At 72.0% G+C, this 99,752-nt stretch carries 93 protein-coding genes; 40 read left to right on the top strand and 53 right to left on the bottom strand.

The features are described 5' to 3' along the window. Positions 1 to 41: 41 nt before the first annotated feature. Complete coding sequence (locus tag AB0C84_RS27495) at positions 42 to 2,135, bottom strand: RecQ family ATP-dependent DNA helicase (protein ID WP_361071909.1); 2,094 nt, start codon at positions 2,133 to 2,135, stop codon at positions 42 to 44. Positions 2,136 to 2,346: 211 nt separating this feature from the next. Here AB0C84_RS27495 and AB0C84_RS27490 point away from each other — a divergent pair, with 211 nt between their 5' ends. From AB0C84_RS27490 to AB0C84_RS27480, 3 genes are read left to right on the top strand one after another with little or no spacing between them, the layout of a single operon-like run. Next, on the top strand, positions 2,347 to 3,675 hold the full coding sequence (locus AB0C84_RS27490; protein WP_361071906.1) for a threonine/serine exporter family protein: 1,329 nt from the start codon (positions 2,347 to 2,349) through the stop codon (positions 3,673 to 3,675). A 47-nt stretch (positions 3,676 to 3,722) separates the two neighbouring features. Beyond that, a complete protein-coding gene (locus AB0C84_RS27485) occupies positions 3,723 to 4,049 on the top strand; it encodes a hypothetical protein (RefSeq protein WP_179847193.1) in 327 nt (108 codons plus the stop codon). 13 nt (positions 4,050 to 4,062) lie between these two features. Continuing rightward, positions 4,063 to 5,214, top strand: coding sequence for a DUF6745 domain-containing protein (locus tag AB0C84_RS27480; protein WP_361071903.1), 1,152 nt, complete (start codon positions 4,063 to 4,065; stop codon positions 5,212 to 5,214). Positions 5,215 to 5,272: 58 nt separating this feature from the next. Here the strand turns inward: AB0C84_RS27480 and AB0C84_RS27475 are convergent, their stop codons facing one another. Further along, entirely contained in the window at positions 5,273 to 5,815 is a 543-nt protein-coding gene (locus AB0C84_RS27475; protein WP_361071900.1) for a YdeI/OmpD-associated family protein, read from the bottom strand. Positions 5,816 to 5,926: 111 nt separating this feature from the next. On the opposite strand from AB0C84_RS27475, the gene AB0C84_RS27470 reads away from it, so the two are divergent. Next, entirely contained in the window at positions 5,927 to 6,925 is a 999-nt protein-coding gene (locus AB0C84_RS27470) for a WYL domain-containing protein (RefSeq protein WP_361071897.1), read from the top strand. 19 nt (positions 6,926 to 6,944) lie between these two features. Here the strand turns inward: AB0C84_RS27470 and AB0C84_RS27465 are convergent, their stop codons facing one another. The 12 genes from AB0C84_RS27465 to AB0C84_RS27410 all read right to left on the bottom strand — a co-directional run bounded on the left by AB0C84_RS27465 (position 6,945) and on the right by AB0C84_RS27410 (position 18,610). Continuing rightward, entirely contained in the window at positions 6,945 to 7,799 is an 855-nt protein-coding gene (locus AB0C84_RS27465) for an STM4011 family radical SAM protein (protein ID WP_361071894.1), read from the bottom strand. Beyond that, complete coding sequence (locus AB0C84_RS27460) at positions 7,799 to 9,079, bottom strand: STM4012 family radical SAM protein (RefSeq protein WP_361071891.1); 1,281 nt, start codon at positions 9,077 to 9,079, stop codon at positions 7,799 to 7,801. Before AB0C84_RS27460 ends, AB0C84_RS27465 begins: the two co-directional genes overlap by 1 nt. Further along, positions 9,076 to 9,876, bottom strand: coding sequence for an STM4013/SEN3800 family hydrolase (locus AB0C84_RS27455; RefSeq protein ID WP_361071888.1), 801 nt, complete (start codon positions 9,874 to 9,876; stop codon positions 9,076 to 9,078). Before AB0C84_RS27455 ends, AB0C84_RS27460 begins: the two co-directional genes overlap by 4 nt. A gap of 13 nt (positions 9,877 to 9,889) precedes the next feature. Beyond that, positions 9,890 to 10,960 carry an STM4014 family protein gene (locus AB0C84_RS27450; RefSeq protein ID WP_361071885.1) on the bottom strand — a complete coding sequence of 357 codons (1,071 nt, stop codon included), beginning with the start codon at positions 10,958 to 10,960 and terminating at the stop codon, positions 9,890 to 9,892. Beyond that, positions 10,957 to 11,910: an STM4015 family protein gene (locus tag AB0C84_RS27445; protein ID WP_361071881.1), complete on the bottom strand. Its 954-nt coding sequence runs from the start codon at positions 11,908 to 11,910 to the stop codon at positions 10,957 to 10,959. Before AB0C84_RS27445 ends, AB0C84_RS27450 begins: the two co-directional genes overlap by 4 nt. Before the next feature lie 13 nt (positions 11,911 to 11,923). Then, positions 11,924 to 12,901 (bottom strand): STM4015 family protein, encoded by a 978-nt coding sequence (locus tag AB0C84_RS27440; protein ID WP_361071878.1) that lies wholly within the window; start codon positions 12,899 to 12,901, stop codon positions 11,924 to 11,926. A 90-nt stretch (positions 12,902 to 12,991) separates the two neighbouring features. Next, a complete protein-coding gene (locus AB0C84_RS27435; RefSeq protein ID WP_361071875.1) occupies positions 12,992 to 13,807 on the bottom strand; it encodes a MetQ/NlpA family ABC transporter substrate-binding protein in 816 nt (271 codons plus the stop codon). Positions 13,808 to 13,844: 37 nt separating this feature from the next. Next, positions 13,845 to 14,501 carry a methionine ABC transporter permease gene (locus tag AB0C84_RS27430; protein ID WP_258939284.1) on the bottom strand — a complete coding sequence of 219 codons (657 nt, stop codon included), beginning with the start codon at positions 14,499 to 14,501 and terminating at the stop codon, positions 13,845 to 13,847. Then, positions 14,498 to 15,520, bottom strand: coding sequence for an ATP-binding cassette domain-containing protein (locus AB0C84_RS27425; RefSeq protein ID WP_361071871.1), 1,023 nt, complete (start codon positions 15,518 to 15,520; stop codon positions 14,498 to 14,500). Before AB0C84_RS27425 ends, AB0C84_RS27430 begins: the two co-directional genes overlap by 4 nt. A 398-nt stretch (positions 15,521 to 15,918) precedes the next feature. Then, positions 15,919 to 16,719 (bottom strand): hypothetical protein, encoded by an 801-nt coding sequence (locus AB0C84_RS27420; protein WP_179847180.1) that lies wholly within the window; start codon positions 16,717 to 16,719, stop codon positions 15,919 to 15,921. Then, a complete protein-coding gene (locus AB0C84_RS27415; protein WP_361071867.1) occupies positions 16,716 to 17,363 on the bottom strand; it encodes a response regulator transcription factor in 648 nt (215 codons plus the stop codon). Before AB0C84_RS27415 ends, AB0C84_RS27420 begins: the two co-directional genes overlap by 4 nt. Further along, positions 17,351 to 18,610, bottom strand: a complete 1,260-nt coding sequence (locus AB0C84_RS27410) for a histidine kinase (RefSeq protein WP_361071864.1) — start codon at positions 18,608 to 18,610, stop codon at positions 17,351 to 17,353. Before AB0C84_RS27410 ends, AB0C84_RS27415 begins: the two co-directional genes overlap by 13 nt. 180 nt (positions 18,611 to 18,790) lie before the next feature. On the opposite strand from AB0C84_RS27410, the gene AB0C84_RS27405 reads away from it, so the two are divergent. From AB0C84_RS27405 to AB0C84_RS27385, 5 genes are all read left to right on the top strand, one after another. After that, a complete protein-coding gene (locus AB0C84_RS27405) occupies positions 18,791 to 19,342 on the top strand; it encodes a hypothetical protein (protein ID WP_361071861.1) in 552 nt (183 codons plus the stop codon). Positions 19,343 to 19,437: 95 nt separating this feature from the next. Beyond that, positions 19,438 to 20,007 carry a hypothetical protein gene (locus AB0C84_RS27400; protein WP_258939278.1) on the top strand — a complete coding sequence of 190 codons (570 nt, stop codon included), beginning with the start codon at positions 19,438 to 19,440 and terminating at the stop codon, positions 20,005 to 20,007. A gap of 40 nt (positions 20,008 to 20,047) precedes the next feature. Next, complete coding sequence (locus tag AB0C84_RS27395) at positions 20,048 to 20,629, top strand: TetR/AcrR family transcriptional regulator (protein ID WP_258939277.1); 582 nt, start codon at positions 20,048 to 20,050, stop codon at positions 20,627 to 20,629. 78 nt (positions 20,630 to 20,707) lie between these two features. After that, positions 20,708 to 21,457 carry a glucose 1-dehydrogenase gene (locus AB0C84_RS27390; RefSeq protein WP_361071857.1) on the top strand — a complete coding sequence of 250 codons (750 nt, stop codon included), beginning with the start codon at positions 20,708 to 20,710 and terminating at the stop codon, positions 21,455 to 21,457. Positions 21,458 to 21,495: 38 nt separating this feature from the next. Continuing rightward, positions 21,496 to 22,185, top strand: a complete 690-nt coding sequence (locus AB0C84_RS27385) for a class I SAM-dependent methyltransferase (RefSeq protein WP_179847173.1) — start codon at positions 21,496 to 21,498, stop codon at positions 22,183 to 22,185. 189 nt (positions 22,186 to 22,374) lie between these two features. Here the strand turns inward: AB0C84_RS27385 and AB0C84_RS27380 are convergent, their stop codons facing one another. The 5 genes from AB0C84_RS27380 to AB0C84_RS27360 all read right to left on the bottom strand — a co-directional run bounded on the left by AB0C84_RS27380 (position 22,375) and on the right by AB0C84_RS27360 (position 27,398). Next, on the bottom strand, positions 22,375 to 22,980 hold the full coding sequence (locus tag AB0C84_RS27380) for a response regulator transcription factor (protein ID WP_361071852.1): 606 nt from the start codon (positions 22,978 to 22,980) through the stop codon (positions 22,375 to 22,377). Further along, positions 22,977 to 24,104, bottom strand: a complete 1,128-nt coding sequence (locus AB0C84_RS27375; RefSeq protein WP_179847171.1) for a histidine kinase — start codon at positions 24,102 to 24,104, stop codon at positions 22,977 to 22,979. The genes AB0C84_RS27380 and AB0C84_RS27375 overlap by 4 nt, the downstream gene beginning before the upstream one ends. Positions 24,105 to 24,145: 41 nt before the next feature. Further along, positions 24,146 to 24,790: an ABC transporter ATP-binding protein gene (locus AB0C84_RS27370; RefSeq protein ID WP_361071849.1), complete on the bottom strand. Its 645-nt coding sequence runs from the start codon at positions 24,788 to 24,790 to the stop codon at positions 24,146 to 24,148. 91 nt (positions 24,791 to 24,881) lie between these two features. Continuing rightward, the gene (locus AB0C84_RS27365; RefSeq protein ID WP_361071846.1) at positions 24,882 to 26,153 is read right to left on the bottom strand and encodes an alpha-amylase family protein; all 1,272 of its coding nucleotides are present in this window, start codon (positions 26,151 to 26,153) and stop codon (positions 24,882 to 24,884) included. Positions 26,154 to 26,234: 81 nt separating this feature from the next. Beyond that, positions 26,235 to 27,398 (bottom strand): lactate 2-monooxygenase, encoded by a 1,164-nt coding sequence (locus AB0C84_RS27360; RefSeq protein ID WP_361071843.1) that lies wholly within the window; start codon positions 27,396 to 27,398, stop codon positions 26,235 to 26,237. A 167-nt stretch (positions 27,399 to 27,565) separates the two neighbouring features. Here AB0C84_RS27360 and AB0C84_RS27355 point away from each other — a divergent pair, with 167 nt between their 5' ends. Then, entirely contained in the window at positions 27,566 to 30,058 is a 2,493-nt protein-coding gene (locus AB0C84_RS27355; RefSeq protein ID WP_179847167.1) for a DNA topoisomerase IV subunit A, read from the top strand. 89 nt (positions 30,059 to 30,147) lie between these two features. Here the strand turns inward: AB0C84_RS27355 and AB0C84_RS27350 are convergent, their stop codons facing one another. The 7 genes from AB0C84_RS27350 to AB0C84_RS27320 all read right to left on the bottom strand — a co-directional run bounded on the left by AB0C84_RS27350 (position 30,148) and on the right by AB0C84_RS27320 (position 35,861). Next, entirely contained in the window at positions 30,148 to 30,510 is a 363-nt protein-coding gene (locus AB0C84_RS27350) for a hypothetical protein (protein WP_361071839.1), read from the bottom strand. 316 nt (positions 30,511 to 30,826) lie between these two features. Further along, complete coding sequence (locus AB0C84_RS27345; protein ID WP_361071836.1) at positions 30,827 to 31,189, bottom strand: nuclear transport factor 2 family protein; 363 nt, start codon at positions 31,187 to 31,189, stop codon at positions 30,827 to 30,829. A gap of 28 nt (positions 31,190 to 31,217) precedes the next feature. Beyond that, positions 31,218 to 31,598: a hypothetical protein gene (locus AB0C84_RS27340; protein ID WP_361071833.1), complete on the bottom strand. Its 381-nt coding sequence runs from the start codon at positions 31,596 to 31,598 to the stop codon at positions 31,218 to 31,220. A 73-nt stretch (positions 31,599 to 31,671) separates the two neighbouring features. Further along, on the bottom strand, positions 31,672 to 32,331 hold the full coding sequence (locus AB0C84_RS27335) for a response regulator transcription factor (protein ID WP_361071830.1): 660 nt from the start codon (positions 32,329 to 32,331) through the stop codon (positions 31,672 to 31,674). 15 nt (positions 32,332 to 32,346) lie between these two features. Further along, positions 32,347 to 33,441, bottom strand: coding sequence for a histidine kinase (locus AB0C84_RS27330; RefSeq protein ID WP_258939265.1), 1,095 nt, complete (start codon positions 33,439 to 33,441; stop codon positions 32,347 to 32,349). Between the two features lie 29 nt (positions 33,442 to 33,470). After that, on the bottom strand, positions 33,471 to 33,683 hold the full coding sequence (locus AB0C84_RS27325; protein ID WP_361071826.1) for a hypothetical protein: 213 nt from the start codon (positions 33,681 to 33,683) through the stop codon (positions 33,471 to 33,473). Between the two features lie 87 nt (positions 33,684 to 33,770). Then, complete coding sequence (locus AB0C84_RS27320) at positions 33,771 to 35,861, bottom strand: DNA topoisomerase IV subunit B (RefSeq protein ID WP_179847161.1); 2,091 nt, start codon at positions 35,859 to 35,861, stop codon at positions 33,771 to 33,773. A gap of 210 nt (positions 35,862 to 36,071) precedes the next feature. Here AB0C84_RS27320 and AB0C84_RS27315 point away from each other — a divergent pair, with 210 nt between their 5' ends. From AB0C84_RS27315 to AB0C84_RS27305, 3 genes are all read left to right on the top strand, one after another. After that, the gene (locus AB0C84_RS27315) at positions 36,072 to 36,974 is read left to right on the top strand and encodes an ABC transporter ATP-binding protein (RefSeq protein WP_361071822.1); all 903 of its coding nucleotides are present in this window, start codon (positions 36,072 to 36,074) and stop codon (positions 36,972 to 36,974) included. Continuing rightward, positions 36,971 to 38,044, top strand: a complete 1,074-nt coding sequence (locus AB0C84_RS27310) for an ABC transporter permease (protein WP_361071819.1) — start codon at positions 36,971 to 36,973, stop codon at positions 38,042 to 38,044. The genes AB0C84_RS27315 and AB0C84_RS27310 overlap by 4 nt, the downstream gene beginning before the upstream one ends. A gap of 119 nt (positions 38,045 to 38,163) precedes the next feature. Beyond that, a complete protein-coding gene (locus AB0C84_RS27305) occupies positions 38,164 to 38,394 on the top strand; it encodes a hypothetical protein (protein ID WP_179847159.1) in 231 nt (76 codons plus the stop codon). A gap of 176 nt (positions 38,395 to 38,570) precedes the next feature. Here the strand turns inward: AB0C84_RS27305 and AB0C84_RS27300 are convergent, their stop codons facing one another. Continuing rightward, on the bottom strand, positions 38,571 to 39,302 hold the full coding sequence (locus AB0C84_RS27300; protein ID WP_361071815.1) for a GNAT family N-acetyltransferase: 732 nt from the start codon (positions 39,300 to 39,302) through the stop codon (positions 38,571 to 38,573). A gap of 23 nt (positions 39,303 to 39,325) precedes the next feature. Between AB0C84_RS27300 and AB0C84_RS27295 the strand changes: the two genes are divergently transcribed. After that, on the top strand, positions 39,326 to 40,069 hold the full coding sequence (locus tag AB0C84_RS27295) for a peroxide stress protein YaaA (protein WP_361071812.1): 744 nt from the start codon (positions 39,326 to 39,328) through the stop codon (positions 40,067 to 40,069). A 98-nt stretch (positions 40,070 to 40,167) separates the two neighbouring features. Here AB0C84_RS27295 and AB0C84_RS27290 read toward each other — a convergent pair whose 3' ends face one another. The 3 genes from AB0C84_RS27290 to AB0C84_RS27280 form a co-directional block, all read right to left on the bottom strand. Continuing rightward, complete coding sequence (locus AB0C84_RS27290) at positions 40,168 to 41,808, bottom strand: RNA polymerase sigma factor (protein WP_361071809.1); 1,641 nt, start codon at positions 41,806 to 41,808, stop codon at positions 40,168 to 40,170. 253 nt (positions 41,809 to 42,061) lie between these two features. Continuing rightward, complete coding sequence (locus AB0C84_RS27285) at positions 42,062 to 44,140, bottom strand: SpoIIE family protein phosphatase (protein ID WP_361071807.1); 2,079 nt, start codon at positions 44,138 to 44,140, stop codon at positions 42,062 to 42,064. Between the two features lie 380 nt (positions 44,141 to 44,520). Further along, positions 44,521 to 45,102, bottom strand: coding sequence for an HhH-GPD-type base excision DNA repair protein (locus AB0C84_RS27280; protein WP_179847154.1), 582 nt, complete (start codon positions 45,100 to 45,102; stop codon positions 44,521 to 44,523). Positions 45,103 to 45,219: 117 nt separating this feature from the next. Here AB0C84_RS27280 and AB0C84_RS27275 point away from each other — a divergent pair, with 117 nt between their 5' ends. From AB0C84_RS27275 to AB0C84_RS27230, 10 genes are all read left to right on the top strand, one after another. After that, positions 45,220 to 45,924, top strand: coding sequence for a molybdopterin-dependent oxidoreductase (locus AB0C84_RS27275; protein ID WP_218905692.1), 705 nt, complete (start codon positions 45,220 to 45,222; stop codon positions 45,922 to 45,924). A gap of 19 nt (positions 45,925 to 45,943) precedes the next feature. After that, a complete protein-coding gene (locus AB0C84_RS27270) occupies positions 45,944 to 46,591 on the top strand; it encodes a cytochrome b/b6 domain-containing protein (RefSeq protein WP_361071802.1) in 648 nt (215 codons plus the stop codon). Positions 46,592 to 46,733: 142 nt separating this feature from the next. Beyond that, positions 46,734 to 46,982, top strand: a complete 249-nt coding sequence (locus tag AB0C84_RS27265; protein WP_179847151.1) for a hypothetical protein — start codon at positions 46,734 to 46,736, stop codon at positions 46,980 to 46,982. 188 nt (positions 46,983 to 47,170) lie between these two features. Then, positions 47,171 to 48,709, top strand: a complete 1,539-nt coding sequence (locus AB0C84_RS27260) for a hypothetical protein (protein ID WP_361071921.1) — start codon at positions 47,171 to 47,173, stop codon at positions 48,707 to 48,709. Between the two features lie 97 nt (positions 48,710 to 48,806). Further along, the gene (locus AB0C84_RS27255) at positions 48,807 to 50,438 is read left to right on the top strand and encodes an SseB family protein (RefSeq protein ID WP_361071799.1); all 1,632 of its coding nucleotides are present in this window, start codon (positions 48,807 to 48,809) and stop codon (positions 50,436 to 50,438) included. A 60-nt stretch (positions 50,439 to 50,498) separates the two neighbouring features. Beyond that, on the top strand, positions 50,499 to 52,529 hold the full coding sequence (locus AB0C84_RS27250) for an SseB family protein (protein WP_361071796.1): 2,031 nt from the start codon (positions 50,499 to 50,501) through the stop codon (positions 52,527 to 52,529). Further along, the gene (locus AB0C84_RS27245; protein ID WP_258939253.1) at positions 52,526 to 52,894 is read left to right on the top strand and encodes a hypothetical protein; all 369 of its coding nucleotides are present in this window, start codon (positions 52,526 to 52,528) and stop codon (positions 52,892 to 52,894) included. The genes AB0C84_RS27250 and AB0C84_RS27245 overlap by 4 nt, the downstream gene beginning before the upstream one ends. A 40-nt stretch (positions 52,895 to 52,934) precedes the next feature. Further along, positions 52,935 to 53,687 carry a 5-oxoprolinase subunit PxpA gene (locus tag AB0C84_RS27240; protein WP_361071918.1) on the top strand — a complete coding sequence of 251 codons (753 nt, stop codon included), beginning with the start codon at positions 52,935 to 52,937 and terminating at the stop codon, positions 53,685 to 53,687. After that, the gene (pxpB, locus tag AB0C84_RS27235) at positions 53,684 to 54,298 is read left to right on the top strand and encodes a 5-oxoprolinase subunit PxpB (protein ID WP_361071793.1); all 615 of its coding nucleotides are present in this window, start codon (positions 53,684 to 53,686) and stop codon (positions 54,296 to 54,298) included. The genes AB0C84_RS27240 and pxpB overlap by 4 nt, the downstream gene beginning before the upstream one ends. Next, entirely contained in the window at positions 54,295 to 55,143 is an 849-nt protein-coding gene (locus AB0C84_RS27230) for a biotin-dependent carboxyltransferase family protein (protein WP_361071790.1), read from the top strand. Before pxpB ends, AB0C84_RS27230 begins: the two co-directional genes overlap by 4 nt. 8 nt (positions 55,144 to 55,151) lie before the next feature. Here the strand turns inward: AB0C84_RS27230 and AB0C84_RS27225 are convergent, their stop codons facing one another. The 3 genes from AB0C84_RS27225 to AB0C84_RS27215 all read right to left on the bottom strand — a co-directional run bounded on the left by AB0C84_RS27225 (position 55,152) and on the right by AB0C84_RS27215 (position 59,619). Then, complete coding sequence (locus AB0C84_RS27225; RefSeq protein WP_361071787.1) at positions 55,152 to 55,847, bottom strand: histidine phosphatase family protein; 696 nt, start codon at positions 55,845 to 55,847, stop codon at positions 55,152 to 55,154. Positions 55,848 to 55,922: 75 nt separating this feature from the next. Continuing rightward, on the bottom strand, positions 55,923 to 57,008 hold the full coding sequence (locus tag AB0C84_RS27220) for a winged helix DNA-binding domain-containing protein (RefSeq protein ID WP_361071784.1): 1,086 nt from the start codon (positions 57,006 to 57,008) through the stop codon (positions 55,923 to 55,925). A 49-nt stretch (positions 57,009 to 57,057) separates the two neighbouring features. Beyond that, positions 57,058 to 59,619: an AAA family ATPase gene (locus AB0C84_RS27215; RefSeq protein ID WP_361071782.1), complete on the bottom strand. Its 2,562-nt coding sequence runs from the start codon at positions 59,617 to 59,619 to the stop codon at positions 57,058 to 57,060. 290 nt (positions 59,620 to 59,909) lie between these two features. Here AB0C84_RS27215 and AB0C84_RS27210 point away from each other — a divergent pair, with 290 nt between their 5' ends. Both AB0C84_RS27210 and AB0C84_RS27205 read left to right on the top strand, forming a co-directional pair. Beyond that, positions 59,910 to 60,629 (top strand): ribonuclease HII, encoded by a 720-nt coding sequence (locus AB0C84_RS27210; RefSeq protein ID WP_361071915.1) that lies wholly within the window; start codon positions 59,910 to 59,912, stop codon positions 60,627 to 60,629. 83 nt (positions 60,630 to 60,712) lie between these two features. Then, positions 60,713 to 61,345 carry an endonuclease gene (locus AB0C84_RS27205; RefSeq protein ID WP_361071777.1) on the top strand — a complete coding sequence of 211 codons (633 nt, stop codon included), beginning with the start codon at positions 60,713 to 60,715 and terminating at the stop codon, positions 61,343 to 61,345. Between the two features lie 16 nt (positions 61,346 to 61,361). Here AB0C84_RS27205 and AB0C84_RS27200 read toward each other — a convergent pair whose 3' ends face one another. From AB0C84_RS27200 to AB0C84_RS27190, 3 genes are all read right to left on the bottom strand, one after another. After that, a complete protein-coding gene (locus AB0C84_RS27200) occupies positions 61,362 to 62,024 on the bottom strand; it encodes a nitroreductase family protein (protein WP_361071774.1) in 663 nt (220 codons plus the stop codon). 95 nt (positions 62,025 to 62,119) lie between these two features. After that, positions 62,120 to 63,640, bottom strand: a complete 1,521-nt coding sequence (locus AB0C84_RS27195) for a TerD family protein (RefSeq protein WP_361071771.1) — start codon at positions 63,638 to 63,640, stop codon at positions 62,120 to 62,122. A 119-nt stretch (positions 63,641 to 63,759) separates the two neighbouring features. Beyond that, positions 63,760 to 64,395: a TetR/AcrR family transcriptional regulator gene (locus AB0C84_RS27190; RefSeq protein WP_179847142.1), complete on the bottom strand. Its 636-nt coding sequence runs from the start codon at positions 64,393 to 64,395 to the stop codon at positions 63,760 to 63,762. Positions 64,396 to 64,514: 119 nt separating this feature from the next. Between AB0C84_RS27190 and AB0C84_RS27185 the strand changes: the two genes are divergently transcribed. Beyond that, complete coding sequence (locus tag AB0C84_RS27185) at positions 64,515 to 65,936, top strand: MFS transporter (RefSeq protein WP_361071767.1); 1,422 nt, start codon at positions 64,515 to 64,517, stop codon at positions 65,934 to 65,936. Between the two features lie 51 nt (positions 65,937 to 65,987). On the opposite strand, the gene AB0C84_RS27180 is transcribed toward AB0C84_RS27185, so the two are convergent. Next, positions 65,988 to 67,037: a biotin/lipoate A/B protein ligase family protein gene (locus AB0C84_RS27180; RefSeq protein WP_361071764.1), complete on the bottom strand. Its 1,050-nt coding sequence runs from the start codon at positions 67,035 to 67,037 to the stop codon at positions 65,988 to 65,990. A 103-nt stretch (positions 67,038 to 67,140) separates the two neighbouring features. On the opposite strand from AB0C84_RS27180, the gene AB0C84_RS27175 reads away from it, so the two are divergent. The 3 genes from AB0C84_RS27175 (at position 67,141) to AB0C84_RS27165 (ending at position 69,530) form a co-directional block, all read left to right on the top strand. Continuing rightward, the gene (locus tag AB0C84_RS27175; RefSeq protein WP_361071761.1) at positions 67,141 to 67,452 is read left to right on the top strand and encodes a hypothetical protein; all 312 of its coding nucleotides are present in this window, start codon (positions 67,141 to 67,143) and stop codon (positions 67,450 to 67,452) included. Positions 67,453 to 67,620: 168 nt separating this feature from the next. Next, positions 67,621 to 68,181, top strand: a complete 561-nt coding sequence (locus AB0C84_RS27170) for a carboxymuconolactone decarboxylase family protein (RefSeq protein ID WP_361071758.1) — start codon at positions 67,621 to 67,623, stop codon at positions 68,179 to 68,181. Positions 68,182 to 68,564: 383 nt separating this feature from the next. Then, positions 68,565 to 69,530, top strand: a complete 966-nt coding sequence (locus AB0C84_RS27165; RefSeq protein ID WP_361071755.1) for a pirin family protein — start codon at positions 68,565 to 68,567, stop codon at positions 69,528 to 69,530. Between the two features lie 6 nt (positions 69,531 to 69,536). Here AB0C84_RS27165 and AB0C84_RS27160 read toward each other — a convergent pair whose 3' ends face one another. The 3 genes from AB0C84_RS27160 to AB0C84_RS27150 form a co-directional block, all read right to left on the bottom strand. After that, entirely contained in the window at positions 69,537 to 70,484 is a 948-nt protein-coding gene (locus AB0C84_RS27160; protein WP_361071752.1) for a hypothetical protein, read from the bottom strand. 57 nt (positions 70,485 to 70,541) lie between these two features. Further along, positions 70,542 to 71,732, bottom strand: coding sequence for an alpha/beta fold hydrolase (locus tag AB0C84_RS27155; RefSeq protein WP_361071749.1), 1,191 nt, complete (start codon positions 71,730 to 71,732; stop codon positions 70,542 to 70,544). A 229-nt stretch (positions 71,733 to 71,961) separates the two neighbouring features. Then, positions 71,962 to 72,864, bottom strand: a complete 903-nt coding sequence (locus AB0C84_RS27150) for a LysR family transcriptional regulator (protein ID WP_361071746.1) — start codon at positions 72,862 to 72,864, stop codon at positions 71,962 to 71,964. 126 nt (positions 72,865 to 72,990) lie between these two features. Here AB0C84_RS27150 and AB0C84_RS27145 point away from each other — a divergent pair, with 126 nt between their 5' ends. Together AB0C84_RS27145 and AB0C84_RS27140 are read left to right on the top strand one after the other, a co-directional pair. Next, positions 72,991 to 73,887, top strand: a complete 897-nt coding sequence (locus AB0C84_RS27145) for a serine hydrolase (RefSeq protein WP_361071743.1) — start codon at positions 72,991 to 72,993, stop codon at positions 73,885 to 73,887. A 98-nt stretch (positions 73,888 to 73,985) separates the two neighbouring features. Further along, positions 73,986 to 74,684: a DoxX family protein gene (locus AB0C84_RS27140; protein ID WP_361071740.1), complete on the top strand. Its 699-nt coding sequence runs from the start codon at positions 73,986 to 73,988 to the stop codon at positions 74,682 to 74,684. 69 nt (positions 74,685 to 74,753) lie between these two features. On the opposite strand, the gene AB0C84_RS27135 is transcribed toward AB0C84_RS27140, so the two are convergent. The 3 genes from AB0C84_RS27135 to AB0C84_RS27125 form a co-directional block, all read right to left on the bottom strand. Continuing rightward, complete coding sequence (locus tag AB0C84_RS27135; protein ID WP_361071737.1) at positions 74,754 to 75,689, bottom strand: NAD(P)-dependent oxidoreductase; 936 nt, start codon at positions 75,687 to 75,689, stop codon at positions 74,754 to 74,756. Positions 75,690 to 75,775: 86 nt separating this feature from the next. Beyond that, positions 75,776 to 76,717, bottom strand: a complete 942-nt coding sequence (gene sigJ, locus AB0C84_RS27130; RefSeq protein ID WP_361071734.1) for an RNA polymerase sigma factor SigJ — start codon at positions 76,715 to 76,717, stop codon at positions 75,776 to 75,778. A 9-nt stretch (positions 76,718 to 76,726) separates the two neighbouring features. Next, a complete protein-coding gene (locus AB0C84_RS27125; protein ID WP_361071731.1) occupies positions 76,727 to 77,338 on the bottom strand; it encodes a helix-turn-helix domain-containing protein in 612 nt (203 codons plus the stop codon). 99 nt (positions 77,339 to 77,437) lie between these two features. Between AB0C84_RS27125 and AB0C84_RS27120 the strand changes: the two genes are divergently transcribed. Continuing rightward, entirely contained in the window at positions 77,438 to 78,895 is a 1,458-nt protein-coding gene (locus tag AB0C84_RS27120) for an MFS transporter (RefSeq protein WP_361071727.1), read from the top strand. Positions 78,896 to 78,992: 97 nt separating this feature from the next. On the opposite strand, the gene AB0C84_RS27115 is transcribed toward AB0C84_RS27120, so the two are convergent. The 3 genes from AB0C84_RS27115 to AB0C84_RS27105 all read right to left on the bottom strand — a co-directional run bounded on the left by AB0C84_RS27115 (position 78,993) and on the right by AB0C84_RS27105 (position 83,108). Beyond that, a complete protein-coding gene (locus tag AB0C84_RS27115) occupies positions 78,993 to 81,809 on the bottom strand; it encodes a vitamin B12-dependent ribonucleotide reductase (RefSeq protein ID WP_179847127.1) in 2,817 nt (938 codons plus the stop codon). Positions 81,810 to 81,928: 119 nt separating this feature from the next. After that, complete coding sequence (gene nrdR, locus AB0C84_RS27110; protein ID WP_141583086.1) at positions 81,929 to 82,402, bottom strand: transcriptional regulator NrdR; 474 nt, start codon at positions 82,400 to 82,402, stop codon at positions 81,929 to 81,931. A gap of 370 nt (positions 82,403 to 82,772) precedes the next feature. Then, the gene (locus AB0C84_RS27105; protein WP_361071723.1) at positions 82,773 to 83,108 is read right to left on the bottom strand and encodes a LysM domain-containing protein; all 336 of its coding nucleotides are present in this window, start codon (positions 83,106 to 83,108) and stop codon (positions 82,773 to 82,775) included. A gap of 176 nt (positions 83,109 to 83,284) precedes the next feature. Here AB0C84_RS27105 and lexA point away from each other — a divergent pair, with 176 nt between their 5' ends. Next, positions 83,285 to 83,971 carry a transcriptional repressor LexA gene (gene lexA / locus AB0C84_RS27100; RefSeq protein ID WP_179847125.1) on the top strand — a complete coding sequence of 229 codons (687 nt, stop codon included), beginning with the start codon at positions 83,285 to 83,287 and terminating at the stop codon, positions 83,969 to 83,971. Positions 83,972 to 84,190: 219 nt separating this feature from the next. On the opposite strand, the gene leuS is transcribed toward lexA, so the two are convergent. Together leuS and AB0C84_RS27090 are read right to left on the bottom strand one after the other, a co-directional pair. After that, a complete protein-coding gene (gene leuS / locus AB0C84_RS27095; RefSeq protein WP_361071912.1) occupies positions 84,191 to 86,653 on the bottom strand; it encodes a leucine--tRNA ligase in 2,463 nt (820 codons plus the stop codon). A gap of 229 nt (positions 86,654 to 86,882) precedes the next feature. Beyond that, entirely contained in the window at positions 86,883 to 87,497 is a 615-nt protein-coding gene (locus tag AB0C84_RS27090) for a TerB family tellurite resistance protein (protein ID WP_179847123.1), read from the bottom strand. Between the two features lie 274 nt (positions 87,498 to 87,771). Here AB0C84_RS27090 and AB0C84_RS27085 point away from each other — a divergent pair, with 274 nt between their 5' ends. Beyond that, complete coding sequence (locus AB0C84_RS27085; protein WP_361071719.1) at positions 87,772 to 89,316, top strand: long-chain fatty acid--CoA ligase; 1,545 nt, start codon at positions 87,772 to 87,774, stop codon at positions 89,314 to 89,316. Between the two features lie 21 nt (positions 89,317 to 89,337). Here the strand turns inward: AB0C84_RS27085 and AB0C84_RS27080 are convergent, their stop codons facing one another. Beyond that, positions 89,338 to 90,180 (bottom strand): helix-turn-helix transcriptional regulator, encoded by an 843-nt coding sequence (locus AB0C84_RS27080; protein ID WP_361071716.1) that lies wholly within the window; start codon positions 90,178 to 90,180, stop codon positions 89,338 to 89,340. Between the two features lie 114 nt (positions 90,181 to 90,294). Between AB0C84_RS27080 and AB0C84_RS27075 the strand changes: the two genes are divergently transcribed. Beyond that, on the top strand, positions 90,295 to 91,026 hold the full coding sequence (locus tag AB0C84_RS27075) for an SDR family oxidoreductase (protein ID WP_361071713.1): 732 nt from the start codon (positions 90,295 to 90,297) through the stop codon (positions 91,024 to 91,026). Between the two features lie 7 nt (positions 91,027 to 91,033). Here the strand turns inward: AB0C84_RS27075 and AB0C84_RS27070 are convergent, their stop codons facing one another. Continuing rightward, the gene (locus tag AB0C84_RS27070; protein ID WP_258939226.1) at positions 91,034 to 92,281 is read right to left on the bottom strand and encodes a cytochrome P450; all 1,248 of its coding nucleotides are present in this window, start codon (positions 92,279 to 92,281) and stop codon (positions 91,034 to 91,036) included. A 144-nt stretch (positions 92,282 to 92,425) separates the two neighbouring features. Then, positions 92,426 to 93,817: an aspartate aminotransferase family protein gene (locus tag AB0C84_RS27065; protein WP_361071709.1), complete on the bottom strand. Its 1,392-nt coding sequence runs from the start codon at positions 93,815 to 93,817 to the stop codon at positions 92,426 to 92,428. Between the two features lie 162 nt (positions 93,818 to 93,979). Here AB0C84_RS27065 and AB0C84_RS27060 point away from each other — a divergent pair, with 162 nt between their 5' ends. Further along, complete coding sequence (locus tag AB0C84_RS27060) at positions 93,980 to 94,861, top strand: alpha/beta hydrolase (protein ID WP_361071706.1); 882 nt, start codon at positions 93,980 to 93,982, stop codon at positions 94,859 to 94,861. Here the strand turns inward: AB0C84_RS27060 and AB0C84_RS27055 are convergent. After that, a complete protein-coding gene (locus AB0C84_RS27055) occupies positions 94,842 to 96,398 on the bottom strand; it encodes a GMC family oxidoreductase N-terminal domain-containing protein (protein ID WP_361071703.1) in 1,557 nt (518 codons plus the stop codon). The genes AB0C84_RS27060 and AB0C84_RS27055 overlap by 20 nt on opposite strands. Positions 96,399 to 96,577: 179 nt before the next feature. On the opposite strand from AB0C84_RS27055, the gene AB0C84_RS27050 reads away from it, so the two are divergent. Next, positions 96,578 to 98,065 carry a tetratricopeptide repeat protein gene (locus AB0C84_RS27050; protein WP_361071700.1) on the top strand — a complete coding sequence of 496 codons (1,488 nt, stop codon included), beginning with the start codon at positions 96,578 to 96,580 and terminating at the stop codon, positions 98,063 to 98,065. A 25-nt stretch (positions 98,066 to 98,090) separates the two neighbouring features. On the opposite strand, the gene AB0C84_RS27045 is transcribed toward AB0C84_RS27050, so the two are convergent. Continuing rightward, the gene (locus AB0C84_RS27045) at positions 98,091 to 98,663 is read right to left on the bottom strand and encodes a TetR/AcrR family transcriptional regulator (protein WP_361071697.1); all 573 of its coding nucleotides are present in this window, start codon (positions 98,661 to 98,663) and stop codon (positions 98,091 to 98,093) included. 90 nt (positions 98,664 to 98,753) lie between these two features. On the opposite strand from AB0C84_RS27045, the gene AB0C84_RS27040 reads away from it, so the two are divergent. Both AB0C84_RS27040 and AB0C84_RS27035 read left to right on the top strand, forming a co-directional pair. Beyond that, positions 98,754 to 99,125 (top strand): DUF4267 domain-containing protein, encoded by a 372-nt coding sequence (locus tag AB0C84_RS27040; RefSeq protein ID WP_361071694.1) that lies wholly within the window; start codon positions 98,754 to 98,756, stop codon positions 99,123 to 99,125. 30 nt (positions 99,126 to 99,155) lie between these two features. Next, positions 99,156 to 99,650, top strand: coding sequence for a cupin domain-containing protein (locus AB0C84_RS27035; protein ID WP_361071691.1), 495 nt, complete (start codon positions 99,156 to 99,158; stop codon positions 99,648 to 99,650). Positions 99,651 to 99,752: the final 102 nt, after the last annotated feature.

Raw genomic sequence — 99,752 nt, 5'->3', positions numbered from 1 at the left:
CGTCGACTCGCGGACGAGCCGGGTGACCGACGCGGCTCCCATCAGTTGGGGGTCGCCAGGACCAGGGGGAGGGTCGACTGGGCGCCGGATTCCTTCAGGAGGCGGGTGGCCACGGTCATCGTCCAGCCGGTTTCCATGCGGTCGTCCACCAGAAGGATGTGGCCGGGGTTGTCGGCAAGGGCCTCCGCCAGGTCGGCTGGGACGGTCAGGGTGTGCCAGACGGAGGCAAGGCGCTGGGCGCTGTTGTGGCGGCGCGGGACGGGCTCCCCGACGGGGACGAGCTCGCCCAGGTAGGGCAGGCGGCCGATCTGCGCGATGCGCTGCCCGAACGTCGTGACCAGGCGGGGGCGGGAGTGGGAGCCGATGGTGACCACGCCGGTGGGGCGGGTCTTCCAGTCCCAGGCGGCGAGGACCTGCACGACGGCGTCGACCAGGTCGGCGGGCACGTCGGTGTCGCCGCCGGCGAACAGGTCGCGCAGGCGGTTGCCCCAGCCGATGTCGGTGAGGCGGCCGAGGGCACGGCCCGTCTCGGCCTGGAGCTCGGGCTTGATGCGGCCGGAGACGCCGAGGTCGTCCTTGACGCCGGTCGGCCACATGCGGCGGGGGGCGATGTCGACGCCGGGACGATGCAGGCGGTCGCGGGCCCGGGTCGCGCTCTCCTGCGTGACGTCGGTGGGCCAGTGGCGGCCCGTGCAGTTGTCGCAGCGTCCGCAGGGGGCCGCAGCGGGGTCGTCGAGTTGGCGGCGCAGGAACTCCTCGCGGCAGCCGGTGGCGGTGATGTAGTCGAGCATCGCCTGCTGCTCGCGGCGGCGTTCGGCGGTGACGCGCTCGTAGCGCTCGCGGTCGTAGGACCAGGGTTGGCCGGTGGACGTCCAGCCGCCCTTGACGCGGCGGGCGGCGCCGTCCACGTCGAGGACCTTGAGCATCATCTCCAGGCGGGCCCGGTTGAGGTCGACCAGCGGTTCCAGGGCCGTGGTGGAGAGGGGGCGGTCGGCCGAGTCCAGGACGTCGAGCGTGCTGCGGACGATGTGCTCAGGCGGGAAGGCGAGGCTCGCGAAGTAGGCCCAGATCTCGCGGTCCTCCCGGCCGGGGAGCAGGATCACCTCGGCGCGGTCGACGCCGCGGCCCGCGCGTCCGATCTGCTGGTAGTAGGCCACCGGGGACTGCGGGGCGCCCACGTGGACGATGAAGCCGAGGTCGGGCTTGTCGAAGCCCATGCCGAGGGCGCTGGTGGCGACGAGGGCCTTGAGCTTGTTGTCGTGGAGGTCACGCTCGGCCTGGAGGCGCTCGGCCTGCTCGGTCTGGCCGGAGTAGGCGGCCACCTCGTACCCGCGGTCGCGGAGCCAGCCGGTGATCTCGTGCGCCGCCGCGACGGTGAGGGTGTAGATGATGCCGGAGCCCGGGAGGTCGCCGAGATGCTCGCCCAGCCAGCCGATGCGCTGCTCGGCGGAGGGGAGGTTCACCACCGCGAGGTGCAGCGAGTCGCGCTCGAGGGGGCCGCGCAGGACCAGGGCGTCGTCGCCGGCGAGCTGCTCGGCGACGTCCTTGGTGACGCGGGCGTTGGCCGTCGCGGTGGTGGCGAGCACCGGGATGCCGGGCGGCAGCTCGGCCAGCAGGGTGCGCAGCCGCCGGTAGTCGGGGCGGAAGTCGTGCCCCCAGTCGGAGATGCAGTGCGCCTCGTCGACCACGACCAGCCCCGCGCCCGCGGCCAGCTTGGGCAGGACGAGATCGCGGAAGTCGGGGTTGTTGAGCCGCTCGGGGCTCACCAGCAGGACGTCGACCGCGCCCTCCTCGACCTCGGCGAAGATCTGGTCCCAGTCGCCGGTGTTGGAGGAGTTGATCGTGCGGGCGGCGATGCCCGCCCGGCGGGCGGCGTCGATCTGGTTGCGCATCAGCGCCAGCAGCGGCGAGACGATCACGGTCGGCCCGGCGCCGCGCTCGCGCAGCAGCCGGGTCGCCACGAAGTACACGGCGGACTTGCCCCAGCCCGTCCGCTGGACGACGAGGGCGCGCCGCCGCTCCTCGACGAGCGCGCTGATCGCCGTCCACTGGTCGTCGCGCAGCCGCGCGTGGTCACCGGCGAGGGCGCGCAGGCACCGCTCGGCCTCGTCGCGAAGACCGTCCGAAGAGCTCATGCGTCCTTGGTACCAGTGCCTCGGAAGGCACCGCACCAGAATCACGTTCTGTGGAAAAGGCGGGACGTGGGCCAGGGATTGACGAAGGCCACGGATTGGGGACACCCGGCCGGTGGGTAGCCTGCCAGTCAAGATCAGTTCATGGGCGGGAAGGGACACCGGCGGGGGTATGGGCGCGGCTGAACGCTTGCGGCGGACATGGCAGGTCCTCATGGAAGGGTCGCCCCCCGAACCGCCCGAGGACGAGCCCGGCGAGATCGTCGACCCGCGGGTCATCGACCTCGTCCTGCGGGTCGGCGAACTCCTCCTCGCCAGCGGCGAGACCACCGAGCGCGTGAACGAGGCCATGCTCGGCCTCGGCGTGGCCTACGAACTCCCCCGGTGCGAGGTGCAGGTCACACTGACGAGCATCCTCGTCTCGGCGCATCCGGGAGGGGGCGCGGCGCCGATGACGAGCGCGCGCTCCATCCGGCGGCGGACCCCGGCCTACTGGCGGCTCACCGCGCTGCACCAGCTCGTCCAGGACGCGTCGATCGGCATGCTCGAACTGGACGAGGCCCACAAGCGGCTCGCGGAGATCAAGAGGCACGGCCCGCCGTACCCGACCTGGCTGCTGGTGGTGTCCCTCGGGCTCATCGCCGCGTCGGGCAGCGTGCTGTCGGGCGGCGGACCGCTCGTGGCGACCACCGCGTTCGTCGCCACGATGCTGGGCGACCGCACGGCCGCCGCGCTGGCGCGCCGGGGCATCGCGGAGTTCTTCCAGCTGACGGTGGCCGCCGCGATCGGCGCGGCGGCGGCCGCGGGCGTGGTGGCGCTGGGCAACCCCGGCCAGGCCGCGACGATCGTCACCGGTTCGATCCTGGCGCTGCTTCCGGGACGTCCGCTGGTCGCGAGCATCCAGGACGGCATCACCGGCGACCTCGTCAGCGCCGGGGCGCGGGTGCTGGAGGTCTTCTTCATGATCGCGGCGATCGTCGCCGGGCTGGGCGCCGTGGTGTACCTCGGGGTCAGCATGGGCGTGCCGATCGACGTCCGGCACCTGCCCACCCCGTCGGCGAGCCTGGAACCCGTCGCCGTCATCGCCGCCGCCGCCATCTCGCTGACGTTCGCGGTGTCCCTCGCCGCCCCGCGCGACGTGCTGACCACCGTCGCCCTCGGCGGCGCGCTGATCTGGGTGCTCTACGTCCTGGCCCGCGGATGGCACGTTCCACCCGTGTTGGCCGCGGCCATGGCCGCCACCGTCGTCGGCGTGATGGCGAGCTGGCTCGCCCGCAGGCACGGGGAGCCGGTCATGCCGTTCGTGGTCCCCGCCATCGGCCCGCTGCTCCCCGGGACGGCGCTCTACCGCGGCATGGTCGAGCTCAACACCGGTTCGCCGCAGGCGGGCGTGCTGAGCCTCATCGGAGCGGTGTCCGTGGCGCTCGCCCTCGGCGCCGGGGTGAACCTCGGCGGCGAACTCGTCCGCGCGTTCCAGCACGTCGGCCTGAGCGCGTCCGGCCGCTGGGCCCGCCCCGCGGCCCGCCGAACCCGGGGCTTCTGACCCCGCCGCCGGGTGGTTCTGTCGGTGGTGGGGGTTACGTTCGGCGCATGTACCGACAGGGAGACGTCCTGATCCTGCCCGTGCCCGAGGAGGCGGTTCCGCAGTCCGTGCGCGGGCTGCCGCCGTCCCCGCGCGACGGCCGCGGCCGCATGGTGCTCGCCCTCGGCGAGGCCACCGGGCACGCGCACGCGCTGGCCGGGCCCGGCACGCTGCTGCGCACCCCCGACCCGCTCGTGCCGGACCACCTGCACCTGCCGTCCGGCGGGCGGCTGGTGCACGAGGAGCACGCGGCGATCACCCTGCCCAAGGGCTGGTACCGGGTGATCCGGCAGCGCGAGTACGTGCCCGGGTCCGTCCGCGTCGTGGCCGACTGAGAAGGGGGACGTGATGCTCACCGAAACGGTACGCGAGACCCACTACGTGGTCGGCGACTGGCAGGCGGCGGCGTTCGCCACCGGGCCGGCCGACCGCGCCCGTGCCGAGGCGGGCGTGGCCGCCGCCTACGCCTCCGCCGGGCTGAGGCCCCCCGAGCGGTACCTGTGGGTGCCCTCCCCCGCGCGCGGCGCCGCCGTGGCCGCCGTGATCGCCGGGCACGGCGAGGCGCTGGAGAAGGCCGGGCTGGACGCACTGCTCGAACGGGCCCGCGCCGACCTCGGTGACGGTGAGGCCGGGCCGAGCGTCCTGACGGACGTGCGCACCCGCCCCTGGGAGGCCGAACGTGCGGCCGCCTGCTCCGAGCAGGGGCCGGAGCAGTGGCCGCGCACGTGGGCCGAGACCGGCGGCCTGCTGTGGGGCCAGGTGCAGGCGCTGGTCACGCGCGTGCGCGGCGCGATCGGCGAACAGGCGCAGGGCAGGCCCGGCAGGGCGGGGAACAGGCGGCCCTCCCCGGAGGAGGACGCGGCCGGGGCGCTGCTGCGCGCGGCCACGCTCGACGCCGTCCTCGGCCAGCACGACGGGCCGTGGCTGGCGCTCTTCGAATCGCTCGGGCGCCTCGACGGCCCGCTGGCGGGGCTGGCGGAGGTGGCCCGGTCGGCCGGCTGGTGGTGGCCCTACGAGCGGCTGGTGATCCTCTCGGAGCGGCCGGGCGAGCTGTACCGCGACGAGCCCGGGCGGCTGCACCGCGGGGACGGTCCCGCCCTCGCCTATCCGGACGGATTCGCGCTGCACGCCTGGCGCGGCATGCCCATCCCGCCCGACTTCGTCGCGTCGCTGACCGGTCTGACGCCGGACCGCATCTCCTCCGAGCAGAACGCCGAGCTGCGCCGCGTGATGCTGGAGATCTTCGGTTACGACCGCTACCTGGCCGAGACGGGCGCGCGTCCCCTGCACCGGGACGAGACGGGCGTCCTGTGGTCGATCGAGCTGCCGGGCGACGAGCCGGTGGTCATGGTGGAGGTGGTCAACTCCACCCCGGAACCGGACGGCACGCACCGGACCTACTACCTGCGCGTCCCGCCCGACACGCGCACGGCGCGCGCGGGCGTCGCGTGGACGTTCGGCGTGGACGAGGCCGACTACCACCCCGAGAAGCAGACCTGACCCCAGGGCTCAAACCGGCCCGCTCTCCTGGTCAGGCCGGTCCGGGCGGGGTCGCGGTTCACGGGCTCCGTAGTTCGGAGATCGTCCTGTGGAGGCGGGTGGCGCGTCCGGCCGGGGTGCGGGCCTTGAGGAGCGGGAGGATCAGGGCGTAGCGGGTGGTTCTGTCGAGTGCTTCGAAACGCGCGGCGGCCTGTGGGGAGGCCGCCAGCGCGGCCACCAGGTCGGGCGGGACTTCGGCGTCGCGCTGGGCGGTGTAGGCGGCCGCCCAGCGGCCGTCCGCCTGGGCGGCGGCGACTTCGGCCAGGCCGGGCGGTCGCATCCGCCCGGCGGCGGTCAGCGCCTCCACGCGCTCGACGTTCTTGCGCGACCACGCGCCGCCCCTGCGGCGGCGCGAGTACCGCTGCAGGTAGAAGTTCTCGTCGTGGGACCTGCGCCGGCTGTCGATCCAGCCGTAGCACAGCGCGATCTCCAGCGCCTGCGTGATCGTGACGGAGGCGCTGCCCGCGCCCTTCTTGGCGATCTTCAGCCAGGCACCGTCCCCGCTCTCGTGATGCTCGGCCAGCCAGGCCTCCCACTCGGCGGCGTCCGCGAAATGCATCATCGGTCCACGATCTGCTGGCGACATCGGCGGTTCCCTCTCGTTGGGCGGTGACACTCATGGTTCCGGGTAAAGTGCTCATCTTCTGAGCACTTTGTCGGACGATCTGGATTCATGCGCGCTGACCGTCTCGTCGCCGTCCTGCTGCTGATGCAGGTCCGCGGCCGGGTGACCGCGGCCGAGCTGGCGGCCGAGCTCCAGGTGTCGGTGGCGACCGCCCGCCGAGACCTGGAGGCGCTCGCGTCGGCCGGGGTCCCGGTCTATCCGCAGCCGGGTCGCGGTGGCGGCTGGCAGCTGGTCGGCGGCGCCCGCACCGACCTCAGCGGCCTCACGGCGTCCGAGGCGCAGGCGCTCTTCCTGCTGGCCGGTCCCGCCGCCGCGGTGTCGCCCGAGGCCAGAGCGGCGTTGCGCAAGCTCCTGGGCGCCCTGCCGAGGACCTTCCGCACCGACGCCGAGGCTGCCCTGGACGCGACGATCGTCGACCCCGTCCGCTGGGGCGAGCGGGACCGTCCCCGGCCCGCGATGGTCGACCTGCTGCAGGCCGCCGTGGTCCGCCGCCTCAAGGTCCGCCTGACCTACGCCGGCCGCGGCGGAGAACCGGCGGAACGGCTGGTCGACCCGTGGGGCCTGATCGACAAGGACGACGTCTGGTACCTGCTGGCGGACACCGGGCGCGGGCGGCGGACCTTCCGCGTCGACCGGATCATCCGGGCCGAGCCGACCGGCCTCCCCGCCGAACGCCCCGACGACTTCACCCTCGCCGCGGCCTGGCAGGAGGTCGCCGACGAGATCGAGAGGCGGCGTTCGCGCACGTGGGCGACGGTGCTCGTCGAGGAGCGGTTCGTGCCCGTCCTGCGCGACCAGTTCGGACGGCATTGCCGCACCGACGGTGAGGCAGGTCGCGGGCGCGTCCGGGTCCGTGTCGCCGCCCCGACCCCGCTGGACATCGCCCGCCACCTCGCCGGCTGGGGCGCGCTGCTCGACGTCGTCGAGCCACCTGCCGTCCAGCGGGAACTCGCCCGGATCGGCGCCGAACTCGCCGGCCGCTACAACGGCGATCCAGAGCGGCAGAGCGGGCAGGACCGGGCCTCGGGTCAGGGCGGGGCGCTCTGACCCGAGGCCTGGACGATGGTCAGGGCCGGCCGAACAGGGCTGGGATCCGTTCGAGGATGCCGTCGGCGAAGGTGTCGTAGAGGCCGAGGGGTTCGAGGTGGACGTAGCCGATGTGGCAGTCGCACGTGTCGAGAGGGCACGGGCGGGGCGCCAGGGCGTTCCGGAACGAGCCGTCGTAGAGGTTGCCCAGGACGGACGGGACGAAGTGGCAGCGGCGGACCGTCCCGTCGCCGTCGACTGATATGACCGTGTCGCCCGTCCGGCAGGGGAGGCCGCGGCTCGCGTGCGGGTGGCGGCTCACGGGGAACAGCGGGTCGATCTCGGCCCAGGAGGCGGCCTCGGCGTCGTCGTAGGTGCGCCTTTCGGCCGCGTTGACCCAGAGGTACGTTCGGGAGGGAAGGTCGGCGCGGAGCCGGCGGGCGGCGTCGAGGTGCTCCGGCTGGCCGACGATGCCGACGCTGAACCGGATCCCCCGCGCGGAGAGGTCCAGGCATTTGTCCAGGAAACGCTCGTACGGGACCTGGCCGGGGTGGTAGGTCGCCCACAGCGCCAACCGTGTGGGGTCGGCGTCCGCCGTCCACGACACGCGGTGGCTGAGGTTCGTCTGGATCGCGACCCGTTCCACATGCGGAAGGTGGCTGAGGTCGATGAGGGCGCGCCGGTACCAGGAGCGGACGAGGCCTTCGCCCCATGGCGTGAACAGGACCGAGACGCGGTGACCGCAGCCTGACACCCACTCCGTGAAGCGTTCGAGCGCGGCGCGGTCGGCGCGGAGCTGTTCCGGGGTGTCGCGGCGCTTGGCGAACGGGCAGTACGGGCAGTCGTAGTCGCAGCTGGCCAGCGGACCCCGGTAGAGGATCGTCAGGTGGTCCATCACCGCGCCTCGTAGGACGCCATCAGCGCCTGCACGCGGGACGAGAACAGTGCCGGACCGATGGCGTCGGAGTAGGCGAGCCCCTCGGGGGTCAATCGGAGGACGTCCTCAGAGGTCTCCAGCCATCCACGCTCAGCGAACGGCTTCAGGTCGGCGGGAAAGTCGTCCATCGGGTCGCTTCCGAAGCGCGCGCGGTAGGTGCTCAGGTCAACACCGGCCGCTTGCAGAAGTGACTGGACGAGATGCCGCCTGCGGCGTTCGTCGTCGTCCAGTGAGAAGCCGACCCGCGCGGTGGTGAAGTCGGTCTCGCGCACGTAGTCGTCGATGATGGACCGCACCTGCCCGGCTCCGACCGCGTACTCGAACGAGTAGTGGAGGCGGGAGGTGTAGGAGCGTGCTCCGCAGCCCAGGCCGACCATGCCGTCCGTCTGGCAGCAGTACTCCGTGCCGCCCGCGTCTGAGGACGGCAGCCGGAACATCCGCATCGACACCTGCTCGTAGCCTTCGCCAAGAAGGTGGTCGCGACCGAGCCGGTAGAGCGTGAGGCGCTGGTCGTCCCAGTCTTGGGCGCGGCGTCCGAGGCCGGTCAGCGGGCGGACGTAGAGCGGGTACAGGTAGATCTCCTCCGGACGCCACGTGAGAGCGGCGTTCAGGGAGTGCAGCCACGTCGCGGGCGTCTGGCCGTCGATGCCGTAGATGAGGTCGATGTTGAGGATCGGGAACCCCGCGGCGCGGATGCGGTCCAGCGCGGCCTCCACTTCGGCGCGTTTCTGCGGCCGGACCGCCGCGCGTGCCTCCTCGTCCAGGAAGCTCTGCACGCCGATGGAGACGCGCGTGGTTCCGTGGTCGGCGAGGACGGCCAGCCGGTCGGTGGTGGCGGTCGCCGGGGACGTTTCCACGCCCAGCGGTATCGATCCGAACCCGGGGAACCGTCCGGCGATGCCGCAGAGCCGTTCCAGTTCGGACGCGGTGAAGTAGGTCGGCGTCCCTCCGCCGAAGGCCGCGGTGGAGAAGGCGGCGCCGTCCAGGGCGTCCAGGGCGGCGGTCGCCTGGCGGTCGAGCGCGTCCAGGTAGGCGCCGGTCAGCTCTTCGGGCGCGCCGGTGCGGGTGAAGAGGTTGCAGAAGCCGCACCTCATCTCGCAGAAGGGGACGTGCAGGTACAGGAAGAGCGCGTCGAGCGACTCCCCCGCCCACACGTCCCGCAATCCGGGTGCGGGCTGCAGCGGACGGTAGGCGGTCTTGTGCGGGTAGGCGTACACGTACGCCTGGTATGGATTCACGAAAGAACGAACTCCCCGTACGGAACGGTCCAGACGACTTCGTGGCCGATGCGGTGGCCCGTGTGGCCGTCCTCGCCGTACGCCGTCCCGTGGTCGGAGCAGACGATGACGAAGCACGGGCGGCGCATCAGCCCGAACAACCTGCCGATGTGCGCGTCCACATGGCGGAGGGCGGCGGCGTGGGTCGCGCGGGTGTCACCGTGCGAGCGTGTGGCGCCGTCCAGGTAGAACCAGTTGGGCTGGTGCAGGGACGCGACGTTCAGCAGCAGGAACAGGCGGCGTTCGGCAGGCAGCCGCGCCACGACTTCGGCGATCCGGTCGATCTGGTTGGGCAGCGACTCCGGGTCGGTCACGCCGAACCCGCGCTCCCAGTGGCTTTCGGCGAAGAGTGACGGCAGCGCCGATCCGAGCGGCGTCAGCTTGTTGAAGAACCCGACGCCGCCCACGCAGACCGTGTGGTAGCCCGCGGCGGCAAGGCCCGCCGGCAGGTCCGCGGCGTCGAACGTCCAGGTGCCGGCGGCGGTGGTCTCGCTGCCCGGGAAGGCGCCGGCGAACAGGCGCGGATGCGGGCCGGGCGACGCGGGCGTGGGCAGGAAGCCCGCCAGCATCGCCGCGTGCGCGGCGTAGGTGAAACTGCCGGGCGTGTGGCGGCGCTCCCAGCGGCCTTCTGGGAGCAGCCCGGTGAGGGTGGGGGTCTCCCCCGCGGCGGCCAGTTCGGCGGCCACGTCGTAGCGCAGCGTGTCGAGGGTCACCAGCAGCACGTCGTGGCTGCCGATGACTTCGTTCATGTCGCGCATGCCTGCACCGTGTTCATGTCGCGCATGCCTGCGCCATCGCCCTGACCTGGGCGCCGTAGGTGTCCAGGCCCTCGCCGGAACTTCCGGGCAGGCCGGTCAGGCCCGGAAGCAGGTCGCCGAAGGCGTTCACCTCGCACACCGCGAACCGCTTCAACCCGAATCCCACGAGCAGGTCGACGCCGACCATCGGGCTGCCCGGAAAGCACGCGGCTGCCCGCGCGCACACGTCCATGGCGCGCTTCCAACCGTCCTCGCCGAGCGCGCGCCGCACCGCTCCCAGGTCACCCCTGGCACCGCCCAGGTGCAGGTTCGTCATCGGGGTCCGGCTGGTCCGGACGACCACGTGCGTGGGCTCGCCTCCGATGACGACGACCCGCAGGTCGAACACGCGCCCGCCGAGCGTCGCCTTGGGCAGCCAACGCTCGACGTGCAGGCCGTCCGGCGCGAGCAGGCCGACCAGCGCCGCGACCTCCTCCTCGGACTCGTACGAGCGGACGCGCAGCGAGTTGAGCAGCCGGTCACCGGTCAGGAACGCCGACGTCACGGCCCGCACGCGGCCCGGGGCGGTCTGGAGCGCGACCACCCCGGAGGCCGACGAGCCGTGCGCCGGCTTCACGAACACCCTCCGCTCGCCCGCCTCGTCCATCCGGGAACGGAGTGCCGCATACCCGTTGACCTCGGGCAGGGCGGCCGGGACTGGCACACCCGCGGCAAGCAGGCGGGCGTGGGTGAGCCGCTTGTCGAACATGACCGCGATCTCCTCGACGTCGCCGAGGAGGCGGGCGCCGGACGCCGACGCCGCCGCCGACAGCCGCCGCAGCGCCGCCGTGAACGTCCGGTGCCAGCGCGCCCCGCCGCTGGCCCGCTCGGGCGGGCCGGGGCCGCGCAGCAGCGCGTCGGCCTCGGGATCCTCGCCGGGCGAGTCGACGCGGACCGTTTCGCCCGCGCCGAAGGTGAGCGGCGCGCCGCGCAGCACGTCCGTCCACGGGACGAGCCGCGGCTCGGGCAGCCCGGCGGACCGGCACGCCGCGGCGAACAGCGCGGGTCGCCGGTCGCCGGGCGTGCCGACCACCGCGAGCGTCATTCCGCCACCGCGACGTAGGAGTCGCTGAAGGCCCATTCCTGGCCCACCCATGCCGCCTCGCCCAGCGCGTCCTCAAGGTCGAGCTCGACGCCGGGCAAAGCCGCCTGAAGGCGTTCGGCCATCGGCTCGCTCAGGAACGCGTGGTGCAGGTCGAGGCTGCGCAGGTGGGTGAGGGGCTGCCCGGACAGCAGCGCCTCCGCTCCACGATCGGACAGCATCCCCATGGCCAGGCTGAGCGACTCCAGCCGGGCGACGACCGGGGCGCTCGCCAGGGCCTCCGCCAGCTCGTCCTGGAACGGGCCGTTCTCCAGGCCGAGGTGCCTCAGCGAAGGGAACCGCTCGCCGGTGAGGATGGGCGCGTAGTCATCGGGCGAGGACGACCCGCCGTGCATGTCGGAGCCGATCCACAGGTCCAGGTGCTCCAGCGCGGGCAGCTCGCCGCCCGCGACGGCCCGCACGACCTCGGCCGGCAGCCCGCCGGACTCGATCCGCAGCGCCTTCAGCCGCTCGTGCCGCAGCGGCTCGAACCGCAGGTCGGACGCGCCGCGGATCTCGAAGTGCTCCAGCCCCGGGTAGGCGTCGAACAGCGGCGAGATGTCGCCGTTCTGGATCCAGGAGATGTGGCATTCCCAGTCGAGGATGTCGCCGAAGAACAGCGCGCGCAGGCGGGGAAACCGCCCGGCGTGGTCCACCAGCCACCCCACCGGGTCGAACTCCTCGCGGGTGAACCCCCAGAAGCCGATGACGAGGTGGGTGACCTGGGCGGTGTCGACCGTCTCCAGAAGGAGGTCGAGGTTCGCGGGGACCTCCGCGCCCCACACGCCGTTGTCGTGGACGTGGTGGTAGACGCCCCAGGCCACGTCCCCCGGCTCCGGCAGCGGGCCGTCCGGCTCGCCGTCGAAGGTGTGGACGGGCAGCCCCGCGAAGGTCGAGAGGCGCTTCTGGATCATTCGGACGCCGCCCTCACTCGGACACCGCGATGAAGTGCCAGTCGCCGTCGGGCTTCTCCTGGTCGTCCAGGTCGACCGTGACGCCGGGCAGCGCCGCCCGCACCCGCTCGACCATCGCGTCGGACAGGAAGTGGTGGTGCAGGTCCAGCTTGCGCAGGTGGGTGAGCGGCTGGCCGGCCAGCAGCGCCTCGGCGCCCTGGTCGGTCAGGATGCCCATCGCCAGGCTCAGCGACTCCAGCCGGGCGACGACCGGCGCGCCGGCGACCGCCGCCGCGACCTCGCCCTGGATCTCGCTGTCCTCCAGGCCGAGGTGGCGCAGCGCCGGCAGCCGCTCGCCGGACAGGAACGGCGCGAGGTCGGCGACGGTGGCGTCACCGCCGTAGTTCGCCTCGCCGAGCCAGAGGTCGAGGTGCTCCAGGTTGGGCAGGTCGCTCGCGCCGACGGCACGGACGATCCGCGCCGGCAGCCCGCCCGACTCGAACCGCAGCACCTTCAGCTTCTCGCTCCTGATCGGGTCGAGGACGAGCCCCTGCGCTCCGCGCACCTCCACCCGCTCCAGGTCGGGGAACGCGGCGAACAGGGGCGTGATGTCACCGTGCTCGATCCAGGAGATCTCCGCCTCCTCGCCGGTGATGTCGCCGAGGAACAGCGACCGCAGCTTCGGGAACGACGCGGCCGCCCCGATCAGAAGCTGCACCGGGTCGGGGACGTTCTCCAGCTCGTAGGACGCGCCCCAGTAGCCGATGATGAGCGCCGTCACCTCGGTGGTGTCGACCGTCTCCCGGAACCGCGCCCAGACGTCGCCGAACGGCTCCTCGTCGAAGGAGGTCCCGACGAACCAGGCGGCCTCGCCCGCGGGCGGGAAGTCCTCCCCGCTGACGGGATCGACGCCCGAGCCGCGGCCGTCGTCCTCCTCCTCGGTGCCGGTGTCCTCGTTGAACGTGGCCACCGGAAGGCCGACATATTCCTCAAGGTGCTCATATATGGCCATGGGTCCCCTTCGCCTGATCGTCGGCACATTTCCTATCAGGACCGACGGACAAACCGCGCCGCTTTCCGCGGTTCGAGGACCGGGCCGGGGTCAGGAGGCGATCAGCACCGACCCCTTGTACTTGTCCTCGACGAACTTCTTCACCTCGGGGCCCTGCAGCAGCTGGACGAGCTTCTTCACGCGCGGGTCGTCCTTGTCCTCCGGCAGCGTGACGACGCCGTTGGCGTAGGGGTTGCCCTCGGCCTTCTCGGCGGCGAGCGCGTCCCTGTTCGGGGCGAGCCCGGCCTCGATGGCGTAGTTGCCGTTGATCACCGACAGGTCGACGTCCTCCAGCGAGCGGGGCAGCTGGGCGGCCTTGAGCGGCTTGAACTTCAGGCCCTTGGGGTTGCTCGCGACGTCCCGCTCGGTCGCGCTCGCCGGCGCGCCCGGCTTGAGGGTGATCAGGCCGTTGTCGGCGAGCAGCTTCAGCGAGCGCCCCTCGTTGGCCGGGTCGTTCGGCACCGCGACGGTCGCGCCCTGCGGGACGGCCTGCAGGCTCTTCACCTTCTTCGAGTACACGCCGAGAGGCTCCAGGTGCACGGGCGCGACGAACGCCAGCTTCGTCCCGGACTTCTTCTCGAACTCCTCCATGAACGGCACGTGCTGGAAGTAGTTGGCGGTGACCTGCTTCTCCTTCAGCGCGGTGTTCGGCTGCTGGTAGTCGCTGAAGGTCACGATCTCCAGCTTGAGCCCGGCCTTGCCCGCCAGGTCGTCCTTGACGTACTTCAGGATGTCGCCGTGCGGGACGGGGTTGACCGCGACCTTCAGCGGGGCGTCCGGGTCGTCGGACGCCGAGGAGGAGCCGCAGGCGGTGAGGCCCGCGAGGAGGGCGGCGGAGGCCAGCGCGGCGGTGAGTCTGCGGAGCACGGGGAGTGCCTTTCTCTGCGGTTCCAGGGGACGGGTGCTACTTGTGGGTCAGCCGGCGGGAGACGAGGTCACCCGCCGCCTGGATGATCAGGACGATGACGACCAGCAGGGCCACGGTGGAGACCATGACCTTGGTCTCGAAGCGCTCGTAGCCGTAGACGACGGCGAGGTTGCCGAGCCCGCCGCCGCCGACCGTCCCGGCCATGGCCGTGTAGCCGATGAGCGCGATGACGGTGACGGTCAGCCCGGACACCAGGCCCGGCCGCGCCTCGCGCAGCAGGACCTTGCCGACGATCTCGCGGCGGGTGGCGCCCATCGCGTCCGCCGCGGCGAGGACGCCCGGGTCGACCTCGCGCAGCGCGATCTCGACGAGCCGCGCGTAGAACGGGATGGCGCCGACGGTCAGCGGGACGATCGCGGCGGCGTTGCCGATGCTGGTGCCGACGACCGCCCGGGTGAACGGGATGATCGCCACCATCAGGATCAGGAACGGCAGCGACCGGCCGATGTTGACCACGATCCCCAGCACGCCGTTGAGCGGCGGCGCGGGCAGCAGCCCGCCCCGCTCGGTGATCACCAGCAGCACCCCGAGCAGCAGCCCGAGGACGGCGGTGAACAGCGTCGCGACACCGGTCATGTAGAGGGTCTCGCGGGTGGCGGGCCACAGCAGCGGCATGACCTCATCCCAGCTCATCGGGGGCCCACCTCCAGAGGATTCGCGACCTGCCCGGCGTTTCTGACCTGCACGGCCAGGCCGGACTCGCGCAGGAACGCCAGCTGCGCGGCGTTGTCCGCCGGTTCGCCCGGCAGTTCGAGCTGGAGCCGGCCGACGCGCTCGCCGCCGACCGTCTCCACGGCGCCGCCGAGGATGTTGACGTCCAGCGCGTACTTGCGGGCCAGCGCCGACACGAACGGCTCGTCGGTCGCGCCGCCGGTGAAGGTGACCTCGACCAGCGTCGTGCCGTCGCGGGGCTCGGCGGGCGGCAGCGGGAACAGGCCGCGCGCCAGCTCCGAGCCCGGGCGGGCGAGCAGCTCGGGCACCGGCCCCGACTCGGTGAACCGGCCCTCCCGCATGACCGCGGCCGAGTCGCAGATGCGCTTCACCACCTCCATCTCGTGGGTGATGAGCAGGATCGTGAGGCCGAGCCGGCGGTTGAGGTCGCGCAGCAGCTCCAGGATCGAGGCGGTCGTCTCCGGGTCGAGCGCCGACGTCGCCTCGTCCGACAGCAGCACCTTCGGCCGTCCCGCGAGCGCCCGGGCGATGCCGACGCGCTGCTTCTGCCCGCCGGAGATCTGCGCCGGGCGGGCCTTCGCGTGCTCGGTGAGCCCGACGAGGTCCAGCAGTTCGGCGACGCGCCCGGCCCGCTCGGCGCGCGGGACGCCCATGACCTCCAGCGGGAACGCGACGTTCCCGGCGACGGTCCTGCTGCCGAGCAGCCCGAAGTGCTGGTGGATCATGCCGATGCCCTGGCGCGCCCGGCGCAGCTCCCCGCCGCGCAGCGCGAGCAGGTCCCGGCCGCCGACCACGACGCGGCCCTCGTCCGGGCGCTCCAGGAGGTTCACGCAGCGCAGCAGGGTGCTCTTTCCGGCGCCGCTGCGGCCGAGCACGCCGAAGACCTCGCCCTCGGCGACGGTCAGGTCCACGCCGTCGACGGCGGTCACCTCGCGGCCGCGGCCGCGGTAGACCTTTCGAAGTTTTTCGATCTGAATCACAGGGAATCACCCATGCGGACGGAGGCCGCCGGAAGGGCGGCGGCGTTCAGGACGGGTCGGCGGTCACGATGTGCCGCGTGTCAGTGCATTGCGCCAGTGCGGCGCCGCACGGTCAGGAAAGGCCGGGCGGGTACGGTGCGTGGCTCAGCAGATGGCGTTCGAAGAACATGCGCGACTCAGGGGTTCGGAGTTCGCTCGCTTCGGGGCGCGAGTCTCAGGCGGGGGCCCTCAGCGGTCACACATTCGCCTGCAACACGTACGCCGCATGGCCCGCGGCATCGGCGGGCGGTGCTCGTGGCACGGGCGTACGGAAGGCATGTCAGCAGTTAACCGGCCGCTCACCGATGACGCAAATCCACCCGGTGTGATGCTCATCGCTCCGGATCGCGGCGTTCGCCCTAGTCATCGCGGTAGTCGACGTAGGTCTCGCCCGATCCGCTGCGGACGGAGAGCAGGCGGGACGAGCGGTCGTCGTAGACGGCCGGGTTGAGGTGGGCGTTGCCCGCGCCCGTCCATCCGGCGACCCGGTAGCGCGAGCCCGCCGGAACGATGATCTTCACGGTGCCCGAGCCCGCGGAGGCGTCCACCGCGTCCGGGGGCTCGGCGTAGCGGAGGTCGAGCGTGCCCGACGACACGTCGGCCCGCGTCTTCGGCGAGGCGAGGCCGCGGCCGTTGATCGTTCCGGATCGCGCCAGCAGCCGCAGCCGCCCCCGCGCGCCGGCGACGTCGATCTCCCCGGACCCGGTCCGCAGGTCGAGGTCGCCGGTCACCCCGCGCACGTCGATCCGCCCGGAGCCGGCGACCGCCGACACGCGCGCCGCGGCCGGGACCTGGATGTCGATCTCCGCGCCGCAGCCCGCGCCCGGCCAGCCGGGGCCCGGGCAGCGGAAGGTGACGAACAGGACGTCGTCCACCAGCGACTCGGTGAGCTCGGGCTTCCGCGGCCCCCACCGGAGGTCCTTGTAGACGCGCGCCTCGCCGTCCGTGCCCGGCCCGACCGAGACCTCGGCGCTGCCCACGTCGAGCCGCACCTCCCGGATCGCGTGCCGGTAGGGGGTCATGGACGTCGACGTCCGCTGGACGGCCCGGCCGAACGCCGTGAGCCCGACCGGCGCGACCACGGCCAGCGCCGTCACGACCGCCAGTGCGATCCAGACGGCACGGCGACGCGGCCGGTCCGGGGCGTCCGTCGCCGTCACCCGTCGCCGCCCAGGAAGCGCAGCACTGCGAGGACGCGGCGGTGGTCGCCCTCGGCGTGCGGGAGGTCGAGCTTGGCGAAGATGCCGTTGATGTGCTTGGCGACCGCGCTCTCGCTCACCACCAGCGCCGCGGCGATGCCCGCGTTGGAACGGCCCTCGGCCATGAGGCCGAGCACCTCCTTCTCGCGCGGGGTGAGCCGGTCGAGCGGGTCGCGGTGCCGCCGCAGCAGCAGCTGCGAGACGACCTCGGGGTCCAGGGCGGTGCCGCCGGAGGCGACCCGGCGCAGCGCGTCCAGGAACACCGACACGTCCGCGACGCGGTCCTTGAGCAGGTAGCCGATCCCGCTGGTGCTGGTCGACAGCAGGTCCGCCGCGTACCGCTCCTCGACGTACTGCGACAGCAGCAGCACCGCGGTCCCGGGCGTCTCGTGCCGCATCACCAGCGCCGCGCGGACGCCCTCGTCGGTGAAGCCGGGCGGCATGCGGACGTCCACGATCGCCGCGTCGGGCCGGTGCTCGCGGACGGCGGCGAGGAGCCCCTCGGCCTCGCCGACGGCCGCGGCGACCTCGAACCCCGAGGTCTCCAGGAGCTTGATCAGCCCGGCTCGCAGCAGGACCGAGTCCTCGGCGATCACAATGCGCACGGCAACTCCACGGTGACGGTCGTCGGGCCCCCCGCGGGGCTGGTGATCCGGAAGGTACCGTCCACGGACCGGACGCGGCGCGCGAGGCCGGTCAGGCCGGTCCCGGCGGACGGGTCGGCGCCGCCCGCGCCGTCGTCGCGGACCATCACCCGCAGCACGTCGCCGCCGCGCGCCACGCTGACGTCCACCTCGTTCGCCCGCGCGTGCTTGACCACGTTGGTGAGGGCCTCGGAGACCACGAAGTAGGCGACGGCCTCGACGGTGGAGGAGGCGCGCGGCTCGATGTCGACGCGGAGCCGGACGGGCAGCGGCACCCGCGCGGCGACGCCGGACAGGGCGGCGTCCAGGCCGCGGTCCTCCAGCACGGCCGGGTGCAGGCCGCGGATCAGGTCGCGCAGCTCGGTCAGCGCCGCCTTGGCCTCCTCGTGCGCCTCCACGATCACCCGCATGGCCTCGTCCGGGACGCCGGTGAGCGTCTCGCGCGCCAGCCCGAGGTTGAGCGCGAGGGAGACGAGCCGCTGCTGGGCGCCGTCGTGCAGGTCCCGCTCGATGCGGCGGCGCTCGATGTCGGCGGCGTCCACCACGCTGGCGCGCTTCTCCGCCAGGTCCTCGACGCGCCGCTGGAGCTCCTTCGCGCGGTCGGGGCCGAGCAGCGCGGAGGCGGCGCGGACGTCCAGGCGCCGGACGCCCGCGGCCGCCCACGGCGCCGCGACCAGGAGCAGCACCCCGACCGCGGTGAGCGCGGCGACGCGCGGCGGATGGCCGGCCAGCGGGTCGCCGGGGTGCACCGCCCACGCGTAGGTCGCGGACGTGGCGAGGGCGAGCCCGGCCGCCCACGCTCCGATCACGGCCAGCCCGCCGACGGCGAGGAACGGTGCGACCAGCAGGTGGTACTGGAGCACCCGCCACAGCTCGGGCGAGCGAAGGTCGCGCAGGACGTCCCAGGCGCGCCCGCCGTCGAACCCGGGCATCCGCGGGATGTCGAGGCCGAGCATCGCCCAGCACCGCTCCCGCTGCCAGGACGTCAGCGGGCGCAGCGCGAGCAGCAGCATGAGCGCCGACGCGCAGGTGAGCAGGACGCTCGGCGTCACGCGCACCGGCGTCCAGAACGACCAGAGGGAGCCGAGGATCAGCCACCCGGCGAGTTGCAGCGGCACCCCGGAGGCGACGAACACCGTGTCGCGCCACGCCGCGGCCGACCACGGAGCGTGCACGCGGGCGCGCCGGGCCGCGGAGAGGGATGCCATGAGAGAAACCGTATTGCCCCACTTCGGGCGCCGCCATGAAGCAGGGTGCAGGCCCGGGGGTGAACCCAGTGCCACCCCGGGTCGGAAGGGTGCGCTACTGATCGCGCGGCGGATTCCGGCGAGGCTTTGATCAGGCATCCGGCAGCGGGTGCGCACCGATCACCGTCCGCAGGAGTCCCCATGGTCGCCGTCGTCGCCCGCCCCGGTCCCCCATCGCGCCTTTCCGGAACCACCCTCCGGCGCCGCCCGCGCCCGGGACCGCACGGGTCGCCCGCCCCCGTCGCACGGGGAACGGCGGGAGGCCGCCGGCTCGGCTGGGCGCTCATCGGAGGCGCCGCGGCGCTGGTGCCCTGGATGTGGATGCTCGCCGCCACGATGCCGTCCACCACCACGGTGTCGAACTGGTCCGCCGCCTGGCTGGGGCTGGACGCGATGGAGGCCGCCGCGCTGCTCGGCACCGGCGTGCTGCTCGTCCGCCGCGATCCGCGCCACGGCCTGGGCGCCGCCGCGGCCGCGACGCTGCTGGCCGTCGACGCGTGGTTCGACGTGATGACCGCCGCGCCCGGCGCCGAGCGGGCGATGGCGATCGCCCTCGCGGCGGGGGTGGAACTGCCGGTGGCCGCCCTGTGCGCCGTCCTCGCCGCGCGGGCGCTCCGGCCCCGCGGACCAGTGATCGACCATGAGATGAAGGACAGATGGCAAAGGCTTGTCGGGAGTACGCCAGACGGGTGAAACCAGACGAGCCGGACCTCTAGAGTGAGTTTCCACGTGGGGCCCTCTCGCGGGAGGGCCCTTTGCCCTGCCTGCACGATCAGAGGTCCCCCATCATGAACGACCACGAGGTGCACGAGGAGTGCCTGCGGCTCCTCCGGGACGGCCTTCCCGTCCCCGCTCCCGCCGCCTTCGCCGAAGGCCGGGACTACCTTCCGCTCGGGCTCGACAAGGACGGCGACATCGCCGTTGTCACGTTCCTTCACCAGTGGGGGGACTCCGCGCCCTCGTTCATCGAGGGCTGGACGTTCCACCGCCGCGACGGCGAGTGGATGGAGCTCGGCGGCGCGGGCGGGTCGGCCCCCGAGGAGCCGCTGGCGCGCCGCTCGTCCGGCGAGATGGGGCGCCACCTGCTCAAGTACGGGTCGGGCCGGACCGTGCGCAACGCCAACCGGCTGCTGCCGTGGGGCGCCAAGTGGGTGAACGAGGCGCGGCTGCGGGCCTCGGCCGAGGTCGCGCGGGTGCGGGTCGGCAAGCGGATCCTGGACGTCCCCGAGCACGGGCACGTCGTCGTGGTCTGGGGCGCCCGCCGGGGACCGGTCGTGGAGGCGCTCGCCGCCGACGGCGCGGTGCTGGACGTCATGGACCTGGACCACCCGTCCGTTCCGGCGGCGGCACAGGCCTGATATTTGACCGTTCGTTCTTGAACGGCCTATCGTCGTCGGCATGGCACGGACGAAGGAGTTCGATCCGGACGCCGCGCTGCGGCGTGCGCTGGAGCTGTTCTGGGAGCGCGGCTACGAGGCGACCTCCATGGCCGACCTCGTGGCGCACCTCGGCATCGCCCGGGCCAGCGTCTACGCCACGTTCGGCGGCAAGCGCGAGCTGTACCTGAAGGCCCTGGAACGCTACCTCCACGACACCGACCCGAAGATCGCCGAGGCGCTGTCGCAGCCCGGGCCCGTGCTGCCCGCGGTCCGCGCGCTGATCGAGCGCTACGCCGAGGAGTCGGCGCGCGACCGGCCCCGGCTCGGCTGCCTCGTGGTGAACACCGCGGTCGAACTGGCCGCGCGCGACGCCGAGGCCGCGCGCCTGGTCGAGTCGAGCTGGAACTTCCTGGAGGCCTCGCTCACCACCGCGCTGACCCGCGCGAGAGCCCAGGGCGAGCTGCCCGCGGACAAGGACCCCCGGGCGCTGGCCCGCCTCCTGCTCGTCCTGTTCCAGGGCATGCGCGTCCTCGGCCGCGCCCCCGCCGACGACCACCGCCTTCGCGACGCGGCCCGCCAGGCCGCCGCCCTGCTCACCTGACCGGACCCGCCCCGCCGCCCGGCGGGGCTTCTTTCGCCCCTTATTCAAGACCGATCGATCTATTATTTGGAGCCCGGCATGCGATTCGACGACAAGATCGTCCTCATCACCGGCGGCGCGGGCGGCATCGGCCGCGCCACCGCGCACGCCTTCGCCCGCGAGGGCGCGACCGTCGTCCTGGCCGGACGCGACGAGGCCGCGCTGGCCGCGGCCGTGAAGGAGATCGGCTCGGACCGGGCCGACCACGTCGTCGCGGACGTGGCCGACCCCGCGTCGGCCGCCGGAATGGTCGAGGCGGTCGCGGGCCGCCACGGCGGCCTCCACGTCGCCGTCAACAACGCCGGGATCTTCAGCGCCGCCGGACCCGTCGCCGACATCGACCCCGCCGCCTGGAACGCCGTCCTGGCGGTGAACCTGACCGGCGTGTTCCTGTCGATGAAGCACGAGATCGCCCACATGCGCGCCCACGGCGGCGGGGCGATCGTCAACGTCTCGTCCAACATCGGCGCGCACGGGCGCCGGCCCGGCCTCGCGGCCTACGCGGCCTCCAAGGCGGCGGTCAGCGTCCTCACCCGCACCGCCGCCCTCGACCACGTCGCCGACGGCGTCCGGGTCAACGCGGTCAGCCCGGGCGCCACCGACACGCCGATGTCGCTGCTCCCGGGCGAGTCGCACGCCGAGCGCGCCGAGCGGATGCGCGCCTCCGCGCCGTCCGGCCGGGTGTCCGAAACCGGGGAAGTGGCCGAGACCATCCTGTGGCTGGCCTCCGGCGCCTCGTCCCACGTCGTCGGCCACGACCTGGTCGTCGACGGAGGCGTCACCGCCTGACGACGCTTTCCGGGCGGGACACCGGGAAGACTGTCCGCATGGCCCTCACACCCGACCACGACTCCGGCTCCGAACGCTTCCGCCTCGCCGCCAGAGTCGTCAGGAAGTACCTGATCGGGGCGCGGAGCCTGCACGACCACATCGCCTCCAAGCTGCTGGGCTCGGGCGCTTCCCGCGTCCTGGACATCGGCTGCGGGGAGGGCGCCCTCAGCGACGCCCTCCCCCACCCGCCGCCGTTCCGGCTCGTCGGGCTGGACGTCTCCGCCGATCTCGTGTCCGCCCACCCGGCGCCGCGCCTGCGGGCCGACGCGCTGCGCCTGCCTTTCCGGGACGGGACGTTCGACGCCGCCGTGGCCGTGAACCTGCTCCCCCAACTGGACGACCCCGAACGGGCGCTGCGCGAGGCCCGCCGCGTCCTCGCCCCTGGCGGCCTCCTGCTGGTCACCGCGATCTGCCGGACCGACAGCCCCGAACTGTCGCCGGTGTGGCGCCCCGAGCCGACCACGTTCGACGCCGAGGAGGCCCCGGCCCGCGTCGGCGAACTCTTCGGCGAGGTCGAGGTGGAGCGCTGGGACGCCCCGCTGATCACCCTCCCCGACCAGGCCGCCGTCCGCGACTACCTGATCGCCCGCGCGGTCCCCCGCCCCCAGGCCACCGAGGCCGCCACCCGCCTACGCACCCCCCTCCCCATAACCAAACGAGGCTCCCTGGTCCTGGCCAGGCGCTGATTAATTGCTCTTCTCTCCTCATCGGGCCTGGCGGCCCTCCATCGTCGAGAAAAGCGGCGATCGCTGGCATCGCTCCGACTCGCCCAAAGGCTCGCTTCGCGATCAGATTCTTGCTTCGCTCGAATCTGCCTTCGGACGCGATCGCGGCCATCGAGGGCGGTGCAGGCGTTGTGTTCGCTGCTGGAAGCGCTACAACCAGCCCAGATCCCTTGCTGTGCGGGCGGCGGTGTGGCGGTTGTCGGTGCCCAGTTTGGTGACGGCGGCGGAGAGGTAGTTGCGGACGGTGCCCTCGGAGAGGCCCAGGGTGCGCGCGATGCGGGAGACGGGGGCGCCGTCGGCGGCGGCGCGGAGGGTGTCGAGTTCGCGCGGGGTGAGGGGGCACTCCTCGGCGGCGAGGGCGTCGGCGGCGAGCTGGGGGTCGATGTAGCGGGCGCCGCCGGCGACCTGCCGGATGACCTGGGCGAGGCGGCGGCCGGGCGCGTCCTTGCCGAGGAAGCCGCGGACGCCGGCGGCCATGGCACGGCGCAGGTTGCCGGGGCGGCCGTGCGCGGTGACGATCACCAGGCGGCAGGCGGGCAGCTCGCGGGACAGCCGCTCGGCCGCGGCGAGGCCGTCCAGGCCGGGCATGTCGATGTCGAGGACGGCGACGTCGGGCTTGAGGGCGAGGGCGCGCTCCACGGCCTCGTCGCCGCGCCCGACGTCGGCGGCGACCTCGATGCCGTCCTCGGTCTCCAGCAGCAGGACGAGCGCCTCCCTGATCAGGAGGTGGTCGTCGGCGAGCAGCACGCGGATCATGCGTCTCCCTTCGCGGGGACGGCGGCCGTCACCCGGAACGTCCCGTCGCCCCCGGGGCCCGCCCGGAAGCGGCCGCCGGCGGCCGTGATCCGTTCGGCGAGGCCTGCCAGGCCGCTGCCGGCGTCCCCGGCGGCGCGGCGCGCGGCCCCGTCGTTGACGATCTCCAGCTGGACGCGGTCGCGGCCGGCCCGGACGGTGATCTCGCACCAGGTGGCGCTGGAGTGCCGCAGGACGTTGGTGGCGGCCTCGCGGGCGACCCAGCCGAGCGGTTCGTGGACGTGGGCGGGCAGCTCCGGCGAGACCTCGGGGCGCTCGCAGCGGATCCCGGCGGCGCGCAGTACGGCGGACATGCCGTCCAGCTCGGTGCGCAGGGACGTGGCGCGGTAGCCGCGGACGACCTCGCGCACGTCCCGCACCGCGTCCCGCGACATCGTCTGGATCTCGGTCAGCTCCTTGCGGACGCGGCCGTCGTCGCGTTCGAGGTACCGTTCGGCCACCTCGGCGCGCAGCGCGACGGCCTGGAGGCTGTGGCCGAGGACGTCGTGCAGGTCGCGGGCGAACCGGAGGCGCTCCTCCCCCACCGCGGACCGGGCCAGCTCCGCGCGCGCCTCCCGGAGCTCCTGGACGACGTGGAACAGCCAGACCGTGACGTATCCGGAGAAGGCGCCGAGCGGCACGCCCGCCACCTCGTACAGGACGGTGAGCGCGGGGAGCCCGAGAAGCTGGCCGTAGACGGGGGTCAGGACGGTCGCCGCGGCGGCCGTGACGATCGCCTCGCGCACCGGGAGCACGACGGCGATCAGCCCGGCGGGGACCAGGAGCGCGTTGCCCCAGCCCTGACCGGTGCCGAGCAGCGGGGGCAGCGCCCAGCAGATCACCGCGATCGCGGCTAGCCCGAGCCGGTGCGCGGGGGCGGTGCGGCGCATCAGGTTCTGCCACAGGAGGCGGGCGTAGAGGCCGAAGGCCGCACCGGTCCCGGCGAGGGCCAGGAGCAGGCGCCCGGCGTCCCGCCGGTCGACGATCTCGTACCAGAGCGCCTGCAGCAGGGACCCGGCCAGCGTCAGCATCGTCATCCCCACGATGATCGCGGCGATGACGGTGGGACGGGGGATCCTCGGCTGCACGCGCCCAGCGTATGCGGCCGTCAAGGGAGGGCGCGGGGGGCTCAGGCGGCGCGGAGGCGGGCGGCGTCCCGGCCGGTGACCAGGCGGCCCTCGTCCAGGATCCCGACCCGGTCGGCGCGGCACGCCTCGGCCGGGTCGCGGGTGGTGACGACCACGGCGACGCCGTCCGCGGCGAGCCTCGCCAGCACCGACCACACCTCGCGCGCGGCGGCGCCGTCGAGCCCGGCGGTGGGCTCGTCGAGGACGAGCACGTCCGACCGTCCGACCAGGGCCAGGGCCAGGTCGAGCAGGCGCCGCCGCCCGGCCGTCAGCCGCTCGAACGGCACGCCGGCGTGGCGGGCGAGGCCGGTCATGCGCAGCGCCTGGTCGCGGGTGAGCGGATCGAGGGTCCAGCGCCGCCAGGTGTCGACGACCTCGGCGACGGTCAGCCCCGGGAAGAGGCCGCCGTCGCGCCACACGGCGCCGGCGCGCGCGGCGTCGCGGTCGGTGTAGGGGTCGGCGCCGCGAAGCCGGACGGTTCCGCCGGTGGGGCGCCGCAGCCCCGCGAGGATCTCCAGGAGGGCCGTCTTGCCGGACCCGTAGCGGCCCAGCAGCGCGTAGACCTCGCCCCGCCCGACGGTGAACGAGACGTTGCGCACGGCCTCGTTCAGGTCCAGGTCGCGTACCTCGATCACAGGTGCCTTCATGGTTTCCATGGTGTCCGGCGGCCGCGCGGGCGCGCAGTCACGGACGTCAGGAAACGATCATGAAGTTCTCAGGGGTGACCCATGACGGATGTCATGGTTCGGCGATCGCCCATCCGGAGGGCGGGACTTCCGCGCCGTCCCCAGCGAAGGCCGCCTCACCGGCCACGCGCGTCCAGGCGGCGGCGGGCAGATTCACCCAGGCGGGCTCATCGCCCGCGTTCAGGACGACCGCCAGCCGCTCCGGGCCGTCCTCCACGGTGTAGGAGAAGGCCGTATTGGTCAAGGTGGCCGCCGTGGTCCGCGCCCGGACGAGCCAGGGGTGGCGCCTTCTCACGCCGATCAGGTCCTGGTGAAGGCGGTGGTGTGCGCCGCCGTGCCCGGGAACGTCGCCGGGATGGTCGGGGAACGGCGGCCGTATGGCGTCGTCCCCGCCTTCGCGCTCCTCCTTGACGCCTTCGAAAGCGAACTCGTCACCGGCGTAGATGGACGGGACGCCGCCGACGGTCATCAGGATCACGAGCGCGTGGGCCAGATCGCGCCGTTCGGTCACCCGGGTGGCGATGCGGGTCACGTCGTGATTGCCGAGGAAGGTCTGCGGGGCGAACGTGGCCAGCATCCCGTTGTGGCGGTCGAGCGCGTGGGCGAGTTCGAAGAAGTTCCGGTCGTTCAGCGAGCTCCAGATGGCCTTCCACAGCTCGTACTGGGTGACGGAGTCGAATCCGGTCTGTTTCACAAGGCCCGCGTAGTCGCCGTGGATGACCTCGCCGACGAGCCAGGCATCGGGAAAACGCGCGCGGACGCGGTCTGTGACCGTCCGCCAGAAGTCCGGCGGGACGGCGTAGGCGGCGTCGAGGCGCCATCCGTCCACGCCGCGCTCCAGCCAGTGGGTCATGACGTCGGTGACGTAGTCGGCGACCTCGGGTTCGGCGTGGTTCAGGGTGACGAGCCGGTCGTGGCCCTCGAACGTGCGCAGGTCGGCATGGAACCACTTCCGGTAGGCGGAGGCGTCGCCCTTGGAAGCGACATCGGCGAACGGGGCGAACCCGCGCCCGACGTGGTTGAAGACGCCGTCGAGCAGCACGCGGACGCCCTTGTCCGACGCCTCGCCGAGCAGCCGCCGCAGGTCGTCCTCGCCGCCGAGGCGGGGATCGACCCGGTAGTGGTCGACGGTGTCGTAGCCGTGCGTCTCGGAGGCGAACACCGGGCCGAGCGCGAGGCCGTTGCAGCCGAGGCCGACGAGATGGTCGAGCCAGCCGGCGATCCGTCCGAGCCGCGGCTCCGGCGCGACGGCGGCCTCGCGTTCGGCGCCGACGAAACCGAGGGGATAGGCGTGCCACCAGATGGCGTGATCGGGCCAGCGCATGCGCGTCTCCCTACCCGCATTCGCCCGCGAAAGTCCGGTGGGCGGGCTCTGCTCCGCGCCCACCGTGCTCCTACGCGCCGTCTAGGCGCGGACGAGGATTTCCGGCTTCAGCTCGTCCGGACGCTTGACGCCGGAGAGCGCCATGGTCAGCTCCAGTTCGGCCTGGAGGCAGCGCAGGACGTGCTGGACACCGGCCTGGCCGCCCAGTGCCAGCCCGTACGCGTACGGGCGCGCGACCAGGACCGCCTTGGCGCCGAGGGCGAGCGCCTTGACGATGTCCGCCCCGGTCCGGATCCCGCTGTCGAAGAGGACCGTCGCCTGGTCGCGGACGGCTTCGACCACGCCCGGCAGCGCGTCCAGCGAGGCGACCGCGCCGTCCACCTGCCGCCCGCCGTGGTTGGAGACGATGACGGCGTCCATCCCGGCGTCCACGGCCTGCCGGGCGTCGTCGGGATGCTGGATGCCCTTGAGCGCGATGGGCCCGTCCCAGTGCTCGCGCAGGAAGAGCAGGTCGTCCCAGGTCAGGCTGGGATTGCCGAAGTTGGCGACCCAGTGCAGGAGCGCCATGTCGCGGTTGGCTTCCGTCACGGGCCCGCCGACGGCCTTCTGGAACACCGGGTCGCTGAAATAGTTCGCCACCCCGATGCCGCGCAGGAACGGCAGGTAGGCCTGATCCAGGTCGCGCGGACGCCACGCCAGCGTGAACGTGTCGAGCGTGACGACGAGGGCGGTGTACCCGGCCGCCTTCGCCCGCTCCAGGAAGCTGACGGCGAGCTCCCTGTCCTTGGGCCAGTACAGCTGGTACCAGCGCGGCCCGTCCCCGTTCGCCTCCGCGACCTCCTCGATGCCGAACGAGGACGCGGTGCTCAGCACCATCGTCAGCCCCTCGGCCGCGGCCGCCCGCGCGACGGCCAGCTCACCGTCCGGATGGAAGATCGACTGCACGCCGATGGGGCCGAGCAGGACCGGCGACGGCATCGGGGTTCCGAGGACGGTCACCGACAGGTCGCGCTCGGCGACGTCCCGTAGCATCCGCGGGACGATCCGCCACCGGTCGAACGCGGCGCGGTTGGCCCGCGCGGTCGCCTCGCTGCCCGCCGACCCCGCCACGTAGCCGAACGCCCGCGCCGACAGCGCCCGCTCCGCGAGGCCCTCCAGCCTCGTCAGGTCCGTCGGCAGCGCCGGCAGGACGTCCCCGAGCCCCTGCAGATAGATCGAGTTCTGGAAGTCGGCCAGCCCGCTCAACGAAACCTCCACCTGCTCGACGAACTCCCACCTGGGAAAACCGAAACGGTTCCCGCTCAATCTGCCAGGTCCGCGGAGGTGACGAAACGGGATCGATCCGCCGACTTGGCCGGATCACCCGGTGAGGCGGGCCAAAGATGTCCCCGGGACCGGCCACAATGTGGGGCATGGCACGACGCGGATCCCAAGCCCCTCCACCTCCGCCGGACTTCGAGGAGAACATCGTCGACGTCGACGTCTCCGACGAGATGCGCGGCAGCTTCCTCGAATACGCCTACTCGGTCATCTACCAGCGGGCGCTTCCCGACGCGCGCGACGGCATGAAGCCCGTCCAGCGCCGGATCCTCTACTCGATGAACGAGATGGGGCTGCGCCCCGACCGCGGGCACGTCAAGTGCGCCCGCGTCGTCGGCGAGGTCATGGGCAAGCTGCACCCGCACGGCGACAGCGCCATCTACGACGCGATGGTGCGGATGGCGCAGCCCTGGGCGATGCGGATGCCGCTCGTGGACGGGCACGGCAACTTCGGGTCGCTCGGCGGCGACGACATGCCCGCCGCCATGCGGTACACCGAGGCGCGGCTGTCCCGCGAGGCGATGCTGATGGTCACCTCCATCGACGAGGACACCGTCGACTTCCGGCCCAACTACGACGGGCAGGAGCAGGAGCCGGAGGTGCTGCCCGCCGCGTTCCCGAACCTGCTGGTCAACGGCGCGTCCGGTATCGCGGTCGGGATGGCCACGAACATGGCGCCGCACAACCTCGGCGAGGTCGTCGCCGCGGCCCGGCACCTGATCGACCACCCGGACGCCACGCTCGAGGAGCTGATGCGCTTCGTGCCCGGCCCCGACCTGCCCACCGGCGGGAAGATCGTCGGGCTGGACGGCATCCGCGACGCCTACGAGCGCGGCCGGGGGACGTTCCGCACCCGCGCCACGGTCTCCATCGAGAGTGTCACGCCCCGACGCAAGGGCATCATCGTCAGCGAGCTGCCCTACGCCGTCGGCCCCGAGCGGGTGAAGGCCAAGATCAAGGAACTGGTCAACGCCAAGAAGATCCAGGGCATCGCCGACCTGAAGGACCTCACCGACCGCACGGTCGGCCTCCGCCTGGTCATCGAGATCAAGAACGGCTTCAACCCCGAGGCCGTCCTCGCCGACCTCTACCGGCTGACGCCGATGGAGGAGACGTTCGGCATCAACAACGTCGCCCTGGTCGACGGCCAGCCCCGCACCCTCGGCCTGCGCGACCTGCTCCAGGTCTACATCGACCACCGCATCGACGTCGTCCGCCGGCGCTCCCTCTTCCGGCGCCGCAAGCGCGAGGACCGCCTCCACCTGGTGGAGGGCCTGCTCGTCGCCCTGCTGAACATCGACGAGGTCATCCAGGTCATCCGGCAGAGCGACGACGCCGCCCAGGCCAAGCAGCGCCTCATGCAGATCTTCGAGCTGTCGGAGATCCAGGCGCAGTACATCCTCGACACCCCGCTGCGCCGCCTCACCCGCTTCGACCGCCTGGAGCTGGAGAAGGAGAAGGAGCAGCTCGCCAAGGAGATCGCCAAGCTGACCGCGATCCTCGACTCGGAGCGCAAGCTGCGCGGCGTCGTCTCCCGGGAGATGGGCGAGGTCGTCAAGGAGTTCGCGACCCCGCGCCGCACCATCCTGCTGGAGTCCTCGGGCCACACCGCCGCGGAGGCCGTTCCGCTGGAGGTGGCCGACGACCCGTGCACGGTGCTGCTGTCCGCCACCGGCCTGATGGCCCGCACGCACGACGCCTCGCCGCTGCCCGACAGCGGCCCCCGCGCCGCGCACGACGTGCTGACCTCGGTCGTGCCCGCCACGGCCCGCGGCCAGGTCGGCGCGGTGACGTCGCTGGGCCGGATGATCCGCATCGACGTCCTCGACCTGCCGACGCTGCCGCCGTCCGCGACGCCCCCGTCCCTGGCGGGCGGAGCGCCGGTCACCGAGTACGTCGACCTGGAACCGGACGAGACGGTCGTGGGCATCGCCTCCGTCGGCGAGGAAGGCGGCGGCCTCGCGCTGGGCACCGCCCAGGGCGTGGTGAAACGGGTCGTCCCCGACTTCCCCGCCAACCGCGACGAGTTCGAGGTCATCGGCCTCAAGGACGGCGACCGCGTGATCGGCGCGGTCCAGCTGATGTCCGAAGAGCAGCACCTCGTCTTCATCAGCACCGACGCCCAGCTCCTGCACTTCGCCGCGTCCCTCGTCCGTCCCCAGGGCCGGGCCGCCGGAGGCATGGCGGGCATCAAGCTCGGCTCCGGCGCGAGCGTGCTGTGGTTCGGCGCCCTCGACCCGTCCCGCGAGGCGCGCGTCATCACGGTCTCCGGCTCGTCCTCGGCGCTGCCCGGCACCCAGGCCGGCGCGATCAAACTCGCCGACTTCGCCGACTTCCCGCCGAAGGGCCGCGCCACCGGCGGCGTCCGCGCTCACCGCTTCCTCAAGGGCGAGGACGTCCTGGTCCAGGCGTGGGCGGCCCTGACGCCCCTGCGGGCCGCGGGCCCGAGCGGCAGGCCGGCGACGCTCAACGTCACGATGGGCCGCCGGGACGGCTCCGGCGAGCCGCTGGACAAGCCCCTGACCGCCGTCAGCGGCCCGATCGGCCCCGTCCCCGAAGACGACGGCCCGTCCGAAGAGGAATGACGCGCGAGGCCCCGGGCGAACCCGCCCGGGGCCTCTGCCCTTCGTCGCCCGGCGCGGGAGAGGCCTGCCGGGCGGCGGAAGGGGTGACGTCAGTCGGCGCAGATCGCGTAGACGCTGATGCCGACGTCGTTGTAGCCGATCTGGCGGCCGAGCGCGATCCAGCCGCGCCCGTCGGGGGTGGGGAACGAGCCGACGAGGATGGCGCCGTTGCCCTGCGCCTCCCCGCCGCCTCCGAGGACGTGCTTGCTGCCGGGGCAGTAGACGGTCCGGCGCTGGAAGTTGGGGACGTTGGCGTTCGGCAGGGTGACGATCTGATAGCCCGGCGGAACGGCGGCGGCGCGAGCCGCGGCGGGCTTGGTGGGGGTCTGGGCGCTGGCGACTCCGGCGGTGGCCAGGCCGGTCACCGCGGCGGTCGCGGCCAGGGCCAGAGCAGTGGTCTTGATCGACGGCATGTGTTCTCCTTCGACGGTGGCTCCCCGCCGCCGGAGTCCACGCACCCCGCAGGCGCGGGGCGAGTCTGAGGCGTGAGCGACGGCAGGTGGGCCAGGGACCGAACACAAGGAGTGTTCACTACGTCACACTCGGCCGCCAGACGTCTCGACGGCTCACTTGATTACGGAGTGTGCACATACCGGCATTAGAGCGAGGGCCTGTTCGCGTCGCGACGCTCTCACCTGCGGTAGCCGCTCGACCACAGAAAGTCGCCGTCCAGATCCGGCCACGCCCTGAGCCCGTCTCCCGTGGCGGCGCGGCGAGGGGAGTCCGGGGTCAGGTCTCGATGTCGTCGGGACCCCAGTGGGCCTCCATGCGGACGATCTTGCCTCCCTCGTTGAAGGTCATGACGTCGATGGCGTGGACGCGCAGGCCGGGGACGTCGACGGTGAAGGCCATCGCGGCGCGGTCGCCGTGGGAGCCGCGGATGGGCGCGTCGAGCGTGAGCTTGGCGCCGCCGGCGATGGCGTTGGAGTAGAACTCCTCGATGGCGGCGCGGCCGCTGATCGGGGGGTGGCCGACCGGGTCCTCGATGACGGCGTCGTCGGCGTAGAGGCCGCAGACGGCGGTCGCGTCGGCGGCGTTGAAGGCGTCGACGTAGGTCTGGAGCGCCTGCTTCATGTGGTCCTGGGAGGGCATGCCCGAAGCCTAGCAAGCGATCGCTTGGTTACCCTGAGGCGGAGGGGCGCGCCAGGGTGCCCTGGGCTTCGCGCGGACGCGGCACCGGTGTCCGCAGGCCGCGTTCGGCGCAGTCCGCCAGGGTCTGCAGGAGGTCGGCCGGGCCGCCGGAGGCGTCGTCGTAGTGCCAGAACCGGATGACCTTCTCCCCCTCCGCCCCCGGGTTGAAGCGGCCCAGGGTGAAGCAGCCGGCGATGGCCATGCGCACGATGACGCGCTCGCTGTCGTCCAGCCCGTTCACGTAGGCGGCCGCGTCGATGAGGCCGATCGCGGCGCGGGCGTTGCGGCCGTCGTCGCACGGGTCGGGGCGGTTGATCCGCCATTGCGCGTAGGGGCGCAGGTAGTCCGCGATCATGCAGGTTCTGAGCACGGTCCCATGCTGGGGCGGCGCGGACGCCCGGGAGTGGGCTTTGACCAGCGCCTTGCCGGACGCTGACCGAAGATCATCCGCCGAGGCCGTGCCTGAAGGCGTAGGTGACGGCCTGGGCCCGGTCGCGGAGGTTCGCCTTCGCGAACAGGTTGTTGATGTGCGTCTTGACGGTCGCCTCGGAGATGAACAGGTCGCCCGCGATCTCGGCGTTGGAGCGCCCCCGGGCGATGAGGGCGAGCACCTCCGCCTCGCGCCGGGTCAGGCCGTCCGGCAGCCCGCCGCCCGCGGCCCGGCGAGGGGCGTCGCCGGCGGCCACGGCCTCAATCAGGCGGCGCTGGACGGCCGGGTCGAGCTGCGAGGCGCCCCCGCGGACGGCGGCGACGGCGCGGGCGATCTCGTCGGCGTCGGCGTCCTTGGTGAGGTAGCCGCGGGCTCCGGCGCGCAGCGCGGCGAAGATCGACTCATCGTCGGCGTAGGTGGTGAGGACGACGATCCCGACGTCCGGGTAGGCCTCCCTGATGCGGCGGGTCGCCTCCACGCCGTCCATCCGCGGCATGCGCAGATCCATCAGGACGACGTCGGGACGCAGCTCGCCGACCATCGCCACGGCCCGCTCGCCGTCGCCGCACGCGCCCGCGACCTCGATGCCGGGCAGCAGTTCCAGCAGGAGGACCAGCCCCTCCCGCACCACGGTCTGGTCGTCGACGACCAGGATCCTCGCCGAGTCGCTCACCGCTCGCCCCTCCCGTCAGGCCGGCACGCTGAGGGACACGCGGAATCCCTTGCCGTCCGGTCCGGTGACCAGCGTGCCATCGATCAACTCCGCACGCTCCCGCATCCCCACGAGGCCGTAACCGCCGCCGCCCAGTTCCTCGACGGGCTCAGTGCCGCCCGTGTCGGTCACTTCGAGCTCCACCTTGCCGGTGAGGTAGCGCAGGGCGACCTGGGCGCGCGCGCCGGGGGCGTGCTTGCGGACGTTGGTGAGCGCCTCCTGCGCCGTCCGGACGACCGCGAGCCCGGCCTGCGGGGGCAGCTCGCGCGGTGCGCCGGTCACGCGCACGTCGCAGGGCCGCCCGGTGCTGGCGTAGAACTCCTCGGCGAGCTCCTGGATGACCTCTTTGGGCTGCGGTATCTCCCCGCGGAGGGTGGCCAGGGCCCGCCTGGTCTCCTCCAGGCCGGAGCGGGCGAGGTTCCGTGCGCGCTCGACCCGGTCCAGGGCCTGGACGCGGTCGCCGTCCCGCGCCAGCAGCAGCCGCGCCCCCTCGAGGTGGACGATCTGCGCCGACAGCGAATGGGCCAGGATGTCGTGGATCTCCCGCGCGATGTGCGACCGCTCCGCCAGGACCGCGTTGGCCGCCTCCGCGCGCCGGGTCGCCTCCTGCGCGGCCTTCCCCCGGCGGCTCGCGAGCGCGCCCAGGGTGATGCCCGCGACCGCCGCCATCTGGCCGAGGTCGGCGCCGCCGGAGGCGAACACCTCCCCCAGCCCGCCGATCACGGCGATCGTCAGCGCGCTCACCGTGATGCCCCCCGGCACCGGCAGCCACATCAGCAGCATCCAGAGCCCGGCCATGGAGATGAAGAACCCGCTGCCGACGTCAGGGGCGAGCGCGTACAGCGCCATCGCCGTACCGAGGGCCCCCAGCAGGAGGACGACGCCCAGGCGCCGGTGCGGCGCCCCGCTCTCCCTTCCGAACCAGATGCCGCTCCCCAGCAGGGCGAGCATGACCGCGTTGAGCACCACGAGGGCCAGGCCAGCACCGTGCAGCGCGGGAGCGGGATCGGCCTTGAGGAGCCCGCGAAGGTAAGCGATGAGAGCCCAGGTCAGCAGGACGCCCAAGAGCACGAGACGGATGGTCCGCTCCCCGGGACTCCTCACGGCACGACACCGCCCGGCACCGCACCGCCCGGCACGGTGGCGTGCGGGCTCGTCGCCCCCCGCTCGTCGGCCGCGTCCTGGGCGAGCGCCGCCGCGAGTACGGGCGGGACGCCGTGCGCCAGGTGCCCCTCGGCGGGGCGCGCTCGCGTCCGCCGGTGCCGGACCGGAGCGGTGACGGCAGCGGCGAGAGTGTCGTCCAGCGTGGTCATACCCCTGAGGGTAGGCAGGGACGGCCCCTGCGAGAATCGGCGCCCGGCTGGACTTCCCGGCCTCCACCCCAGGGTGGAGGCCCTCCCTCAGGTGTCGATGCGCTCCACGTCCAGCTCGGTGGCTCCGGCGGTGATGAACGCGCGGCGCGGGGCGACCTCGCTGCCCATCAGCAGGTCGAACACCTTGCCCGCCTCCTCCGCGTCCTCGATGCGGACGCGGCGCAGCACCCGGTGCCGCGGGTCGAGCGTCGTCTCCGCCAGCTGGTCGGCGTCCATCTCACCGAGGCCCTTGTAGCGCTGGATCGGCTCCTTCCAGCGCTGGCCCTTGCGCTCCAGCTCGACGAGCCGCTGCCGCAGCTCGGCGTCGGAGTAGGTGTAGATGTACTTCTCCTGGCCCTTGCGCGGCTTGACCAGCTCGATGCGGTGCAGCGGCGGGACGGCGGAGTAGATGCGCCCGGCCTCCAGCATCGGCCGCATGTAGCGGTGGAAGAGGGTGAGCAGCAGCGTGCGGATGTGCGCGCCGTCGACGTCGGCGTCGGCGAGGATCACCACGCGCCCGTAGCGGGCGGCGTCGACGTCGAACGTGCGCCCCGAGCCTGCGCCGAGCACCTGGATGATCGCGGCGCACTCGGCGTTCTTCAGCATGTCGGCGACGGACGCCTTCTGCACGTTCAGGATCTTGCCGCGGATCGGCAGCAGCGCCTGGAACTCGGAGTTGCGGGCCAGCTTGGCCGTGCCGAGCGCCGAGTCGCCCTCGACGATGAACAGCTCGCTGCGATCGTCGGCGGAGCGGCAGTCGACGAGCTTGGCCGGGAGGGCGGAGTTCTCCAGGGCGTTCTTGCGGCGCTGGTTGTCGCGCTGGGTGCGGGCGGCGATGCGGGTCTTGGCCGCGCCGACCACCTTCTCCAGGACGGCGCGCAGCGGCTGCTTCTGCCCGCGCGAGGGGTTCTCGAAGATCGCGCGGAGCTCGCGCTGCACGACCTGGGAGACGATGCGCGTCGCCGCGGACGTGCCGAGGACCTCCTTGGTCTGCCCCTCGAACTGCGGCTCGGGCAGCCGGACCGTCACCACGGCGGTGAGGCCCTCCAGGATGTCCTCCTTGAGGACGTCCTCGTCGCCGTTCTTCAGCAGCTTCACGGCGCGGAGCTGCTCGTTGAGCACCTTGAGCAGGGCGCGGTCGAAGCCGCGCACGTGCGTGCCGCCCTTCGGGGTGGCGATCACGTTGACGAACGACCTGGTGATGGTGTCGTAGCCGTTGCCCCAGCGCAGCGCGACGTCGACCTCGAGGTCGCGCTCGACGTCGGTCGGCGTCAGGTGGCCCTGGTCGTCGAGGACGGGAACGGTCTCGGTGAAGTGGCCGCGCCCCTGGAGCCGCAGCACGTCGACGATCGGGGCGTCCTTGGCGAGGTAGGAGCAGTACTCGCTGATGCCGCCGTCGAACCGGAACGTCTCGTCGACGACCTCCTCGCCGCGCTCGTCGCGGACGTCGATGGTCAGGCCCGGGATGAGGAACGCGGTCTGCCGCATCCGGTCGAGGACGAGGGACTGCTCGACCGTGGCGTCCTTCAGGAAGATCTGCAGATCGGGCCAGAAGCGGGTGCGGGTTCCGGTGGTCTTCTTGGCGACCTTGCGGATCTGCCGCAGGCCCGACTTCTTCTTGAACCGGGCGTTCGGGCGGCCTTCGTCGGCGAACTCGCCGGGCAGGCCGCGCCGGAAGCTGATCGCGTGGGTGTGGCCGTCGCGGTCGACCTCCACGTCCACCCGCGCGGACAGGGCGTTGACCACGGAGGCGCCGACGCCGTGCAGGCCGCCGGAGGCCGTGTAGGACACGCCGCCGAACTTGCCGCCGGCGTGCAGCCGCGTCATGACCAGCTCGACGCCGGGCAGGCCCGTCTTCGGCTCCAGGTCGACGGGGATGCCGCGGCCGTTGTCGCCCACCTCGAAGGAGCCGTCGGCGTGCAGCGTCACGCTGATGTGGGTGCAGTAGCCGGCGAGGGCCTCGTCGACGCAGTTGTCGACGATCTCCCACAGGCAGTGCGCGAGGCCACGGCTGTCGGTCGACCCGACGTACATGCCGGGTCGCTTGCGCACGGCCTCCAGCCCCTCCAGCACCGAGAGGTGCCGGGCGGAGTAGCCGTGCGGGTCTTCGGTTGTCGCTTCGGCGGTCGCGGCGGTCAACGTGCGTGTGCTCCTCGGGGGTAGGACGGTCGGCAGCAGGGTACCCCCGGCCGCCGACAATCCACCGAAAGGCTCGCCGCCGCCGACGTTCCGCACGCCGGCGCGGGAGGGCCCGTACGGTTCGCCAGGCTACCCGCACTCCGACTTCTAGACCCGGACCTCCACCTTTGGATGGGTGTGGAAAGCCTGTTTTCTCCCTACTGTCCTCGCATGGCGCAAACGATCGAGGTCACGGGCCTCCGCAAGCGATACGGGGACGTCCGGGCCGTGGACGGGGTGACGTTCGCCGTCGAGGAGGGCGAGTTCTTCGGCATCCTCGGGCCGAACGGCGCGGGCAAGACCACCACGCTGGAGATCATCGAGGGACTGCGGGAGCCGGACGAGGGGGAGCTCACCGTCCTCGGCCTGTCCCCCTGGCCGCGCAACTCCAAGCTGCTCCCCAGGATCGGCGTCCAGTTGCAGGCGTCGTCGTTCTTCGAGCGGCTGACCGCGCGCGAGCAATTGCGGACGTTCGGCTCCCTCTACGGCGTCCCGGCGAAGAAGGCCGACGCGATGCTCGAACTGGTCGGCCTGGACGACAAGGCCGACACCCGCGTCGAGAAGCTCTCGGGCGGCCAGGCGCAGCGCCTGTCCATCGCGTGCGCGCTCGTGCACGACCCCGAGCTCGTCTTCCTGGACGAGCCCACCGCCGCGCTGGACCCGCAGGCGCGCCGCAACCTGTGGGACGTGCTCCGGTCGATCAACACCGAGGGCCGCACCATCGTCCTGACCACGCACTACATGGACGAGGCCGAGAGCCTCTGCGACCGCGTCGCCATCATGGACGCGGGCAGGATCCTGCGGCTCGGCCCGCCGGCGGTCCTGGTGCGCGGGCTCGACGCCCCCGCCAGGATCAGCATCGCCAGCGGCGTCCTGGACGTCGCCGACGCGCGGCTCCTGCCGGGCGCGGACGAGGCCGAGGACGACGGCGTCTCGCTGGCCATCTCCACCCGCGACCCCTCCGCGGTGGTCGCCGCCATGGCCGCCAAGGACGCGCTGGACGGCGTCCAGATCCGCGGCGCCACCCTTGAGGACGTCTTTCTGGAGCTCACCGGACGGGAGTACAGGGCGTGAGCACGTTCGAGAGTTTCAAGAGCCTGTCCAGGGCGATGTTCCTGGGCTTCCGGCGCGACCGCACCGCGCTGTTCTTCACCGTGCTGTTCCCCCTGATGTTCCTGGTCGTCTTCGGCGGGATCTTCGGCCACCAGTCGACGTCCAAGGTGAAGGTCCTGGAGGTGGGCAAGGCACCGGTCCTCGACCAGGCGGTGGCGCAGGGGGCGGGCGATCTGTCCAAGGTCATGAGGGTCGAGAAGGCCTCCGACCGCGCCGCCGCCCTGCGCACGGTGGAGAAGGGCGACGCGGACGCCGTCGTGGAGCAGCGCGGGGGCGAGCTGGTCGTCCACTACTCGGCGGCCGACCAGGTCAAGTCCGGGACGGTGCGTGGGCTGATGAACTCGCTCGTCCAGTCGGCGAACCTCTCCGTCTCCGGCAAGCCGCCCGCCTACCGGCTGACCGACCAGCAGGTGGAGGACGACTCGCTGAAGGCCATCCAGTTCTTCACGCCGAGCCTGCTGGGCTGGGCGCTGGCGTCGGCGGGCGTCTTCGGTGCGTCCCAGACGCTCGTCACGTGGCGGACCAAGGGCATCCTGCGCCGCCTCCAGCTCTCCCCGGCGCCCATCCCCACCGTGTTCGCCGCGCGCGTGGCGGTCAGCCTCGCGGTGGCCCTCGTCCAGTTCGCGCTGTTCGTGATCGTGGCGCAGCTCCCGATGTTCGGCCTGAAGCTGAGCGGCGCCTGGTGGATGGCGATCCCGATGGTGGTCGCGGGGGTGCTGGCCTTCCTGTCGATCGGCATGCTGATCGGAGCGTGGGCCAAGACGCAGGAGACCGCCCAGGCGGTGACCCAGCTGATCGTGCTGCCGATGGCGTTCCTGGGCGGCTCGTTCTTCCCGCTGGACGCCTCGCCGGCCTGGATGCGGACGCTGTCCTACATCTTCCCGCTGCGCTATCTCAACGAGGGCATGCTCAATGTGATGGGCCGGGGCCTCGGGCCGACCTCCGCACTGCCCCAGATCGCCGTTCTGCTGGGGGTCGCGGTCGTCGGCGCCTTGATCGCCGTGCGCCTGTTCCGCTGGGACGCCGCCTAATGTGACCTCGGTCACTTATTGGGCCATTCTGCTGTGGGCGTACGAAGAACCAGGTTGGGAACGCCAGCGTCGGGTTAGATGTTGTCCTAAGTACCGACCCCGAGCATGAGGAAGGTGCCGTGACTGGAGCCCTTGCCCCAACCAAGCCGCTGACCGTCGCCGACCGATGCGACCGCTGCGGCGCTCAGGCCTACGTCCGTGCAGTCCTGGTAGGCGGCGGCGACCTTCTGTTCTGCGCCCACCACGGGCGCAAGTACGCAGAGGCCCTCCGCTCCAATGGGGCCGACATACAGGACGAGACCGACCGGCTCACCGAAACCCCGGCCGCCGCTACGGACGAGGAGCGGTAGACCTCCAAATAGAGCGAGCCAAGGACGGCGGTCACCGGAGACGGTGGCCGCCGTTCGCTTTCATTCCTTTGGCGCTCCGCGCAGCGCCAAGCCGCGATAACTGCGGAGAGTATATGAGTGGTTGCATATCGTAGCCATATTGGGACAGTGCCGAGATGCCCTCGCGCTTCGCCTTCTCACCTCTCGGTGACATTCCTTACGCGGTAGTGATATGCGCCCGCCTGGACGAACCCCTCCGATTCGTACAGCGCCCTGGCGGGGGCGTTCCGCTCGACGACGACCAGGTACGCCCGCTCGCATCCCCGCTCCCTTCCCCAGCCGAGGAGGCCCCGCAGGACGCGCCGGCCCAGGCCCCGCCTCCGCGCGTCAGGCGCGACGGCCATGGCGTAGACGCCGAGCCACTCCCCCTGGGGGACGCCGCGTCCCACGGCCAGACCGTCCACGCAGGCGTAGCCGGCGCTCACACCCGTGAGGATCTTCTCCGCCGTCGGCAGCTGATGGTCGTAGCGACCGTCCACCGACCACCACAGATCGAGCCACTCCCGGGACGGGGCGTCCATGACGTCCACGCGCCCCCGCTCGCCGGGGCCGCTCAGGTCGGCCGTCATAGCGATCGTGGGTTCGACCAGCTCGTAACCTCGTCCCGCAAGAATTCCGTCGAGTCCCTCTGGCCGCGCCTGGGCGTCCATCATGAACACGGTCGGCAGGCCGAGCGCGGTGTAGAAGCGCTCGGCCTCCTCGACGGCCAGGTCCACGTCCCCCGGGTCGTCCACGGGCAGGACGGAGTTGGCCCGCTTGGTCACGCCGTCGGCGTGGCGCAGCACCCAGCCGCCAATATCCTGGGCGGACGGCGCGGGCCACGCTTCGGCGACCAGTTCGTCCAACCGCCTGTCCAGGGGCCGCGCCATCTGTCACCGCTTTCGGGGGGATCGTGCACATCCTGCTGCCGCCGTCGGAGAAGAAGGCTACCGAGGGGGACGGTCCGCCCCTCGACCTGGCCTCGCTCAGCTTTCCCGGCCTGACGCCGGTGCGGCGGCGCGTCCTCGCCGCCCTGGCGAAGGCGTGCCGGGGCGCCGGCGCCGCGGAGGTGCTCGGCCTTCCGCCCGGCCAGGCCGCCGAGGCCCTCGCGCGCAACAGGGCGGTGCGCAAGGCGCCGACCCTGCCTGCGGCGCGGCTCTACACCGGCGTCCTCTACGACAACCTCGACCTGGCGGATCTCGACGCCGAGGCGGCCGCCCGGCAGATCATCGTGTTCTCGGGCCTGTGGGGCGCACTGAGGCTCACCGACCGCGTCCCGCCGTACCGGCTGTCCATGGGGACGTCGCTGCCGCCTGGAGGAAGCCTGGGGGCGTCGTGGCGTCCGGCGATGCGCAAGGCCCTCCGGCTGGACGACGATCTGATCGTCGACATGCGGTCCGGACCGTACGCGTCGGTGTGGAAGGCGCCCGGCCCGGCGGTCTCCGTCCGGGTGTTCCGGGAACGGCTCGACGGCGGCGTCGCCAAGCGGACCGTCGTCAGCCACATGGCCAAGGCGACCCGCGGCCGCATCGCCCACGACCTGATCAAGGCGGGTGCCGCGCCGCGCACACCGGAGGACCTGCTGAAGGCCGTCGCCGGCCTCGGCCACACCGCCGAGCTGAACGGCGCGAACCTCGACGTCGTCCTGCACGACTGACGCACCCGGCAAAACCCGACGGCACCCCGGCCTGGACGCGGCAGGACCCCGGCGAGATCGCCGGGGTCCTGCCGTCGGTCGGTTCGAGACGCGGCCGGTCAGTCCAGGTAGTCGCGCAGGACCTGGGAACGGGACGGGTGGCGCAGCTTCGACATGGTCTTGGACTCGATCTGCCGGATGCGCTCCCGGGTCACCCCGTACACCTTGCCGATCTCGTCCAGCGTCTTCGGCTGGCCGTCGGTGAGGCCGAACCGCATCGACACCACGCCCGCCTCGCGCTCGCTGAGCGTGTCGAGGACGGAGTGGAGCTGCTCCTGCAGCAGCGTGAAGCTGACCGCGTCGGCCGGGACGATGGCCTCGGAGTCCTCGATGAGGTCGCCGAACTCGCTGTCGCCGTCCTCACCGAGCGGCGTGTGGAGCGAGATGGGCTCGCGGCCGTACTTCTGGACCTCGACGACCTTCTCCGGGGTCATGTCGAGTTCCTTGGCCAGCTCCTCCGGGGTGGGCTCGCGGCCCAGGTCCTGGAGCATCTGCCGCTGCACGCGCGCCAGCTTGTTGATGACCTCCACCATGTGCACCGGGATGCGGATGGTGCGGGCCTGGTCGGCCATCGCGCGGGTGATGGCCTGCCGGATCCACCAGGTGGCGTACGTGGAGAACTTGTAGCCCTTGGTGTAGTCGAACTTCTCGACCGCGCGGATCAGGCCGAGGTTGCCCTCCTGGATCAGGTCCAGGAACAGCATGCCGCGACCGGTGTAGCGCTTGGCCAGCGAGACCACCAGGCGGAGGTTAGCCTCCAGGAGGTGGTTCTTGGCGCGGCGGCCGTCCTCGGCGATCCACTCGAAGTCCTCGAGGTCCTCTTCGGACATCGACGGACCGGCGACGGCGAGACGCTCCTCGGCGAACAGGCCGGCCTCGATCCGCTTGGCGAGCTCGACCTCCTGCTCGGCGTTCAGCAGCGGGACCTTGCCGATCTGCTTGAGGTAGTCCTTGACCGGGTCGGCGGTGGCGCCGGCGGCCGCGATCTGCTGCGCGGGCGCGTCCTCGTCGTCGTCGCCGAGGGTGAACCCCTCCTCCTCGGACGGGGTGTCGCCCTTGCCGGTCGGGGCGGCCTTCGCGACGGGCGCGGCGGCGGGCTCCTCCTCGGCCTCGGGCTCCTCGGCCTCGGCCGTGTCGTCCTCGAGCTCGGCCTCGAGGTCGGTCAGGTCCTCGAGATCGACGTCAACCTCGTCGTCGCCCTCGGGGCCCTCGCCCTTGTCGGCCTTGTCGGACGAGGCGGCCTTGACCGGCTGGGCCGCGCCCTTCTTCGCCGGCGCGCCCTTCTTCGCCTTGGCGCCCTTCGCCGGCGCGGCCTTCTTCGGCGGCGCGGGCTTGGGAGCCGCCGGGCGCGGCGCGGCGACGGCCTCCTCCGGCGCGTCGTCACCGACGACGGCGGTCACCGTGTCGGGCTGCTCCTTGGCGGCGGCGGCGGTCTTGGGCCTGCGTGCCGGCGGCGTCGCGCGCTTGCGCGGACGCTTGGGCGCCGCGGAGTCGGCAGCGCTCACCATGACGGTCACACCCTCCTTGCTGAGGCTCCGCAGAATGCTGGAGGCCTTCGACACGGGGATGTCGGCCTCCTCGAACGTACGTCGTACGTCGTCGGCTTCGAGGTAACCCTGGGACCGTCCACGCTCGATCAGTTGCGCGATGACGTGATCGTGCAGATCTGACGCTTTCGAGGTCGAGCTAGCAGGCGACACAAATACCTCTCGAACGAACGTGTGGCTTGGTTGACCCAAGTGCCCTGACGGGCTCGGCCTCACACTGGGTGGGACCACACACGGAGCGGACCTCCCGGTGCGGGACCGCAGCGTACCCGCTCTCTCTGGGTCAAGCATTCTGGCACTGCTGCGCATTCCGCCTTGGAGTCCTACCCGGTAACACTCCACCTTAGAGGGCGCGGGGCGGTCCTTCGAACGTCTCGGACCGTCTCGGCGCCGTCTTCGGCGGGGTTCACTCGGACTTGGGCGGGACGTGCAGGGCAAGCACGGTCACATCGTCTACCTGCTCATACCCGGCAAGCATCCGATCGACCAGGAAGTCGACGAGTCTCTCGGGATCTCCTACCACTTCAGGTGGGGCGTCCGCCGCGACGGCGACAAGCTCCTCCAGCCCGGCGTCCACCCCACGCCTACGGTTCTCCACAAGTCCATCGGAATAGAAGACCACAGTGTTGCCGGTATCGATGGAAAAACTTGTCTGCTGCCGCTGGCTCGGCCAGCCGAGGGGGGTTCCGGGCTCCCGCGTGCTCACGCGCGCGGGCGTGTCGGGCGAGATCAGCAGGGCCGGAGGATGGCCCGCGTTGCTGAGCTCCCCCTGCCCGGTCTCGGGATCGATGACCGCGTAGACGACGGTGGTGAACTGCTCCTCGTCCTCGGTGGCGCTGAACAGCCTGTCGAGCCCGGCGAGGACGGCGGCGGGGCGCGGATCGTTCAGCGCGAGGGCGCGCAGGGCGTTGCGGACGCGGCCCATTCCGGCCGCGGCGAGCACGCCCTTGCCCATCACGTCGCCGACGGCCACCGCGAGACGGTTGTCGGCGAGCCGGAAGACGTCGTACCAGTCGCCGCCCACCTGCACGTGGCGTGTCGCGGGGTTGTAGCGGGCGGCCAGCGCCATGCCCGGCAGCTGCGGCAGGTCGCTGGGCAGCAGGCTCCGCTGGAGCTCCTCGGCGGTCTTGTGCTCGCGCTCGAACAGCAGGGCCCGCTCCACGGCCAGCGCGCACTGGCCCGCGAGCGCCTCCAGGAAGACCCGCTCCTCCTCGGTGATCTCCCGGGGCCGGGTGAACGAGAAGCGGAGCGCGCCGATCGGGGCGCCGGCCGCGAGCAGCGGCAGGCCCACCCAGGCGCGCTCCTCCGTGTGCTGGGCGAACAGGTCCCGCTCGCCGTGGCCCAGTTGCAGGCGCAGGCTGTCGGGGTGCTCGGCCAGGAACGGCCGGCTCTCGCGCACCGCCACCGACATCACGGTCTGGTCGCTGACCTTGATCTCGTCGCGGGACGCCGAGGGCGTCTCACCCTCCGACCCCGGCTGGGACGGCGCCACGATGCTGAGCCGCAGCTTGTCGTCGTCCAGCAGCGCCACCGCGGAGTAGTCGGCGCCGATGGCGGACCGCCCGACCTCGGTGATGACCTGGACCACCTGGGAGACGGTCAGGGCCTCGGCGAGCATGGAGGTGGCCTGCTGGAGGCGCGCGGTGCGCAGCGCCGCCGCCGACAGCTGCTCGGTCAGCCGGCCGCGCATCTCCTCGGCCTCGCGCTGCCCCGTGACGTCGGTGTTGGCGCCGACCCACTCGATCACCGCGTCGCCCCGCCAGATCGGCACGGCGCGGACGTCGAAGTGCCGGTACGTGCCGCTCTTGGTGCGGATGCGGTAGTTGGTCTCGAAGACCCGGTTCTCCTCGACGCAGTCGCGCCAGTGCGCCTCGATGCGGGGCCGGTCCTCGGGGTGCACGACCGACAGCCAGCCGCCGACCGCGTAGTCGTCCGGCGTCTGGCCGGTGATGGCGCGCCACTCGGGCGCGTCGTCGATCACGCCGCCGCCCGGCGCGGCGACCCACACCACCTGGGCGCTGGCCTCCACGAGCGAGCGGTAGCGCTGCTCCTTGCGGCGGATGACCTCCTCGGCCCTGCGCCGCTCGGTCACGTCCAGGGCGGTCAGGACGACGCCCTCCCGCTCGTCGCCGCCGCCCTTGGCGGGCAGCCACGTGCACGCGAGGATGCGCTCCTCGACGGCGGTGGCCACGCCGGGCACCGCACCGGACGCCTCGGGCGCGCGTGCCGGGACGACGAGTTCCAGATCGCTCAGCGGGCGGTCTTCGGCGATCACCTTCCGGAGCGCAGCCTCGAACGCGGCCGCCAGGGTCTCGGGCAGCACCTCCGACGGCCGGCGCTGCTGGAGATCCCGCACGCGCACGTCCAGCAGCTCGGCGAGCGCGTCGTTGGCCCGGCGGCAGCGCAGGTCACGGTCGAAGAACGCCAGCCCTTCGGGCGCTTCCTTCAGCAAGGTCGCGTACAGCGCGGCGTCGGACGCATCCATGGGCTGCCCCTCCACCCCTGAGACGCGGGGATGCGGAACGGACGTCTCGGTGCTCAACGACAACACCTCCGCCCCAGAGGGTCCCGTACCGCGCGGCAATTATTCATCACTATGAGTGAATGGGAGCAGGTTAACGCTCCCGCCTCCATCACAACACCGGTCGGAGTCAGGTACTCATCATCCCGATGGTTCGCCGCGTACGGAAGCCCTGCTGAACATCCTTGTCCCATCGGCCTCGGACGAACTCGTCGGTTTCGGACACCGTCCTGGAAGGGCGCGCGGGGCGGCCCGGCTCGGACGGCAAGTAGGAGATGTTACGGCGTGCGTGCGTCACGGGGTGTCAACTCGCCCCGTTCGGCGAGTTCCGCCCCGTCCCGCTCCTACTTGGCGGCCTTGGCGGCGGCCTTCATCTCCTGCTTGAAGGCCCGCACCCTGGCGAGGGAGTCAGGGCCGGTGATGTCGGCGACGGACCGGTGCGAGCCCTCCTCGCCGTAGGCGCCGGCCGCCTCGCGCCAGCCGTCCGGCCGGATTCCGTACTGCTTGCCGAGCAGGGCAAGGAAGATCTGCGCCTTCTGCTTGCCGAAGCCAGGAAGGCCGTTCAGCCGCTTGTACAGCTCCTTGCCGCTGTCAGCGCCCTTCCAGACCTTCTCGGCGTCCCCGTCGTAGTGGTCCACGAGGTACTGGCAAAGCTGCTGGACGCGCTTGGCCATCGAACCCGGGTAGCGGTGGACGGCAGGCTTCTCCGCCAGGAGCGCCGCGAACCGCTCGGGGTCGTAGGCGGCGATCTCGTGGGCGTCCAGGTCGTCCGAGCCGAGCCGCCGCGTGATCGTGTAGGGGCCGGAGAACGCCCATTCCATCGGGATCTGCTGGTCGAGCAGCATGCCCACGAGAGCGGCCAGCGGACTGCGTCCGAGCAGCTCGTCGGCCTCGGGACGCTGTGCGAGATGAACCTTCGTGGCCATGGGCCCAGCTTAGGGCGGCACCCGGATCCGCTCAGGGGCGGCGCCCGAATCTGTCGGAAGTCTTACAAGGTCGGCCGATCCCTGGCGGGCCGCGGGCGGTGGTGCTCGAATGGACCGGTGAGCGAGGACGAACGGGCGGAAGGCAGCCCGGTAGGGCGGAGAGTCGTCCTGGGGATGCTCGGCCTCGGCGTGGCGGGGGTCGCCGTGGGGGCATCGGTCCAGGACAAGGTGAGCCGGACCCTGGCGCCGGTCGGGCCGATCGGGGACGTCCTGCCGGCGGCCGGCGGGTTCCGCTACTACTCGGTCACGCCCGGTGTGAAGCGGCACAGCGTCGCGACGCACCGGGTGACCGTTTCCGGCCTTATCGACAAACCGCAATCGTTTGGGATGGCCGATCTGGCGCATTTTCCGCAGACAGTCCTCGACAGGGACTTCCAGTGCGTGACGGGCTGGCGCGTGCCGGACGTGCGGTGGGCCGGGGTCGCGCTGCCCGACTTGCTGGACGCGGTCGGAGTGTCCTCCGACGCCCGGGCCGTGCGCTTCACGTCGTTCGACGGCGTCTACACCGAGTCGCTGACGCTGGAGCAGGCGCGACGCCGGGACGTCCTGGTCGCGACCCAGATGGACGGCAAGCCCGTCACCCACGACCACGGCGGCCCCACGCGGCTGTACGTCGCGCCCATGTACGGCTACAAGTCGCTGAAGTGGCTCGGCGGCATCGAACTGACCGACCGGGTGAAGCCCGGCTACTGGGAGGAACTCGGGTACGACGTGGACGCCTGGGTGGGACGGTCGAACGGACGTAGCGATGCGCCGACCTGAGTCGTCGCCAGGGTGGCTCGTGCGGTTCACCCGGGCCGAACGCTCGATCCACCATGTCACCGCGCTGCTGATGCTGGTCTGCCTGGTGACCGCGGCGCTGCTCTACCTGCCGTCGCTGTCGACGCTGGTGGGCCGCAGGGAGATGGTCAAGACCGTCCATGTCTGGTGCGGGTTCGCCCTGCCCGTGCCGATCGTGCTCGGTCTGCTGTCCCGTGCGTTCAGGGCCGACCTTCGCAGGTTGAACAGATTCGCGCCCGCCGACTGGCAGTGGCTGAGGCGCGGTGACCGCAGGGCCGTGCGGGACGGCCGCGGGGTCCCGCCCGTGGGCAAGTTCAACGCGGGCCAGAAGCTGAACGCGGCGTTCACGGCGGGCGCGATCCTCGTCATGCTCGGCACCGGCGAGATCTTGACGTTCCCCGGGCCGTGGGGCGATCGGTGGCGGACGGGCTCCACCTTCGTCCACGACTGGCTCTTCCTCGCCGTCCTCGCGGTGACCGCCGGGCACCTGTGGGAGGCCCTGCGGGACCGCGGGGCGCTCGGGGGGATGTTGACCGGACGGGTGGACCGCGACTGGGCCGCACGGCATCACGCGAGTTGGGCCGACGCCATGAAGAGTTCCGGTGAACGGAGTCCAGAATTTGCGAAACGACCTCCCGGCACGTCTTGACTCTCCCCGGGCAGGGGCCTGGAATGTGACATCGAGGCGGGGTTCTCGTTGAAGCTCCCATGCCAGGGCCGGTCCGAGGCGTGCTCCGTCTCACCGGCGGCGTCCCCGCCTGCCGGAACCCCGTGCGCGGAGGTGTGCGCTAATGCCTGCACTGGCCGATCACCGGAACGAGACACGCGACGAGCTCGCACGACGGCTTTGCGACGAGTTCGCGTCCTTCCCCTCAGACGCGGTACACCGGTGTGTGGCCGACGTCCAGGCCTGCATGGCCCATCTTGGTCTGGACGCCACGCCGGCAAGAGTCGAGCGGATGGCGCGAGAGCAGCTCACCGGGATCCTGAAATCGCAGCCGCCCTCCGGGCGCGAGCCCGCGAGCGGCGTGGACGGCTGAGCGGACCCGTTGCCCGCCCGTGTGGCGCGACGGCGACCCATTCCGGCCTTCGGCGGCGTCCGGGCCACCGTCCGCGCCGGATCTGAGAGGCTAGTGGGGTGAGTCCCCGCAGCCGCAGCCGCTCCTCCGGGGACCCGGCCCGGGACGGACCGAACCCCCCGGACGAGGTCTCGGCGATTTTCGACGGAATGCTCCAGCACGCCCGCGAGCTGCTGGCGGTGCGCAGTCCCCTGGACGCGGAGCTCATCGTCAGCGAGATCCTCGGCTCCTGGTGGGGGCAGCGCATTCCGGACGGCGACGTGGAAGAGGTCATAGGCGAGGCCCTGGTCGGCTACGCCACGGCCGCCGCCACGCCGGCGGCGCTGGCGCTGCTCACCGGGATCGCCTACATGGGCACCCCGCGGCAGGCCGCCAAGGCGGAGCGCGCGGCACTGCAGCTGATGAGCGACGGCGTCGCCAGGCCCGGCTGGGCCGACCGCGTCGGCATGGTCGAGCCCGAGGCGTGCTTCGCGTCCCGTGACGTCTACGGCGACCAAGACTCCGTCATCTGCACCTACACCTACGGGGGCACCGAAAGGCATGCCCTGGTCATCCTGGTCGACCGCAACAGGGCCGGGGCCGTCCAGACCCACAGCGGCCCGTTCGCGTCCGCCGCGCCTTCGGTGCGGACGCCGGCGAGCGGGATGGTCCGGGACGCATGGGTCTCCTCCAGGGTGGACCGGCTCCTCGACCACTGCCGCCGCGAAGGCCGTGACAACCCACTGATGCGGTTCGAAGAGCTCGACCCGCGCGACACCAAAGCGTTGCTGCAGAGCGCCCTGGATCTCACCGACGAGACAGACGGCCCGCCGGTGAACGAGAACTTCGGCTCCTACCACGCGTTCGTTCGCGCACGTGTGGACATCCTCCCGCCGGGCGGTCGCCTCCCCCAGCCTCCGGTGTACGGGCGCGACAGGCGCGCCACGATCGCGACGCGGTTCCTCGCCTCGGACGAGGCGGGCGAGCTGTCGGACATCTCCGCGGCGATCCGGTGCGTGGACCGGATCATCGACTACGGCTGCGCGCACGACTTCGGGCGGCCGCTGCGGGTCAGCCCGATCAAGTGCGAGTTGTTCCTGCTCGACTGGCTGCCGCGCAAGGTCCTGCTCTCCCCGTCGGAACAGGAGGCCGTCCCTCACGTGCTGGCCGCGTGGGTCCGCTGGGCCGGCCGGCGGACGGGGCTGCCGGAGGAGGGCGTCAGGGCGACCCTGGACGCCCTCTGGGACGCCACCGCGAAGTTCTCCGCGGCCTACCGCGACCCGGCCGCCTTCGGCCTCGACAGGGCTCTGGTCGACCGGCTGCTGCCCGACGGCGACCTGGAGGCCCTCCCCCGCCGCGCGTTCGCCCTGCCGTTCCTGTCGGGCACGCACCGGCGCGCGGACGGGCACGGCCTCGTCGACCTGTCGGAGCTCGACCCGGCCGACCCCGGCGACCGCCGCGTCCTGGTGGAGTTCGAGCACCCCGGCGGCGACGAGGAGCACCTCGACGCGCACATGCGGCTCGCGGCCATGCTGTGGGACGGTGAGCCGCCGCACCTGTGGGACACCGCCCAGTCGCTGCTGGACGTCGGGTACGAACGCCATGAGATCCTGCACAGGCTCATCGACGTCCTCGACCTCTGGGGGGACGATCCGGGGGCCCTCCGGGAGGCGCTGCGTGTGCTTCGTCACGAACCTCCGCCCGACTGAACTCCCGGTTTGCGCGTCGCGCTCCCGGCGACAATCATCGGATCCCGGGCGCGGTCTCGCGGGGGTCGGCACCGGCCCCTGGTCGTAGGGAGTGATCTTGTTGGAGTGGTCCGAGTTCGCCCGGCGGCTGGGACGTGAGCTGGCGGGGCTCGAACGGGACACGATCCTGATCGTGCGCGAACGCGACGAGAGCCGTCACTACGTTCAGGCCATGCGCGAGCCCGACCGGCTCTACGCCGAGGCCGTCAGCAACAACTTCCTCGAAGGGCCCCTGCTGCTCACCCTGGCCGACGAAGAGGTCATGAGCGAGTCGGGCTGGCGCCCGCCCGCCGACCCCGCGCCGCGCAACTGGTGGACGGAACTGCCGGAGGCGGGCATGCCCGGCGGGATGCTGAGCGTGACCGAAGCAGACTTCTCGCGCCTGGCCGACGTGATGGTCACGGCGCTCCGGGACGTCCAGGGCGTCCGGCGCCCGTCCGATCTCGTGTACGAGTCGTTCCACCGTCACGGGTCCGGCCTCATCGAACTGCTCGACTTCGGGATCGAGGTGGCCGACCCGTCACGGGTGAACAAGCGCCGCGCGTCGTCCGGAGGCGTCCGTTCCGTCGCCGACCCTCTGTCCGGCCCAGACCCCCTGTCCGGCGCAGACCCTTTGCCTGCCGGCCCTCCCCCGGCGGGGACGCGGCTGCCGCTGCCGGAGCAGGCGCTGCCCGGCATGGACGCGGAACTGCTCGAACCGCGTCTCGCCGAAGCCAAGGCGAACGGCGACAACACCACCTACTTCAAGCTTCTGGAGAACGCCGACCTGGTCCTGCCGGCGACCGCCTCCGCGGTGGAAGACCCTGACCGGGCCGAGTTCCCCACCATCACCATCGGCAGCGGCACCTATGTCACGGTGTTCACCTCGCCCGGGGCACTGGCGCGCACCGGTGACCGGCACCCCGGCCTGTATCGGCGCACCTCGTTCGCCCGGCTGGCCGCCGGCTGGCCCGACCCCGCGTGGCGCCTGGCCATCAACTGGGGGCTGCCCAGCGAAGTGCTACTGGACTCGTCCGTCATCGGCCGGTTGCAGGGCGGCAGAGGCGGGGTGCCCGATCCCCTCCAGTACGACCCTCTGCCGAACGAGCCCAACCCGTACGGAACGGTCGACCCGAACGCGCTCGCTGGGCCGAACCCCGTCGCAGGCGGCTCGACTCCCCCGGTCAACGGTTCGGCCCACGGCATGCCAGCCCCAGGCGGGGCGGCTCCAAGCGGGGCGGCTCCGGGCGGAATGCCGCCGGGTGAGGCGGCTGACGGCCCTTACGACGACTCCCACACGGCGATCGACCCGTACACGGCGGCCGACCTGAGGGCGGCCCTCGAAGCCGGTGCCCCGCCCAAGGCCCCGGAGCCGGCGGCGGCGCCGCTCGGCGCACCGACCGACGACCCGCCGGCCGACCCATCGCCGATTGACCCACCACGGGCCGACCCACCACGGGCCGGCTCACCGCTCGCCGACTCGCCACGGGCCGACACCCGACCGGCCGACGGTCCGCCTGACCGGCCGGCGCGTCAGGCGCCCGCTCCTGGGCCGCGCCCCGCCGGCGTTCCGCTGCGCCCCCCGCACGGCACGCGCCTGTGGCGCTCGGCGGGCGAGGGCGAGCACGCACCGGTCGCCGTCTACGACGCCATCGGCGGCATCTGGACACCGGTGCGGGCCGACGCTGTTCCGTCTCCCTGGACCGAGTGACGCAGCCTTCGGCTACCGTCGAGTACGGAATCCCGCCCCGCACGTGAAAGTGGATCCCCAGTGGACTGGAACGACTTCGCCAGACGGCTGACACTGGAGCTTTCACGGCTGCCGGTCACGTCGTTCCTCATCCTGCAAGGTCCGAGCGGCCTGCCCTACGTCCAGGCGATGCGCTCCGAAGGGACGCTCGACGCGGAGGCCGTCGGCAGCGCATTCCTGCCCCGCCCCCTCGCGTCGCGGCAGGAGCGGCGGCTGAGAGCGCTCGGCTGGGAGCCGCCAGACGAGGAGGAGCGCAAGAACTGGTGGGACAGGCTCACTTTCCGCGAACGCGGCGGCCGCGCCTCCTCGGAGCTGCTGGAGGCGTGCGCCCTGCTCGCCGGGCAGATGATGGGCGCGTTCCGAGACGTCTACGGCATCGAGTCCCCGCTCGAACTCGTCTACCAGGCGAGCAAGGCCGGGCCCGACGGCGGGCCCTTGGCCCTGCCCGGTCTCGGCATCGCGCTCGCCGTCCCTGAGGACGAGCGTCCCGCACAGGCGTCAGCGCGTCCGGCGCGCCCGTCCGGATCGACCCTGGAGGCGGCCCTCACCGAGGCCCGCGAGCGCGGTGACCAGCACGGCTACCTGGAGCTCCTGGCGCGCGCGACGCTGTACCTGCCCTCGCCCGGCGATCCGGAGGGCGGCGACCACCAGTTCGCCACGGCCCAGTTCGGCGACGGCACGTTCGTGCTCGCGTTCACGTCCCCCGAGGCCATGGACCGCTCCCTCCAGGGGCAGGCGGTCCACCACCGGCAGGCCTCGCTGGCGGAGCTGTCGCGGCGCTGGCCTCACCCGGAATGGCAGCTCGCCGTGAACCCAGGCCTGCCGAGTGCGTGCTATCTGGACGCCAACGCGCTGCTCGAACCCGAGGAGCCCCGGACGCCCACGCCGCCGGTGCCGACCGACGTCCACGTGGCCGGCCCGTCGTCGCGCCGGCCCCCGGCGCGCGGTTCCGCGTCCCGCCCTGAGGGCCGCGCCACCCCGGGCGGCCGCCAGGCCCCCAGGCCGCCTCAGCGCCCGGAACCGGCGCGCCCCCGGGCCGAGGCACCCTCCGCGCCGCCGGCGCCCTCACACGCGAGCACAGCGCCGCCGGACGGCCCGCCCGCGCCCGAGGTCCGCACGCCGGCCCCGCGGCGGCCGGCTCCGCCCCAGGCGCCCCCGGCTCCCGCCCAGGCGCCCCCGGCTCCGCCGCGCCGTCCCGAGGTCCCCGCCGCCGGGCAGGCCCCGGTGACCAGGGAGACGCCGATCCCGCGGGAAAGACCGGCCGCGAAGGAACCGTCGGTGGCCCGGGAGACGCCGAGCGACCCGCAGGGGCTCCCCGTAGCGCCGCTCTACGGCCAGCGGGAGCGGGCACGCGCCGACACCAGGCAACCGCGAACAGACCCCAGGCGTCCAAGCACGGACACCCGGAGGCAGAGCGTCCCGGCCGCAGCCGCGCAGCCCGCGCCTGCGGAGACACAGACCCGGGCAGAGAGAACGCCCAGCATCGTCGAACGCGGAGCCCGGGCCCCGTCAGGGGCGCGGGGCATGCCGCCCCGGGCGCAGGGGCCCGCGGACCCATCCCAGATCGTGGTGATGCAGAAGGCCGTGCGGCCCGAGCATGTACAGCACTATCTCGAAGGCGGCTACGACCTGGTCGCCGGATACGTGCACCGGCTCCAGGACGTCCAGGAGCTGAGAAGTCCCGCCGCGCTGATCCGGACGCTCGGGCTGGTGTACGAGGGGTCTCCGTTCGCTCCGGCGGACGAGCAGATCTTCGTGATCCGCTGGCCGGCCGTGAAGCCCGCCCTGTTCCGCCGCCCGCTGGGCGGCATCGACGAGTGGAGCATGGGGATCATCCCGGACGGATGGGTGATCGAGAAGGCGCCGTTCCCGGGATCGGGGTACGCGCCGGGCGACGGGCCCGCGATCCCCGAGTTCAAGATCGAGAGCCAGCGCCTGCCGCACGGGGCCGAGATGTACCGGCTCGACGCGCAGGGCAGGGAGTCCCTCGTGGCGGGTTACGACGCCGATCTGCGCAGGTGGCTCGTGAAACTGCCGGGAGGCCAGGGGTGAGCATCCGGCACGGCTACTACGCGGGCTGGCGGGACGCCGAGTACGAGGCGAGCCCGGACGGCGACAAGGTGCGCCTCTACGCCTCACGGCACGCGGACGGGTTCCTGCAGGTCTCCCCGGACCGGTACGTCCAGGTGGTGCCCCTGGCGGACGTCGACCGTCTCCAGTACGTGACCACACACTGCACGTGGCGCGGCGAGCCGTTCGTGGTCCTCGGCGAGCACGAGGGCTGGCTGCGCGTGGAGTACAGCGGCGGCAAGGCCCCGGTGGCCGAACAGCTCGGCCTGGAGCCGTTCGACCGGGGCGTGTACCAGGCGTGGGCGTCCCGGCACGAGGTCGAGGATCTGCGCGAGGAGACCGTCTGAGCACGGGGAACGGTGGTGGCGGGGCATGACGGGTCGGGCCATGACGGTCATCGACATCAACGCCGACCTCGGCGAGGGGTTCGGGGTCTGGAAGCTGGGCGACGACTCGGCGCTGCTCGACGTCATCACGAGCGCGAACGTGGCGTGCGGGTTCCACGCGGGCGATCCGCTCATCATGCGGAGGGTGTGCGCGGCGGCCGTCGAACGCGGCGTGACGATCGGCGCGCAGGTCTCCTACTGGGACCTCGCCGGTTTCGGCCGGCGGGAAATGGAAGTGGCCGCCCCGGAACTGACCGCGGAGGTCCTGTACCAACTCGCGGCGCTGGACGGCATCGCGCGCACGGAAGGCGGACGCGTGGCGTACGTGAAGCCGCACGGCGCCCTGTACAACAGGGTCGCGCGTGACCCCGTCCAGGCGCGTGCCGTGGCCGACGCGGTGCGGGCGTACGACCCGTCGCTTCCCTTGCTCACGCTTCCGGCCTCCGCGGTGCACGACGTCGCCGACGGGCTCACCGTCGTCGCCGAGTGCTTCGCCGACCGCGCCTACACGCCGTCCGGCGCGCTCGTGTCTCGCCGCGAGCAGGGGGCGGTCGTCCACGACCCCGATACGGTCGTGCAGCGCGCGGTGCGGATGGCGGTGGACGGCACCGTCGTCGCCGTGGACGGCACCGAGGTCGCGTTGAAGGCCCGTTCCATCTGCGTGCATGGCGATACCCCGGGCGCGGTGGTACTCGCCAGGTCCGTCCGGTCCGCGCTGTCCGAAGCGGGCGTCACCCTGGAACCGTTCGCGTGAAGGTGCGGCGGGTCGGTGACACCGCCTTGCTCGTGGAGACCGGGGATCTAGCGACCGCCCACCGGATGAACGCCGCCCTCAGGAACGTCCCGCTACCCGGTGTCTTGGACGTCGTCCCTGGGGAGCGGACCGTCCTGGTGGTGGCGGACCACTCCGCCGACCTGAACCGCCTGGCCGCGCTCCTCCCGCGTCTGCCCCTGGCCGACGACACGGTGAGCGACGCCGAGCCGTTGGAGATACCCGTCGTCTACGACGGCGAGGATCTCGACGAGGTCGCCTCCCTGACCGGGCTGACGCGCGCGGAGGTCGTCCGGCGGCACTCCGCGGGCTCGTACACGGTCGCCTACCTCGGTTTCTCCCCCGGCTTCGGCTACCTGACCGGGCTGGACCCGGCACTGCACGTGGCACGGCGCGCATCACCGAGGAAGGCCGTCCCGGCCGGTTCGGTGGCGGTGGCGGGCCCGTACGCGGCCGTGTACCCGTCCCGGTCGCCGGGCGGCTGGCGGCTCCTCGGCCGCAGCCGCCTGCCGCTGTGGGACGTGTCGCGCGATCCGCCGTCCCTGCTCCGGCCGGGGACGCGGGTCCGGTTCGTCCCCGAGGAGCGTTCTTGATCGAGGTCGTGCGGCCCGGGCCGCTGGCGACCGTCCAGGATCTCGGCAGGCCCGGTCGCGCTCATCTCGGCGTCCCCCGGTCCGGTGCCGCGGACCAGCGGGCGTTCCGGCTGGCCAACCGCCTCGTGGGCAATCCGGAAGGCGCGGCGGGCGTGGAGGTCACCTTCGGTGGGGCTGCCCTGCGCTTCCACGTGCGCGCCTGGATCGCGGTGACCGGCGCTCCGGTGATGATGCGCATCGACGGTCGCCCTCACGGGATGAACGCGCCCTGCTCCGTGGCGTCCGGTGCCGTCGTCGAACTGGACACGCCCACGTCTGGGCTTCGCAGCTACGTCGCCGTGCGAGGCGGTATCGCCGTTGACGAAGTGCTGGGCAGCCGGTCGACCGACCTACTGTCCGGCCTCGGGCCGGCGCCGCTCGCGCCGGGCGACCGTCTGCCGATCGGCTCTGCCGCGGGGCTCCGGCACATCAACGTGGACGTGGTGCCTGTGGCGGCCATGCCGGAGACCCCGATCCTGCAAATCCTGCCCGGACCGCGTGACGACTGGTTCGCCCACGACGCGCTGGCCACGCTCACGTCCACGCCCTACGAGGTGACGCCGGACAGCAACCGCGTGGGCGTGCGACTGAACGGTCCGCCCCTCGTGCGTGCGCGCGACGGCGAACTCAGCAGCGAGGGCGTGGTCATCGGTTCTCTCCAGGTGCCGCCCAGCGGGCTGCCCATCATCTTCCTGGCCGACCATCCGACCACCGGCGGCTATCCGGTGGTCGCCGTGCTCGCCTCGGCCGCCGTGGCCGAGGCCGCCCAGTTGCGCCCCGGGCAGAAGCTCCGCTTCCGGGTGTAGCCCGGCGTTCAGGTAAGCGGCGCGGGAACGGACCAGCCCAGGTGGGAGACATCGTTGAAGCCACGAAGCGACGACAGGCCACCGAGCCTCACCAGCCGTGAGATCGAGCCGTTGTCCGCGCCGAGGAACGCGAACGGCCTGGAGCCCGTGGCGGCCGCGAGGGCCTGGGCGATCACCCCGCCGTGGGTGAACACGGCGATCCGGCCACCCGCGTGGGCCGCCGCAAGCCGGACGAGCCCCTCCTCGACGCGCGCTGCGAAAGTCTCGTTCTTCTCCGCCCCCGGGATGACGTCCCAGCGTTCCTCCGCGAACATCCGCTGCGCCACCGGATCGTTCTCGGCGACCATCTTGCGGAAGAGGCCGCCCTCCCACTCACCGAGGTGGACCTCGCGCAGGCCCGGCTCGACCCGCGGCTCCAGACCTAGGCGGCGGGCCAGCGGCGCCGCAGTCTGCGACGTGCGGCGTAGAGGCGTCACGTAGATGGCGTCCAAGGGCTCGTCCGCGAGCCGCTCGCCGACCCGCTCGGCCTGATCCCGTCCTTCGGGCGCGAGTTCGGGGTCGCCGTGGCCGTCCACCAGCGGGAAAGGCCGGTCAGGCCGTGCCGGTGCGGAAGCGCCATGCCTGATGAGAAGGACTTCGGTGGCGCCGTCCGGCGCCTTGTACGGCGTCTGCCGATACTCGGTCGACTCATCCCGCTCGTCCACGCTGGGCACCCTAGACGACCGATCCGAACTGGATATCAGTGGGGTTCGGTCGTCTCGCTCTTGGCGGGATGTGGGTCAGCCAAGCAACGGGGCCAGACGGTCCAGTTCCTCCTTGAGGGGCGCGGCGGGGATGTCCACGAACGGAGTCACGGTCACGTCGTCGTCTGCGGCTTCCCAGACGCCTGCGACCCGCCCTTCATACAGGACTACTGGAGAAATCCATCCCGCTGCCCGGCTCACCTGATTCTTGTGCTCGGGGTTCACCAGGTAAGTCGAGCCCGTCCCGGCACCAAGGATGTACTGGTCGAACCCACCGAGCAGCCGGACGGACGTGGTGGGCGCGGTATCGAGGAGTTCGTCCCTGTGCTCTTCCAGGACGTACATGGGGACGCCTTCGACCTCAACGGTGGCCAACCCTTCCTCGGCGGCCGCGAACCAGGCCCTGACGTCTTTCTTCTTGCTCTGCTTACGCATCAGCCAGTTGTCGAACATGTCAGGGGTCGCGGGCCCGTGGGCGCCCAGATAAGCGCGGATCACGGTGCGGGCGGCGTCCTCCATGGAGGGCAGGCCCGTCCAGCCCGGGAGCCATCGCGCCGGTGAGGTGAAAGTGACTTTGGTGCCCTGGGGCGGCCCGTAGCAGAGCACTCCCCACCAGGCCAGCGGCTTGAGCAGCGTGCCCCAACCGGACCCGAGCACCTCGGCCAGATGCCGCGAACCCGTCTCGTCCACGACGGCCCGGGTGAGCTCCTCGCGGGTGAGCGCCGCGCCCTCCGACAGCGCTCCGTCGGCGGCGGCGGCGATCGCTTCGAGGTCGGCGGGGGTGGCACCGAAGGTCCTCTGCCAGGCCCCCTTCTCCCAGTTGCGGATGGACGAGCACAGCATGAGGTGGGCGGCAGCCTCGTCGGCGGGCAGGAGGTGCAGGGTGCCGCGCGCGGCCCATGTCTTGACGAGCGTCCGTTCGTCCAGCAGGGCCCGTGTCACCTCGCCGGAGACGGGCGCCCGCCGGCGTACCGCGATGGCGAACTCGGCGGCGGACGCCACCTGCGCCTGCACGCCTGCCAGTCTCCGCGCGATCTCCAGGGCGGACACGTCCCCCGCCTGCTCGACGAACTGCCGCCGCATCCGCCAGGCAAGGACCTGCTTCCACGTCACCGAGGCCATGGCCCGATTACATCGCAGCTCACCGACACTCCGGACCGCGGTCGCCCCGTCAGGCGAGACGGTGGGACAGTTCGGCGAAGGCGTCCCGGACGTCGTCGGTGGTGAGGAGCGTCAGGTCGGCGGCGGTCGCCGCGGATCCGAGCCGGGCCGCTCGAAGCGCCCGGCACGCGCTCGCCTTCTCGTACATGGAGCGGGCGAAGCGGCCGTTGCCCAACTCGTCGATCCGGCCCGTTCCGCATGCGCGCTGGAACACGAGGGCCAGGTCGTCCAGGGCGCGCTCCTCCCACTGGTCGCCGCCTTGCTCGGCCATGAGCTGGGCGATGCGGAGCAGTTCGTCCGGGCCGTAGGACGGGAAGTCCACGCGCACGTCGAACCGGGAGGCGAGCCCAGGGTTGGAGGCCAGGAACCGGGTCATGTCGGCGTCGTATCCGGCCAGGATGACGACAAGGCGGTCGCGGTCGTCTTCGGCCCGCTTGAGCAGCGTCTGCACCGCCTCCGCCCCGAACGCGTCACCGCCCGAGTAACCGGAGTTGCTCAGCGCGTACGCCTCGTCGACGAACAGGACGCCCCCGAGTGCGGAGTCCACGATCTTGTTCGTCTTCAACGCCGTCGCGCCCAGGTGCTCGCCGACGAGGTCGGCGCGCTGGGCCTCGACCACCTCTGGGCGCGCGAGCAGCCCGAACGCGGCGAAGATGCTGCCAAGGACCCGCGCGACGGTGGTCTTGCCGGTGCCCGGCGGTCCCGTGAACACGAAATGGCGGGTCGGAGTGCGGGTGACCAGGCCCTGCTCCTGCCGCATCCGGGCCACCTGCAACTGGGCGGCGATCTCGCGGACCTGCCGCTTCACCGGCTCCAGCCCGATCATCGCGTCGAGGGAGCCGAGCGCCTCGTCCAGGGTCGGTGTCTCGGCGTAGCCGCGGAACCGCTCGGTGACCTCGGCGAAGGCGGCCTCCACGTCCTCGGCGCGCACGGTGACCAGGTCTTCGGCGGTGGGCCTGGCCGGTGCGCCCGACGACGAGACGGCTTCGACCACGCGCACGTCCCGCGCGCGAGCCGCCGCCTCGGCCAGCGACCTGACGAACCGGCCGTTGCCGAGGTCGTCGACGATGCCGCGCCGCTCGACCTCTTCGAAGCGCGCGGCGAGCCGTTGGCGGGCCTCCACGTCGAGCCGGTCATCGCGCAGGGCGGTGTGGTAATCGGCGATCTGCAACAGCTCTGAGGGGCGGTAGGACGGGAAGAGCACGCGCGTGCCGAACCGGGAGGCGAGCCCAGGGTTGGAGTCGAGGAACTCCGCCATCTGGGTCTCGTACCCGGCCAGGATGATGACGAGGTTGTCGCGGTCGTCCTCGGCCCGTTTGAGCAACGTCTGGACGGCCTCGTCGCCGAACCGGTCGGGTTGCCCCTCCGCCGAGTTGACCAGGCTGTACGCCTCGTCGATGAAAAGGACACCGCCCAAGGCCGAGTCGACGAGCCGGTTGGTCTTGATGGCCGTCGCCCCCAGAAACTCACCGACGAGATCCGCGCGGTGGGCCTCGACCAGGGCGGGTTCGGGCAGCAGCCCGAACGCGTAGAAAATCTTGGCCAGCACGCGGGCGACGGTGGTCTTGCCCGTGCCGGACGGCCCGACGAACACGAAATGCCGCATGGGCTTCTCGGTGGGCACCCCGGCGGCGGCGCGCATGTGCGCGGCCTCGATGGACGCGGCGATGGAGCGGACCTGCCGCTTGACCGGCTCCAGCCCGATCATGTGCTCCAGTTCCGCGAGCGCGTCCGCCACGGAGATGTCCGGTGCCTCGGTGCGGCGCTCGGGCGGCGCCTGGCGCTCCGGGGCGGCTCCGGGATCGGCGGCCTGCGCCGCGGCGCGCTGGTCGTGGGCCGCCTGCGCGGCAGTGCCGACGGCTCCGTCCTCTCCAGAACCGCGCCGGTCTGGCCGGCTCGGCTTGTCCGTCCGTTCACGCTTTTCCGGGCCAGACGAGTTCTTACGCGTCCCTGCCATGGCGTCCCCCTTCGGGCTCGCCTGTTCCTGCACCCAACCCGTTTCATAAGCCTCCGCAGGAACGGCTCGCCTTGCCCGGTCCCAGCGGTAGGCGAGAACCGCCAGTGCCGCCAGCCAGCCCGGCATAACACTGGCCTCCGGCAGCGGATGAGAGCACGCCGCCGTCGCTACACCCGCGGCGGCCAATCCCAGGAGCGTCGTACGCCACGGCGCATAACCACGCAGACGGAAGGCAACGAATGCGACGGGCAAGGCGAGCAGTGCGAGAAGCAGTGACGGGTTCAGATAGGGCGGGTTTCCTTCGTCCGGGTAGAGCCCGCCCAGAGGCACCGATAGGCCCAGCCAGGCCAGGATGACCGCGACGACGGCCATGCCTGTGGGCGAGCGCAATGTCAGGTGGACGACGACCAGCAGAATCACCGTGAACGCGGCCGCTCCGAGGATCGGCCCGTCCAGAAGAACCGTCGCCACCAGCACGAGCGCGACGAGCAGGACCGCCCCCAAGAACCTCAGCCCGGGGGTGACCTGGAAGTAGCGCCATCTCAGGCGCTCGAAAAGATCCCGCGCCGCGGCGTTCTTCGCCGGGCGGGAGCGAGACCTGCCGAACAAAGCCATCAAGAGCGAGTAAAGCGCAGGACCGCCCGGAACGGGACTACCCGCGCCCTGTTCGTTGACTTACATCGAGCCTGCCTGGTGCGAAGCAGAGCCCAGGCCCCACCGAAGACCTGGACATTTGTCCTGTCCAGAAGTGGATGTTCGGCTCGGCTGGGAACCGCCGCCTCCGAGCGCGCGGCACGACGCGCCCCTACGATCGGTCGCGCAGGCCGTTCGCGCTCTAAGGAGACCCCTTGACCGACTCCACCGGTGCCTTCCCCGGGCTGGTGCCCTCTCCCGCCGCCCCGAGGGTGGCGCGTGCCGCGGGCTACGAGATCGAGGAGGAGCTGCGGGCCGCGCCGTCCGGGAGCGGCCACCCGGTCGTGATCGCGGGAGTGGACGAGGTCGGGCGCGGTGCATGGGCCGGCCCCGTCGTGGTGTGCGCGGCCGTGACGGACCTGAGCCCGCCGCCGGTCCTGCCCGGCCGCGGCAAGAAGACGATCGCGTTGACCGACTCCAAGCTCCTCACGCATGCGCATCGTGACGCGTTCGCAGAAATCCTTCCCGGCTGGCTGGCCGGGCACGGCATCGGCGCGTCCAGCCCCGAAGAGATCGACGAGCTGGGCATGACCGCGGCGCTCAGGCGCGCCGCCGTCCGCGCGTTGGAGGCGCTGCCCGTCCAGCCAGATGTGGTCATCCTCGACGGCAAGCACGATTTCCTCAGCCGTCCCTGGCGCGTCCGGTGCGAGGTCAAGGCGGACCAGAGGTCCGTCACCGTCGCTGCCGCGTCCGTCTTGGCGAAGGTCCATCGGGACCGCCTCATGGCAGATCTGGGCGACGATTTCCCCGGCTACGGGTTCGCCGCCAGTGCCGGATACCCCTCGCCCGTCCATCAGAAGGCATTGGAGGAGCAGGGGCCCACCCCGCACCACAGGCTGTCGTGGTCATACCTTGACGACCTCCCACGCTGGCGGCACATGAAGAAGCACCGCGACCCACTCGCCGGTGAAGGACAGCTCAGCCTGCTGTGAACCCCCTGTGAGCCTGCCTCGCGCGCGTGCATGAGTCATCCCCGATGGCTCGGGTAGAGCGGCAGACACGGGAGGTGAATGCCATGGATGCCGTCGTCAAGAAGCTGCTGCGGGAGTCCGGCGGGACGTTCGCCGAGGAGGCCGGCATAACCCTCAAAGACCAGCCCGGCGCACTGTTCAAACTGCTCGTCCTGGCGAACCTGCTGAGCGCCCGCATCTCCTCGGACATCGCCCTCGCCGCCGCCCGCGAACTGTTCGAGGCAGGGGGCGGCACGGCGCGCGGCATGGCCAGGCTCACCTGGCAGGAACGCGTCGACGCGCTCGGCCGGGGCCACTACGTCCGCTACGACGAGAGCACCGCGTCCCGCCTGGGCGATGTGGCGGAACTCGTCGAGGACAGGTACAAGGGCGACCTGAGGCGGCTCGCCATCGAAGCCGGACGCGACCCTCAGAAGGCGGCGAAGCTGCTGCGGGAGTTCCCCGGCATCGGCCCCACCGGAGTGGACATCTTCTGCCGCGAGGCGCAGGCCATCTGGCCGTGGCTCCGCCCCTACGTCGACGACCAGGTGAAGAAGGGAGCCGAGCGGCTCGGCCTGCCCAGCGATGCCGAGAACCTCGCTTCGCAGGTCCCGGAGAAGGACCTGGCACGGCTCACCGCGGCGCTCGTCAGAGTCGCCCGGGACAAGAAGTTCGCCGACCATCTGAAGGCCGCGTGAGCGCGGCGCGCACACGTCACGTCCAGACGACGACCTCGTCCACCTTCTTGCGGGTGATGTCGGGCACCATCGCGTCGTCCGCTGGGTAGCCGACGGGAATCACGACGTAGGCGCGTTCCTCCTGCGGACGTTCGCACACCTCGTTCAAGAAGCGCATCGGGCTCGGGGTGTGCGTAAGGGTCGCCAAGCCCGCCTGATGGAGTCCTGCCAACAGAAACCCCACCGCGATACCCACCGACTCCTTCACGTAGTACGGACGCGGAGTCTCAGGGCCCTTGTGCACCTCGAAGACGATGATGACCGCCGGGGCGTCCTCAAGAAAGGGTTTGCGCCAGTCAGTGCCCAGCGGAGCCAGCGCATCCAGCCACTCCTGCGAGGCGCGCCGTTCGTAGAAATCCCGCTCCTCCCGCTCGGCCGCGTCCCTGAGCAGTCTCTTGCGCTCCGGGTCGGTCACCACCACGAAACGCCACGGCTGAAGGTTCGCGCCGCTGGGCGCCGTCGCCGCGGCCCGGATCGCGTGCTCGATGACCTCGCGCGGCACCGGACGGTCCGAGAAGTCCCGAACGGTGCGGCGCAGCGTCATCGTGTCCGCGAAAGCCTGGACGCGCTCCACCGACTGCTCTGGCGGGACGTCGAAACGAGGCGCCGGCACGACGGGGTACTGCGGCTGGGTGCTCATGTGACCGTTCCTACCGTCGGCCACGGGCCCGGGACAATCGGCAGGATCAGCCAACGTTCCGGGCCCGTTCAGGCACTCCGAGCGTCGCCCGGTGCTCAGTCCTTACCGCGCGAGGCGACCCACTCCAGATTCCAGCCGTACGCCTGGTCGACCGTCATCTTGCCCCAGCGAGGACGGCCGGGCGGCGGCATGACGTACCGGCCCTCACGGCGGACGACCAGTTCCCCGTTCACGTTCTCGATGAGCGCCAGGACCGCGTCGCGGGAGGCGTCCATGCAGTCGTTCATGTGCATCTCGATCGGCGGCGCGCCCACCGGGTACAGCGTGGCGACCGCGTTCATGCCCCGGAAGTCGTCCGCGCCGTCATAGATCTCGGCGAACACCAGGATCCGCTTGAAGTCCGCCGTGTGGTCGAGGTTGATGTGGAGGTTCTCCCCCGACTCGATCGCGCCCGTGCGGTCGTCCTTGTCGAGCTTGATGAAGGGCGGGCGGTCCAACGCGCCCATGTCGCCGAGAGCGTGGATGATGCCCTTCCGGCCGTCCTTGAGCTCCCACAGGCAGCACAGGTCGAGGTCGAGGTCGACGCCGCGGCGGCGCTTGCCGAGGAGCCCCTTGGCGGCGCCCTCGCGCGCCGTCCAGTTGAGGTTGACGCGCATGTGGCCGCCGGTCGCTCCGTGCTTGGTGAGCGACACCGACGGCGCGTTCTTCGTCAGGGAGATCTTGCCGCCCTGCTGCTGAGGCGGGGTGGCCCCGGCCGGAGGCGGGGGCGCGTACTGCCCGGCAGGAGGCGGCGGGTACTGGCCGGCCGGAGGGGCGTACTGGTCCGCCGGAGGCTGGTACTGGCCAGGAGGCGGCGGAGGCGTGTACTGCCCGGGCGGGGGCGGATACTGCCCGGGAGGGGGCGCGTACTGGCCGCCGGGAGGCGGCGGCGGGGGCGCGTACTGCCCTCCAGGGGGCGGCGGCGGAGGCGTGTACTGGCCGCCGGGAGGCGCGTACTGCTCCTGCGCGGGAGGCGGGGGCGGGGCCTGCGGCTGCGGAGGCGCGGGCGGCGTGGCCTGAGGCTGCGGGGGCGCGGGCGGCGCCGCCTGGCCCGGGTCGTCGACGCTGATACCGAAGTCGGTGGCCAGCCCGGCGAGCCCGGAGTCGTAGCCCTGGCCGATCGCGCGGAACTTCCACGCGCCCTGCCTGCGGTAGAGCTCGCCGAGCACGTACGCCGTCTCGGTGGTGGCGCCCTGGCTCTCGAACCGGGCGACCTCCGTCCCGGCCGCGGCGTCCACCACGCGCACGTAGAGCCCCCGGAACTGGGAGAACTTCCCACCGTCCGAGGACGCCGCGATGACAATCTTGTCGATGGCGGGCTCGACCCGGTTCAGGTCGACCGCCAGGACGTCGAGGACGGTCGGCCCCTGCTGCTTGCCCTCGTGCCTGACCGCGCCCGAACCGTGCACCGGCTGGTTGTAGAAGACGAAGTCGTCGTCCGACCGGACCCGGCCGGTCTCCGCCACCAGGAGCGCCGAGGCGTCCGCGTCGGGTACCCCGGGGCCGCCCTGCCAGCCGAGCTCGACCCGCACCGAAGGAACCGGAACCGCCGTGTTGGCGCCCTTCTGCATCGACATGAACGCTCCTCGTCATCGACCGACTGTCACCAACCTACGGGCAGCCGCCCGGCCCCGCGACATGCCATGAGGGGAGGACGCACGGAGGACGCAGGGAGTTCCGTTTCGCTCGCGCGTCCTCAGCCGGACGAGTCTGTGGGCGGCGCACCTGGCAGCGGCGCGGGCTCGGGCGTGCGCAGGCCGTCCAGGACGATGCGCAGATTGCGGTCCCACTGCTGGTCACTCGCCTGAAGGCCCACCGTGTGGTCGCCTGTGGAGACCGACACCAGCAGGAACGCGACGTCCTGCCACGTGATGTCCACGCGCATGGCACCGGCGCCCTGAGCCCGCTCCACGAGAAGGCGGATGCGCTCGCGCAGTTCCGCGCGCGCGTGGTCGATGCCACCGCCCAGCGCGTAGTTGATGTCGCACAGTTCGTTGCGAAGCCGGGTGTAGGACGCCGCGAAGTCGCAGAAGCCCTCCCAGGGGTCGGGAGCGGCGAGCCCCTCGTCGCCCTTGGCCACGATCTCGCCGAGCACCTCGGCGAGCACGGCTTCGAGCAGCGTCTCCAGCGTGCTGACGCGGCGGTAGAACGTGCCGACGCCCACCCCGGCGCGGCGCGCGATCTCGTGGGCCGTGACCTCGCCGCCGATCTCGACGGCGGCCTCGCGCGCCGCCACGACGAGACGCTCCACGTTGCGCCGGGCGTCGGCCCGCGGGCGGCGGCCCGTGCCGTCGTCCAGCAGCCGGTCCACGGCGCTCCTGGTCCCGCTCATGAACCGGATTCTAGCCACAACCGGACGACTTCGGTCCGATTTAAGTGGACAGCTCGCGTCCGGTTGCGCTAGCGTCCCCGAAGCGGACGCGGCCCGTCCGCTTGACGAAGGGACCGAACATGGCATCCGGACACGGCGGCTCCCCCGCCATGAAGATCACCGCGCTCGCCGCGGGCTTCGTGATGGCGAGCGTGGACGCCACGGTCATGCAGATCGCCGGGGCGACCGTCCAGGAGCGCCTGCACGCTCCGCTGAGCCGCCTCACCTGGGCCGTCGACGGCTATGTGCTGACTTTCGCGGCCCTGCTGATGCTGGCGGGCGGTCTCGCCGGGCGGCTCGGGGCCCGGCGGGTCTACCTGGCGGGCATGGCGGTGTTCCTCGCCGCCTCGCTGGCCGCCGCGCTCGCCCCCGCGATCGAGGTCCTCATCGCGGCCCGGCTCGTCCAGGGCGCGGGAGCGGCGCTGTTCATGCCGAGTTCGCTGGCGCTGCTGGTCGACGCGTTCCCAGACCCGCGGCGCCGCACGCGCGTGCTCGGCCTGTGGTCGGCGATCGTGTCGTCCTCCATCGCGCTCGGCCCGACGGTCGGCGGCGTCCTGGTGAGCACGCTCGGCTGGCGCGCCATCTTCCTGCTCAACGTGCCGCTCGCGATCGCGGGCATGGCCCTGGCCCGCCGCCACATCGCCCCCGTCCCGGGCCGTCCCGCCCCGCTCGCCCTCCCCGGCCACGCCGCACTGGCCGCCGGGCTCGGCGCCCTGAGCTTCGCGCTGATCGAGGGGCCGCACCGCGGCTGGACCTCCCTCCCGGTCCTCGCCGCGATCGCCGTGGTGCTGGGTGTCGCCGCCCTCCTTCCCCTGCGAGAGCACCGCGCCCGCACCACCGTGATGCCGTGGGCGCTGTTCCGCGGGCCGCGCTTCACCGGCGCCAACGCCGTGGGCTTCCTGTTCAACGCCGCCTTCTTCGGCACGCTTTTCCTGGTCGGCCTGTACTTCCAGCACGGCACGGGCGCCGGCCCTCTCCGGGCGGGTCTGATGGTCCTCCCGATGACCGTCTTCCTCCCCTTGAGCAACCTGGCCTTCGCGCACCTGTCCGGGCGCGTCAACACCGGGCTCCTGCTGACCGTCTCCCTCCTCGCGGCGGCCGCGGCCTCGTTCGCACTGACCACGATCACCCCGTCCAGCCCCTACTGGACGACCGCCGCGGCCCTGGCGGCGACCGGCATCGCGGGCGGCATCGTCTCTCCCGCCATGACGGCGGTCATGGTCGACGCCTCAGGCCCCGGAAACGGCAACGTCGCCGGCTCCGTCCTCAACACGGGCCGCCAGATAGGCACGCTCATCGGCATCGCGCTCATCGGCGCCGTCCTGGGCGCGTCCACCGACTGGACGACCGCCGCGACCATCGCGTTCTCACTGGTCGGAGCCGCCTACCTCACCGCGGCCCTGGCAGCCTGGCGCCTCATAGCCCGTCCAGAACGGACCGGCAGACCCGCACCACACCCCATTCCAGAACCCGCGCCTTGCTCTCACACCCAGACCGCCTGACCACCAGCACGCGTGGGCCACGGCGAGCGAGAGAGAGGAGGCGGCGTGGGGTCAGGGAATCCGGGCGGTCCAGGCGGGCGTGGCGAACTTGTCGGTCACGTACTTGTCGGCGAGGCGCCGCTCGTCCTCGGTCACGCGGTCGTCGGAGAGGCCGTAGCGGCCGCGGAAATGGGCGATCATGCGGTCGATGATCTCTTCGCGGGGCAGGCCGGTCTGGCGGCGGAGCGGGTCCACGCGCTTGACCGCGCTGGCGATGCCCTTGTCGGAGATCTTCTCCCGGCCGATGCGGAGCACCTGCAGCATCTTGTCCGCGTCGATGTCGTAGGCCATGGTCACGTGGTGCAGCACGGCGCCGGCGGCCAGCCGCTTCTGCGCGGCCCCGGCGATCTTGCCGTGGTCGGAGGTGATGTCGTTCAGCGGCTGGTACCAGGCCCTGATGCCGAGTTCGCCCAGCGCGCCCAGCACCCAGTCGTCGAGGAAGGCGTAGCTCTCGGCGAAGGACATCCCCGCCACCAGGCTCTCCGGCGCGTAGAGCGAGTAGGTGATGGTGTTGCCCGGCTCGATGAACATCGCGCCGCCGCCGCTGATCCGGCGGACCACGTCCACGCCGTGGCGCTCGGCCCGCGCGGCGTCGACCTCGTTGCGCAGCGACTGGAAGCTGCCGATGACCACCGCCGGCGACGCCCACTCCCACACGCGCAGCGTCGGCGGGCGCCGTCCCGCGCCGACCTCCTCTGCGAGCACCTGGTCGAGGGCCATGTGCAGCGCGGGGTCCTGCGGCGGCTCATGAATGAGCCGCCAGTCGTGCTCGCGCCAGTCGGACGCGCGCGCGACGGCCCGCCGCACCGCGATCCCCACGGCCTCCGCGGTGATGCCGAGCATCACCGTGTCCCGCGGCAGGCCCGCCTGGACGCGGGCCCCGATCGCCCGGGCGTCCAGCCCGGCCGGCAGCCCGTCCAGGGCCGCGTTGATCGTTTCGAGGGCGCCGTCCGGCTCCAGGAAGAAGTCGCCGCTGATCCTCGGGCCGCGCAGCAGCCCGTCCACGACGTCGACATCGGCGACGACCAGCTTGCCGCCGGGGACCTTGTACTCACCGTGCATCACGTAGATCTGAACCCCGCGGCCTCCCGGCGGATTCCACCGCGTGCGGGACAGCGGTCCGACGGCCGCCGTCCGCTGCGGCTACCGAGCCACAGGAGGGGGCATGCCGAAACCGGGAAGACCGGTACGCGGCTCGTCCGGGGGCCGCCCGCTCATGGCGGCACTGGACCTCTTCGGCCGCCGCTGGACGCTGCGCATCGTCTGGAAGTTGCAGGACGCGCCCCTCGGCTTCCGCACCCTCCAGCAGCGCTGCGACGACATGTCCTCCAGCGTCCTGCGGCACCGGCTCCTCCGTCGCCAAGGCCCTGCCCTGGCAGGAGCGCCCGTCCGACGGCCCCGAGCAGGACCGCTCGACCGGCCACTACTGATCGACGCGGGCCTCGTCCACCAGACCCCGAGAACCTGTACGCCCTGACCGATCTGGGCCACAACTCCCGCGAGGCCCTCCTGCCGTTGTCGCGATGGTCCGACCGCTGGGCCGCGGCGCTCGACGAGGCCCACGGCTGACACAGCACCTCCCTTGCGTTTCTGTTTCCGAAGCATCAGAATGCTTCGAAAATCGAAGCATACCCTGGAGGTCGCCGTGCCGCGCATCCCGCCGCTCGATCCCCCGTACACCCCCGAGATCGCCGCCGCGCTGGCCAGATGGATGCCGCCGGACGTCGCGCACGACCCGCTGGTGCTGTTCCGCACCCTGCACCGGAACCCCGAGCTGGCGTCCCGCATGCGCGTGCTCGGCGCCGGCCTTCTCGCCCACGGCCGCCTGCCCGCCCGGGACCGCGAGATCATCATCGACCGGACCTGCGCCCGCGCCGGCTGCGAGTACGAGTGGGGCGTCCACGCCGCGACGTTCGGCGAGGCCGCGGGGCTCAGCCGGGAGCAACTCCAGGCGACCGTGTCCGGCGACGCCGCCCCCTGGTCGCCCAAGGAGCGCCTCCTGCTGAGCGCGGCCGACGAACTCCACGACTCGGCCCGCATCTCCCACCGAACCTGGACCGCCCTCGCCGAGCACTACGACGAGGAGCAACTACTCGAACTCCTGGTGCTCGCCGGCTGGTACCGCACCATCAGCCAACTGATCAACACCCTGGACCTCGGCAACGAACCTTGGGCCCCCACCTTCCCCACCCCTACCACCCCCTGACCCCTGCCCGCCGGCCCCAGCCTCCACCTACGCACCCGACCACACCCCCAGAGATCGCGCGGGTGCCAGCCAAAAACCCACCCGAGCTAGCCGAGCTCCCGAATCCGCCCTCCCACCTCCACCCAAACGCGCCTCCACGTCCTGCCGCCGAGCCCTGCGGGCGGGGACGGTTGACCACCGCCCCATCGACACAAGACCCGGCAGACCGACAGGCCAGCCCCACACCACCCCCAACACCGCAACGCCAGCCCTGCGAGCGGGGGCACGTGTCGGTGTGGAGGTGACGAGCTCGTTCGGGTGTGGGGGTTGTTGGGAGGGGCTCTGGTGGTGGGGTTGTTCGGGGGCGTTGTTGAATGGGGGGTGTTGCAGGGAGGGCGGTCTGGGTGAGCAATCTCGACGTCAAGCCGAAGCCGGTCGAGTGCGGGGGGCGGGAGGACGTTCCGGGAGGGCCGGTGCATGAGCTGCTGCCGCCCCGGCGGGTGCCGCTCGGTGAGAGCACGGTCGTCCGGCGGCTGCTGCCCAGCCTGGGGCGGCGGATGGTCGGGGCCTGGTGCTTCGTCGACCACTACGGGCCGGACGACATCGCCGACGAGCCCGGCATGCAGGTGCCGCCGCATCCGCACATCGGCCTGCAGACGGTGAGCTGGCTGCACGGCGGCGAGGTGCTCCACCGCGACAGCCTGGGCAGCCTGCAGACCGTCCGGCCGAAGGAACTCGGGCTGATGACGTCCGGACGGGCCATCTCCCACTCGGAGGAATCGCCGCGCGGGCACGGTCCCGTCCTGCATGGGGCCCAGCTCTGGGTGGCGCTGCCCGATTCGGACAGGGACACCGACCCGGCGTTCGAGCATCACGCCGACCTGCCCGTCGTCGAAGGGCCGGGATTCAGCGCCACCGTGATCGTCGGGGAACTCGACGGGGCCGCCTCGCCCGGCACGGTCTTCACGCCCATCGTCGGGGCGGACATCGCCTTGGCGGACGGCGCCGACGTGCGCCTGCCACTGGAGCCGGACTTCGAGTACGCGGCGCTCACGATGTCCGGCGTCACGGAGGTCGACGGCAGGCGCCTGGACCCCGGGTCGATGCTCTACCTGGGATCCGGCCGCCGCGAACTTCCCCTGAGGGGCGACGGCGCGAGCGAGCTCGTGCTTCTGGGCGGTGAACCGTTCGAGGAGAAGCTCGTCATGTGGTGGAACTTCGTCGCCCGGACGGGAGAAGAGATAGCCCGCGCCCGGGAGGACTGGATGGGAGGCGACCGTTTCGGCACCGTGAGCGGCTACGACGGCGCCCCCATCCCCGCGCCCGCCATGCCCGCGACACCCCTGAAGCCAAGGGGCCGGACTCGCTGACCGGCCTCACGCCGCGTTCTGCAGGGGCGGTCCTTCGGAGGGGCGGACGGAGGTCAGAAGGGCGCTCAGCATCAGGACGCCGCTTGCGGCGGCGAGGCCGTTGAGGGCGACCGCGGCGATCGGATGCTCGGCGGGCGTGTAGCCGCCGGGGCGCAGGAGGGCGACCGCGAGCCTCCAGCCGCCCCAGGCGAAAAGTGAGCCGGATGCGGTGAACCCGAGAGCCGTCGGTAGCCAGGCGGGCACGTTCGGACGCGCGGAACTCGCGGCCAGGACGCTCCAGGCGCCGAGGAGCGCCCAGAGCGCCGAGTCGCCCAGGAGAAGCCGGGCGTTCAGGTCGATCATGTCGCGGTGGGCGAGGCCGAGTTCCGCGCCTGCCGACCAGAGCGCCCAGAACGCGGCCGGCACGGCGGCGAGGACGGCGGCCGTGCGGGCGCGCCGGACGGCGGTTCTCCCGCGGTCGGCGAGGCGTCCCACGAAGGCGGACGGCCATCGTTCCCGCATGTAGATGGGCAGCGCGATGGCGAGACCGATGGCCATGCCGGTGAATCCGATGCCGATGAGGGTCAGCTCCCAGGACGGTGCCGCGTCTCCGCCGGTGTCCTCCCCACCGCCGCCCAGGACGGCGCTGACCAGGCTGTACGGCATGAGGGGTATCAGGAAGCCGCTGCCCACCCACGTGAAGAAGACCAGGGGCGCGGCTGGAATCCGCCACCGCATGCCCCGTGCCAGGACGAGGCCCAGCGCGATCCCGGTCGCGGACATGCCGACCGTCACCACGTTGAGCACGATCCAGTCCGCGCCGCCGAAATCCGCCGGGACGTGGCCGAGCACCGCGGCCGCTATCCATACGACCTTGACCGCCAGATACAGCGACAGCGACGCGGCGGCGCCGTAGCCGCCGAACCGTCGCGCCGCCGCCCATCTCGTCCCGATCACTCCGGGCATTCCCGTCATGATCGAAGCGTGCCGTCCGCCGGGGCGGGCGCCCCTCCCCCGCGCGGGGCGTCCGCCTCACCCGCGCGGGGGAGGGCGCCGGCTCTGGCGATCGGCGGGAAGGAAGTCGTCGAGGGCCGCGGCGACCAGGTCGGGACGTTCGAGGGTCTGCATGTGCGGCGTGCCGGGAAGCTCCCGGTAGGTCGAGCCCGGGATCCGCTCGGCGATGCCGGACATGATCTCCGGGGTCGTCGAGGCGTCCGCCTCGCCCGCGAGCACCAGGGTCGGGAAGTCCTTCCCGGCGATCCTGCCCTGGACGTCCAAGCCCTTGAAGGCCCGCCAGGCCGCGGCCCAGTCGGCGGAGTCGAGGCGCCGGATGCGTTCCCGCGCGTACCGGACGCCCCAGGGGTCGGTGGCGAGTGCGGCGGGTGTGAACCAGCGCGTCAGGGTGGGGACGATCTGCGCCTCCATGCCGTCGTCCTCGCCGGATCGGGCGCGGCCCTCGAAGGCGTCGAAGGCGTGGTCGGTGGTGGCGAGCAACGCCAGCGAGGCGACGCGTTCGGGTGCGCGGACGGCGACGGTCTGCGCGATGCCGCCACCCATCGACAGGCCGACGACGTGCGCCCGGTCCACGTCGAAGGCGTCGAGGACGCCGAGCAGGTCCGCGGCGAGGTCGTCCATCGTGAACGGGCGGGGCGCCCCGGCGGCGCCGCCGTGTCCGCGGAAGTCGTAGGCGAAGACCCGCCGGCCGTTCGCCAGCCGTTCCATGACGGGCTCCCACATGCGCCAGTCCACGCCCAGGGAGTGCGAAAGGATCACGGCCGGTCCGTGGTCGCCCTTCTGCGCGACGACGGTCTCGTGGTCGGCCAGCGCCACGCGGTGCATGAGCGGCGGCTTCGGAAGGCCCTGCTCTTCGAGAACGCCGTTGACGACGGCGAGCGCGTCCAGCGCGCGAGGAAAGCCCGCGTAGACCGATAGGTGCTCGCACAGGGCCAGCAGTTCGGACGGCTCGATGCCCTGACGCAACGCTCCTCGCACATGGCTGGCGAGACGGCGTTCCGCGCCTCCCAGCGCTGCGATGATGGCGACGGAGGCGAGTTCGCGCGCTCGGCGGCTCAGTTCGGGCCGGGCCAGCGCCCCGCCGAACGCCCCCTCCACCACGGCCTCGAACATATGCGGGGACGTCCGGAGCACCTCACCGAGCGCCTCTTCGGCCCTACGCCCCATCAATCCCTCGTATTCGCGCCGCCCGCGCTCGCCACGGTTCATGTCCTGCTCCTCAGTAAAGAGTCCACGTTCTGTGGACGCCTCCATGCTCGTGCCGATAGCTGCAAGATGTCTAAGACCTAGTGAAGCTCACAGTCATATCTTTTGCTTATTACCTCCTCGACCTTCGCGGTCCCCATTCCGCCGTCGGCGTCGGCCGCGCTGACCGCTCCCCCACGTCCCGCAGGAACCGGCATCACGGATATCTCGGCCTGCGCGGCGAGCCGGGCGGTCACGGTCCGATCGAGGCGAGGTCCGGACGGCGGGCGGCGAAGTCGATGAACGCGGCCAGCGCGGGGCTCGGGCGACGTCCGGCGGGCCAGGCGAGGGACGGCGCCCAGGTCGGTTCGGGGTCGAGCCGGACGACGCTCACCGGCTGGCCCGGCTCCTCGGCCACCGAGCGGGGGACGACCGCCGCGGCCAGTCCCACGCTCGCCATGGCCCTGGCCGTGCTGTACTCCCGCGTCTCGAACCGGATGCGCGCCGTCGCGCCGGCGGCCGCCAAGGCGGACAGGACGATCTCGCGGATCACCGAGCCCGGCGAGTAGCAGACCAGGGCGATACCGTCCAGCGCGGCGACGGGCACCCTGTACCTGCCTGCGAGGGGCGCCGACACCGACGTGATCAGGACGAGCGGCTCCTCGCCGAGCGGGAGGGACTCCAGCCGCCGCCCTTCCTCCTGCGGCGGCATCCGGACGACGGTCGCCGCGTCGAGGCGTCCTCCGCCGAGGCCCGCGACCATCTCCTCGGTGTTCATCTCCCGCAGTTCCACGTCGACCGCAGGGAACTCCTCGGAGAACTCCGCCAGCAGGCGCGCGAGCCGGGCCGTCAGGCCGCGGGCCCCGCCGAGGCGGATCCGGCCCCGCGTCCCCTCCGCCCAGCCGCGCATCTCGTCCTCGACCGCCGCGATGTCGGACAGGATCCGCTCGGCGTGCTCCAGGAGCGCCGCCCCGGCCGGAGTCAACTCGACCCTGTGGTTGTTGCGCTCGAACAGGGTGATGCCGAGCTGCCGCTCCAGCTTGCGGATCTGCTGGGACAGCGCTGGCTGAGCGATCTGCAGCGTCTCCGCCGCACGCGTGAAGTGCAGCTCACGCGCCACCGCCCTGAAGTACTCCAGCTGGCGAGAACCCATCATGCGCTCATGTTCTCACCACGGAGCCAGCCATGTGAGGCCACTATTACGCCCTCGCGGGTGCTAACGCAGGGGTAACAGCCGGCTCACGAGACTCCCGATCATGGATTCCGACGCAGGACGGCGTCGATGAGACGGGCCGTGCTTCTCGCCTGCGCGGTGCTCGCCGCGACCGCGATACTCGTGGCCGGCTCCACGGCGTTCGTCTACGAGCCCCCCAGAGTCCCTGAAATGACCAAGACGACCGCGACGACCCCGGCCCCGAGGCGGCATCCGACGACGCCCACCTTCACCCGTTCCCAGCGCGAGGAACTCACCCGCACACTCCGCCGGTACCTGGACGGCAGGTCCGGCGATCTGGCGATCTCGGTGCGCGAGGCGTCCACCGGCCTCTCCTACTCCTACGGCGAGAGCCTGCGCACGGCGACGGCCAGCATCGTCAAGGTCGACATCGTCATGGCGTTGCTCCTCCGGGCCCAGCACGAGCGACGCGCGCTGACGTCGACGGAGGAGGCCCTGGCCGAGCGTGCGATCAAGGTCAGCGACAACGACGCCGCCAGCGAACTGTGGCGGTCCATCGGCGGCGCGCACGGCCTCGCCTCCGCCAACAGGACGCTGGGCCTGCGCGACACCGAGCCCGGCCCCGGCGGCTCCTGGGGTTCGACCACGACGAGCGCCGCCGACCAGATCCGGCTGCTGACCGCTCTCACGTCCGCGGGCAGTCCGCTCAGCTCCGCAAGCCGCCGCTTCGTCCGTCACCTGATGGGGGACGTCGAGCCGGAGCAGGCATGGGGAGTCAGCGCGGCGGGGACCGGCGCCGAGGTCAAGAACGGTTGGCTCCCCCGCGAAAGGCACGGCGGGGCCTGGACGGTCAACAGCATCGGCATCGTCCGCGCCGCGGGCCGCACCTTCCTGATCGCCGCCCTCTCCGAACGCGACGCCACGATGCGGGACGGCGTCGAGAGCGTCGAGCACGCCTGCAAAACCGTCGCCGCGGCCCTCGCCCGCGCCTCCATCGAAACCTGAGCGGCCCGTTCACCTGCGATGTTCGCGAGATCCGCGCCGGGGCCGTCATACTCTCCGTCGAACCAGGGCCCGTCCCTCCCGCCGAAGGAGCCGCTGGCATGCGCACTCGTCCGCTGTACGACGTCGTCGCCGTCCTGGCGCGGCTAGGCGTGGGCATCGTCTTCATGGCGCACGGCTGGCAGAAGATCGAGGCGGGGGTCACCGCGACGGGCCGCTCGTTCGACGCCCTCGGCGTGCCGGTGCCGACCGTCGCGGCCGTCTACTCCGCGTTCGTCGAACTCCTCGGCGGGGCGGCGCTGATCGTCGGGCTCGGCCTGCCGCTCACCGGGGCCCTGCTCTTCATCGACATGGCGGGCGCGTTCGTCTTCGTCCACGCGGACCGGGGCCTGTTCATGGTGGACGGCGAGAGCGTCCAGAACGGCTACGAACTGGTCCTCGCGCTCGCCATGGTCAGCCTGCTGTTCGCGGCGGGCGGCGGCGGCCGCCTGACCCTCGACCAGTGGGTCGTCGCGAAGCGCCTCCGCCGCCCCGGCAGCCCGGGCGACGAGGACGAGGAGGACGCGGCGAAGTTCGTGGAGTCGCTGCGCCAGGCCGAGCTGAAGCCCGCGAAGAAGCCGCGCCGCTCCCCCAAACCGCCCGCGATCCCCGCCCCGGACCCGTCCGAGAAACCGGACAAGCCCGCCGACGACCCCGACGACGTGCTGGTGGCCGGCCGCCGCAAGCCGGCCCAGCGCCGCCGCGCCTCGACCACCCAGCCGTCCAAGCGTCCCGCCGACGACACCGACACACCGTCCTGAACCAGGCGAGAAGGGACTGACCGAAGTCGGTCCCTCTCTCTCTGCGAACACCGAACGGCGAGCAGCGGGTCACGTCCCGGCCTGGAGTCCCTGACGCCAGCTCGGGTGTGCCGGGTGCCAGCCCAGTTCGCGCTTGGCCTTGGCGTTGGACGCGCCGCGCAGCTCGGTCATGAGCACGACGCCGGCCTCTCCGGCGGCGAGCCGTCCGACGAACCGCGGCACGCGCATCGGCTTCCTGGCGCCGAGCATCGCCGCCAGCTCCGGCAGCCATTGGGAGACCGGGGCGGGGTCGTCATCGACGATGTTGTAGACACCGCGGCCTCCGTTCTCCACCGCCGCGAGCGTGGCCTCCGCGGCGTCGGCGATGTGGACGAACGACCACACCCCGCCGCCGTCGCCGACGATCGGGAACCTGCGCTTGCGGATCATCTCGAACTGCTCGGACCCCGGGGCCATGGAGGTGCCGGGCCCGTAGAACGCGCCGTAGCGCAGCACGATCCCCTCGGTCCAGTCGGCGTCCAGCACGGCCTTCTCCAGATGCCCGATCGCTGCGATCATCGAGGTCATCTGGGCGATCGGCGAGCGGTCCAGGGGGTCGTCCTCGCTCTTGACCGGCCCGCCGGTCCGGTCGTAGGTGAACGCCCCGTTGCTCTGGACGACGAACCGCCGCACTCCTACGGCGCGCGCGGCCGCGAGAAGGTTGTCGGTGCCCTCGGTCCGCAGCCGGTCGGTGGCGGCGAAGGTGCGCTCGAAGTGGCGGGTGTCGACGTGCCCGATGGCGGTCAACTGGTGGACGATCACCTCCGGGGCCGCCTGCCGCACGGCCGCCTCGACCTGGGCGCGGTCGAGCGCGTCGGCGACGACCGGCTCCGCGCCCATCCGCGTCGCCTCGGACATTCCGGATTCGCCGCGGACCATGGCGAACACCTCGTGGCCCGCCTCGATCAGACGGGGCAGGAGTTCCCTGCCGATCGCTCCGGTCGCTCCTGCTACCAGGACTCTCATTGTCGGCTCCTCTGCCGTCCGGTTCGGGTTCGACTCTTGAACCGGACGGCCCGCCGATTGCTGACAGCGGCCGGACGTGTCGTGCGTCACACCGTGAGCAGAGGCTCCGCATGGTCGGCCGCCGCCCACTGCTCGGTCGCGCGTTCGAGCTTGTCGGGGTTCGCCTGGGTACGGCAGGCAGTGATCCCCTCGGCTGTGACCTCCAGGCACATGATGGCGACGACCCGGCCGTCCACGACGGCCACGACGGCGGGTTCTCCGTTGGCGACCCAGGCGTAGATCTCGGACGAGCCGCCGACGATGGCGCGTTTGGCCTCGGCGGGCCTGAGGAGGGTCCGCACGAACTTCGCGACCGCGGCGGCGCCCTCGAACGCCTTGGCGCGTGCCGGGACCTTGCCTCCGCCGTCGCCGATGGAGATGGCGTCCTTGGTGAGCAGCCGTACGAGCTCATCGGTCTGGCCGCTGGCGGCGGCCGCGAGGAACTCCTCGACGATCCGGCGGGCGGCGGCCTGATCGATCTCCCGGCGGGCCCTGCCGTCGGCGACGTGCTTCCTGGCGCGGTGGAAGATCTGCTGGCTGGCGGCCTCGGTGATGTCGAGGATCTCGGCGATCTCCCGGTGCGGGTGGTCGAAGGCCTCCCGCAGCACGTAGACGGCCCGTTCGCGGGGGGACAGCCGCTCCAGGAGGGTGAGAACCGCGAACGACACCGATTCGCGCTGCTCAGCGGTGCCGGCCGGGCCGAGCATCGGGTCCCCCGCGAGCAGCGGCTCGGGGAGCCACTGGCCCACGTAGGTCTCGCGCCGTGCCCGTGCGGAGGCGAGCTGGTTGAGGCACAGGTTGGTGAGCACCTTCGTCAGCCAGGCCTCCGGGACCTCCACGCGGGCGACGTCGGCGGCCTGCCAGCGCAGGAACGTCTCCTGAACGAGGTCCTGTGCCTCGTCCGCGGAGCCGAGGAGACGGTAGGCGATGGCCTCCAGACGGGGCCGCGCCACCTCGAACCGGTCGACGTCCTCCCCTGTCAAAGGCATGAGCCGATCCTAATCTCGGCCTGAGGCGCCGCCACCACCGCGTACGGGTCCCACAGCGGGGCGGAGTCCGTCGAACAGGACGGCCAGGATCTGCTCGCGGTCCCCAGGTGCTCGTTCCACGGCCCAGGCGACCGCCGCGACAAGCGAGAAGAGCGCGGAGTCGTCGACGTCAGGCCGGACGGCTCCGGCCTGCTGGGCGCGCGCCAGCAACTGCGCCCCGCCTGCTTTCATGGCCTGGCAACTGGCGTGCAGGTCCGATTCCGGATCGGCGAGGCTGTCGACGAGGGCGTCGACCAGGCCGCGGTAGGTCATCGCATGCTCCACCGCGGCCTCGAACCACCTGGCCAGCGCGTCGCCGGGCATGGCGGCGGTGAGCAGGGCGTCCGAGCGGACGCGCAGTCCGCGCAGGCTCTCCCCCAGTAGTGCCTCCAGGAGAGCCTGGCGGGTCGGGAAGTGCCGGTAGAGGGTCACGTTCCCGACGCCGGCTCTACGCGCGATGTCGTTCAGGGACGTGCCGACGCCCTGCTCGCCGAACGCCGCCCGTGCCGCCGTGAGCAGCCGGTCGTAGTTGCGCCGCGCGTCCTTGCGCGGCGCCCGCCCGTTCGCCCGCCCGTTCGTCATGAACCCTCCGCCGGTTGCTAAACGAGGAACCTCCTCATAATGTACCGGGCTTGTAACGAGGAACCTCCTCGTTTACCTCTCACCGCCGCGAGGAGCGTCATGACCGAAGAGATTCTGCCCACGCCGACGACGGAGGGCGCCCGTCTGCCTGATCCGCCCGGATCGCAGCGCCGTCCGGGCCTCGTGCTGGCGATCGTGCTGATCTGCCAGACGATGTTCGTCCTCGACACCAGCGTGGTGAACATCGCCCTGCCCCGCATCCAGCGCGACATGGCCTTCTCCCCCGCCGATCTGTCGTGGGTGCTGAACGCCTACATGCTGGCTTTCGGCGGGCTGCTCCTCCTCGGCGGACGCGTCGGCGACATCTTCGGCCAGCGGCGGGCGCTCATCGGCGGAGTCGCCGTGTTCACCGCCGCCTCACTGGCCGGCGGGCTGTCGACCTCGGCCGGGATGCTGCTCGCCGCCCGCGCCGGGCAGGGGATCGGCGCTGCCGTCGCCGCACCGACCGTGCTCGCCCTGATCACCACCGGCTTCCCCGGGCAGGCCGCGCGAGGCCGGGCACTCGGCGCCTACGCGGCCGTCTCCGGCTCCGGCGCCGCCCTCGGCCTGATCGCCGGCGGAATGCTCACCGACTGGATCTCCTGGCGCTGGGTCCTGTTCATCAACGTGCCGATCGGCGCCGTTCTGCTCGCCGCGGCCCCGCTGTTCATCGTTGAGACCGACCGCCGACCCGGCCACTTCGACCTCGCCGGCTCGCTGGCCTCGACCCTGGGCGTGACCGCGCTCGTCTTCGGCTTCATCCGCGCCGCCGAGCAGGACTTCGGCGACCCGGTCGCCCTCGGCGCGCTCAGCGCGGCCGCCATCCTGCTCGCGCTGTTCGTGGCCACCGAGGCCCGTGCCCGGCAGCCGATCACTCCGCTGCGGCTGTTCGCCGACCGCGACCGGGCCGCCGGCTACCTCGGCCTGCTGTTCGTCATGGCCGCGGGCAACGGCATGTTCTTCTTCCTCACCCAGTTCCTGCAGCAGATCCGCGGCTACGACCCGCTGAAGGCCGGCCTCGCGTTCGTGCCGCTGACCGTCCTGATCCTCATCTCCTCGAACGCCTCCGCTCGGCTGCTGCCCCGCCTCGGAGCGAAGACGCTCACCGCCTCCGGCGCCGCGGCCATCACCGTGGGCCTCCTCTGGCTGGCCCGGCTGACACCGTCGGCCGGGTACGCGGGATCGCTGCTCGGTCCGACACTCGTCGCCGGCCTCGGCATGGGCACCCTGCTGGTCGGGATCACCACCGTGCTGACCTCCGGCGTCCACGCGGAGGACGCCGGCGCCGCCTCCGGCCTGCTCAACGTCATGCAGCAGATCGGCGGCGCGCTGGGGCTGGCCATCCTCGTCACCGCGTTCGGGGCCGCCACCCGCACGGCGCACGGCGCAGGCCACCACGTCTTCACCAAGGGGGCGACTACGGCCTTCACCGTCGGAGCAGCGTTCACCGCCTGCACCATTCTGCTGGCCCTGACCATGAAGGCCCGTCCGGATTCCGCGCCCGAACCGCCCCTCTGATGACGGCCGTATGACCAGCGAAAGCGAGAGCGGGGTACCGGACTGTCTCCGATACCCCGCTCTGACCGGGAGCTACGCAGCCGTCACCGGCCCTGGATCAGCTGCAGCCGCTGGTGGAGCCGCAGCCCTCGCAGACGTAGCAGCTGCCCGCCGGGCGCATCTTGGTGCCGCAGGTGAGGCAGAGCGGCGCGTCGGCCGTGCGGCCCTGGCGGCTCTCGATCACCTCCATGGACGAGCGGGCCTCACCGCCGGCGGCCGGGGCGGGCGCCGACGGCCGGGCGATCTCGGCGGACTGCGCCAGCGACTCGCGGTCGACCTCCTCCTCGGCGTGCAGGGCGGCGGGGTCCTCGCCGTTGGCCTGCATCGAGCGCTCCTCGGCGGTGAAGATGCCGAGTTCGGCGCGCTCCTCGTACGGGAGGTGGTCCAGCGCCAGGCGGCGGAAGATGTAGTCCATCACCGAGGTCGCCATGCGGATGTCCGGGTCGTCGGTCATGCCCGCCGGCTCGAAGCGCATGTTGGTGAACTTCTCCACCCACGTCTCCAGCGGGACGCCGTACTGGAGGCTGATGGAGATCGCCATGGAGAAGGCGTCCATCACGCCGGCGAGCGTGGAGCCCTGCTTGCCGAGCTTGAGGAAGACCTCGCCGACGCCGTCGTCCGGGTAGGACGAGGCGGTCATGTACCCCTCGGCGCCCGCCACGGAGAAGCGGGTCACGGTCGCGGGCCGCTGCTTCGGCAGCCGCCTGCGGACGGGGCGCGGCGTCGTCTCCGCGGGCGCCGCCGCCACCGGCTGCTCCTTCTTGCCCGCGGCCGACAGCGGCTGGCCGACCTTGCAGTTGTCGCGGTAGATCGCCAGGGCCTTCAGGCCGAGCCGCCAGCCCTCGAAGTACACCTTCTCGATGTCCTCGATGGTGGCCTGCTCCGGCATGTTGACGGTCTTGGAGATCGCGCCGGACAGGAACGGCTGGACGGCCGCCATCATCCGGACGTGCCCCATCGGGCTGATCGTCCGCTCGCCCATCGCGCAGTCGAACACCTCGTAGTGCTCGGGGCGCAGCCCGGGCGCGTCCACGACGTGGCCGTGCTCGGAGATGTACTCGACGATCGCCTCGATCTGCTCCTGCTGGTAGCCGAGCTGCTTCAGGGCGCGCGGCACCGTGTGGTTGACGATCTGCATGGAGCCGCCGCCGACGAGCTTCTTGAACTTCATCAGCGCGAGGTCGGGCTCGATGCCGGTGGTGTCGCAGTCCATCATCAGGCCGATCGTCCCGGTGGGGGCGAGCAGGCTGGCCTGCGCGTTGCGGTAGCCGTTCTTCTCGCCGGCCTTCAGGCAGTCCGCCCACTGCTTGGCCGCGGCGGCGTGGATCGCCTTGTCCGTCGCGTCCAGCGTGCGGATGTCGTCGTTGGCGGCGGCGTGCTTGCGCATGACGCGCTTGTGGCCCTCGGCGTTGCGGGCGTAGCCCGCGTACGGGCCGACCACGCCCGCGATCTCGGCCGAGCGGCGGTAGGCGACGCCCGTCATCAGCGACGTGATCGCCGCGGCGAGGGACCGTCCGCCCTCGGAGTCGTAGGCGTGCCCGGTCGCCATCAGCAGCGCGCCCAGGTTGGCGTAGCCGATACCGAGCTGCCGGTAGTCGCGGGTCGTCTGCGCGATCTTCTCCGTCGGGAAGTCGGCGAACGTGATGGAGATGTCCATCGCCGTGATGATCAGCTCGGTGAGCTTGACGAACCTCGCGACGTCGAACGCGTCCTCGGGGGTGAGGAACTTCAGCAGGTTGATGCTCGCGAGGTTGCAGGACGAGTTGTCCAGGCTCATGTACTCCGAGCAGGGGTTGGACGCGGTGATCCGCCCGGTCTCGGGGTTGGTGTGCCAGTCGTTGATCGTGTCGTCGTACTGGATGCCGGGGTCGGCGCACTCCCACGCCGCCTTGGCCATGAGCCGGAACAGCTCCTTGGCCTTGATCGTCTCGACGACCTCGCCGGTCATCCGGGCGCGCAGCGCGAACTCGCCGTCCGACTCCACGGCGTGCATGAACTCGTCCGACACCCGGACGGAGTTGTTGGCGTTCTGGTACTGGACGCTGCCGATGTCCTTGCCGCCGAGGTCCATGTCGAACCCGGCGTCCCGCAGCGCGCGGATCTTGTCCTCCTCGCGCGCCTTGGTCTCGATGAACTCCCCGATGTCGGGGTGGTCGACGTCCAGCACGACCATCTTGGCGGCACGGCGGGTCGCGCCGCCCGACTTGATCGTTCCGGCGGACGCGTCGGCGCCGCGCATGAACGACACCGGGCCGCTGGCCGTCCCGCCCGAGGACAGCAGCTCCCGGCTGGAGCGGATGCGGGAGAGGTTCAGGCCGGCGCCGGAGCCGCCCTTGAAGATCACGCCCTCTTCCTTGTACCACTCCAGGATCGACTCCATCGTGTCGTCCACCGACAGGATGAAGCACGCCGAGACCTGCTGCGGGGACTTGGTGCCGACGTTGAACCACACGGGGGAGTTGAAGCTGAACAGCTGGTGGACCAGCGCGTACTTCAGCTCGTGGTCGAAGATCTCGGCGTCCTCCTCGGAGGCGAAGTAGCCCTCCTTGAGGCCCGTGTCCACGTACATCCGGACGACACGGTCGACGAGCTGCTTCAGGCTCCACTCCCGCTGCGGCGTGCCGACCGCCCCGCGGAAGTACTTGGACGTGACGATGTTGACGGCGTTCAGCGACCAGAAGTCGGGGAACTCGACGCCGCGCTGCTCGAAGTTCACCGAGCCGTCGCGCCAGTTGGTCATGACGACGTCACGACGCTCCCAGCGCATCTCGTCGTACGGGTGCACGCCGGGCGTGGTGAAGATGCGCTCCATCTTCAGCCCCTTGCGGACCCCCTTGCCGCGCCGCGCCGCCGAGCCGCTCACCGTCTCCGTCATGACCTTCCCCCTCTCGGACCCTCCCGCCGGGCCCTGTCCAGGAACAACCACGCCGCCGCACGGGCCATGCCCGCGCGGAGACGCCCTTTACTTGTGCTGATGTGTTTCCGGAACCGTCCCTACCGGGACGGGCCGGGCTCCCCCGAGGAACCGGCCTTCCGCAGTGCTTCGATCTCCTTGGCGAAGTCGTCCAGCGACTCGAAGCTTCGGTAGACCGAGGCGAATCGCAGATAGGCGACCTCGTCGAGTTCGCCGAGCGGCCCCAGGATCGCGAGGCCGATCTCGTGCGAGGGGATTTCCGCGGACCCGGACGACCTGATCGCCTCTTCGACCCGCTGCCCCAGCTTCGCGAGCGCATCCTCGTCGACCGGACGGCCCTGGCAGGCCCTGCGCACACCGGCGATGATCTTTTCCCGGGAGAACGGCTCGGTGACCCCGCTGCGCTTGGCCACCATCACGAGCACATTCTCCTGCGTCGTGAATCGCTTGCCGCATTCCGAGCACGACCGGCGACGCCGAATGGCGCCCCCGTCGTCGGTCGAACGGCTGTCGATCACTTTGGTGTCGGGGTTGCGACAGAACGGGCAGTGCACGTTCAATCCCTCCCCTGACGCAAACGACTTACACCGATGATAGCGCCATATATAGGGAACTACATCGATGTGACTACTAGATGTTGTGGTCAACCGTAGGGCTCACCGGACTCGTTCGCAACCTGGTCGCGAGCCTCCTGCGTCACATCCGCCCCGTCCGCGCAGGTCATGTTCGACACCTCGTTTTTCCCTCCGGGCGTGTCGTCACCGACCGCCGCCAACAGGCCCCTCCCGGTAACCTCCGACAGGCCGAAGTCCCAGCAAGACACCCCCGCGGCCAGTCGGCGAGAGGGGGACGTCGCATCGTTCGACGGGCGCCCCGGATGCCGCTCGGTGGTGACCGAGCGTGGCGGAGGCGGGAGGCGCCCGGTCAGCTTGAGGGAAGCCTGAGTTCTTGCCCGGGATGGACGGTGGGATCGCCGGCCAGGCCGTTGAGATCGATGATGCGTTGCACCACGATGCGCGGGTCACTGCCGGGATCGGCGGCGGACGCGATGTCCCAGAGGGTCTCGCCGGGCTCGACGACGACCGTCGCGGCGGGGCGGGACGGGCCCCCGTGGCCTGCCCCGGAACCGGCGAAAGCGCCCGGACCCACGTTGAGCCAGAGCAGAATGAGGGTCACCGTGGCGGCGAAGGCGACCAGGACGGCGCGGCCCCGGCGGGTCAGGCGGATCGGGGGACGGTCACTGTGGGGTGAACCCGACATCTCTCCCCTCCTCGACTTCGAATGCATTTTCGATCGAACACCTGTACGATGTTCTACCAGGGGCCGTCCGCAAAAAGCGAGCACATCTTCGAACAATTGTTTGATCATCGGGCCTGGACGCGATAGCGTTCCATGACAAGGAGTGACGGATCGAGGCGCCCGGGAGGCGACGAGCGATGAGCAAGGTCCGGGAGCTGCCCGACGGGCCGATGGACGAGACGGGCCTGACCCAGCGACAGCGCATGGTGCTGGAGGTGATCCGTGACTCGGTCCAGCGCCGCGGGTACCCGCCCTCGATGCGCGAGATCGGCGAGGCCGTGGGGCTGACCAGCACGTCCAGCGTGTCGCACCAGCTCCGGGCGCTCCAGCGCAAGGGCTTCCTGCGTCGCGACCCCAACCGGCCGCGCGCGGTCGAGGTCCGGGTGCCGGGCACGACGCCGGTGCGCACGCACGAGGAGGCCTACGAGCCGTCCTCGGGGCAGCCCGCGCCCGCCTACGTGCCGCTCGTCGGCCGCATCGCCGCCGGTGGCCCGATCCTCGCCGAGGAGGCCGTCGAGGACGTCTTCACGCTGCCGAAGCAGCTCGTCGGCGAGGGCACCCACTTCCTGCTGAAGGTCACCGGCGACTCGATGATCGAGGCCGCGATCGCGGACGGTGACTGGGTGGTCGTGCGGCAGCAGCCGGTGGCCGAGCAGGGCGACATCGTGGCCGCCATGATCGACGGCGAGGCCACGGTCAAGACGTTCAAGCGCCGCGACGACGGCCACATCTGGCTGATGCCCCAGAACCCCGCCTACGAGCCGATCCCCGGCGACGAGGCGTCCGTCCTCGGCCGGGTCGTGGCGGTCCTCCGCAAGATGTGACGCAGGCTTTCAGCGGCCGCCGGAGCCCCTCCGGCGGCCGCTCCCGCGCGCCCCACCCCCTTGCGGAGTGCTTCCCCACAGCGCACGCTCCCCCGGAACGGGGCCTTGCGGAGCACAGCCTTGTGGAGCGGACGCTTCTGCGAGGCGTGGTGCTGTGCGGCGGGTGGGTGTGCGGGTTGCCGCGCCGCTCGGGTGGGAGCGGCACGGCGTCGGCCGTGGTCAGCGCTTGGGGACGATGTTGACGATCTTGGGGGCGCGAACGATGATCTTGGCGATGTCGGCACCGGCCAGGGCGTCCTGGACCTTGACCGAGGCCAGGGCCCGGCGCTCCAGTTCCTCCTCGGCGATGCCGGGCGGGACGTCCAGGCGGTCGCGGACCTTGCCGGCGACCTGCACGACGCAGGTGACCGACTCCTCGACCAGCAGCGCCGGGTCGGCGGACGGCCAGCCCGCGCGGACCACCGGCGCGGTGCGGCCCAGCAGCTCCCACGCCTCGTCGGCGGTGTAGGGGGCGAACAGCGACAGCAGGACCGCGATCGCCTCGGCGGCCTCGCGGACGGCCGGGTCGGCGGCGCCGGGGCCGGAGTCGATGGCCTTGCGGGTCGCGGTGACCAGCTCCATGATCCGCGCGATGGCGACGTTGAACCGCTGCGTCTCGACCAGCGTGGTGGCCTCGTCGACCGTGCGGGCCGTGGCACGGCGCAGGGCCGTGTCGCCGGAGGTGACGTCCGCTCCGGGCGGGGAGGCGACCTCGGCGGCGATCCGGTGCACGCGGGACAGGAACTTCGACATGCCGTGCGGGGACACGTCGGCCCAGTCGATGTCGTCCTCGGGCGGGCCGGAGAACAGGATCGCCAGCCGGACGACGTCCACCCCGAACTCGCCGATCTGCTCGCCCAGGTCGACGCCGTTGCCCAGCGACTTCGACATCGCCTTGCCCTGGTTGATCACCTGGCCCTGGTTCAGCAGCCGGGTGAAGGGCTCGGTGAAGTCGACCATGCCCATGTCGTACAGGACCTTGGTGAAGAACCGGCTGTACAGCAGGTGCAGGATCGCGTGCTCGACGCCGCCCGTGTACTGGTCGACCGGCATCCACTTGCGGACCTGCTCGACATCGAACGGGCCGCCCTCGTAGCCGGGCGAGCAGTAGCGGAAGTAGTACCAGGACGAGTCGACGAACGTGTCCATGGTGTCGGTGTCGCGGGTGGCGGCGCCGCCGCACTTGGGGCACTCGGTGTTGACCCAGTCGGACGCGGCGGCCAGGGGCGAGGTGCCCTTGGGGGCCAGGTCGGCGCCGCGCAGGCCCTCGGGCAGGGTCACGGGCAGCTGGTCGTCGGGGACGGGGACCTCGCCGCACGCCTCGCAGTGCACGATCGGGATCGGGCAGCCCCAGAACCGCTGCCGGGACACCAGCCAGTCGCGCAGCCGGAAGTTCACCGACGCGCGGCCGGCGCCGCGCTCCTCCAGGAGCCCGGTGATGCGGGCGATGCCGTCGGCCTTGGTCAGCCCGTCGATGGGGCCGGAGTTGACGATCGCGCCGTCGCCGGGGGTGGCGACGCCGGTCTCGGCGGGGTCGGCCAGGCCGGTCTCGACGACGACGCGGACGGGCAGCCCGAACTTCAGCGCGAAGTCCAGGTCGCGCTGGTCGTGCGCCGGGACGGCCATGATCGCGCCATGTCCGTACTCGGCCAGGACGTAGTCGGACGTCCAGACGGGCAGCCGCTCGCCGTTGACCGGGTTGACCGCGTAGCGGCCCAGGAAGACGCCGGTCTTCTCACGCTCGGTGGACAGCCGCTCGATCTCGCTCTCGCGGGAGACCTCGTCGCGGTAGGCCTCGAACGCGGCGCGGTGGTCGGGGTGGCAGATCTCCTCGGCCAGCGCGGCGTCGGCGGCCACGACCATGAACGTCGCGCCGTACAGGGTGTCGGGGCGAGTGGTGTAGACGGTGACGGGCTCGTCGCGCCCCTCGATCACGAAGTCGACGTCGGCGCCGGTGGAGCGGCCGATCCAGTTGCGCTGCATCAGCAGGACGCGCTCGGGCCACTTGCCCTCCAGCTGCGCCATGTCGTCCAGCAGCCGGTCCGCGTACTCGGTGATCTTGAAGTACCACTGGGTCAGCACGCGCTTCTCGACCAGCGCGCCGCAGCGCTCGCAGTGCCCGCCGACGACCTGCTCGTTGGCGAGGACGGTCTGGTCCTTCGGGCACCAGTTGACGTGGCCGCCCTTGCGGTAGGCCAGGCCCCGCTCGTAGAAGCGCAGGAACAGCCACTGCGTCCACTTGTAGTACTCGGGGTCGGAGGTGTGCAGGCGCCGGGTCCAGTCGAAGGACGGCGCGTAGCGGTGGAAGGAGGCCGCCTGCGTCTCGATGTTGGCGTACGTCCACTCGGCCGGGTGCGAGTCGCGCTTGATGGCGGCGTTCTCGGCGGGCAGGCCGAAGGAGTCCCAGCCGATCGGGTGCAGGACGTTGAAGCCGCGCTGGAACCAGTAGCGCGCAACGACGTCGCCGATGGCGAACGCCTCCGCGTGGCCCATGTGCAGGTCGCCGCTGGGGTAGGGGAACATGTCCAGGGCGTAGCGGCGCTCCTCGGCGGTGCCCTTCTCGTCCGCCTTGAACGGGTCGAGCTCCTCCCAGCGGGCCTGCCACTTGTCCTGAACCGCCCGTGGGTCGTACCCGTCGTGCAGGGGGGACGCCCCCCCTGCACCCTCCGGCGTTGCGCGGTGGGGAACGTCGCTGCTCACGCTTCTGACTCCGGTTCCTGCTGCTGGGTCGTGGCCGTCCGCCGACATGAAACGGCCCCTCGCACAGGAGGGGCCACCACGCTGACGTCAGTGCGTCAACGCGGTCCTTCGAGGAGCAGCCTGGCTGGCATACCTCAAAGGGTAGCGCAACCGCAACCCCGCTTGCCGCGACTTAGTGCCCCGACTCCTGGCGGGCCATGGACACGACGCCGGTCACCTGCACGCGGGTCAGCTCCAGGTCGGCGCCGACGGCGGACAGCGTCTCCTCCTCGGAGACGGTCAGCGGGCCGTCGACCAGCGCGATCTCGGCGGCGGCACGCAGGATGCTCTCCCGCGCCTCGGGGGCGAGGGCCGAGGCGGCGCGCGCCATCTCGACGCGGACCTCGTCGAAGGGACGGCCGAGGTCGGCGTCCAGGGCGGGCTCGTCGTACCCGGGCTCGCCGGCCTGCCGGACGACGGAGACGGCGCGGGAGCGGGCGGCCGCGTTGGTGTAGTCGCCGGAGCGCAGGACCTGGGCGATGGCCATGCGCAGCAGCATCGCGGGCATCTGCGCGAGCTGCGCGGTCGTCGGCACGTCGAGCACGGCGGGGTTCCAGCGGCCCTTGCAGGTGTCGCACTCGACGAACTCGCCGCCGGCCTTCGTCAGCGGTATGACCGGGATGAAGAACAGCGTGAAGAAGTTGCGCCCCTGCCGGCGGCGGTACTCGCGGTCGCCGCCGCACCCGGGGCAGTGGAAGGTTCCCCTGGTCAGGGTGAAGAACACCACCCGCCAGCCGAAGATGATCAAGATCGCGCACCCTTTCTCGCTGCAGCGGCACATGCTAGCGCCGCCGGGCGGCCGGCATCCGGCGCGGGCCCGGCGCCCGCGCGGACGGGCCGGATCCGGTCATGGCGCCGGGGACGGCCCCCGCCCCACCGCGGCGCCGTCGCGATGACGGAAACGCCACGTCAAAGCCTGCGAATGATGGCGCCGGACGAGCCCCGTGCAGCAGGATGTGCGGAACAATTCATACACTCGTCGGTAACTAACCGGCCGGTCACCTTTCCGCGCGAGGAGTGCCATGCTCAACCTGTCCGTGCTGCTGGAGGACGCCGCCCGGGAGACGCCCGACCGCGACGCCGTCGTGTTCGGCGACCTCCGGCTGTCCTACTCCTTCCTCGACCAGGTCGCGAACCAGGTCGCGAACCTGCTGCGCGAGCGCGGCATCGGGCCGGGCGACAAGGTGGCGCTCTCCAGCCCGAACCTCCCGTACTTCCCGATGGTGTACTTCGGGGTGCTCAAGGCGGGGGCGGTGGTCGTCCCGCTGAACGTGCTGCTGAAGCCGCGGGAGATCGCCTACCACCTCGGCGACTCCGGGGCCAAGGCGTTCTTCTGTTTCGAGGGGACGCCGGAGCTTCCGCTCGGCGAGATGGGGCGCGCCGGGTTCGAGCAGGCCGAGGGGTGCGAGCACCTCTTCCTGCTGCCCGCCGACCCGTCCGCCGCCGAGTCCCCGGTCGAGGGGGCCGAGCTGTTCTGGGCGGCGCTCGCGGGGAAGCCGGGCACCTTCGAGACGGCCCGCACCGGCCCGGGCGACACCGCCGTGATCATCTACACCAGCGGGACGACCGGGCAGCCGAAGGGCGCCGAGCTCACGCACAGCAACCTGCTGATGAACGCGATGGTGGACGACACCCTCTTCTACCGGACGCTGCACGACACCTCGCTGGTCACGCTGCCGCTGTTCCACATCTTCGGGCAGACCTGCGTGATGAACGTCGGCCTCTACCGGCGGGCGACGCTCGTGATGCAGGCGAGGTTCGACGCCCGGCAGGCCGTCGAGCTGATGGTCAAGGAGAAGGTGAACATCTTCGCGGGCGTCCCGACGATGTACTGGGGCCTGCTGACCGACGAGACCTCCGACGAGGACATCGAGGCGATCCGGGAGAACCTGCGGGTCGCGGTGTCGGGCGGGTCGGCGCTGCCGATGGAGGTCCTCAAGGGGATCAAGACCAAGTTCGGCGTGGACGTCCTGGAGGGCTACGGGCTGTCGGAGACGTCGCCGGTGGCCTCGTTCAACCGGCCGGACCGTCCGACCAGGCCCGGCTCGATCGGCCTGCCGGTGTGGGGCGTGGAGATGAAGCTGATCGACGACGACTGGAAGGAGATCGAGGGCGAGGGGCCCGGCGAGATCGCCATCCGGGGCCACAACATCATGAAGGGCTACCACGGGCGGCCCGAGGCGACCGAAAGCTCCATCAGGGACGGCTGGTTCCGCACCGGTGACGTGGCCCGTCGCGACGAGGACGGCTACTACTACATCATCGACCGCTCCAAGGACATGATCATCCGGGGCGGGTACAACGTGTACCCGCGGGAGCTGGAAGAGGTCCTGATGAGCCACCCGGAGGTCTCGCTGGCCGCGGTCGTGGGCGTCGCGCACCCCTCGCACGGCGAGGAGGTCAAGGCCTACGTGATCCGCACGCCCGGCGCCTCCGTGACCGAGGACGAGCTGGTCGCGTGGGGCAAGGAGCAGTTCGCGAACTACAAGTACCCGCGGATCGTCGAGTTCCGGGACGAGCTGCCGATGACGGCCACCGGCAAGATCCTCAAGCGCGAGCTGCGCTGACCGCGCGCGGGACCCGGGGCCTCAGCGGATGCCGAGGTCCTGGGTCCCGACGACGCGCAGCAGTTTCATCGCCTCGTGCGACGGCGTGCCCGGCGTGGTCGTGTAGAGGACGACCCGCTGGTCGCGCTCCGGGACGTACAGGACGTCGCAGTGCATGTCCAGCTCGCCGACGACGGGATGCCTCATGCGCTTGCGGCTGCCGCGCCTGACGCCGACCTCGCCCTCGTCCCAGAGCCGGGCGAACAGCGCGCTGTGGCCGGCGACCTCGGCGACCAGCGCGGCGATGCCGGCGTCGGCGGGATACCGGCCGAACGCCGCCCGCAGGTCGGCCACCAGTCCGCGGGCGAACCGCGTGACGTGCTCGTCGGCGCCGTACCGCTCGATGTCGGGGCCGGTGAACAGCCAGCGGACGACGTTGCGGTCCTGGGACGCCATCGCGGCGAAGTCGGTCATGAGCGCCGCCGCGAGCGGGTTCCAGGCGATGATGTCCTGCCGGGCGCTCAGCACGTAGGCGGGCGTGTCGTCCAGCCGTTCGAGCAGGTGGACGATGCCCGGCGGGACGTCCTGCGAAGGGCCGCTCGGCGGTTCCGGCGCCTCGCCGGCGAGGCCGTGGAGGTAGGCGCGCTCGTCGTCGGTCAGCCTCAGCGCGCGCGCCAGCGCACCGAGGATCTGCCTCGACGGGCGGGGCCCGCGCCCCTGCTCCAGCCGGATGTAGTAGTCCACCGACATCCCGGCCAGTCGCGCGACCTCTTCCCGGCGCAGACCGGGGGTCCGGCGGCGCGTCCCTCCCGGGAGCCCGACGTCCGCGGGCCGGATGCGGGCCCGCCGGGACCGCAGGAACACCGCCATCTCCTGTCTGTCCATGTCCTCCAGCATGTCCGATCCGGTGGGGCGGCCGCCGGTTCGAGGGTGGTACGGCCGATCCCAGCTTCGGGCGGTCTCTCCTCAGCCCGGACGCCGCCGGGAAACCTGGACGGCATGACGACACAGATCGCACTCATCACCGGAGCCAACAAGGGCATCGGCTTCGAGACGGCCCGCGCCCTCGGCCGCGGCGGCGCCGTCGTCCTGCTCGGGGCGCGTTCGGCCGAGCGTGGCGGGCCGGCCGCCGCCGCGCTCGCCGCCGAGGGGATCGACGCCCGGTTCGTCCGGCTGGACGTCACCGACGCCGACACCGTCGAGGCCGCCGCCCGGTGGATCGACGCCGAGTTCGGCCGGCTCGACATCCTGGTCAACAACGCCGGGATCACCACGACGGGGGCGACCGGCTTCCCGCCGAGCCGGACGGCGCCGGACCTGGTCCGGACCGCGTTCGAGACCAACGTGTTCGGCGTCGTCGCGGTCACCAACGCGATGCTTCCGCTGCTGCGCCGCTCCCCCGCCGGGCGGATCGTCAACGTCTCCAGCGAGCTCGGCTCGCTGACGCTGCACGGCGACCCGTCCAGCCCGGTGCACGGCGTCAACCTGCTGCCGTACAACGCGTCCAAGTCGGCGCTGAACGCCGTCACCGTCGCCTACGCCAAGGAGCTGGCCGGAACCTCGATCACGGTGAACGCCACCACGCCCGGGTACTGCGCGACGGATCTCAACGAGCACGCCGGGCACCGGACGCCGGAGCAGGGGGCGTCCGTGATCGCCGGGGTGGCCCTCCTCGGCGACGGCGGCCCGACGGGCGCGTTCCTCGCCGAGGACGGCCCCCTGCCCTGGTAGTCCGGGCTCAGATCGTGTAGGGCAGGCGCTTGATCCCGTTGATGAAGTTGGACTCCAGGCGGTCGGGGTCGCCCGCGGCGCGCAGGGCGGGGGTGCGGCGCAGCAGCTCGCGGAACATCACGGTGATCTCGCGCCTGGCCAGGTGCGCGCCGAGGCAGAAGTGCGGCCCGGGCCCGCCGAACCCGACGTGCGGGTTCGGGTCGCGCAGGATGTCGAACCGCTCCGGGTCGGTGAAGACCGACTCGTCCCGGTTGGCCGACCAGTAGTAGAGGACGAGCTTGTCGCCCTCCTTGATCTCGTGCTCGTTCAGCACGGTGTCGCGGGTCGCGGTCCTGCGCATCCAGATGACCGGCGAGACGTACCGGACGATCTCCTCGACCGCGCCGGGCATCCGGGCGTCGAAGTCCTCGACGAGCAGGGCCCGCTGGTCGGGGTTGCGGGTGAACAGGTCGAGGCCGTGGGCGATCGCGTTGCGGGTGGTCTCGTTTCCGGCGACGACCAGCAGGATGAAGAACGAGCCGAGCTCCTGGTCGGTCAGCGACTCGCCGTCGAGGTTGGCGTTCACCAGGGCGGAGGTGAGGTCGTCGGTGGGGTTCGCGCGGCGCCGCCGCCCGAGCTCCTCGACCAGGCCGCGCAGCGTCTCGCCGGCGCCGAGCAGCGCCATCGCCATCTGCTCCGGCTCCGCGGACGGGATGAACTCGGGGTCGTTGCCCGCCAGGATGACGTTCGTGGCGTCCAGGACGGTCCCGTACTGCTCCTCCGCGATCCCCATCATGTCGCAGATGATCTTCAGGGGGAGCCGGGCGGCCACGTCCGCGACGAAGTCGCCCGTGCCGCCGCCCGCCGCGACGTTCTCGACGATCTGGCCCGCGACCGCCTCGACCCGGTCCTCGAACCGCTGGATCATGCGGGGCGAGAACGCCCGGGACACGATCCGCCTGATCTTGGCGTGCCGGGGGTCGTCCATGCTGATCATCGAGCCGAAGTACTCGTGCATGTCGCCCGGCATGTCCGGAATGCTGATGGCGCCCCGGCCGGAGCAGAAGTCCTGCGGGCGGCGGGACGCCTCGACGACGTCGGCGTGCCGGGTCAGCGCGTAGTAGCCGGGGCCCTGGGGGGCGATGACGATGTCCGGCTCCTCGTAGCGGATGAGGCCGGCGTGCCAGCGCAGCGCCTTGAAGGCCTCGTGCCGGTAGTCGTGCGGCCGCCGCCAGAACTCCCAGTCCGTCAGGTTGATGTCGTCGACCTTGAGCACGCGCCCACCACCTCGTCACGTCCGAACCCGATTCGGTTTACATGCACCCTCTCAAAGTAAAGATGCAAGCGCACACTGACGGCCGGGTGACGCGCCTCACATTAGTCCGCCGGGCCCGGAGCGCGCGCCCGGGCCCGACGGCCCTCACAACCGCGTCCACGCCTCCTGGAGGACCGAGCGCAGGATCTGCTCGATCTCGTCGAAGTGCCCCTGGTCGCAGATCAGCGGCGGCGCCAGCTGGACGACGGGGTCGCCGCGGTCGTCGGCCCGGCAGTACAGGCCCGCCTCGTAGAGGGCCTTGTCGAGGAACCCGCGCAGCAGGCGCTCGGACTCCTCGTCGTCGAACGTCTCGCGCGTGTCCTGGTCCTTCACCAGCTCGATCCCGTAGAAGTAGCCGTCGCCGCGCACGTCCCCGACGATCGGCAGGTCGCGCAGCCGCTCCAGCGTGCCCCGGAACGCGTCCCGGTTGCGCGTGACGTGCCCGGTCAGGTCCTCGCGCTCGAACAGGTCGAGGTTGGCCAGCGCCACCGCGGCCGACACCGGGTGCCCGCCGAAGGTGTAGCCGTGCGCGAACATCTCCGTCCCGCCCCTGAACGGCTCGAACAGGCGGTCGGCGACGAGCATCCCGCCGAGCGGCGCGTACCCGGACGTCACGCCCTTGGCGAAGGTGATGATGTCGGGCGTGTAGCCGAAGCGCTGCGCGCCGAACATCGTCCCGAGGCGGCCGAACGCGCAGATCACCTCGTCCGACACCAGCAGGACGTCGTGCCTGTCGCAGATCTCGCGGACGCGCTCGAAGTAGCCGGGCGGCGGCGGGAAGCAGCCGCCGGCGTTCTGCACCGGCTCCAGGAACACGGCGGCGACGGTGTCGGCGCCCTCGAACTCGATGGCCTCCTCGATGCGGTCGGCGGCCCACCGGCCGAACGCCTCGGGGTCGTCGCGGTGCTGGGCGGCCCGGTAGATGTTGGTGTTCGGCACCCGGAAGCCGCTCGGCACCAGCGGCTCGTAGGGCGCCTTCAGGCCCGGCAGGCCCGTGATCGACAGCGCGCCGTGCGGGGTGCCGTGATAGGCGACCGCGCGGCTGATCACCTTGTGCTTGCCCGGCTTCCCGGTGAGCTTGAAGTAGTGCTTGGCGAGCTTCCACGCGCTCTCGACCGCGTCGCCGCCCCCGGTGGTGAAGAAGACGCGGTTCAGGTCGCCGGGCGCGAGGGCGGCGAGCCGCTCGGCCAGCTCGACGGCCTTCGGATGCGCGTACGACCAGATCGGGAAGTAGGCCAGCTCGGCGGCCTGCTTGGCGGCGGCCTGCGCCAGTTCCTCGCGCCCGTGCCCGGCCTGGACGGTGAACAGCCCGGCGAGCCCGTCCAGGTAGCGGCGGCCCGCCGAGTCGTACACGTAGGGGCCCTCGCCCCGGACGATCACCGGGATCTCGCCGCCGTCCCCGGACGCCGCGTGCCGCGCGAAGTGCATCCACAGATGGTCGCGCGCCGCCCTCTGCATCGCGTCGTGCTGCTGGCTGGTCACGTCCGACTCCGTCATCACGTTTCCCTCGCTGCGATCGATCCAGTTGCATCGATGCTATGTGACTGCGGAATCCGCTGTAAACACATGGCGATACGCCGATATCCGAAGAGCAAGGGCCCCGCTGATCCCGCGCCGCCAAGCCGCGGGTACCGTTCGCCGCGAACCGAGGAGGCGTACATGGGCGACATCACGACCGGATCGGTCAACGCCAACGGGCTCGACTTCGGATACCTCGCCGCCGGCCCCCAGGACGGGCCCCTGGCGCTGCTGCTGCACGGCTTCCCCGACTCCCCGCACACCTGGCGGCACCTCATGCCGGAACTGGCCGCCGCCGGATACCGCGCCGTGGCCCCCTTCATGCGCGGCTACGCCCCCACGTCCGTCCCCGAGGACGGCGCGTACCAGAGCGGCGCGCTCGCCGCCGACGCCGTCGCCCTGCACGAGGCCCTCGGCGGCGGCCCCGACGCCGTGCTCGTCGGCCACGACTGGGGCGCCTTCGCCACCTACGGCGCCGCCAACGCCGCCCCCGACCGCTGGCGCACGGCCGTCGCCCTGTCCGTCCCGCCCATATCGGTGATGACGACCGCGTTCTTCGACTACGAGCAGCTCAAGCGCTCGTTCTACATCTTCGTCTTCCAGACGCCGCTCGCCGAGCTCGCCCTGAACCGCGCGTTCGTCGAGGGGCTGTGGCGCGACTGGTCCCCGGCGGACGGCCGCGACCGGTCCGGGGACGTCGACCGCGTCATGGAGTGCCTCTCCGCGCCCGCCAACGCGGCGGCGGCGATCGGGTACTACCGCGCGATGCTCGACCCGTCCCGGCTCGTCGACCGGTACGCGGCCGAGCAGCAAGCGACCACCGTCGTGGGCGAGCGCCCCGTGCTCTACCTGCACGGCGCCGAGGACGGCTGTCTCGCCGCGGACGCGGTGGACCTCGACGCCGTCCGGGCCGCCCTCCCGCCGGGGTCGCGGGCCGAGCGGATCGGCGGCGCCGGCCACTTCCTCCAGCTGGACCGCCCCGCCGAGGTGAACGAGCGCGTGCTCAGCTGGCTCGCGCCCTGATCAGGTCGGCGGCCTTCTCGCCGATCATGATCGCGGGGGCGTTGGTGTGGCCCCGGGTGATCTGCGGCAGGACCGACACGTCCGCGACCCGGAGCCCGTCGACGCCGCGGACGCGCAGGTCCGGGTCGACGACGGAGTCGGCGCCGGTGCCCATCCGGCACGTGCCGGTCGGGTGGTAGAGCGTCTCGGCGTGCCCCCGGACGTACGCGGCCAGCGCCTCCTCGTCACCCGCCCCCACGTACGGCTCCATGACGTCGCCGACGAAGGGCCTGAGCGCGTCGGAGGCCAGCAGCTCCTCCGCGCGGCGGACGCCGTGCATCAGCCGCCGCAGGTCGCTCTCCTCCGTCAGGTAGCCGGGGTCGATCACCGGCGGCGCGGCCGGGTCGGCGGAGGCGAGCGCGACGCGCCCGGACGACTCGGGACGCAGCAGCACGACGCCGAGCGTCACGCCGTGCTCGGTCGGCGGCGTGAGCCCGTGCGCGACGTAGGGCGCCGGCGCGAAGATCAGTTCGAGGTCGGGGGCGTGCAGCGCGGAGTCGCTCTTGGTGAAGACGACCGCCTCGCCCACGTTGGAGGTGAACGGCCCGCGCCGCGCGAGCAGGTAGCGGGCGATGTTCGGCAGCGACTCCGCGCCCGCGAGCGTGACCTTCCTCGGGCAGTGCCGCACGACGCCGGCCGACAGGTGGTCCTGGAGGTGACGTCCCACCTCAGGGGACTCCACGAGCGGCTCCACACCGGCGCTCCGCAGATGCTCGGGGTCGCCGACGCCGGACAGCATCAGCAGGTGCGGCGACCCGACGGCGCCCGCCGCCAGGACGACCTCGCGGCGCGCCGTGACGCGCTCCCCGCCGTACTCCACGCCGGTCGCGCGGCCGTCCTCGATCAAAACCCGCGACACCTGCGCGCCCGTCACGACGGTCAGGTTGGGCCGCTTGCGCGCGGGGCGCAGGTACGCGTCGGCCGCGCTGCAGCGCCTGCCGCGCCGCTGGCTGACCGGCGTCAGCGCGTACCCCTCGTTGGACGGGCCGTTCAGCTCGGGCAGCCGGTTGAGGCCGGACGCGGCGCACGCCTCCAGGAACGCCCGCGTCGTCACGTTCGGGCTGCGCTGCTCGGAGATCGTGACCGGGCCGGACGTCCCGTACACGTCGCCCTTGTTGCTGCCGACGCGCCCCTCCACCCGCTTGAAGTACGGGACGACGTCCTCGTACGACCAGCCGGGGACGTCCCAGTCGTCGTAGTCGTCGTAGTGGCCGCGCACCCACATCATCGCGTTCAGCGAGGACGACCCGCCGAGCATCCTCCCCCGCGGCCAGTACAGCTCGCGCCCGTCCATCTCCGGCTGCGCGGCGGTGCTGTAGTCCCAGTCGTACTCGGTCTTGAAGAGCTTCGGGAACGCGGCCGGGATGTGGATCTCGCTCTTGTCGTCCGGCCCGCCCGCCTCCAGGAGGGCGACGGTGACGGAGGCGTCCTCGGAGAGCCGGGCGGCCAGGGCGCACCCCGCGGACCCGGCGCCGACGATGACATAGTCGTGTTCCATGGGGGGCTCCCGCTCTCCACGGGCCGCGGCACGGCCCGCTCCTCCCCCGGGCTTACCACCGAGAGGGTCCGCCCGTCCATGCGTGCGTAGCGGTTTCGGTTGTTCACGCGCCGATGGAACCCGGATCGCGCGCGCGGCGTCGATCCCGTGAATCCGTGATCACCCAGAGGGGGCGTGCGATGACCGAACACCCGGCCGGAGTCGAACCGTACGAGCGCGGCATGGAGGCCAAACGCGGCGGCGACCTTGCGGAGGCCGAGCGGTTGCTGCGGCAGGCGTTCGAAGCGGGGCATCCGGGCGGCGCGCACGAGCTCGGCCATATCGCGGCGGAACGCGGCGACGACGGGGAGGCGTTGGCGTGGTGGCGCCGCGCCGCCGAGGCGGGGCTCCCCGAGAGCGCCTTCGAGGTCGGCTACGGCGCGGAGCGGGCGGGCGACCTGGAGGCCGCCGAACGCTGGTACCGGCGGTCCGCCGAGGGCGGGTTCTCGGGCGGCACCCTGAACCTCGGCATCCTCCTGGAGAACCGGGGCGACGTCGAGGAGGCCATGGGCTTCTTCCGCCGGGCATGGGATCTCGGCTCGGACAAGGCGGCCTTCAACCTCGGCCGGCTGTACGACGACGACGGGAAGGGCGACCTCGACGCAGCGGAGACCTGGTACACCCGCGCCGCCGAACGCGGCAACGGCGGCGCCGCGTTCAACCTCGGGTTCGTGCGGCAGGACAAGGGCGACCCCGCGGGGCAGCTCCAGGCGTGGCGGCAGGCCGCCGACCTCGGGCACCCCAAGGCCGCCTACTGCCTCGGCGCGCACTTCGAGCAGGCGGGGGACCAGGACACCGCCATCGGCTGGTTCCGCAGGTCCGTGCAGGAGGCCGGCGCCGAGCAGGCCGCCCGCAGGCTCGGCGACCTCTACCGCCGCCGTGGCGACGAGCCCCGCGCCCGGTTCTGGACGGAGTTCCCGAACGGGCTCAGCGGCTACAGCCCGGAGTTCACCATGTTCGCCAGCGCCGGGTCGGCCGCGGCGATCCAGCGGCAGAACCTCCTCAACGAGGCCGTCGGGGAGGTTCACATCGCCTTCGACGTCGACGCGCGCACCCTCACCGCGGGCGGCCGCACCTTCCACGGCATGACGTTCCTCGGCAGCTTCTCGCACCTGAGCGACACGTGGCTGTGGGCGTGGGCCAACCCGCACTTCGGCGAGAGCGTGCCCGCCGTCGCACCGCTGGCGGCCGTCCGCGAGCACGGCGAGCGCCACGCCGTCCCGGAGCTGGCGGCGGGACGCCTGGACTTGTCCGGCTTCCCCGAACCGCACCAGGCCGCGACCACCATGGCCATCGCCGCCGCCGCGCTGCTCGGCGGCGGCGGCGTGCAGAGCTGCCGCGTGAACGACGGCAAGGGCTCGTTCTACTTCCACGTCGACGACCCCGCGCTCCCCAAGCCCGAGTTCGACCCGCTCTCGGCGACGCGCTTGATGATGACCGCCGCCGAGGTCTTCCCCACCGAGCAGCGCCGCGTCGTGAGCGGATACCTCGCCCACCACGGGTGCCGGATCAGGGAGTCCGAGGAGATCGTCGAGGGCATCTCCCCGCAGGGCGGGCAGGTGACGGTCGCCTTCACCCCCGACGGCTTCATCAAGGCCACCAGCGCGGGCCGCGCCACCGCCGGCTGACCGGCCCGGCCCGCGGCGGGCGGGATCAGGCGGCGAAGCGGCGGAGCAGGACGGCCACGCGCAGCTCGTGGTGCTCGCGGTGCATGCGCCCGTCGCGCATCAGGGTGAGGAGCCCGTGCATGCCGCTCCAGAACGTCTCGGTGAGCACGTCCACATCGTCCCCGCCCGCGAACGGCCGGACGGTCTCGCGCAGCTCGCCGAAGGCCTCCTGGAGCGCGGGCGGCGCCTCGGGGGTCGCGAACGGCAGGTCGACGTCCCTGACGAACATCACGTCGTAGAGGGCGGGCCTGCGCTCCGCGAAGTCGGTGTAGGCCGCCGCGACGTCCGCCAGCGCTTCGCCGGGCCCGGGCGCCGCGGTGCGCGCCGCCCGCAACTCGGCCGCGAGCTCGGCGCACCCCTCGACCGCGACCGCCGCCATGATGGCGCCCTTGCCCTTGAAATGGCTGTAGAGGACGGGCTGGCTGTACTCGATCTCCGCGGCGAGCCGCCGCGTCGTCACCGCGTCCCACCCCTCGCTCTCGGCCAGCTCCCGCGCCGCCGTGATGATCAGCTTCTCGCGTTCGGCCCGCTCGCGCTCCCGGCGTCCCTGGATCGACATGGCAGTGATCCTAGCATTGCTAGCCATTCTGTCGACGCTATGCTAGCGTCGTTCTCGTTCCTAGCACCGCTAGCACTTCTGGAGACGCTGATGCTCACCCCTATCGCCTACGGACTGGCCGTCGTTCTCGCCCTGTTCTGCGTCCTCATCGGCGTCCGGTTCCTCACGGCGCCCCAGGCCGCGGCCACCGGCTACGGCGTCCCCGCCAAGGCCGACGGCGACGGCGCCTACCTGACGATCAAGGGGCTGCGCGACCTGACGTTCGGCGTCCTCGGCCTCGCCCTGATCGCTTTCGCCGACGCCGACGCCGCGGCCTGGTACATGCTGGTCGTGGCCATCGCGCCGCTCGGCGACACCCTGATCGTGCTGCGCCACGGCGGCACCAAGGCCGTCGCGTTCGGCATCCACTTCGCCACCGCCGTGGCCGTGCTCGTCAGCGCGGCCCTGCTGTTCGCCATCTGACCACTCCGACCCGGAGAAGGAGCCCACCGCATGTCGCTGATCTCACCGGACTTCGACGAGTCCGTGATCGTCCGTTCCGCCGAGGCCGAGGTGATCGGCCGCTCCCCCGTCACCATCCGGCTGCTGGCCGACAGCGGAGCGACCGGCGGCGCCCTGTCCACCCAGCGCGTCACCCTGGGCGCCGGTGCGGACGGCGCCAGACCGCACCGCCACGACGGTTCCGCCGAGATGTTCTACATGCTGGACGGCACCGCCCAGCTCCTCTCGGGCGAGCAGGTGGTGACCGCCGAACGCGGCGACCTCGTCGTCGTCCCGCCCGGCCTGCCGCACGCCTTCGCCGCCGCCCCCGGGGAGGACGCCGACATCCTCATCGTCATCACCCCCGGCGTCGAGCGGTTCGAGTACTTCCGCCACCTGGAGCGCATCGCCTACGGGAAGGTCCCGCCCGAAAGCCTCCTGGACGTCCAGGAGATCTACGACACCTACTTCCTCAGCAGCGAGGCATGGGAGAAGGCGCGAGCCTGACCCCCCGAAAGCCGACGAGCCCGTCGGCAACTTCCCGCGGTATTGATGACGCGCCTTAACGGCACGTTTAACGGTCCTTTCTACCGCGCCATCGCGACGCCC

It is taken from the genome of Actinomadura sp. NPDC048955 (assembly GCF_040649435.1).
Lineage (GTDB): Bacteria > Actinomycetota > Actinomycetes > Streptosporangiales > Streptosporangiaceae > Spirillospora > Spirillospora luteofluorescens.
This window is presented reverse-complemented; position numbering and strand designations above follow the sequence as displayed.

Excerpts from the sequence above, each read along its gene's own strand:
- lexA (WP_179847125.1), top strand. The coding sequence starts at position 83,285 with ATGAGCAAGGTCCGGGAGCTGCCCGACGGGCCGATGGACGAGACGGGC.
- AB0C84_RS27300 (WP_361071815.1), bottom strand. The coding sequence starts at position 39,302 with ATGGCGCGGCCCCTGGACAGGCGGTTGGACGAACTGGTCGCCGAAGCG.
- AB0C84_RS27145 (WP_361071743.1), top strand. The coding sequence starts at position 72,991 with ATGAGACGGGCCGTGCTTCTCGCCTGCGCGGTGCTCGCCGCGACCGCG.
- AB0C84_RS27240 (WP_361071918.1), top strand. The coding sequence starts at position 52,935 with ATGACGGTCATCGACATCAACGCCGACCTCGGCGAGGGGTTCGGGGTC.
- AB0C84_RS27385 (WP_179847173.1), top strand. The coding sequence starts at position 21,496 with ATGGCCCTCACACCCGACCACGACTCCGGCTCCGAACGCTTCCGCCTC.
- AB0C84_RS27370 (WP_361071849.1), bottom strand. The coding sequence starts at position 24,790 with ATGAAGGCACCTGTGATCGAGGTACGCGACCTGGACCTGAACGAGGCC.
- AB0C84_RS27470 (WP_361071897.1), top strand. The coding sequence starts at position 5,927 with ATGCGCGCTGACCGTCTCGTCGCCGTCCTGCTGCTGATGCAGGTCCGC.
- AB0C84_RS27215 (WP_361071782.1), bottom strand. The coding sequence starts at position 59,619 with ATGGCTTTGTTCGGCAGGTCTCGCTCCCGCCCGGCGAAGAACGCCGCG.
- AB0C84_RS27350 (WP_361071839.1), bottom strand. The coding sequence starts at position 30,510 with ATGCCGTCGATCAAGACCACTGCTCTGGCCCTGGCCGCGACCGCCGCG.
- AB0C84_RS27175 (WP_361071761.1), top strand. The coding sequence starts at position 67,141 with ATGCCGAAACCGGGAAGACCGGTACGCGGCTCGTCCGGGGGCCGCCCG.
- AB0C84_RS27485 (WP_179847193.1), top strand. The coding sequence starts at position 3,723 with ATGTACCGACAGGGAGACGTCCTGATCCTGCCCGTGCCCGAGGAGGCG.
- AB0C84_RS27365 (WP_361071846.1), bottom strand. The coding sequence starts at position 26,153 with ATGCGCTGGCCCGATCACGCCATCTGGTGGCACGCCTATCCCCTCGGT.
- AB0C84_RS27105 (WP_361071723.1), bottom strand. The coding sequence starts at position 83,108 with ATGTCGGGTTCACCCCACAGTGACCGTCCCCCGATCCGCCTGACCCGC.
- AB0C84_RS27205 (WP_361071777.1), top strand. The coding sequence starts at position 60,713 with ATGGATGCCGTCGTCAAGAAGCTGCTGCGGGAGTCCGGCGGGACGTTC.
- AB0C84_RS27180 (WP_361071764.1), bottom strand. The coding sequence starts at position 67,037 with ATGCACGGTGAGTACAAGGTCCCCGGCGGCAAGCTGGTCGTCGCCGAT.
- AB0C84_RS27440 (WP_361071878.1), bottom strand. The coding sequence starts at position 12,901 with ATGGCCATATATGAGCACCTTGAGGAATATGTCGGCCTTCCGGTGGCC.
- AB0C84_RS27450 (WP_361071885.1), bottom strand. The coding sequence starts at position 10,960 with ATGACGCTCGCGGTGGTCGGCACGCCCGGCGACCGGCGACCCGCGCTG.
- AB0C84_RS27445 (WP_361071881.1), bottom strand. The coding sequence starts at position 11,910 with ATGATCCAGAAGCGCCTCTCGACCTTCGCGGGGCTGCCCGTCCACACC.
- AB0C84_RS27190 (WP_179847142.1), bottom strand. The coding sequence starts at position 64,395 with ATGAGCGGGACCAGGAGCGCCGTGGACCGGCTGCTGGACGACGGCACG.
- AB0C84_RS27125 (WP_361071731.1), bottom strand. The coding sequence starts at position 77,338 with ATGACGAACGGGCGGGCGAACGGGCGGGCGCCGCGCAAGGACGCGCGG.
- AB0C84_RS27160 (WP_361071752.1), bottom strand. The coding sequence starts at position 70,484 with ATGACGGGAATGCCCGGAGTGATCGGGACGAGATGGGCGGCGGCGCGA.
- AB0C84_RS27220 (WP_361071784.1), bottom strand. The coding sequence starts at position 57,008 with ATGGCCTCGGTGACGTGGAAGCAGGTCCTTGCCTGGCGGATGCGGCGG.
- AB0C84_RS27355 (WP_179847167.1), top strand. The coding sequence starts at position 27,566 with ATGGCACGACGCGGATCCCAAGCCCCTCCACCTCCGCCGGACTTCGAG.
- AB0C84_RS27345 (WP_361071836.1), bottom strand. The coding sequence starts at position 31,189 with ATGCCCTCCCAGGACCACATGAAGCAGGCGCTCCAGACCTACGTCGAC.
- AB0C84_RS27280 (WP_179847154.1), bottom strand. The coding sequence starts at position 45,102 with ATGGCCACGAAGGTTCATCTCGCACAGCGTCCCGAGGCCGACGAGCTG.
- AB0C84_RS27075 (WP_361071713.1), top strand. The coding sequence starts at position 90,295 with ATGACGACACAGATCGCACTCATCACCGGAGCCAACAAGGGCATCGGC.
- AB0C84_RS27120 (WP_361071727.1), top strand. The coding sequence starts at position 77,438 with ATGACCGAAGAGATTCTGCCCACGCCGACGACGGAGGGCGCCCGTCTG.
- AB0C84_RS27195 (WP_361071771.1), bottom strand. The coding sequence starts at position 63,640 with ATGTCGATGCAGAAGGGCGCCAACACGGCGGTTCCGGTTCCTTCGGTG.
- AB0C84_RS27065 (WP_361071709.1), bottom strand. The coding sequence starts at position 93,817 with ATGACGGAGTCGGACGTGACCAGCCAGCAGCACGACGCGATGCAGAGG.
- AB0C84_RS27055 (WP_361071703.1), bottom strand. The coding sequence starts at position 96,398 with ATGGAACACGACTATGTCATCGTCGGCGCCGGGTCCGCGGGGTGCGCC.
- AB0C84_RS27085 (WP_361071719.1), top strand. The coding sequence starts at position 87,772 with ATGCTCAACCTGTCCGTGCTGCTGGAGGACGCCGCCCGGGAGACGCCC.
- AB0C84_RS27115 (WP_179847127.1), bottom strand. The coding sequence starts at position 81,809 with ATGACGGAGACGGTGAGCGGCTCGGCGGCGCGGCGCGGCAAGGGGGTC.
- AB0C84_RS27490 (WP_361071906.1), top strand. The coding sequence starts at position 2,347 with ATGGAAGGGTCGCCCCCCGAACCGCCCGAGGACGAGCCCGGCGAGATC.
- AB0C84_RS27410 (WP_361071864.1), bottom strand. The coding sequence starts at position 18,610 with ATGGCATCCCTCTCCGCGGCCCGGCGCGCCCGCGTGCACGCTCCGTGG.
- AB0C84_RS27140 (WP_361071740.1), top strand. The coding sequence starts at position 73,986 with ATGCGCACTCGTCCGCTGTACGACGTCGTCGCCGTCCTGGCGCGGCTA.
- AB0C84_RS27155 (WP_361071749.1), bottom strand. The coding sequence starts at position 71,732 with ATGAACCGTGGCGAGCGCGGGCGGCGCGAATACGAGGGATTGATGGGG.
- AB0C84_RS27265 (WP_179847151.1), top strand. The coding sequence starts at position 46,734 with ATGCCTGCACTGGCCGATCACCGGAACGAGACACGCGACGAGCTCGCA.
- AB0C84_RS27285 (WP_361071807.1), bottom strand. The coding sequence starts at position 44,140 with ATGGATGCGTCCGACGCCGCGCTGTACGCGACCTTGCTGAAGGAAGCG.
- AB0C84_RS27200 (WP_361071774.1), bottom strand. The coding sequence starts at position 62,024 with ATGAGCACCCAGCCGCAGTACCCCGTCGTGCCGGCGCCTCGTTTCGAC.
- AB0C84_RS27400 (WP_258939278.1), top strand. The coding sequence starts at position 19,438 with ATGAACGACCACGAGGTGCACGAGGAGTGCCTGCGGCTCCTCCGGGAC.
- AB0C84_RS27480 (WP_361071903.1), top strand. The coding sequence starts at position 4,063 with ATGCTCACCGAAACGGTACGCGAGACCCACTACGTGGTCGGCGACTGG.
- AB0C84_RS27465 (WP_361071894.1), bottom strand. The coding sequence starts at position 7,799 with ATGGACCACCTGACGATCCTCTACCGGGGTCCGCTGGCCAGCTGCGAC.
- AB0C84_RS27080 (WP_361071716.1), bottom strand. The coding sequence starts at position 90,180 with ATGGACAGACAGGAGATGGCGGTGTTCCTGCGGTCCCGGCGGGCCCGC.
- AB0C84_RS27185 (WP_361071767.1), top strand. The coding sequence starts at position 64,515 with ATGGCATCCGGACACGGCGGCTCCCCCGCCATGAAGATCACCGCGCTC.
- AB0C84_RS27315 (WP_361071822.1), top strand. The coding sequence starts at position 36,072 with ATGGCGCAAACGATCGAGGTCACGGGCCTCCGCAAGCGATACGGGGAC.
- AB0C84_RS27260 (WP_361071921.1), top strand. The coding sequence starts at position 47,171 with ATGCTCCAGCACGCCCGCGAGCTGCTGGCGGTGCGCAGTCCCCTGGAC.
- AB0C84_RS27380 (WP_361071852.1), bottom strand. The coding sequence starts at position 22,980 with ATGATCCGCGTGCTGCTCGCCGACGACCACCTCCTGATCAGGGAGGCG.
- AB0C84_RS27150 (WP_361071746.1), bottom strand. The coding sequence starts at position 72,864 with ATGATGGGTTCTCGCCAGCTGGAGTACTTCAGGGCGGTGGCGCGTGAG.
- AB0C84_RS27390 (WP_361071857.1), top strand. The coding sequence starts at position 20,708 with ATGCGATTCGACGACAAGATCGTCCTCATCACCGGCGGCGCGGGCGGC.
- AB0C84_RS27040 (WP_361071694.1), top strand. The coding sequence starts at position 98,754 with ATGCTCACCCCTATCGCCTACGGACTGGCCGTCGTTCTCGCCCTGTTC.
- AB0C84_RS27395 (WP_258939277.1), top strand. The coding sequence starts at position 20,048 with ATGGCACGGACGAAGGAGTTCGATCCGGACGCCGCGCTGCGGCGTGCG.
- AB0C84_RS27060 (WP_361071706.1), top strand. The coding sequence starts at position 93,980 with ATGGGCGACATCACGACCGGATCGGTCAACGCCAACGGGCTCGACTTC.
- AB0C84_RS27495 (WP_361071909.1), bottom strand. The coding sequence starts at position 2,135 with ATGAGCTCTTCGGACGGTCTTCGCGACGAGGCCGAGCGGTGCCTGCGC.
- AB0C84_RS27035 (WP_361071691.1), top strand. The coding sequence starts at position 99,156 with ATGTCGCTGATCTCACCGGACTTCGACGAGTCCGTGATCGTCCGTTCC.
- AB0C84_RS27045 (WP_361071697.1), bottom strand. The coding sequence starts at position 98,663 with ATGTCGATCCAGGGACGCCGGGAGCGCGAGCGGGCCGAACGCGAGAAG.
- sigJ (WP_361071734.1), bottom strand. The coding sequence starts at position 76,717 with ATGCCTTTGACAGGGGAGGACGTCGACCGGTTCGAGGTGGCGCGGCCC.
- AB0C84_RS27050 (WP_361071700.1), top strand. The coding sequence starts at position 96,578 with ATGACCGAACACCCGGCCGGAGTCGAACCGTACGAGCGCGGCATGGAG.
- AB0C84_RS27135 (WP_361071737.1), bottom strand. The coding sequence starts at position 75,689 with ATGAGAGTCCTGGTAGCAGGAGCGACCGGAGCGATCGGCAGGGAACTC.
- AB0C84_RS27430 (WP_258939284.1), bottom strand. The coding sequence starts at position 14,501 with ATGAGCTGGGATGAGGTCATGCCGCTGCTGTGGCCCGCCACCCGCGAG.
- AB0C84_RS27475 (WP_361071900.1), bottom strand. The coding sequence starts at position 5,815 with ATGATGCATTTCGCGGACGCCGCCGAGTGGGAGGCCTGGCTGGCCGAG.
- AB0C84_RS27325 (WP_361071826.1), bottom strand. The coding sequence starts at position 33,683 with ATGACCACGCTGGACGACACTCTCGCCGCTGCCGTCACCGCTCCGGTC.
- AB0C84_RS27455 (WP_361071888.1), bottom strand. The coding sequence starts at position 9,876 with ATGCGCGACATGAACGAAGTCATCGGCAGCCACGACGTGCTGCTGGTG.
- AB0C84_RS27405 (WP_361071861.1), top strand. The coding sequence starts at position 18,791 with ATGGTCGCCGTCGTCGCCCGCCCCGGTCCCCCATCGCGCCTTTCCGGA.